Here is a 112,029-nt window from a genome sequence, read left to right as displayed (position 1 = left end):
CCCGCAACCCGCGCGCGGGGTTCTTCGGCCAGGGCCTCAGTCACGGCGGTCATCAACTGCGTTCCGGCATCGCCCGCTCCGTCCGGAACGGTGATGCGGCGTAGTTCGGTGTTGGGCCGGGCCGCAATCTGTGCGGCGAACCGGTCTGCCGCCTGCGTCGTCTGCGTGGGCCGGTCAGAAAGCTTCTGGCTGGCGCTGGTGTCTTCCAGCAACAGGACGATGTCGGTCAATGGTGCGCGGTCCTCGACCTGAACGGACGGACCGCCGAGTGCTGCCAGCACGACCGCACCGGCCAGCCCGCGCAACGCCCACCCCTTGAGGCCCCGCATCACCGCGAGAAGAACGCCAAGCGCGGCAATCACGGCAACCACGACGAGAAGCGGCCAGGGAATGAGAGGGTCGAAGACGATTGTAGATGTCATTGGCCGAGCCTGTCCAGAAGCGCAGGCACATGCACCTGATCCGATTTGTAGTTTCCGGTGAGCACATGCATGATCAGATTGACACCGAACCGGTACGCGATCTCGCGTTGGCGTTCACCGCTGTAGCCGCGGCCGATGGGAAGCATCGGCCCGCCGCCCGAGTTGACAGCCCAGGCCGCCGCCCAGTCGTTGCCGCCGATGACAACCGGCGTCACACCGTCGTTAAGGTTGCGGAACGGCATTCCCTCGATCTGTTCGGCAGCGGGGTCCGATGCCTCGACCCAGACATCGCGCGATGTATGTCGCCCGGGAAAATCCTGTAGCAGATAGAAAGTGCGCGTCAGGACATGATCAGCCGGTACCGGCTCAAGCGCCGGAATATCCAGAGGGGCGGCAAGCTGTTGCAGCTTTCGGCCATTCGGGCTCGATGCGCCAAATCCGGCGACATCCGCGTCGCGCGTATCGAACAGGATCAAGCCACCCGACCGCAGGTAGTCGTTCAGCTTGACATAGGCCTCGGCGGAGGGCGTGGGCTGGTCCGGTGTCACAGGCCAGTAGAGCATCGGAAAAAAGGCGAGTTCGTCGGTTTCGAGGTTGACGCTGACGGGGTTCGAAGGCTCCACCGACGTGCGGAAGAACAACGTGTCGCTCAGGCCGGTCAAACCCGCCTTGGCGATCTCATCGACTTGTGCGTTCCCCGTTATGACATGCGCCAGAACAAGCTCGGACGTCGCAAGAAGCGCAAACTCCTCTTCCGCCGTTTGGGCGTCTGCGCGGTGTCCAGAGAGCAACAGGGCCGTCAGGGCAATGCAGGCGGCGGCATTGCTGCGCCCGAGCAGGCGGCCGGAAAGCGAAAGCGATACGACGACATCCGCCAGCAGCAACAGGATCGAAAGGCTGAGTAGCCAGCCCGCGATGGGCTGTTCAGGTGCGACGGCAAGCCCGCGCACAGGCACATCCGCTGGCCAGTTGATCGAAGCAAGCGTAGCGTCCGCTTTCAGTACATTGCGCGCGAGGCGGCGGTCACCCGATGCGTACAGGCCAGGCGGCAACGCGGGGCCAGTCGGCTGGCTGACCAAAACAGCGCCGTCCACACCGGGCAGGGTCCCCGCGTCGGACAACGTTCCGAACCCGTCGAGCACCTTTAGCGGGTTCCATACCGTCCCCTCTAGCGCCACCGCTTCAGTAGTTGCCGCCGATGACGAGACGGCAAGGCGTTCCAGCATTTCGACGAACAGACCTGAAAGCGGCAGCGTCGACCATTCGGCGGTTGCGGTCACATGAAAAAGCACGATCTGGCCTTGGCCAACGTTCTTGCGGGTCACAAGCGGGGTGCCATCGCTCAGCGATGCTATGACACGCTCTGCCAGAGTTGGATCGGGTTGTGCGACCACTTGGGCACTGACCGTTACATCATCGGGAACGGAGAGCCCGTAAAAGGGCGATCCATTCGAAAAAGGTGACAGGGATTTCGGCTCGCCCCAGCTCATCGCGCCACCAACGCTGCGGCCACCGGCGCGCAGGCGGACGGGCATCAGCGGGTCCTCGTCGATGCGGCTGATATCGCTGGCGGCGATGCGCGGCCCGGCAAAGCGGACCAACATACCGCCGCCCTCGATCCATTCGGTCAACGGCGCCGCTTCGGCCTCTGCCAGGGTCGCGACATCGGCCAACACGATCACATCTGGGTTGGCGGGCAATACATCCGTCAGCGCGCCGTCGATCAGATCGGCAGTCGGGGCAAGCGCCTGTTCGATGTAATGAAGCGGTGACAGCAGCTCCAATCCCTCGCGGTTCTCGCGCGCGGAAATCAGAGCGACCTCGCGGCGGCGCAGACCATCATCGGTCAGCGTAGTGGTCCCGGCAGAGCGTTGGCCTGCGACGTCGAACCGGGTGATCCGCGCACGCAACTCGGACGGAAGCACAAGCGACACGTCGGCCTGCGTCGCGCCATCCTCGAATGTCGCTGGCACAGCGGCGAGGATGCGCGCGTTTCCGGCCGGATCGCGCCCCTGCGCCTGCACCACGATCTCTCGGGTGGGGCCGGGTGCGGCGCGCAGTATCCGCAGGTTGACCGCGCCGTCTTCGTAAGTGGCCGGCAGGATCGCGATCACGTTGATCGCAGTTTGATAGGCCTCGACGCTGCCGCGCGCCCGCAACGCGTCCAGCATGGTGTCACGGCCATCGTATTCAAGCGTATCGCTGAACCACAGCGTATCGAACGGACCGACGTCTGCCAGCGCAGCTGTGGCATCTGCGATCATTTCTGTATCGGGCTGCCAGGGCGCGGGGCGCAATCCGGCAAGGCGTGTCTGCCAGACGTTGGCGGATTGAAACACCGGTGTTTCGGGCTGCGTCAGGGTAAGAAAACCGACCGGGCGGCCCTGCCGCCCTGCGCGGATCAGCTGGGCTTCGATGGCCTCTTGTTGCTGCGCCCAGCGTGTTGCGCCCGCCCATGTGCCATCAAGGACAAACAACAAGGGTCCATCGCCTTCGGCTTGTTCGGCCTCGGGATTGAGCACCGGACCGGCAAGGCCCAGTATGATTGCCGCCACCGCCAGTATCCGCAGCAGCAAGAGCCACCAAGGCGTGCGGTCCGATACCGTCTCTTCGTCCTTGAGGCCGAGCAAGAGAGCAACACCGGGGAACCGTCGCTTGATCGGGGCAGGCGGCACCGCACGCAGCAAAAGCCACAGGATCGGCAAAGCGGCAAGCGCCAGCAGCAGCCAAGGCGCGGTGAAACCGATGCCACCAAGGACCATCATGCCGCCACTCCCGCGCGCGCGTCGAGCGCGCCATAGAGCCACAAAAGCCCCGCCTGCGCGCTGGCATCGGTGTGATGCACGCCGTAGCGCCAGCCGGTCAGCGCACAGAGCCGCGCCAGCTCGTCCTTGCGCTCCGCCAACCGCTCAAGATAGCGGTCGCGCAGATCGTTCGCCTTCAGCGTCTCATGGCTGAGCGTTCCACCCATGCTCTGAAAAACCGTGCGGCCGCTGAAGGGAAACGCTTCTTCTGACGGATCGAGAACATGGCACAGTACCCCGCGCACCCCGCGATCCGCCGCTTTGGTCAGCGCGAGACGCACACCGTCGATATTGCCCATGAAGTCGGACATAAACACGGCGCGGGCATGGGGGATCATCGCGCGGTGTTCCGGCGGCGCATAGTCTGCCGCATCGTCACGGCAGAACATTTCCGCTAGTGCCATGATCTGTGGTCGCCCGGCACGCGGCGGCAGCGCGGTCCCGGTGAGTCCCACACGCTCACCCCCCCGATTGAGCAGGATCGCCAATGCCAGAGCCAGGGTTCGTGCGCGGTCGATCTTGTTCGGCACCGCATCGGTCGAGGCAAACCGCATCGACGCGCCCTGATCCACCCATAGCATCACGGATTGTGCAATTTGCCACTCGCGTTCGCGCACGAATTCTGTATCGCCCATCGCGGAGCGCCGGTGGTCGATGGCGCGGCGGCTGTCGCCCATCTGTGCGGGACGGTATTGCCAGAAATCATCGCCCGTGCCGGACCGTCTGCGCCCGTGGGCACCCAACAGAACGGCGCCCGCTAGGTGTTCGGCGCGGGCCAGCAACGCAGGCAGACGTGCGGCTTCCTCTTCTGACGTGGCGCGAAGGGCAATCGGATCGGTCACGCGACGGCGGCCCGTGTACCCGCAAGGCCCGCGGCGGTTTCGTCGATCAGGTCCTGCAAGCTGTCGCCACGCGCGCGCGCCGCAAAGTTAAGTGCCATCCGGTGCGTCAGAACCGGGCGTGCCATGTCGATGACATCCTCGGCGGACGGCGCAAGACGTCCCTGCAACAAGGCGCGGGCGCGCACGGTCAACATCAGCGCCTGTGCCGCGCGGGGGCCGGGACCCCAGGCAACGGTTTCTTTCACCCTTGCGCTCACGCCGTCTTCTTCGGGGCGGAAGGCACGGACCAGATCGAGGATCATTTCAACGACCGACTCGCCCACGGGCATCCGACGCAGCAGGCGCTGCGCGTCCAACAGCTCTTTGGAGGTGAACACGCCGACCGCTTCGTCTTCGGTTTCACCGGTGGTCGCGATCAGGATATCGCGCTCGGTGTCGCGGTCGGGGTAGGCGACGTCGATCTGCACCAGAAAGCGGTCAAGCTGAGCCTCGGGCAGCGGATAGGTGCCCTCCTGTTCGATTGGGTTTTGCGTGGCGAGAACGTGAAACGGCACGCCCAGCGCGCGGTTCTGTCCGGCGACTGTCACGGTCTTTTCCTGCATCGCCTGCAACAATGCGGATTGCGTGCGCGGGGAGGCGCGGTTGATTTCATCTGCCATCAAAAGCTGACAAAAGATCGGTCCCTCGACAAAGCGGAAATTGCGGCTGCCATCCGCCGCGGTATCGAGCACTTCTGAGCCGAGAATATCGGCTGGCATCAAATCCGGTGTGAACTGGACACGCTTGCCATCCAGCCCCATCACGGTACTCAGAGTTTCCACCAGACGTGTCTTTCCCAGACCCGGCAGACCGATCAACAGGCCGTGTCCGCCGCATAGCAGTGCGGTCAGCGTCAGCTCCACCACGCGCTCTTGTCCGATGAACCGCGAGGTAATGGACTCGCGGGCCTGACCCAGCTTTTCACCCAAGGCTTCGATCTGTGCGACCATATCTTCTGTCGCTGCTGCATCGGCTTGGGTCATGACTTTTCCACTCTTTGAGTTATATCTACTATGAGTAAGTGTATCTCGATAACAGGGAATGGCAAAAGCGATGAGTGGACAAAAATCTGTGACCCCTTCGGCGGAAAGCCTGGTTGCGTCTGTAAAAGCGGCGAAAACGCGCGGATTGCCGCCGGTCGAGAAATGGAATCCGCCGTTCTGCGGCGACATAGACATGCAGATCAAGCGTGACGGAACCTGGTTCTACGAGGGAACACCAATCGGACGGATCGGATTGGTCAAACTGTTCTCGAGCATTCTGATCCGGGAAGATGACGATTATTTTCTCGTTACCCCGGTCGAGAAGGTAGGCATCACCGTAGAGGACGCACCTTTCATCGCCGTGGATTTCGAAATAAGCGGGAAAGGAGAGGACCAGAGGCTGACCTTCGTGACCAACCTCGACGATGTGTCCGAGGCGGGGCCGGACGCGCCCATCCGGGTTGTGCGCGACGCGCAGAGCGGAGAGCCTTCTCCGTATATCCTCATCCGCCGAAATCTCGAAGCGTTGATCGACCGCAAGAGCTTTTACCGTCTCGTCGAGATCGGTGTGCACCATGACGGTTGGTTTGGTGTCTGGTCGGCTGGGGAATTCTTCGGTATTATTCCGTCGGATGAATTGCCCGACTGAGGAAATACAATGCGCGCGAATGTGGCATCTGCCGTGCTGATTGCGCGGGTCAAGGCAACGCGGTCGATGTAGTGATGAAACCGGCAGCCAACCTGAGCCATTTATGGCCAGACCTCCCGTATCTGGATCGCTTCGATGCAGCATCTGCGGCCGGTTTCACCGGCGTAGAGGTCCTGTTTCCCTACGACGTGCCGGCCAAGCATACACAGAGGGCGCTGGTGCAAGGTGGATTGCAGATGGTCCTTATCAACGCACCGCCGCCCAACTACACCGGCGGGCCGCGCGGCTTTGCGGCGGTGCCCGGCGATGAGAGACGGTTCGCCTATGATGTGCGGCGCGCCCTGCGCCACGCCGATGCGTTACGGGTGCCGATGGTTCATATCATGTCCGGCAAGGCGTCGGGTTCGCACGCGCGGGAGGTCATGGTTTCCAACCTGCGCATGGCTTGCGCTGCCGCGCCGGGCGTGGTCCTCACAATCGAGCCATTGTGCCCGGAGATGCAGCCCGACTATTTCCTGAACGATTACGCGCTTGCCGCTGACATCATCGCGCAGGTGAACGCTCCGAATCTCAAGCTGCAATTTGACAGCTTTCACGCGCAGATGATCCACGGCGATGCCGTTGCCACCTATGAGACGTATCACGAGATCACGGCGCATGTACAACTCGGTGACACGCCAGCCCGTGGCGCACCGGGCAGCGGTGATGTGGATTTCGCCGCCCTTTTTGACGGGTTGCGTGCGCACGGCTACGACGGCTGGGTCAGCGGCGAGTACACACCCGGCGGCCCGACGGATGACACACTTGAATGGAAGAAATTGCTATGATCCCTGCCCGCTACGCACCAATTGTCTTTGGTTTTGTCTTGTCAGGGTTAATGTCGCTGATCGTCTCGTTCATCGCGACGTTCCGGGTGGTGGGATTGGTGGACGGTCTGGTGGTCGAATGGATCGGATCATGGCTCTTTAGTTGGTCGGTGGCGTTCCCCGCGGTGCTTGTTGTCGCGCCCGTCGCCCGCAGGGTCGTGGCACGCCTGGTCTCCCATTCCTAACTCTCCGAAAGCTTCTGCGCAGAAATCCCCCATGCACGCAGCGCCTCTGCGTCGGGGCGGCTCGCGTCGCGCGGCGTTTTGCTGATCTTCCCCGGTGTGGCCGAGAACCGCGGAGCAGGGGCGGCCTGAAGCACGCCATCGACCTGCACAAACGTCTGACGCGCCGCATTGTGCGGATCGTCGGCAGCCTCTTGCGGGGTCAGCACGGCGGTGACACAGCCGTCGGTATCGCGGAAAAGCTGGTCCCAGTGGTTGCTGGATTCGGTGGCGAATATCTTTTTGAGTTCGAGGGTGCAGGCGTCGTCATCTTCGGTCACCCCACTGGTGAACAAGGGGTTTTCCAGCAGGCCCAACCGGTCGAGCAGTACTTTTCGAAAGGCGGGTTCAATTGCTCCCACTGCAACAGCGCGTCCATCGGCACAGGTATAGGTCCGGTAATAGTGGCGGCCCCCGTCCAGTGCATTGGCCCCGGCGGGCGCGTTGTGCATTCCCATCGCTGAAAGCGCCGAAAGCAACGTGTAAAGGCTTGCAGACCCGTCGACGATATTCGCATCGACGACCTGTCCCTGGCCGGTAGCACGGGCGTGCAGAACGGCGGCCAGCAAACCCATTACCGCAAACATCGATCCGCTTGCCATATCCCCCACCAAAGGCGGGATGCCGACGGGCTGCTGCCCGCCACGCCCGAAAAGCGAAAGTGCACCGGATTTGGCGATATAGTTCAGATCATGACCAGCGCGCTGCGCAAGCGGGCCATCCCGCCCCCAGCCAGTGACGCGGACAAAGGCGAGCTTGGGATTCAGTGCGAGGCACGGCTCCGGCCCCAGACCAAGCTTTTCCATCGCGCCGGGGCGGTACCCTTCGATCAGTGCGTCCGCCTTGCCGATGAGATCGTGCATGACCTGCCGCCCATTGTCCGACTTGAGGTCGATCTGCACGAGCGGACGCGATCGGTAGAAAACCGAGGCCGCCTCCATCGACGCGAAATCGAGCGTCGGGTCGATTGCAGGATAGCCGCCGGGGCGGTCGATGCGGATGATATCGGCGCCCATGTCCGCCAACAGCATCGCGGCATAGGGTACCGGGCCGATGCCCGTCATTTCGACGATGCGGATCCCCGCCAGCGGACCAGAAGTCGGCGCCATCAGTGCGCCTCCGCCCAGTTCGCGCCGGTGCCCGCGTCGACACTCAGCTTTACGTCCAGCTTCACCACCGGATCGGACGCGTTTTCCATCACCTCGCGGGCGGCCTTTATCAAATCGTCCTCGGCGCCCTTTTCGACTTCGAACAGCAATTCGTCGTGCACCTGCAACAGCATCTTGGCGGGCAGACCTTCGATGGCGGCGGGCATCCGGATCATCGCGCGCCGGATAACATCGGCGGCGGTGCCCTGAATGGGGGCATTGATCGCGGCGCGGGCGGCGAACCCGGCGCGCGGTCCCTTGGAGGCGATCTCCGGTGTGTTGATCTTGCGCCCGAACAGCGTCTGGACAAAGCCGTGCTCCTTGGCGAAGGCCTTGGTGTCGTCCATGTAGGTGCGGATGCCGGGGAAACGCTCGAAATAGCGGTCGATGAACCCCTGCGCCTCGGCGCGCGGGATGCGCAGATTACGCGCAAGGCCAAAGCCCGAGATGCCGTAGATCACGCCGAAGTTGATCGCTTTCGCCTGCCGGCGGATGTCTGGCGTCATCTCGTCCATGGGCACGTCGAACATTTCTGAAGCGGTCATCGCGTGAATGTCCAAGCCGTCCTTGAACGCCTGCTTCAGCTCCGGAATATCCGCAATATGCGCCAGCAGCCGCAATTCGATCTGGCTGTAATCGAGCGCCACCAGCACTTTGCCGTCCTCGGCGACAAAGGCCTCGCGGATGCGGCGACCTTCCTCGCTGCGGATCGGGATATTTTGCAGGTTCGGGTCTGTCGATGCCAGCCGCCCGGTCGACGCGCCCGTAAGAGAATAAGACGTGTGTACCCGCCCGGTTTCCGTGTTGATGTGGTCCTGAAGCGCGTCCGTATAGGTCGATTTCAGCTTGCTCAATTGACGCCAGTCGAGAATGCGGCGCGGGAAGTGATGTTCCGTCGCGAGGTCTTCGAGGATGTCTGCGCCGGTGCTGTATTTCCCGTTCGCACCCTTCTTGCCGCCCTCAAGGCCCATGTCCTCGAAAAGCACTTCGCCCACCTGCGCGGGCGAGCCGACGTTGAACTTGCGGCCGGCGAGTTCATAGATTTCATCCTCAAGCCCGGCCATTTTCTGGGAAAAGGCGTTGGACATGCGGCTGAGCGTGTCACGGTCGACCTTGACCCCGTATCGCTCCATCTGTGCCAGAACCGGCACAAGCGGCCGCTCCAGCGTCTCGTAGACACGGGTGGTCTGTACGCGGTGCAACTGCGGTTTGAACTGCTGCCACAGGCGCAGGGTGATGTCCGCATCCTCCGCCGCGTATTTAACGGCATCCTCCAGCGGTACCTTGTCGAAGGTGATCGCCGACTTCCCCGATCCGAGCAGCGGTTTGATCGGGATCGGGGTGTGATTGAGGTAGCGCTCGCTGAGCGTGTCCATGCCGTGACCGTGCAGACCTGCGTGCATTGCGTAGGACATCAGCATCGTATCGTCGATCGGCGCGACGGTGATCCCAAGCCGTGCAAAGATCTTGTTATCGTATTTCATGTTCTGCCCGATCTTGAGGATGCTCGGATCCTCCAGCACGGGCGTCAGCATCTTCAACGCCTCTTCAAAGCCCATCTGCCCCGCGGCCAGATCATCGGAGCCGAACAGATCGTTGCCGCGATTGGCCTTGTGAATGAGCGGGATATAACACGCCTCTCCTGCCTCGACGCAAAGAGATATGCCGACCAGATCGGCGGTCATCTCGTCCAAACCGGTGGTCTCGGTATCTACGGCGACATAGCCGCGCGCATAGATCCGGTCGATCCACGTTTGCAGCGTGTCTGCATTACCGACCTGCGTGTAGGTCGCTTCGTCGAACGGCACCGTGTCGATCTGCGGCGCGTCTTCGGCGGGTGCCGGTTCGGGGATCGCGGGCGCTTCCACGTCCAGCGCGTCCGCGATGCGCTTGGTCAGCGTGCGGAATTCCATCTTCGTCAGAAATTCCATCAGCTTCCCGGGATCGGGGTCGCGCACCTCCAGATCGTCGAGCGTGAACTCCAGCGGCGTCTTGTCATCCAACAGCACCAACCGACGCGACAGGCGGATCTGTTCGGCGTGGTCGATCAGGGTCTGCCGACGCTTGGGCTGTTTGATCTCCTCTGCTCGTTCCAGAAGCGATTCAAGATCGCCGTATTCGTTGATCAAAAGCGCCGCCGTCTTGATGCCGATGCCCGGTGCGCCCGGCACGTTGTCCACCGAATCGCCTGCCAGCGCCTGCACGTCGACCACCCGGTCAGGGTAGACGCCGAATTTCTCGTGTACGCCGTCGCGGTCGACGCGGATGTTCTTCATCGCGTCGAGCATTTCGACACCGCCGCCCACGAGCTGCATCAGATCCTTGTCGGAGCTGATGATGGTGCAGCGCCCACCGGCTTCGCGTGCCTGTACCGCGAGCGTCGCGATGATATCGTCGGCCTCATAGCCTTCCTTTTCCTCGCAGGCGATGTTGAAGGCGATGGTGGCTTCGCGCGTCAGCGGGATCTGCGGGCGCAGATCTTCGGGCATGGCCTCGCGGTTGGCTTTGTACTGGTCGTACATGTCGTTGCGGAAGGTGTGGCTGCCCTTGTCAAAGATCACGGCCACATGCGTGGGTGCGTCCGATCCGTTGTTCCCTTCGACGTAGCGCTGCAACATGTTGCAAAAGCCCGACACCGCCCCGATGGGCAAGCCGTCGGACTTGCGGGTGAGCGGCGGCAGCGCGTGATAGGCGCGAAAGATGAAGGCGGAGCCGTCGATCAGATGTAGGTGATGCCCTTTGCCGAATGCCATGTACCTGCGTTCCCTCATACTGTGGTCCCTCTTTTGCCACTGCAAACGCAAACCCGCCAGAGGGCAGGCGGGGATCAGTCCGGATGCGGCGCTGTCTTCAGACCTTGCCTTCGAAATCGGCGTGGATGAACTTGCAGTCGCAATAGCCGCATTCGATCCACCCCCTGTCCTTCGGGATCTGAAGCCACACACGCGGATGACCCAAGGCTCCTTCACCGCCGTCGCATGCGACACGGTAAGTATTCACGACACGGGTCTCTGGAGCATTCGTTGTCATATCGGGGCCTTTGGAGAGGGTAAGGGGCATTTGGGTCGTTATGACCAATCAGGCGGCGACGGGCAAGGGTTTCGGGCCGCAACCGGGGCCTGCCGGCGCAGCCTTACAGATATGTCACGATAAAAGTGTTCACATCTCCCCCGGCGGATGGCTAAAAGGCGTCATTGCCTGCACCGCTTTCCGGAGACCCTAATTATGCCCGCGCCCAAACCTGTTGTTCTTTGTATCCTCGATGGCTGGGGCATTGGACCAACCGCTGCGGGCAACGCGCCGCTATTGGCCGCAACACCGAACATGGACCGCCTTATGGCCCGCTGTCCGAACGCGACCCTTACGACATTCGGACCTGACGTGGGCCTGCCCCGTGGACAGATGGGCAATTCCGAGGTTGGTCATACCAACATCGGCGCGGGCCGCGTGGTGGCGATGGATCTGGGCCAGATCGATCTGGAGATCGAAGAGGGCAGGTTTGCAAGCGCGCCGGCGCTGGTGAATTTCATCGCGGATCTCAAGGCGTCGGGAGGCACGGCGCATTTGATGGGTCTGGTGTCCGACGGCGGGGTGCATGGACATATTACGCATATGATCGCCGCCGCCACCGCGATTGATGCGGCAGGGGTGCCGGTGGTGATCCACGCGCTTACCGATGGCCGCGATGTCGCGCCGCAATCCGCCCTCGCCGATCTGGAACAGCTCGAAGTGGCGCTGCCCCCCAATGTGCAAATCGCCACTTTGACCGGGCGGTACTATGCAATGGACCGAGACAATCGGTGGGAACGGGTGGCGCTGGCCTACCGCGCGATCGCGCAGGGCGGCGGCGCGCGCCTGCAAAGCGCGAGAGCGGCGGTCGAATCTGCCTATGCGGGGGGGGTAACGGACGAATTCATCGCCCCTTGTGTGATCGACACCTACAAGGGCGCGCGGGATGGCGACGGCTTCTTCTGCCTCAATTTCCGCGCTGACCGTGCGCGTGAAATCATGGCGGCTCTCGCCGCGCCGGACTTCGACAGTTTTGACCGGGGTGAAAGGGTCGATTGGTCCGCCGTGATGGGCATGTCGGAATACTCCAACACGCACTCCAATTACATGTCGACGGTGTATCCGAAGGCACAGGTGAAAAATACGCTGGGATCGTGGGTGGCGGGCAAGGGGCTGCGCCAGTACCGTCTGGCCGAGACGGAAAAATACCCTCACGTCACCTTCTTTCTCAACGGCGGCGAAGAAGCGCCCGCAGCGGGCGAGGATCGCGATATGCCGCTCTCGCCCAAGGTGGCGACCTACGACCTGCAACCGGAGATGTCCTGCGTCGAGGTCACTGACAAGCTGGTTGCGGCAATCGAGGATGGATACGATCTGATCGTGGTGAACTATGCCAATCCCGATATGGTCGGACATACCGGTGATCTGGATGCCGCCATCGCGGCGTGCGAGGCCGTCGATACCGGGCTTGGGCGTGCCTTGGCGGCGCTTGAAGCCGCGGGTGGCGCGATGATCGTGACCGCGGATCATGGCAATTGCGAAATGATGATAGACCCCGAGACGGGCGGTCCTCACACCGCGCATACACTCAACCCCGTGCCGGTCATCGTCGTTGGCGGTCCTGCGGATGCCGTGCTGCGCGACGGGCGGTTGGCCGACCTTGCGCCGACGGTCCTGGCACTGATGCAAGTCGATCAGCCCCCGGAAATGACAGGAAAGAACCTGCTGGAATGATGCGGCGTGCGCTTGTTCTTCTTGCGCTGGTGATCGGCGCTCCTGTCGTGGCGCAGCAGGATGCGGCCGTGCAGGCGCGTACCGCCGTTGCCTTGCTGGAAGAAGCGACAGCACAGCTTGCCGCAGCCGATAGCGCGCGCGACCGCGTCCGTGCCCTGACCGAAACGATCCAATCCTTCGAGACGGGCCTTGCGGCGATGCGGACCGGCCTGCGCGAGGCGGCAATCCGCGAGACGCAGCTGAGCGCGAGGTTGGCCGCCCGTGACAATGAGGTGGGTCAGCTTCTTGCCGTGCTGCAAAGCATCGGCAGGACTGACAGCCCAACGACTTTTCTGCACCCCGACGGCCCCACGGGTACCGCGCGCGCTGGCATGTTGCTGGCCGAGCTGACGCCCGCCCTGAACCAACGCGCCGACCGTCTGCGCCGCGATCTTTCCGATGTACAAACCCTGCGCACCCTGCAAACCGAAGCCGAAGCCCGCCTGCGAGACAGCCTGACGCGGGTACAGGAGGCGCGCGCAGCGCTCAACCAGGCGATTGCCGACCGGACCGATCTGCCGCGCCGCTTTACAGAAGATCCCGTTTCCACGGCCATTCTGATCGATTCGACAGAAACGCTCGGGGGGTTCGCATCCGGACTGTCGGAGATCGTGGCGGATGAAGACGTCGGCGTCGAAGTGCCCGCCTCCATTGATGCGCAGATCGGTGAATTGCCGCTGCCGGTACAGGGGCTGGTGCTTCGCGGAATGAACGAAGCGGATGCCGCAGGTGTCGCGCGCCCCGGTCTGCTGATCGCGACACGCCCGCGCGCCATTGTCACATCGCCTACGGCGGCGACAATCCGCTATCAAGGGCCCTTGCTGGACCTCGGGAACGTAATGATTCTTGAGCCGCGCGCCGATACGTTGTTTGTGCTTGCGGGACTTGGGACCGTCTACGGCGAGACTGGACAGGTGATCGCGGCGGGAACCCCGATTGGCCTTATGGGCGGTGCCGATGGCGGCGGTGCCGGACAATTGTCAACTGATGGTGATGGATCTGGTGCAGAGCGTTCAGAAACGCTCTATATGGAAATAAGACAGGACAACATCCCGCAGGACCCGGTTACCTGGTTCAAAAGCAGATAGAGATGCCTCGGAAAGGTAGATGAGTAGATGAAAAAGTTTGTGATGGCCGCAGTCGGCGGCACCGTGGCCGGTATCATCGCCACGACACAGATCGCCGCCCCCCTGCTGGCGCAGGAAGCGGAGAAGAACAACAATGTCTACGAGCAGCTTGACCTGTTCGGGGACATCTTTGAACGGATCCGCGCGCAATATGTCGAAGAAGTCGACAGCGGTGAACTGATCGAGGCGGCAATCGACGGTATGCTGACCTCACTGGATCCGCACTCAAGCTATCTGTCGCCGAAGGATGCCGAAAAGATGCGCGAGCAGACGCGCGGCGAATTCGGCGGACTGGGCATCGAGGTCACGCAGGAAGACGGCTTTGTCAAAGTTGTCTCGCCTATTGACGGCACACCGGCCGACGAGGCGGGTATCGAGGCCGGCGATTTCATCACCCACGTCGATGGCGAGAGCCTGCTTGGTCTGGTGCTTGACGAAGCGGTGGATCTGATGCGGGGGCCGGTCGGTTCCGAGATCATCGTCACCATCGTGCGCGAAGGGGAGGCCGAGCCGTTCGACGTGTCTATCGTGCGCGACACCATTGAACTGACAGTTGTGCGCTCGCGCACCGAGGGCGACAGCGTGGTTCTGCGTCTGAGCACGTTCAACGAACAGACCTATCCGAAGATGGTCGAGCAGCTGGCCGAGAAGGTCGAAACGATGGGCGGCATGGAGAACATCAGCGGCTTCGTCATTGATCTGCGCAATAATCCCGGTGGTCTTCTGACGCAGGCGATCAAGATCTCGGACGCCTTTCTTGAAGAGGGCGAGATCGTCAGCACACGCGGTCGCGCGGCGACCGATGGCGAACGCTTCAACGCCAAGGAAGGCGATCTTGCCGAGGGCAAGCCAATCGTCGTGCTGATCAACGGCGGCTCCGCCTCGGCGTCGGAAATCGTCGCAGGTGCACTTCAGGATCACCGCCGCGCCATCGTGGTCGGGACAAAGAGCTTTGGCAAAGGGTCCGTGCAGACCGTAATGCCGCTGCGCAGTGAGGGCGCGATGCGCCTGACTACGGCGCGGTATTACACGCCGTCGGGCCGGTCCATTCAGGCGCTGGGCGTGTCGCCGGACATCGTTGTGGCGCAACCGCCGCGCCGCCCCGCAGATGAAGAGGACGACGCACCCGCCCGCCGCAACCGCTCCGAAGCGGACCTGCGCGGCAGCCTCAACAACGATAGCCTGAGTGAGGACCAGATCGACCAGATCGAAGCGGATCGCGCAAAGGCCGAGAAAGCGGCGGAACTGCGCGAAGAGGATTATCAGCTGGCCTACGCGATTGATATTCTCAAAGGGCTTTCGGCTCTCGGACCGCGCGACTGATCCAGACGATCAACGCGACGGCAAAAGGCCGCTCCGGTATGGGGCGGCCTTCATTTTTTGATCGCGTGGGAATGACGGACTGTCGTTCAGCCCGTCTCCAGACAGTGCCGCCTGAACGCGCGTTTTAGCATATCCAGTTCCGCGCGCAAAAGCTCCACCTCGACGCGCAGATCATCGGCAAGCACTTCACCGGCCATGAAGGTGATGCTGCCGATCCGTGCGCCGGTATCTGCGTCCGCGATCAGCATCGTTTGCACGCCATCCGAAATTGCATCCTGCGGGATCGGTACTCGCACAGCGTGCCCTGTATCCACTGCGGTAACGGTGACATCCTGAACCGCCTTGCCCTCGTGTGTGACGTCGAGCTTTGGCAGCGTGTCCTTGTCGGCACCGGTCAACAGCCCTTCCCAGACGCCTTGTTTCAGCTTGGTTTTCGTAAGGACGAGGGTGGACATGCAAGCTTCTCCGCTTAGATCTGAGCGCGCGGGCGGCGCGAAAAGGTCAGGTCCCGCAGAACGACCTGATTCATCTCGGGCCCCTCGAAGATCAGATCGATCCACGCACCCTCGACCCGACGCTCGTTCAGGTTCGAATAGGCCATATCGAATTCCGCCACCGTTTGGGGGTGGCTCAGGTCCAGTTCGCGCACCATCTGTTCGGTGTTCGGCCCGTTCTTGATATTGAGCCGGGCGAAAATCTCGATCGGTTTTTCCATCTCGACGATCATGTCGAGCCGGATCAGATGCGTCCGCTTGAGCCCATCGTATCCGTCCTTGGGAAGGTCGATTACCAGTGACAGAAACGAGCCGTCAAAGCGGAAAACATCCATGCGCAATCCGTAGGGCGCGAGATCTTCCTCGCGCAGGTTACGCATCTGGCGCAGGGTCAGCTCGGAAAACTGGCAATCGTGAAACAGTGTCGCTTCGTGCCCCAGCATCGAGCGGCTCTGGACCGACGACATTCCCGGCTTGGGCAGCGGTCCCCGCCAAAGCTCGGGTCGCCACGCCCAATCTGCGTTGTGCGGCTTGGGAAAGCTGGTGGACCCGGTGAGAGGCAGCGCGAGGCGTTCGTCGGCAACATGTATCAGATGATCCAATTTCGCCTTAAGTTGCCGTGCGTGCATGCGCTGGCGGCGCAGGCCAGCCAGATCAGCAGTCCGCGCAAGACGCGCGTTCCTGGCCCACTTGGCAATAGTACGCGTATAGAACGCCGTATCAAATAGGTTTCCGCCAAAACTGGCCATGTCGTCTGCCTTGCCGCTCGTACTCGTGTCATGCCGCTTGTTCGTTACGTTCGGCTGAACCGCTGCATTTTTTCGCAGGATGCCATTTTTGGGCGGTGCCGCGCAAGCGTGCAGATGGTCTAACCTTCTTCGGTCTTCGCCGCCGTGCGCTGGATCAGATCTTCGAGCACTTCCGCACCTTCCCCGGTCACGGCTCTTTGTCCTTCCGGCCCAAACAGTGCCGCACCCAGGAGATATGTGCCGACACGCGCCACGGCGCGCCAGTGGCGACTGTCCAGATCGGACGATGGTGGCACGCCTGTGGTTCGGAAGATCACCCGGTCGTCGCGCCTGCGCAGGCTTTCCGGCTCACCAAAGCTCCCGGCGGCCGTGATGTCGGTTGCGGAGGGCAACGCAGCCCCGCTCGCAGCTTTGGTAAAACTGACGGTCATGACGCCCAAGGGGGCGCCGGCGCTGCCGGTATCGGCCCCCATCACATCGCACCGCGCCATCAGCGCAAAGCTCTGGTTCAGTGTCTTGGGGTCGATGCAAAATCCCTGCGGCGGGACAAGCGTGACAGCGCCCTGCATCATCCGGGCTTGCGTCAGCGGTGCTTTAGAGAGGCCTGCGAACGGATCGCTCCCCTCCTCGCACGCTGAGAGCGCAAGGAGGGCGAGAACCGCGACGCCGGGTTTAAAGCTCCATGTAGTCATGGCGCTCTTTCTTGGCACCGGGATGCGTCACGGCGCCAAGATAGGTTGGCCCGACCAGCTGCGCGTATTTCCAAAGCGCGCCTGAAGCATAAAGGTTCTCGCGCGGGCCTTCCCACGCGGCCTTGCGGCTCGCTATCTCATCATCGCTGAGATCTACGGAGATCGACCCGGTGATCGCATTCAGCGTGATCATGTCGCCGTTCCTGAGCAGTCCGATGGGGCCGCCCAAAGCGGCTTCCGGCCCGACATGACCCACGCAGAAGCCGCGCGTCGCGCCCGAAAAGCGACCATCGGTAATCAATGCGACCTTCTTGCCCATGCCCTGACCCGACAGCGCGGCAGTGGTCGCCAGCATTTCGCGCATGCCAGGGCCGCCGCGTGGCCCCTCGTTGCGGATCACGAAGACATCGCCTTCGGAGTAGGTGCGGTTCTGGACCGCCTCAAAAGCGTCCTGTTCACATTCGAACACCAGTGCGGGGCCGGTAAAGACAATATCGTCCTCGCTCATGCCTGCGATCTTCACGATCGCCCCTTCGGGGGCAAGGTTGCCTTTGAGGCCCACGACACCGCCGGTCTTCGAGATCGGATTGGCGACCGAGTGGATCACCTTGCCATCCGCCTCGCGCGTGATCCGGTCCAGTTCTTCGCCCATCGAATAGCCTGTCGCGGTCATGCAATCCTCGTGAATAAGACCTGCCTTGCGCAGCTCGTTCATCACCACGGGCACGCCGCCCGCCTCGTACAGGTCTTTGGCGACATAGGCGCCGCCGGGCTTCATATCGACGAAATAGGGCGTGTCGCGGAAGATTTCACAAACGTCCTCAAGGAAGAATTCAATGCCGGCTTCATGCGCCATTGCGGGCAAATGCAGACCGGCGTTCGTGGATCCGCCCGTACAGGCCACGATCCGCGCAGCGTTCTCGAAGGCCTGACGCGTGCAGATGTCGCGCGCGCGAATGTTCTTTTCGATAAGGTTCATTACCGCCTTGCCCGAGGCCACGCCGTATTCGTCGCGGCTTTCGTAAGGGGCAGGCGCGCCCGAAGAGTTGGGCAGCGCAAGGCCAATGGCTTCTGCAACGCAGGCCATCGTGTTCGCCGTGAACTGGCCGCCACATGCGCCCGCAGAGGGGCAGGCGACGCGTTCAAGCACTTCGAGAGCCGCTTCCGACATGGAGCCGTTTTGGAAGTTGCCCACGGCCTCGAACATGTCTTGTACCGTCAGGTCGCGGTTGGCAAAAGCGTCCGGCACGTCCGCACCTTTTGGAGCTCTGCCCGGCAGGATTGATCCGCCGTACATGAACACCGATGGCACGTTGAGACGGATCATCGCCATCATCATGCCGGGCAGCGATTTGTCACAGCCCGCAAGGCCCACCAACGCGTCATAGCAATGCCCGCGCATGGTCAGCTCCACGGTGTCGGCAATCGCCTCGCGCGAGGCAAGCGAGGAGCGCATGCCCTCGTGGCCCATCGCGATGCCGTCCGTCACGGTGATCGTGGTGAATTCGCGCGGTGTACCCTGTTCGGCGGTCACGCCTACCTTGACCGACTGCGCCTGGCGGTTCAGCGCGATGTTGCACGGTGCCGCCTCGTTCCAACAGGTCGCCACGCCGACCAGCGGCTGGTGAATCTCTTCCTCCGTCATACCCATCGCATAATAGTAGGACCGGTGCGGTGCGCGCGACGGACCTTCGGTCACATGGCGGCTGGGCAGTTTGGATTTGTCGAAACGGGCATTGGTGGACATCGGCAGGCGCTCCCTGAGGTAAATCTTTGGTATGGCATACTGATGCGGCGACGCTGCTGCAAGGGTTCGGGGCGCGCCATGCGTTGTAAACCCGCCACCGTGGTCCTAGATTGCGCTGATCCGTCCAAAGCGTGAAAGCCCCTAATGGAACGCAGCCTGTTCGCCTTTATCTGGAAATATTCCAAGCGCGAGCAGATCGGCCTGCTGGCTCTTACGCTTGTGACGTTCCCGTTCCTCTACGCGACATTGGAGTTGCCAAAGCGGATCATCAACGATGCGATCGGGGCAGAAAGCGATACTGTGAACGTGCTCGGCTACGAGATGACGACGATCCAGCTTCTGGTCGGGCTGTGTCTGGCGTATCTTGCGGCTGTCATTGCGCACGGCCTGCTCAAGATGCGGCTCAATACAATGAAAGGCGTCCTGTCCGAACGGATGCTGCGCCGGTTCCGGTACCGTCTGATCTCGCGCATGATGCGGTTCCCGAACCGGTATTTCCGTGACACCTCGCAGGGCGAGCTTGTCAGTATGATTACCTCCGAGGCGGAGCCGATGGGTGGGCTGATGGGCGACTTTATTGCCCAGCCGACCTTTCAAGCCGGACAGATGCTGATCATCGTGGTTTTTCTGTTCCTGCAATCGGTCTGGTTCGGGCTTGCCGGTATCGCGCTGATCCCGCTTCAGGCGTACCTGATCCCGCTGCTGCAGCGGCAGATCAACCAGCTGAACAAAGAGCGTATCCGCGAGATACGCCACCTTTCAGCGGAGATCGGCGAAACCGCGGCGGGTATGACCGATCTGCGCACCAATGGTGGCTGGCGTTTCCGTCTGGCCGGATTCACGCACCGGCTTGGCCTTCTGTTCCAAATCCGTTTCAGGATATATCAGAAGAAATTTTTTATGAAGTTCCTTAATAACTTCATCACCCAACTGACTCCGTTCTTTTTCTATCTCGTTGGCGGTATTCTCGCCATTCAGGGCAGTATCACTGTCGGCGCCCTTGTGGCCGCGCTGGCGGCGTACAAGGATCTGAGCAGCCCGTGGAAAGAGCTTTTGACCTATTATAATCAGACGCAAGACATGGCCATTCGTTGGGATGTCGTGGTGGAGCGTTTCGATCCGCGCGGCATGATCGACGAAACGCTCTTTGAAGGTACGCCCGATGAAATCCCGCATCTTACGGGAAAAATCGAGATCAAGAACGTATTGGTGCGCAATGCCGACGGCACGCCGCTGCTCGACGATTTTTCGCTTGATATCCCGAAGGGCGCGCAGGTGGCGATCCGGGTGTCGACACAGGCCGAGCGGCGCGCGCTTGCCGATCTGTTGACGCGCGAACTGGTCCCGGCTCGCGGCAGCATCACGATGGGCGGGCATGACCTGTCCGAGTTACACCAGACGGTGATTGCCGCGCGGATCGGATACGTTCAGGCACAACCCTATCTCTTCAGCGGCACAGTCGGGGACAACCTGCTGATGTCGTTACGCACAAGTCCCAAAACAGTCCTTTGGGACCCTGAAAACCGGGACGGCGAAGGCATCGAAGCGCGCCGATCGGGCAACAGCACCGATAGCCTGAACGCCAGATGGCTCGACCCCGGACTGGCGGGGTTCGACAGTGTCGAGGAAATTCATCAATGGTGGTTCGAGTTGAGCCGCACGCTTAACACCGACGAGGCGATCGTTCGGTCCATGCTCAATTCGCGCATGGACCCCGACCGGCATCCAGAACTCGCAGCCGAAATCGTGAGCCTGCGCGACGAGGTGTTCAAAGTGCTGAAAGAGCGTGGTCTGGACAAGGCAGTGCACCGGTTCGATCCGGATGAATTCAACCCTTCCATCGCATTGGGGGGTAACCTGTTGTTTGCGACCCCACGCCGCAGCATCACCCAGCAGGGGCTGGCGGGCGAAAAGGCGTTCTTGGCAATCGTCGCCGAACAGGGACTGGCAGAGCAAGCAATTGCGATTTCCCAGATCCTGGTGGAAACGCTGCACCAGACGTTCGGCATGGATGGTACCAATCATCCGCTTTTCACCGCGCTTGGAATCGACGAAGATCTTTACGAGCAACTTGTCGATATTGCGGCGCGCCGGCGCACGGATGGCGACGGGGCGCTGAGCGAGGACGAGTTCGCATTGCTGTTGACCGTATCCTTTGCGTTCACGGCAGAGCAGATTGGCCCTGCTTTTCCCGACAGTTTCAAACAGGAAATTCTCGATATCCGGCAGACCAAGGGGGCGGATCTGCAAAAGCGGGCCGCCGACATGTTCGTCCCGATCACCCCGCAAAACTATCTGGCTCGGCTTACGCTGCTCGAAAACCTTCTCTACGGCCGGATGTCCGCTGTCGCGGGTGTGCAGGAGGATCTTGTGATCGATGCGGTGTCGGATGTCCTGCGCGCACATGGTCTGCAGCAAGAGGTCGCGACGAACGCCTTTGATGTGCCGACAGCTATCGGGGGGACCAATCTGCCTCAGACCATTCTCGAACGGGCCGCATTTACCCGCGCCGGGATCAAGAAACCGGATGTAATCATCTTCAACCAGGCGCTGGGCGGCAGCAATCTGCCGCGGACGCGCAGCCGCCTGCGAGAGTTGCTGCCCGACACGACGCAGATCTTCCTTGATGATCATTTTGTCGACCGTGAAAGCTATGACCTCTATGTCGAGGTCATCCACGGACAGGTCGACGGGGTGGAGCGCACCCGGCATCTTGGAAGCGGCAGTGATGTCTCCGATGATCTGCGCCACAAGCTTGGCCTGATCCAGCGCAACGATCTGTTCCGCGAACTCAGCCCGCGTAACCATCGGCTCCTGGCATTTGCTGCCAAGTGGTATACGGCCCCCGAAGGCACGCGTATTTTTAGCGCGGGCGATACTGCAGATGCTGTCTATCTCTGCCTTGAGGGCAAGGCCGAACTGACCTTTCGCGACGATACCGGCAGGAAGCAGCATGTGTCGACGGTCGATCCGGATCGGGTGATCGGCGATCTGGCCGTGATCGTAAACGAACCCCGTCAGGTGAGCCTGACCACGCTGGAGGATTCCAGGTTCCTGCGCATCGGCGCGGATCAGTTCCGCTCGGTCGTCGAAAATGACAAGACGGTCCTTTTGCACCTGTTGAAAACCGTTGGCGGACACCTTACTGGCGCGGCAGATGTGATCCGTTCCGTGCGGGCGGAGATTCCGCGCGAGCCGCCGCCCCCACGCACGGAGAGGATCGAAGAACCCGAAACCGACAAGGTCGATTCATGATGCTCCGGCCTGACTATTCGATGCACGCGTTCCATGTTGCCGCTGCAGGCCGCCGGACGGAAATCTGGCGGCTGATCCTCGGCGTGGTGCTGATGGTTCTGCTCTATGTCTCGCTCGGGATCATGTACCAACAGGCCATCGTTTTCGCGACGGACGGATCAGATGCGTTCATCAGTGAACTGGTTTCGGGCGTCACGCCACGCGCGATGTATGTGCTTTTGTTCAGTTTCGGTCTGATAACCATCGCGGTTTTCAGCGTCGTGCAGCTGTTGCACAGGCGCCCGGGGTTCAGCGTGATTGGCCCGCGCGCTCTTGCGTTTCCGCAGTTCATCCGCGTCACGTTCTTCTTGTCTGTGCTGGGTGCGGTGCTTGTCGTGCTGCCACCCTACGATATGGGCGGCGATCTGGTGCCCAATCTTGCGCCCGGATACTGGTCGCTGCTGTTGCCGGTTTCGCTGCTTGCCGTTTTCATACAGATCAGCGCCGAGGAGATCTTCTTCCGGGGCTATCTGCAGCAACAGCTCGCCGCACGGTTTCGCTCACCATTGGTGTGGATGGTGTTGCCATCGCTTTTGTTCGCCGTCGGCCACTATCAACCCTCCGAAGCGGGAGAGAATGCCCTGCTCATCACGCTTTGGGCGGGTATCTTCGGTATGCTGATGGCGGACCTGACGGCGCGTGCGGGCTCGCTCGGGCCGGCGCTGGCAGTGCATTTCGTCAACAATGTCACGGCGATCCTCATCACTTCCCTTCCGGATTCTCTCGGCGGGCTGGCGCTGTTTCATACACCGTTCGGAATGGACGATCCCGAGGCGTTGCGCGCTTGGCTTCCCGTCGATTTCGCGCTGATGATCACCAGTTGGCTGGTCGCCAGGCTGGCTTTGCGGCGCTGATTGCAATTCACCGCGAACGCTCTTATTTGAAGGCGTAAGGCAATGGATAAGGCGGCGACATGAACTGGATCAACAACTACGTCAGGCCCAGAATCAATTCGATCTTCTCGCGCCGCGAGACGCCGGAAAACCTGTGGACCAAATGCGACGCGTGCGGGACGATGCTGTTTCACCGCGAGGTGAGCGAGAATATCAACGTCTGCACCAACTGCGGTCATCACATGTACATCTCGCCCCGCGACCGCTTTGCGGCGTTGTTCGATGGCGGCGTATTCAGCAGTGTGAAGGTGCCCGCGCCGACGCCCGATCCGCTGCATTTCCGCGATCAGAAGAAATATCCCGATCGTCTGCGCGCGGCGCAAAAGACGACCGAAGAGAGCGAGGCGATGTTGGTCGCCACCGGTGAGATCGGGCGCACGCCCATCGTCGCCTGTGCGCAGGATTTCAGCTTTATGGCCGGATCCATGGGGATGTATGTCGGCAACGCGATCATTGCCGCCGCCGAAGAGGCGGTAAAGCTCAAACGGCCACTCATTCTGTTTTCCGCTGCCGGTGGCGCGCGGATGCAGGAGGGTATCCTGAGCCTCATGCAGATGCCGCGCACAACTGTTGCCGTGCAGATGCTCAAGGAAGCGGATCTGCCCTATATCGTGGTCCTGACACATCCAACCACGGGCGGCGTGACGGCGAGTTATGCGATGTTGGGCGACGTTCACATCGCCGAGCCAAACGCGCTGATCTGTTTCGCCGGTCCGCGGGTGATCGAGCAAACGATCCGCGAAAAGCTGCCCGAAGGGTTTCAGCGTGCGGAATATTTGCTGGATCACGGGATGCTGGACCGCGTCACCCCGCGCCCGCAGATGCGCGATGAGTTGATTACGATCACGCGGATGCTGCTCAAGCTGCCGCCTGCGGTGCGCGGAGATTTGCCGCCTCCCGCTGACCTGCCGCACGAATTGTCGGAGACCGAAGCAGAGCCGGAAGCGAAGACCCCGGCCAAGAAATAGGTGCTGTCTTCCGCGCAAGCGGCGCTTTTTCCGATGTTTCCCCAACGGTAACAACAGATTGCTATGAGCACCACTTCCTCTGATGTCATCCTCGAACGGATGTTGGCACTGCATCCCAAGATCATTGATCTGACGCTGGACAGGATGCTGCGCCTGCTTGATGCGTTGGGTAATCCTCAAGACGCCTTGCCGCCGGTCATCCACATCGCCGGGACCAATGGAAAGGGATCGACGCAGGCGATGATCCGCGCCGGGCTGGAGGCGACGGGCAAAAAGGTGCACGCGTACACCTCGCCGCATCTGGCGCGCTTTCATGAACGGATCCGCCTTGCCGGTACGCTGATTACTGAAGAGGCGCTAGGTACGGTACTGGACGAATGCTATGCCGCGAACGGTGGAGAGAACATCACCTACTTCGAGATTACCACCTGCGCCGCAATGCTGGCTTTCTCGCGCACCCCTGCGCATTATTGCCTGCTAGAGGTGGGTTTGGGCGGACGGCTCGACGCGACGAATGTGGTCGACGCACCGGTGGCGACGGTCATCACCTCCGTCTCGATCGACCACCAACAGTTTCTCGGCGACACGTTGCCGGAGATTGCAGCCGAAAAGGCCGGTATCATCAAACGCCGCGTGCCTTGCATCGTCGGACCGCAGGAGGATGCCGGACTGGACGTGATCGAAGCGGTCGCGGCGCGGCACATGGCCCCGCTGTCTGTCTATGGCCAACACTGGCATGTGTCGCGCGAGGCAGGCCGCATGGTGTATCAGGACGAGCGCGGCTTGCTTGATCTGCCAACGCCCAATTTGCCCGGCGCGCACCAGGTCCAGAACGCGGGTGCCGCACTCGCGACATTGCGTCTGTTGGGGTTCGGCGAACACGCCTGCGAAGCGGCGGTGAGCGCGGCGGAGTGGCCCGCACGGATGCAAAGGCTCAAAAGCGGTCCGCTGGTGGATGCTGCTGGTGCTGCCGAGCTTTGGCTGGATGGGGGGCACAACGCGGCGGCCGGTGTGGCGCTTGCGTCGGTGCTGCGCGATCTGCCGGAGGCGCCGACGCACCTGATCTGCGGTATGCTCAACACCAAGGACGTTACCGGCTATCTGCGCCCGCTGGCCCGGCACGCCGACAGCCTTCATGCCGTGTCCATTCCGGGCGAGAAGGCGACTTTGCCCGCTGCGACGACAGCCGAAGCCGCTCGCACGGTAGGCATGACGGCGTACGAGGCAGAGGATGTCTCAGCCGCGTTGCGCAGCATCGTGGCGCATACTCCTAAAGCTAGGGTGCTGATCTGCGGCTCATTGTATCTTGCGGGCAACATCCTGCGACACAATGGGTAGAGGTTTCTTGACGATTGCTACCGTATATTGACGCGAGGCGGCATCGAACCATAGGCTGTCCCCATATGAGACTGGACTGGGCAGCGTAGATCCGGCGGACGACCGAGGACCGAGCATGAGCGACAAACTACCCGATCTGCGCGCGCCCCGGCGCGACGCAAACGTGGTTCGCCAGATCATATTCTGTGCGGCCGCCCTGACAATCATGGGTGCCGGCCTGTGGTCCTTGATGAACTCTCAAGCGCCGTATCACCCCGATGATTATCTCGGTGCGGGCGGTGATCCGAATGCGGTCAGCCGAGATGGCACAAATCCCTGGCTTGAAATGTCGCCCGCCGACTAAGCTTTGCCCCAGTCTTCGCTTTGCATTTCGCGCAGACGCGATGCCGTGCGTTCAAATTCAAACGTGCCTTCCCCTTCGAGATACAGCATTTCCGGTGCCGCCGCTGCCGAGCAGACGAGCCGCACACGCGCCTCGTACAGTGCGTCGATGAGTGTCACGAACCGTTTGGCTTCGTTGAAATTCGACCGCCCCAGCGTGGGAATATCGTCAAGCAGCAAGACACGCACCGCATCCGCAACGGCAAGATAATCGGCAGCTCCCAAGGGCTGTCCGCAAAGCCCGTGAAACCGGGCGCGCCCGATGCCGTTGTGAAACCGTGGAAGCACCACGTCGCGGCCTTTGACGCGCAGGGTCAGGGGCGCGCCATCGGCGCCGGACGTCAAATCGTTCCAGACCGCGTTCATCTCCGCGCGGCTCTCCGCATTGACGGGCGTGAAATAGACCTGCGATCCGGCAAGGCGGTCCTGCCGGTAATCCGTGGGGCTCGCCATTTCATGCACCACCATCCGCTCTTTGATGAGGTCGATGAAGGGCACGAACAGATCCCGGTTCAGCCCATGTTTGTACAAATCATCCGGCACGCGGTTCGAGGTGGTGATCACGACGACCCCATCGGCAAAAAGCGCCTCGAACAGGCGGCCTACAATCATCGCATCGGTGATGTCGGTAATCTGCATCTCATCGAAGGCCAAAAGGCGCACGGAGGCTGCAACATCGCGTGCCACCGGAGCGATGGCGTCATCGACGCCGGTCTTGCGCGCTTCGTGCAACGCTTCGTGGATTTCCTGCATGAAGGCGTGGAAATGTACGCGCCGCGCGTCGACCCCTTCCAAATTCTCGACGAAAATATCCATCAACATGGATTTGCCACGTCCGACGCCACCCCAAAGATACAATCCCTTGGGCGGTTCGGGCGCTTTGCGGAAAAGCCCTTTTTTCACAGGCCGCAGCAAAGCCTCCCTGATCCGGTCGAATTCGGGGATCACCGCCTGCTGAGCGGGATCGGGGCGCAAGTCGCCATCGGCGACCATCTGGTCATAGCGTTCCTGAAAGCTGGTCATGGCTGATCCCTAAACCGAAGCGGGCTGGTTGAAAAGCGTGTGCATACAATCGCGCGATTGACGCGTCCGGTACCGAAGCGCATTCTGCGCCGATCCTGACGAAAGTGCCAATTGTGCAAAAAATGCCGTTGTTCTCGCCCGTGTTGATAGTCGGGTGCGTGATCATCATGATCAGCTTCGCCATACGCGCGTCATTTGGTGTCTTCCAGATCCCGATCGCAGAAGAATTCGGCTGGTTGCGTGCTGAATTTTCCTTGGCTATCGCGATCCAGAATCTTGCGTGGGGTATTGGACAGCCGTTGTTCGGCGCGATGGCCGAAAAGATCGGCGATCGCAAGGCGATCATCTTCGGTGCTGTGATTTATGCGCTGGGGCTGGTCCTGTCCGCAGGGGCCGATACCCCTGTCGCCCTCCAAGGCTACGCTTGGTTGGTGGGGTTCGGCATCGCAGGCACGGGCTTTGGCGTGATCCTCGCGGTCGTGGGCCGCGCCGCTTCCGATGACAACAGGTCCATGTCGCTTGCGGTGGTGACGGCGGCGGGCAGCGCGGGTCAGATCTTTGGTGCGCCGGTCGCCGAATGGATGCTGGGCGCGATGAGTTGGCAGATGGTGTTCACCGTTTTTGCCGGGGTGATCTTGTGCGTTATTCTGGTGCTGCCCTTCATGCGCGCGCCTGTACAAATCGACCGTAACGAGCTTGAAGAGTCCCTTGGCCGTATTCTGATCCGCGCGTTCAGGGACCCCAGCTATACGCTTATATTCCTAGGGTTCTTTTCGTGTGGATATCAGCTTGGATTCATCACGGCGCATTTTCCGGCCTTCGTGACAGAGCTTTGTGGGCCCATCTTTGCCGGTGGTGTGTTGCATAGCATCGGCATCACCACCACCAGCGCATTGGGAGCGGTCGCGATCTCCTTGATCGGGGCCGCGAATGTGGCCGGGACGCTGCTTGCAGGGTGGGCGGGCAAACGGTATTCGAAAAAATACCTGCTTGCGGGAATTTACGCCGGTCGGACGGTCATCGCGGCAATTTTCATCCTGCTTCCGATCACGCCGGTCAGCGTCATCCTGTTTTCGGTCGGCATGGGGTCGCTCTGGCTTGCAACTGTTCCGCTCACCTCCGGGCTGATCGCGCATATCTACGGTCTGCGCTATATGGGAACGCTCTACGGCATAATCTTCTTCAGCCACCAGTTGGGCAGCTTTCTCGGCGTCTGGTTGGGTGGCCGGATGTACGATGTCTATGGCAGTTATACCACCGTCTGGTGGATTGGTGTGGCGGTCGGGGCGTTCAGCGCGATTGTCCACCTTCCGGTGCGCGAGACTGCGCGCGGACAGATGCGCGCCGCCTGATCCACTGCCAGAGGTTCAGGCTGGCGACGGCGCGGCCAAGGTTGGGGCCTGTGGCGGCGGGAGAAAGCGTTCGAGGTGCGCCAGAACCGCCTTGGTGTGCGTATGTGGAAGGCCGTGAGCGGCTCCTTCGACAACCTCGTGCCGTACGTCGCGATTCCAGGCGGCAAGCTGTCCCATCGCGCTGGCGGGGACAACGTCGTCGTCTTCTCCCCAAATCGCCAGCGTCGGAATACCCGCGCGGCGAATGCTCAGATGCGCGCTTTCCATCGGATGGGCAAGCACGCCGCGCAGGCTGGACAATACAGCCGGTACATAGCCTTGAAATGTAAGCTCACGCGCCATGAGTTCTGCGATATTCGGTACAGAGGTGTGATCTTCGTGCGCCGCGCGGATGCTCGTGCGTAACCGACGGGGGAATGTGACAAGCATGGCCCATGTTCCCAGCAAACCCCGCTCGCGCGCAAAACGCAGCGCGCGGGTGTTCCTGAGGACCATGCCAGCGGGCGCCAGCAGGACAAGGCGTTCGACCCGGTCGGGATTGCCCGCAGCAAATGCGGCGGCAATCGCGCCCCCCATGGAGTATCCGATCAGATGGAATGTCTCGTCAACCTCGATATGATCGAGCAGGTCATCGAGCTGAGTGAGAAAGAATTCCTTGTCCTGAAGTCCACCGGGTCGGTCGGAAAATCCACGCCCCAAAAGATCATAGGTCAACACGCGAAACCCCTTCGCAGCCAACCCCTTTGCCAGTCCGGTCCAGACGAAACTGGGCGTGGTCAGGCCGTGGACGCAAATGATCAACGGACCGTCGGGCGGGCCGCCTAACTGAAAATGCGTGACCCCCTGGCTCAACTCGACGAATTGTCCGGGTGCCGCGCCGCGCCTTCCGTCGCTCATCACCGTGCGTCTGCGTTCAACCACGAACGGCACCGCGAATACGACAACAAGCACGAGCAGCGCCCATATCATGCGCGACAGGTCCATCGGTCGAGGATGTAGCGGCTTGTCATGAGATCCAGATGCGCGCCGCCGCCATTCTTGCAGATCGTGATCTCATCGTCCGAATGACGCTGAAACGCGTCCAGATCGTAGAAATCCGCAATGATGTCTGATCGTGAAATGACTCCGGATTTCAATGGGATATCAATCTCGCCGATATGCCCGACTGTCGTGTCGAAACTGTCAACGAACAGGCGCGCGCGTTTCAGGGCGTCGTCATCCACTTCGCGCATGTCGGGTCGGTAGGCTCCGACAAGGTCGATGTGCTGTCCCGGTCGCAGCCACGCGCCCCTGATCAGCGGTTCGGTCGACATCGTGGCGCTGCCAATGATATCAGCAGCCGCCACCGCAGCTTCAAGATCGTCGGCTATGGTCACACCGTTCAACTCCTCGGCCATCGCCTCCGCAGTGGCGCGCGTCCGGTTCCAAAGTGTAAAGGTCGCAGCCGGGAACGCTGCCGTATACGCCGCATAAAGCGACCGCGCGACAGCTCCCGCGCCGACGAGCAGTATGTTCCGGCTGTCCGCTCTCGCCAGGCGTCGCGCGGCAAGCAGACTGTCTCCGGCGGTTTTCCATTTGGTCACGAGATGAAAGTCGACGATCGCTTCGAGCATTCCGTCATCGTCGGCATAAAGGTTTACTCCGCCGTTAACATTCGGCTTTGCGACCGCCGCGTTACCCGGAAAGATGGTCGCGGATTTCACCGCAATACCCATGCCGTCGATCCACGCCGCGCGGCTGAGCAGCGTATCATCGCGCCGGTAGAGAAACGTATCGCCGATCTCCGCCTTGGGTAACATGTGACCGGCGGCAATTGCATCGGTCAGATCAAGCCAGTCGAGCGCCGCTTCGCCTTCGGCGAACGGAATGAAGGGAATGTCGGTCATATGGCCTCCTCGGCGGTTAGCAGTCCGGCGGCGACCAAACGGTCGGCCCAGCCGCGGGCGCCCTGAAACAGATGCGTTTGCCAGCCGCGCGCGGCAGCGGCGGATATGTTTTCGGCGCGGTCATCGGTGAACAGGAGCGCATTTCCCTGCAGGCCGCTCTCATTCTCCAGCATCTCGTAGATGCGCGCATCAGGTTTGGTGACGCCCATGTGCCCCGAGATAAAGTCTAGATCGAAACCGCGCAGGAAAAAGTACTTCGTCGCCGCCAGGGCGTAGGTTTCGATCCCGAAGTTCGTAAGGGAAAATACCGGGATGTCGCGCTCTTGCAGGGCCTCCATCAGGCGGACGGAATGATCGATGGCGGGCGTGGCGATGTCGAGCCAGTTGTCGTGCCACAGATCCAGCTCTGCGCGCCATTCGGGGTGGGCCTCAGCGGTCTGCGCAAGAACCTCGGTGAAATTCTCGCCCCTGTCGACACGGTCGTTCATCGCGTACAGGTCCATTGCGGCAAACAACGCGCGGGTACGGTCCGCGCCGATCGATGTCTCGTAAAATCGTTCTGGTTGCCACTCGATCAGCACGTTACCGATGTCAAAGACGACTGCTTTTGGTGTCATGTTTGTCCTCTCTGTCTCTGGGCCGGCCCGGGCAGGGACGTCAGCCCTGCCTGTGTGCCGCACGGATCTCCCGTTCGAGTGCCTCCAGAAAGCGGGAGCGGTCCGCTTTTGTAAAGCCTTTGCCGCCGCCGTGCCGGAACGGATCGGCGGCGCGCAGGTCTGTCATAAGGTCGCGGGTGGCCAGCACGTTGCCGATATTGGTCTTGGTCAACGCCTCGCCGTTGTGCTTGATCACCCGCGCGCCCGCCTCGACGCATTTGGCGGCCAGTGGGATGTCCCCCGTCACCACCACGTCTCCTGTGCCCGCGCGCTCCGCGATCCACATATCCGCGACGTCCGGCCCATCCGGCACGATGACCGTTTCCACCAGAGGGTTGCGCGAGGGGCGCAAGCCCCCGTTCGACACGACATACATGCGGATCCGGTGCCGGGTTGCCACGCGCTCTGCCTCTTCCTTCACCGGACAGGCATCCGCATCGATATACAGCGCGGTCACGCGGACCAGAGCGCGTCGGCGTGGAAGTTCACATGCTCCTCCATGAAGGTCGCGATGAAGAAATAACTGTGGTCATAGCCCGGTTGCATACGAAATACACCGTTCTGGCGGCGCTTGGCCATTGCGGCGCTCAACGACTCCGGCATCAGCAGATCCAGGAATTGATCATCGGTCCCCTGATCCACCAGCACCGGACCGTCAAATCCGCGCTCCTGCATCAGCAGCGTCGCGTCATGGGGCGCCCAATCGCTTTCGTTCTTGCCGAGATAGGCTGTGAATTGTTTATGGCCCCATTCGCTGGCCGTCGAATGCGCAATCGGCGCGAAGGCCGAGACGGAACGGAACCGTTTGGGCAGCGACATCGCCAATGTCAGTGCTCCGTGCCCGCCCATCGAATGGCCGCTGATCGCCTGCCGCTCCATATCGAGCGGGAAATTCCGGCCCAACAGTTCGGGCAGCTCTTCCGCGATGTAGCGCCACATCTGATAATGCGGCTTCCAGGGATCCTGCGTTGCATTGACGTAGAACCCCGCACCTTGCCCCAGATCGAAAGCGTCGTCATTGGCCACGCCTTCGCCGCGCGGCGAGGTGTCGGGGAACACCAGCGCGATGCTCTGCTCCGCCGCCCATGCCTGTGCGCCTGCCTTGACCATCGCGTTTTCGTGCGTGCAGGTCAGGCCTGACAGGAACCACAACAGCGGCACCGGACCGTCCTTTGCCTCTTCGGGCAGAAACAGACCAAATGTCATGTCGCAGCTACAGGCGGAGGAGGCGTGCCGGATCACATGCTGGGTGCCGCCAAAGCTGGCATTGCTGGATAGGGTTTCCATCTGACGTCTCCTTTTGTGCGGTGCCCCTTGGCTACCGTGAAGCGGGGCTGCGGGGCAAGCAGCGAGTTCAGGCTCCGGTGAGCCAGCCGATCCAAAGGCTCACCGTCACGATGCTGAGCGTGGTGGATACCAGGATCGCGGCGGACACACGGGCAGGTGCGACGTTGTAGTGCTGCGCGAGGATATAGACATTGCCTGCCACCGGCAACGCCGCGGCTGAGATGATCACGGTTGCCTCGAACGGCTCGACCTTGAACAGGACGAACGCTGCGAAAGCCACGAAAAGCGGATGCAGAACGAGTTTGCAAAAACTCAGCCACCCTGCGACCGAAATTCGTTCGGCGGATTTGGATGCGAGCGATGCGCCGATGGCAAACAGAGCTCCCGGCGTGGCAGCCGCACCCAGCAGTGCGAGGAACTCGTTCATCGGTGCGGGGATCGGGATGCGCAGGGCGGACCAGATCAACCCCGCCGAGATCGCGACGATCATCGGGTTTTTCAACAGCCCTAATCCCACGGTGCGCAATATACCGATGCTCATCCGGCCATCGCGCGATCCGGTGATCAGGATCACGATCAGCGAGGAAAAAACGATCAGATCGACAGCGAGCGCCAGCATCACCGGGCCGATCGCTTCGGCCCCCAGCAGCAGCGTCAGCATCGGCACGCCGAGAAATCCGGTGTTTCCAATCACGGCGCATTGTGCCTCCATTGCCGTGGTCTCTATGTTCAGTCGACGGGCGTAGCAAACCAACGTCGCGATCCCGTACACGAATGCCGTGCCCCATAGATAGGCGGCGACCAGCCTGCCGTTCCAGACATCGGCAATCGACAGGTTTGCGGAAAACCGGAAAAGCATGGCGGACAGCGCGAAATAGAACACGAACTTCGTCAGATAGGCCGTGGCTTCTTGCGTGAAAAACCGTGTGCGTCCTGCCCAGTAGCCAAGCCCGATGAGGGCAAAAAAGGGAAGCGTTTTGAGGAAGATCGCCAGCATGCGGTCAGGAATAGCTTGCCCTTATATGCGGCGCTAGGCTTAATCGGCGACCGGGACGTGGGAATTCACCGTCGTGACGGCGGACTGTCACGGAAACGATCCGACGGGCCGGCGAATTTTGCCTTGGAAGTGAACTGATCTGTTTATAGGGTGGCAGTCGGTCGCACCCGGAGCAAACATGAACACATCCGCAGCATCCGGCCAAAGCGCCGTTCACAGGGCCCGGATAGACAAGCATGGTCAGGCGCGTGATAGTCGGCGTGATCGACAAGGTTGAAACCACGGACATAGACCGCATTTTCGGCAACGTGGTCGATACATTCCCAGCGAGGTACGGGTCATGAGATTTACGATTTTAACGGCTTTGGTTTTGGCGGGGTGCGGCGGTATGTCGGAAGGCCCGCAGACGGGCGCGCCTGTCGCCGGAGCGCCGGACACATGCGGCGCATCCGCATATCAGGACTTGCTTGGCAAGGGAGCGGCGTCCGCGCTGGCAGTACCGGAACCCAAGCGTGTCTACGGTGTGGCGGACGCCGTGACCCTCGATTATCAGGCGGACCGTATCAATGTGCAGTTGGACGATACGGATACCATCGTCGCAGTGACTTGCGGCTGATCAGGCTTTTGGTCGCTGGTCGTTGACCGGGTGGTCCCGTCACCCGTCCGCAGCACGCCTCCGAAGCGCGGGTCGGCGTTATTCGCGCGCACTGCCGCTACGGCTTGGACTACGCCCCAGATCCCGTTTCCGTTAACGGACGACCTCTGAGCAAGAACGGCGTCTCTTCCGCGCGTTCTTGCGGGGTCAAGGTGCTCAACAAGATGTTTCACAGGGCCTAATGTTCAGACACCTCCTAATTACGTTCAAGAGATTTCCCGCCGGGGACTTGATTTGACAGCGCAAGAGGGCAAATCTTGTCAGATGAACATTCCCACGATCCCGATCAAAGCCGGCTCCGGGCCCGATCCTGAACGGCCTACCGAGCAGGTCGCATTTCACCGCACCGAACTGTCCATCATCCTTTCGCTTTATGGTCGTATGGTCGCAGCGGGAGAGTGGCGCGATTACGGCATCTCCTGTTTGCGCGAGGTTGCCGTATTTTCGGTTTTTCGCAGAACCGCGGAAATGCCGCTTTACCGCATCGAAAAGCGACCCAAGCTGCGCGCTAAACAGGGCATGTATGCTGTCGTCGGGACCGGCGGTCAGGTCCTCAAGCGCGGTGCCGATCTGAAATCCGTGCTGCGGGTGCTGGAAAAGAAGCTGATCCGCATCGTGGAATAATCCACCGGACGGTCACGCCACCGTAAGCCGTCGATGCCCGGTGACGGGACCATCTGCCTCTGCGATCCGCTTGATTGCAGCGTCCAGCGGCTCAAAGACGCAGGCCATCGCGTGGGCGTTCGCATGAAGCAGTGTCCGGGCCTCCCAGACAATCCCGACATGCCCCTTCCAGAACAACAGATCGTTGCGCGCGGGCGCCGTTCCATCCGGTACAGCCGTTCCCAGCGTGCGCTGCTGCATGTCGCTGTCGCCGGGACATGCGACCCCGCAGGCGATGCAGGCGGCTTGTACCAATCCCGAACAGTCTATCCCCGCGCGGCTGTTGCCCCCCCAAAGATAAGGCGTGCCGATGAACAGCGCGGCGATATGCGCGGGATCGTCCGCCAAGACATTGACCGGGGCGACATGTTGTTTCGGAATGAAACCCATCGCGGTCTCGATGAACTGTTCGGTTTCGCCCATCGCGGCGACGCGGCAACCATGGCTCAGCTCAACCAGGTCCGGCGATTTGATATCCGCCTTCAGATACGCGTGGCTGCCGGGTGACGTGATCTTGTGGGTGAGGCGCAGCGGCGGGGCGGTCTGGTGCGTCTCGACAAAGCCGCAGTAGCCATCCAGCACGGCCTGCACATAGGCCCAGCCGTTGCGCCGATCCAGAACGGTGACATCCGCGCCAAGCAAAAGCTGCCGGTCCCGTGGCCCGCCCGGACGGCGCATCAAATTTACCAACGGGCGCGTGATCTGAGCTGCTTCACGCAGGGTGATCAGATCGGTATCGGGCGACAGGCGGGGGTCGTTCATCGTGCCAAAATATCATCCAGCGCAGCGTAGACCGCGCGTGTCGCCTGTCCGGTACCCCCCTTAGGGCGCGCCGGTGCGGCGGTGGGTTGCCACCCGTAGATGTCGAAATGTGCATAGGGGCTGTCGGTCACGAAACGGCGCAGGAACAGCGCCGCCGTGATGCAACCCGCAAAGCCGCCCTTGGGTGCGTTGTCCAGATCCGCGATGTCCGGTTCGATCAAAGGCTCGTATGGGGTGTGAAACGGCATCCGCCAGACGGGATCGGCGACTTCGGCAGCAGCTTTTTCAAGCGCATTGACGAAATGTGAATCACCGCTGAAATAAGGCGCAAGGTCGGGACCGACGGCAACCCGTGCAGCGCCTGTCAGCGTCGCCATAGAAATGATCTGATCCGGTTTGTCCTCGTCCGCCAACGCCAGCGCATCCGCCAGAACAAGACGCCCCTCGGCGTCGGTATTGTTGATCTCGACCGTGAGCCCCTTGCGCGACGTCAGAATGTCCTGCGGGCGGAAGGCATTGGCGGAGACCGAGTTTTCAACGGCTGGAATGAGTACACGCAGACGGATCTTCGTGCCGGTTGCCATGATCATATGCGCAAGGCCAAGCACTGCGGCGGCGCCGCCCATGTCCTTTTTCATCAGGCCCATGGATCCGCCCGGTTTGAGGTTCAGGCCACCGGTGTCAAAGCACACGCCTTTGCCCACCAGTGTCAGCGCAGGCCCCCCATCACCCCAACGCAGGTCGATTAGGCGCGGTGCGCGGTCGGCGGCACGGCCAACCGCATGGATCATCGGCAGGTTCGCCTCCAACAGGGCGTCGCCCGTCGTGACCGTAACAGTAGCACCATGTTCACCCGCCAGCGCGCGTGCGGCCGTTTCAAGATCGGGTGGCCCCATGTCGGACGCCGGTGTATCGATCAACCTGCGTGTCAGCGCCTCACCGGCCGCAATCGCTTCGATGCGCGCGGCGTTCACGCCTTCTGGCGCAATCAGCGATGCCGCCATCGGGGATTTGGTCTTGTACCTGTCGAAGCGGTAGCCCGCGAGCAACCAGCCCAACGCCTCCGTTTCCGCATGTTTCTGCGGCAGGCCGCTTTCGATCCGATAGGTCCCTTTGGGCAATTTGGCAGCTGCGGCGGCCAGCGCAAAGCGGCCCCGCGCCCGGCGCGCCTTTGTGCCATATCCGGCAAGTGCCATCGCAGCTTCGCCGTTGCCCGACGGCACAATCAGGGCTTGCCCAATCGCCCCGGTGAAACCGTTCGCGGCGATCCAGTTTCGGGTCGCATCGCCCTGTGCGTCAAGCCAAGCGTCCAATGTGTCTTCGTCCAGAATGTGCAGCGCAAGCGCGTCCTGGGATGGTTCGGCAAATTTGAGGAGCATCGCAAGCGGATCCTTTTCAGCGGACAGGTGTTGCCCGCCAACCTACCCAATCGTGTGGCCACCGCAAGCGTGCGTTGTCAGGGGCCTATGTCCTGAAAGGACCAGATCGCTGTCAGTGACCTTTCTCCGATGCGCAACATGCGCGACAGGGTCGCCGCCACGGCGATTTCATCATCGAGATCGATGCAGGCGGTAACGTCCCGCGCCACCAGTGCAAGGTGGCTCATGCCAATCTGGTCCGCGATGGCGATCAGCGATCGGGCGTTCTTGCGCAGATGCTCGGCATGCCCACGCTGCCAAAGCATGCTGCACTGTGAAAGCCGCACCGCCAACTCTTCCATCGCCCTGCTGACGACGCTTTCGGCGCCTGCCTCGCCAAGCTGCTGATAAAGCCCATCCAGACGCTCTTCATCCAGCGTGATCTTCTCGGATGGTCGTATTTGTACCACGACGTTCATTGCACACCCCTTGTTTTGCCCCCACGGCTGGGGTCGTTATGGGGCCGCTTCGTTGCAAAATGGTTGCTGCCTTCGGGCGTTTTCACTCGAATTCGCGTTGAATCTGGTATACTGCACGCCGAACGTCATTGCAGGAGAACCGCCCGCCATGGATCAGGCAAAACCCCTTCCGAATTATCTCGTCCAGCGTTACCACGGCTGGAAGGCAACCAGCTATGCCGAGAACCGCGCGTGGTATCGCAAGCTGGCGACGGATGGCCAGCATCCACGCGCGATGGTGATTTCGTGCTGTGACAGCCGGGTACACGTTACCTCGATTTTCGGGGCGGATCAGGGCGAGTTTTTCATTCACCGCAACATCGCCAATCTGGTGCCGTCCTTTACCCCCGATGGTGCGCATCACGGTACGTCGGCGGCGGTCGAATACGCGGTCCAGGTACTTAAGGTCGCGCACCTTATCGTGTTGGGCCATTCGCAATGTGGCGGTGTTCAGGGGTGTCTGAGCATGTGCAGGGGCGACGCGCCCGAGCTTGAAGCAAAAGACAGCTTTGTCGGGCGCTGGATGGATATTCTGAGGCCCAAATATGATCTGGTCAAGGATCTTGCAGACGAGTCCGAGCAGGTGCGGCAACTTGAAAAACAATCGGTGATGATGTCGCTCGAGAACCTGATGACATTCCCATGGCTGGCGGAGAAAGTGAATTCGGGGGAACTGACGCTGCACGGCATGTGGACAGATATCGGTGAGGGCGGGCTGGAATATTACAATCCGGCGGATGCTGCATTCAAGCCTGTGTAGGCCCGTATCGTGCGGAGCTCCAAGAGGCTTTAACCACACGTTAACCATGCCGGGCACAAGCTTGTGTCATGGATATGGAATCGGTCACACTCAGATTACCACGGCAGCTTTTGTCCGGTGCGCAACGTGTTGCTACCGCGCGGGACGTCACGATCGGTCATATGGTCCGTCAATTGCTCAAGCGGGAAGTCGAACGGCAATTGCAGGCAGGTGGCGCTGCCGCACCGACGGATGACCGCCTTTTGATAGCGTTGCGGGCGCTGCTCTCGCGCGACTTTGCCAAGGCCTCCGACTGGACGGACCTCGCCGCACGACTGCGGATGCACGGCTATGAACTGCGCCGGTCGAACGATGGGCTGGTGATATACAAAAGTAGCTGCGGAACACGGGTTTGCAGGATTTCCGACATCGGTGTGAACGACATGGCGCTGACGGCGCGGTTTCAAAGCACCCCGCCCGGATCCGTCAGCGAGACAACCGCGACCGGTACCATGCCTGCCGGACGGCTCGATCCAGTCCGGACCGGACGGATCGCTGAGCATATGGCGCAGGCGCAAAACTGGTCCGATCTTCAAGCCAGGCTGGCGCAAGAGGGTATGGAGCTTCGGGCATTGGGTGCCGGTCTTGGCATCTATAACAGCGCCACAGGGCGACACATGTGCAACAGCGCCTCTGTCGGGGCCCGGTATCAGACACTGACCAAGCGATTCGGCGCTGCGATGCCGGGACATCCGCAGGATATGTCACACCACCTGGCTACGAGATCAGATGGACAGGATGCGCAAACGCAACAGGGCACCGCGCCCGATCTCTAGCGCAGGATCTTTCCTTCTGGCCAGCGGATGTCCTGTTCAATGAGGATATTGCGCGTCGTCTGTGGCGCCAGATCAAAACTCCACTGCACAAGACCGCGTGTGTCATCGACATTCACCTCATCCGGGGCCGGTTGTGCGCTCCACTGGATCGTCAGATCATCCTGTTCGGTATACGGGACCGCCTCCAGCAGCTCGACCGACCACGACTTTTGCCCGAGGTTCTCGATGTCGAGCCGCACCTCCTGAGTCTGCGCATTGCTTCGGCTGATGATGCCGCGGTCGCCTTCGCTGCGGTCCAGCACGGCGCGTGTAAGGCGAATGTCCTCGATCGGCCCGAATGCTTGCCGAATCTCGCCTCCGGCCGGCACCGCTGCAAAGCGGCTGCGACCGACGAGCGTGCCGTCGACGAAGATCTGGGCGGTATCCGACTCCAGCAGCGGTTCCTGTGTCGTGTTGATCGCTTCGGCCATCAAAAACGCTGTTGTGTCTTGCGCGGGAACCGCGTGGGCGAAGGTGCGCGCGTCGAACGTCAGAGCGTCAAGCGCGACATGTACGCCTTCGGCTCCGGCTGCGATGCTGACCGGCGTTCCGATGTCATAGCTCACTCCTGGCCCGTCAAAGCGCGGTCGGGCAAACCTTGAATCCGCCATCATCGGTTCGGGCGCGGCGGTCATTTCGGCCTCGGTGCGCACCCCGCGCGACTTCACGGGTACGGGATCCGTGTACCGGAGCAGCGGGGGATACAGTTCGGACGGGGCGATCTGCCCCACGGGTTGCAATGTCGAGAGCGTTATTTCGACGGCCTCCCACGATTCGCTTGAGGATTGGCTGACCGTTGCGGCACGTCTGACATCGAGTGTCGGTGCATCGCCCTGCGCCAGCACAAGATCGTAAGTTGGTTCCCAGCTTGCCTGAACCGGATACCGGACCCGCGCAACCACCGTTCCGGTCTGATCCGCTTGCAACGACAGCGCAAGCAGCGACCCCGGCGTGCTGCGTGGCATCAGCGCGGACAATGCCGCTTTGGCATCTGCCAATGCCTCTTCCAGATCGGGGCGGCGTTCGCCGATTTCGCGCGCGTCGCGCTGTGCTGCCACCTGCGTGCGCCGGGCCGCGAGCGTCTGCGTTTCGATCATCCCGGCCACGCTGGCCAAGGCGGATGGGTCGGACGGCAGCGTCTCGCTGGACCAGACCCCCGACAGAAAGACCGCGCGTGCATCTGCGGCGTCGGCGGCAAGCCGTGCGTCCTCAATGCGATCATCGAGATCGCGCAGGTTCCGTTCGGCATCCTCGACACGCGACTTGGCGGCACTGACCGCCGCGCTGTCGCTGTTGGGTTGCGGAGGAACCGCGTCGGTGCGCAGGCGCGTGGCCTCCAAGAGCGCGCCGTCGACCTGAATGCGCAGATCACCGATGCCCAGATGGCGCGGTAGATCGGGCAGCATCACTTCATGCGTGCCTGCGGAAACGTCGAAACTGACTTCGCGCGTCACCATGGCAACGGACGGATAGACAACGACAGACGTCGGCGCGGATTGGAGTGTGTAGGTCTCAGCCAAAGCCGACAGAGGGAAGGCGCAAAGAAAAACGGGGAGAAAACGCATGGGACAGTATCCTTATTCCGGATACCAACATGCCTTGGCCGGAGATAAAGAAAAAGGGGTGCCGCCTGTGCACCCCTTCTTGCCGTCCGCCCTGCGCGGAAATCAGCCTTTTTTCAGAACTTCGCGGCCAAGAAGCTCGGCGATCTGAACCGCGTTCAGCGCCGCCCCCTTGCGCAGGTTGTCCGAAACGCACCACAGGTTCAGACCGTTGTCGATGGTGCTGTCCTGCCGGATGCGGCTGATGAAGGTCGCGAAATCGCCGACACATTCGATCGGCGTGACGTAGCCGCCCTCCTCGCGCTTGTCGATCACCATCACGCCGGGCGCCTCGCGCAGGATGTCGCGGGCCTCGTTCTCATCGAGATGATCCTCGAATTCGATATTGATCGATTCGGAGTGTCCGACAAAGACCGGCACGCGCACGCAGGTCGCTGTAACCTTGATCTTGGGATCGACGATTTTCTTCGTCTCTACCATCATCTTCCACTCTTCCTTGGTGTCACCCGAATCCATGAACACGTCGATCTGCGGAATCACGTTGAACGCGATCTGCTTCTGGAACTTGTTCGGCGGCACGTCGGTGACAGGATTGTAGATCGATTTGGTCTGATCCCACAGCTCGTCCGCACCTTCCTTGCCCGCGCCGGACACGGATTGATAGGTGCTTACCACGACGCGTTTGATCGTGGCGCGGTCGTGCAGCGGCTTGAGCGCGACAACCATCTGTGCGGTGGAACAGTTGGGGTTGGCGATGATATTGCGCTTGGCGTAATCGTGGATGGCCTGCGGATTGACCTCAGGCACGATCAGCGGAATATCGGAATCATAGCGGTAAAGCGACGAGTTATCGATTACGACACAACCTGCTTTTGCGGCTTTCGGCGCGTATTTCTTCGTCGCTTCGGACCCGACGGCAAACAAAGCCATGTCCCATCCGGTGAAATCGAACGTATCCAGATCCTTCGTCTTCAGCGTCTTGTCGCCAAAGCTGACTTCCGTGCCGAGGGACTTGCGCGAGGCAAGGACCACGATTTCATCCACGGGAAACTGGCGTTCGGCCAGAATGTTCAGCATTTCACGGCCCACATTACCTGTGGCACCCGCGATCACGACGCGATAACCCATCTGTTTTCTCCAATATATGCGTTTGATGGTGCGCGGGTCTTATACGCCCGCGCCCGACAAGGAAAGAGGTTACGCCCTGTCGGGTCTGGTATCGGTCGAGAACAGGTAGATCATCAGTCCGACAGTCAGCAAAACGGCGAAAAACAGCAGGATCATGGTGTAGGGGAGGGATATCACCGAGGCAGGTGTCAACTCTGCGTGGATGCGACCGGTGGCAAACTGGGCGATGCCAACGCCGCCGATGCTGCACAGGTTCAACATGGTAACGCCCCGCCCGACAAGATGCGCAGGCAAAAAGCTGCGCCCGTGCGACATGATCGCGGGATAGGTCGAGCCGAAGAAACCGATTGAACACATCAGCAGCACCACGTTCAGCACACTGCTTTCGACCAGCACGATCAGTGCGACGGTAGATACAAGCATCAGCGCGCTGCCGATGAATATGATCCATTTACGGGTACCGAACACCCGATCGAGCGGGCCATAGGCCAGAGGGCCGAGCACCATTGCGATGCCCATTGCCAATGTGGCCTGCCCGATGACCCGTGGATCGGCGCGGAAGACTTCCGTCAGATAGGGGCCAATCCACAGACCGCGCAGCGCGCCCACCTGCGCATAGCTCACCAGCATCAGCGGAAAGATGAACCACAGCGCGCGGATCCGCAGCACCTCGCCAAAGCTGCCCCTTTGTGCGGTCGGCTCCTTGAGCGGATCGCGGACCCATATCCAGATGCCGATGGCCGTCAGCGTCGACATGGCACTGAGCGCACCGAGCGAGGCCCGCCAACCGATTGTCTCGGCGGCAAGCGTCATCGGGTAGGACGCAACGAGATTGCCCAGTGTGCCAACCACCACCATCAGCGCGGCAAGTGCGGCAAAACGTGCGGGCGCGTATTCCAGCGCGAAGATATAGTACGAAGCCATCAGGACCGGTGCACATCCCACCCCGATCAGGGCCATCGCAAGGCCGACATGCGCGGGCGTCGTCGCCAGCGCGAATAGAGCAGCGCCGCCGCCGCCACCGATCAGCAGCAGGATCGCAGCCGTTCTGCGCGGGCCATGCGTGTCCAGCCCCCAGCCTATGGCCGGCTGCATCGCAGCGAAGGTGATGAACCAAAGACCCGACGCAAACGCGAGGTTTTCCGGGCCGGCGCCAATGTCTGCCTTCAGAAACGGGCTGAGAACGGCAAGGAACGCACGAAAGAACTGGCTGAGCACATAGGCGAAGGCCAGCAGGGCGATACCTCTGTTCATGCTTTGGTGGCCTGCCATTTGGCTGCCAGCGCGCGCGCGGCCTGGCCCAACAGCACGACATCGGCACCCACGGCCACGAAAAGCGCGCCCGCGTTGATCGCATCAATCGTCATCTCGTCACGGGTCGACAGGATGCCGGGTGCCTTGCCTGCGGTCCTGATCCGCGCGAGCACGTCCATGATCGCGGTCTGCACGTCCGGGTGTGCGATATCGCCCATATGACCCATGTCGGCGGCCAGATCGGCGGGTCCGATGAACACTCCGTCAATCCCTTCGATGGTCAGGATTTCGTCAAGCGCGGCCAGCCCTTTTCGGTTTTCCACCTGTACCAGCAGACAGATCTGGGCGTCCGCCGTCGTGCCGTAATCCTCAATGCCCGAAAACCGCGCAGCGCGGGTCATCGAGTAGCCGACGCCGCGATTGCCGTGCGGCGGATAGGTCACGTCGCGCACCAGTTGGCGCGCTTGGGCGGCGCTCTCGACCATCGGCACAAGGACGGTCTGCGCGCCGATGTCGAGCATCTGCTTGAGCATGTAGGTTTCGCCCACCGGCAACCGCACGACCGGATGCGCGCCTGTCGACGCAAGCGCCTGCAACTGCGCGAGGATGGAGCGCAGATCGTTCGGCCCGTGCTCGCCATCGACGACCACCCAGTCAAAACCGGCTTGACCCATCATCTCGGCCGAGAAAGCGTTCGCAAGACCAAGCCAGCACCCGAACTGGATCTCGCCGGCGGCGAGTGCCGTTTTGAGCTCGTTTTCGGGAGCGGGCATGGGCATCTTCCTTTGCATCGGGTTTGCCGCACCCTAGCGCCGGATCGCGGGCGTTGACCAGAGGTTGCCTACAGCACCTTGATCACGTCCTTGTCGATAGCCAGCATATAGCCCCGCCGCGCGATATTCTTGACCAGAAGCTCGCTGACCATCTGGTTGCCCAGCGTATCGCGCAGTCGTTTGATCCGCGTCGCCCCCGCGGCTTCGTCACAGTCGGCGGCGTTACGTCCCGATATAACGCCCTCAATCTCGGAACCGGTCAGGATGTCATTGTCCATCCGCGCCTCTGCCAGAACGGCCAGCGTCTCCATCGCGGCATCGGTCAGTTTGAAACCCAGGTTGTTGAGATAGACCTTGTTCTCTTCGCGGCTGATCAGCAGCGAGGACACCTGAATGCCCGTCCGCTCGATCTGGGCCATGCGACGGTTGAACATGATGAGCATGATCAGAAACACGACTGCGGCCACCAGCATCGCGGCGGCAAAGACCAGCAGCACGCCAATAAGGACACGGTAGTTTGCAAGCGTGTCGGAAAACGCAGTACCCGACTGGGCGAGAATTTCCAGCAGCTTGATTTCCGAGGCCGAGGTCAGGTCGTCGTTCTCTATAAAGATGCGTTCGACCTGTGCGTTGAACGCGTTGGCGTCGGGCAGGGCCCAGAACATCACGGCCGCACCTGCCAGAAACAGGGCGATCACAGCACCGATGCCGATGGTGACAAACCGGCCACCGCTGCGGCGCATATCAGAAGCGGAGGAAGTTTGATCCGGCACTGTCTCTCCTTTGCGCAAGTCCCTCCGGCCCGAAGACCGATACAATCGTCAAGAGCGTCCATCCTTTGGCGCCCAACCGCTGCGTCAGTTCGGCGCGCGCGGCCTGGGGCGAACAGGGACCGCGCACCTCGGCCACACCGTAATGCAGCCGAAGCGGATTGTCCTGTTTCGCCTTGTAGTCGGCAAAGCAGTCGGCGGCATGGGCCGGACCGGAAAGACCGGTAAACGCGACAAGGCCGAGCGTGAGGATCATCTGTTTCATGTCACCTTGATGCGGCTTTGCGCGGGGATATTCAATATCTCCGACACGATACGCCATCCGCTATCGGATAACAGACGTGTGTTATTGCCTGTCCTGTGGCGACCGTGCCTCTTGGTGAAGTTGGCGCGGTGTCTTCCTTCCGTGCATCTTATGATCTTGAAAGGAACACCCCATGCGCTCTTTGGTTTTTTCCCGCCTCGCCGGCACACTTGCTGCCACGGCCATTGCGTTTCTGTCATTCTCTGCGGTGCCTGTCGCGGCCGACATCGACGAACGCCGCGCGGCTCGTGCAATCGCGACGATCCTGGGCATCGCCGTGGTTGGCAAGATCATCCACGACAAGCGGGAGGATCGCAAGAAAGAGCGGGTGAAACGCAAGCCCAAGCCAAAAAAGCAGAAGGTGTATTCCGACCCGCCGCGCGTCATCGAGCGGACCCACCGTCCTGTGCCACGCGCCTATGAGTACACGCAGCCGCAGACCCAACCGCGCGTCTACGATGACGTTCAGCGGCAACCGCGTCTCGCGCCACGGCCGCTGCCGCGCCGGGTGGACCGCAAGCTTTTGCCGCAGAGCTGCTTTCGCAACTTCACCACCCGCGATGGATCCGCACAGGTATTCGAGCAGAGCTGCCTGCAGGACAGCTATGTGTTGACCGATCGGCTGCCACAAGATTGCGCGCAGAGGATCCGCACGCGCGAGGGCACCCACATCGGGTATGACGCGCGCTGCCTGCGCCGCAACGGCTACAGCCTCGACCGGGGGTGATCTGACACAGGGCTTGGCGCGCGGAGTATCACCACCCCGTTGCGCCGGGATCGGGCGGCACGTCCCTGCCGCCTGACACGGGGGAAGGAGAGGATGTTCGGGCATCTTCTCCTTTTCTTTTTTGCTTGCGTGCTGCCGCACCATCGGGTTTTGCAAGGCAATGAAGCCTGATTATTCATTTGAGGAAGCCGCGCACGCGCGCGGATTTAACCGCATTGCGGGGGTGGACGAGGTGGGGCGGGGGCCCCTTGCCGGACCTGTGACTGCTGCCGCCGTAGTACTTGATCCCGCGCGGATCCCCGACGGCCTGAATGACAGCAAGAAACTGAGCCGGAAGCGACGAGAGTTCTTGCACGCGATGATTCTCGCGGTGGCGGATGTAAGCGTGGCGCACGCAAGTGTCGAGGAGATCGAAGAGCACAACATTCTGCGCGCCAGCCACATCGCGATGGTGCGCGCGCTGGAGGGGCTGAAGACGCCGCCGGACTATTGCCTGATCGACGGGACTATGAAACCGCGCGGTTTGGCGCTGCCTGTGGAAACAATCATCGGCGGGGATGCCCGTTCTGTTTCCATTTCAGCGGCCTCAATTATGGCCAAAATATGTCGGGATTATGTCATGTTGTCCTTGGCGCAACAGCACCCTGGCTATGGCTGGGAAACGAACATGGGATATGGATCGAAAAGCCACATGTTGGCGCTTCAAAGTTTGGGGGTGACCCCACACCATAGACGTACGTTCAAACCGGTACACAAGATGTTGTGGCAAGAATAAATCTTAAGAGTTTGATTCAAAAAAGAAATTGACCGGGAATCATCGGTCGGCCATCTTTGTCCTCAACCAACGAGTGCAAAAAGCACCGGGTGCAGAGGCAGGCATATGACGATAAAGACGAAGGGTGCGCAGGCGCTCCCCCTGAACACGATCCTGAGCGGTGATTGTATCGACGCTATGAACGCGCTGCCCGAGGCAAGCGTTGATCTGATCTTTGCGGATCCGCCCTATAATCTCCAGTTGCGCGGTGATCTGCACCGGCCCGACAATTCAAAGGTCGACGCCGTAGACGACGAATGGGATCAGTTCGCCAGTTTTGCCGCCTACGACAAGTTTACCCGCGGCTGGCTGAAAGCCGCCCGCCGGGTGCTCAAGCCGGACGGGGCGATCTGGGTTATCGGCAGTTATCACAACATCTTCCGCGTGGGTGCCGCACTTCAGGATCAAGGGTTCTGGATCCTCAACGATGTGGTCTGGCGCAAATCGAACCCGATGCCGAATTTCCGTGGCAAGCGGTTCACCAATGCGCATGAGACGATGATTTGGGCCGGCAAGTCCGAGACCTCGAAATACACCTTCAATTACGAGGCGCTCAAGGCGCTGAATGAAGGTATCCAGATGCGATCGGATTGGGTTTTGCCGATCTGCAACGGCCACGAACGGCTGAAGGATGAAAACGGCGATAAGGCGCACCCGACCCAGAAGCCCGAAAGCTTGCTGCACCGCGTGCTGGTCGGGTCGACCAATCCGGGAGACGTGATTCTCGATCCCTTCTTCGGCACCGGGACGACCGGCGCCGTCGCCAAGATGCTCGGCCGTGATTTCATCGGGATCGAGCGGGAGGAATCGTACCGCAAGGTCGCGACCAAGCGGATCGCGATGGTACGCAAGTTCGACAATGAGGCGTTGCAGACCACCACATCGAAACGCGCCGAACCGCGCGTTCCTTTCGGGCAGCTGGTCGAGCGCGGCATGCTGCGTCCCGGCGAGAACCTTTATTCCATGAACAACCGCCACAAAGCCAAGGTACGTGCAGACGGCACGCTGATTGGTACGGATGTCAAGGGATCGATCCACCAGGTCGGCGCCGCACTTGAAGGCGCGCCAAGCTGCAATGGGTGGACATACTGGTGCTATAAAAAAGAAGGCAAACGCGTGCCCATCGACGTTTTGCGCCAGCAGATCAGAGCCGAAATGCAGGCCTGATCCTCCACGGAAATTCGAACACCGCCAGTGTCACTGCGCCCTCCACCTGAGGGACCGCATTGATGACACTCACCTTGGCCCCGCCTTTATGGCGGGGCTTTTTTCGTTCGATTCCGGACCTGAACCTCAGCTCAGCCGGGCGCGCTTGCGCACGGGTTTGCGCAAGGCCTGCTCGACATATCGGGTGCCAAATTCCGCCTTGTTGACCACATACAGGACACCGGCAGAGGCGGCTTTCTCCCACATGAACGGTGTTGGCCAATCCCTGACCATGATGACAGGGATCAAGGCAAGCGCCGGATCGGAGGCCAATTCAAGCGCAAAGTTTGCACCGATGCCATCCGGCAGGTTGTTGTCCAGCAGGATCAGGGACACCCCGCCCCGCGATAGTGCACGGCGGGCGCATTGCAGAGTTGCCGCGACCTCTATTTTCATCTGATCGTGTGTTTTCGCGATCACCCGGGTCATCATTTGCTGGTCAAACTGGCTGTCTTCGATGATCAGGCAGGTATCGGGTGATTGATATGGTGCTGAAATGGCGTGCTGCGGCATGAGAATCCCTCGGGTGTACGTCACCGGCAAATTTGCGCCAGATACCTTAGGAAGTGCTTAATGCGGCTCGGGATTGCTGGCTGTTCTGTATGGCTGCCAATCCGTTATCTCGGGGTAATACGTCGCCCGCCATTGGCGCACACGGGGGTTCATCACGCGGCGCCACAGCGGCGGCATCATCGCCACCATCGTCATCAATGGATAGCCATACGGCAATTGCGGCGCGTCTTGCGGGCCGTAGTTTTGCAGCACGGGAAATCGTCGGTCGGGTTTGTAGTGGTGGTCTGAGTGCCGTTGCAGGTTGATCAGCAGCCAGTTCGATGCCTTGTGGGCCGCATTCCAGCTGTGCCGGGGTTGAACGTGTTCGTATTTTCCACCGCCCAGATGTTTACGGGTCAGGCCGTAATGTTCGATGTAATTCACCAGCTCCAACTGCCAGATTGCGACCCCGGCCTGCACCAGAAAGAGCCCGACACCGGACCAGCCGCCCAATACAAAGGCGAGAACAAGAAAGCCCAGTTGCAGCGCCCAGTAGCGCCAGAAGGGATTCCCGCGCGCGTACCAGGGCATTTCGCGCCGCGCTAGCATCGCCTTTTCCGCACGAAACGCGGACAGCCAGCATTCGCGCAGAACACGCGGATAGAAGCGGTGAAACCCTTCGTTGTAGCGCGCGGTCACCGGATCGCGGGGGGTGGCGACATAGCGGTGGTGGACCAGCAAATGCTCGCTTCGAAAATGGGAATACAGAACCATCGCCAGCAGAATATCCGCCAGCCACCGCTCTGTCTTGTTCTTCTGGTGCATCAATTCGTGGCTGTAGTTGATGCCAACCGTGCCGGTGATCACGCCGACACCGAAAAAGACCCCAACGCGTTCAAGCGTGTTCAAATGCTCAGCCTGCGGTACATACCACAGCAGGCTGGCCAGCAGGACGAACTGCACCGGCACCCAAATTGTCGTGATGAGCCGGTACCAGAACAAGTCAGGTTCGCCAGCAGACAGATCGGCATTTTCGGTATTCAGCCCGAGTGCGGCATCGAGCAGGGTAAAGAGATACCACGTGGCGATCGGCACCAGAACGAGTGCCCACCCGCCATACGCTGCCCCGATCCATGCCAGAGGCACCAGCGCCAGCGACAGCCAGAACGGCAGCGCGCGGCTGAACTTTGCAAGCTCCGACGGGGCGAGTGGAGCCGGTGCATCTGTCATGTCTTGTCTCGATTATTGGCTACGTAATTCAACATAGCAGATGGGTTTGCGTCTGTCATATGTGGCATCGCGTCCTACCGGACAAGGTTGAATGCCTTGCGCATGACGGTGGGCAGATCCGTCGGTTTGAAATCCGACTGCCGTCTGAACGCGCCGCGATGCGCCGCAGTCGGGTCCGGCAGGTCGGCCGTCATCACCCGCAGGATCAGGTGAAAATGCGTGAAGGTATGGCGCACCTCGCCTTCGATCTCTTCCCAGTCGCCGGTTGCGGGGGGCGCGCTTTCGGGATGGGGCAGGGACGTGTCGACCCAATCCGATCCCGGCCATCCGAGCATACCGCCCAAGAGCCCTTTTTCGGGCCGCGTTTCCAAAAGCCAAGCCCCATCGGTGCGGCGGCCCAGGTATACGGTGCCGTGGCGCACCGGCTTTGCTTTCTTCGGGATTTTGCGAGGCAGTTCGGCCATCGTGCCGGCTGCACGCGCGGCGCAGGGCGTGCGCCACGGACAAATCCCGCAGGCGGGCGATTTTGGGGTGCAGATCGTGGCGCCCAGATCCATGACCGCCTGCGCATAATCACCGGGCCGGGCGTTGGGCGTCAGGGCTCGCGCCTTCTCCATCAGTTCTGGCTTGGCCGTGGGAAGCGGTGTGTGGATGTCGTAGACGCGCGCCATCACCCGCTCGACGTTACCGTCGAGCACGGCATGCGGCAGGTCGAACGCAATCGAGGAAACGGCCGCCGCCGTATAGGGACCAATGCCCGGCAGCTTGAGCAGGGCCGTGTGATCGGCGGGGAACAGGCCATCGTGCTCGGCCACGACCGTGCGGGCGCATTTCAACAGGTTGCGCGCACGCGCGTAGTAGCCAAGTCCAGCCCATTCTGCCATCACATCCGCATCGTCAGCAGCGGCGAGATCGCGCACCGTCGGCCAACGGGCGATAAACCGGTTGAAATAATCCTTCACCGTAACGACGGTGGTCTGTTGCAGCATGATTTCGCTCATCCACACGGCATATGGATCGGGCGTCTGGCCTGCCTTGCGCGCGTCCGGGCCGGTGCGCCAGGGCATCGGACGGGCGTGGCGGTCGTACCATTCCAGCAAGAGAGTCTGCATTTCGTCGAGGTCACGCAATGTTTATTGTTCCGTTCCGATTTCCAGTGGTGTCCCGCGCAGCGGCTTGCGTTAATGTGGGTCGTGAACCAAATAGGATGGGACCGTGATAAATCCTGTCTCAACGAGATGAAAGCCATGCCGCCGCGCCGTACCACCACAAAAGGGTTCGCCCGCACGTCCAGTTTGCTGACCGCAAAGATCCGCAGCGCATCGGAAAGCCGCGGGTTTGCGCAATCGCGTCTGCTGACAAATTGGGTCGAAGTCGCCGGGCCGGATGCCGCCGCGATATCGCGGCCTGTCGAAGTGTCCTATGGCCGTGGCGGGATGGGGGCGACGCTGACCTTGCTGACCACGGGTGCGAATGCGCCGGTGCTGGAGATGCAGAAAGAGCAGCTTCGGGCGCGGGTCAACGCCGTCTACGGCTACAATGCGATAGCCCGGATCCGCGTCACCCAAACCGCCGCGACAGGATTTGCCGAAGGCAAGGTCGCGTTTGACCACGCCCCCAAGAAGACACCGGCACCGCTTGACCCCGCAGTGCGCGCCAAGGCCACCGAAACGGCAGCGCCGATCGGAGATGAGGGGCTGCGGACCGCCCTTGCGCGGCTCGGTGAAAACGTACTTTCGAAAAACCAACGCTGAGCACAGTGGCCGCTCGGCTTTCAACGACATGACTGAAGGACCAGACTTATGAACCGCAGAAACTTTCTCCTCGGCACCGCCGCCGTCATAGGCCTTGGTGGCTGGTACATGACCGGTAATCGTACCGGCACCGTTGCCTTCCCCGATGCGCCTCTGCCGGGGGCCGCGAACGCGCAGACGACGGAGGGCGCCGTAGATACCTCCACGATCCCCGAAATGGTTCTGGGCAACCCCGACAGCCCGGTCGAGATCATCGAATATGCGTCGTTCACCTGCCCACATTGCGCGACGTTCCATACCGGCGCATTCAAGGAGTTGAAGGCGGACTATATCGACACCGACAAGATCAAATTCGTCTACCGCGAGGTGTATTTTGACCGTTTTGGCCTTTGGGCATCCATGATCGCGCGCTGTGCAGGGCCGGAGAAGTTCTTTGGCATGGCCGATCTGATCTACGCGGGTCAGGCGGAATGGAGCCGTGCGGGCGAGCCCGCGGCGATCATCGAAGAACTGCGCAAGATCGGGCGTCTGGCCGGTATGGACAACGACACCATCGAAGCCTGCCTGCAGGATGGCGATAAAGCCAAAACGCTGGTCGCGTGGTACCAGGAAAACGCCGAAGCAGATGACATCTCCGGCACGCCGAGCTTTATCATCAACGGCGAAAAATACGCCAACATGTCCTATGCCGACATGAAGAAAATCATCGACGCGGCGCTGGCGGGCTGATGGCGGCTCCTCTGGAGGGCCTGAAGGTCATTGAACTCGCCCGTGTTCTGGCCGGTCCCTGGGCCGGTCAGACGCTCGCGGATCTGGGCGCGGAAGTGATCAAGGTCGAAAGTCCCGCAGGCGACGATACGCGGCAATGGGGCCCTCCGTTCATCGAACGCGAGGGGGATCGTTCCTCCTCGTATTATCATTCGACCAATCGCGGGAAATCATCGATCATTGTCGACCTGAAAGCCCCCGATGGTCAGGCGCGCATGAAAGAGCTGCTCGCCGATGCCGATATTCTCATCGAGAATTTCAAGACCGGCGGTCTGGCCAAATACGGGTTGGACTACGCCAGCCTGAAGGGCGAGTTTCCCAAGCTGATCTATTGTTCCATCACCGGGTTCGGGCAGACCGGACCTTACGCGCACCGGGCTGGGTATGATTTCATCATTCAGGGCATGGCCGGGTTGATGTCGATCACCGGCGATCCCGCGACGCAGCCGCAAAAGCATGGAATGGCGATCACCGACATCTTTACCGGCATCTACGCGACGACCGCGATACTTGCCGCTGTGCATCAGCGTCAAAGCACTGGAAAAGGACAGCACATCGACATGTCGCTGCTGGATTGCGCGGTGGCCATCACCGGCAATCAGAGCATGAACTATTTCACAACCGGTACACCGCCAACGCGGCTCGGCAATGCGCACCCCAACCTGACCCCCTACGAAGTCTTCGAGACATCGGACGGACATCTGATCATCGCCACCGGTAACGATGGCCAATACCAGCGTCTGTGCAAATTGCTGGGCCTCGACGATATGGCGCAGCATCCCGACTATGTAACAAATGCACAGCGTGTCGCGAACCGGCCGGCCATGATCGCGCGGCTGGGTGCGGCGACGCGACTGCGGACGCGTGACGATCTATTGCAGGCATGCGAGGTGAACAACGTACCCGCAGGTCCGATCAACCAGATGGACGATGTGTTCCGCGACCCGCAGGTTGTCGCGCGCGGCATGCAGATCGAGCTGGACGGTATTCCCGGCATCCGGTCGCCGTTTCGATTCTCCGGGGCGGAACTGGCCCTGACACGCCCCTCGCCAAAGCTGGGTGAGGACACCTGAGCTTCCGTCCGGGGCTGTGTGGAACGCGATCTAGGATGTCGCGTGCGCCAGTTGTTTAAGCGCATCCCAAAGAGCGTTTTCGTCTTCCAGTTGCAGCCGCACCGGCAGGGTGATGACTTTCGAGCGGAAAGAGGAAGGCAAACGCACCGCGTCTTTTTCCGTGGTGACCAATTGTGCGCCTGCCGCGCGCGCGTCCGCCTCTAGCCGGTTCAGCAGTGCAGTGGTCAGCGGCTGGTGATCGTCGAGCGGCTCCGCATGGATGAGCGTCGCGCCAAGGCCGCGCAACGTCGCAAAGAACTTCTCCGGATTACCGATGCCTGCGAACGCCAGCAACGGGGTGTCGGTCCAGTCCATGCCGGTTTGAAGCGGCTCCAGTCGGGCCCGGACATGCTTGACCGCGCGGGGCAGCACGGATGTGTCGAACGAGGCCTGCGCGGCATCATCCCCGATCGAGAGAATGAAATCCGCCCGCGCAAGCCCCGTCGCCACAGGTTCGCGCAGCGGGCCGGCCGGAAGGCAAAGTCCGTTGCCGAACCCTTTCTCGGCATCGACCACAACAATGCTCAGATCATAGTAGAGGGCCGGATTCTGGAAGCCGTCGTCGAGTACGATCATCTTTGCCCCCGCTTCCCGTGCGGCGCGTGCGCCTGCCGCGCGGTCCTTTGCGACCCAGACATCCGCAAAGGCGGACAGAAGCAGTGGTTCGTCCCCAACCTGAGCTGCCGTGTGGCGCGCCGGGTCCACCTGCACAGGGCCCTCCAGCGTGCCGCCGTAGCCGCGCGAGATGATATGCGTTTCAAGATAAAGGTCGCGCAAACGCTCGACCACCGCGATCACGGTCGGGGTTTTGCCGGTCCCGCCCGCATTGATGTTGCCTACGCATATAACCGGAATACCGATTCTTTCCGGCGTGCCATTTGCCAGCCGCCGCGCGGTGGCCTTGGCATATAACGCGCCCAACGGCTGCAGCATTCGCGCGCGCAGACCGGGGCGCGGCGCATCCCAGAAACGCGGCGCGCGCATTATGACAACCCTGCCTGCGCATCCAGCGCGTCCTGTACCAGATCCGAAATCTGGTCCGTCAGGGCCGCCCCTTCACTCACCACATCCCAACCGGCATGCGCCATCACAGCGGCCTGATCCGGTGCGACCAGCCTTGTGATTGCGGTGCCCAGGGCGGAGCTGTCGTTGATGATCCGCGCCGCACCCGCCGCCGCGAGCCGCGAATAGCTTTGCATGAAACGGCTGACACGCGGGCCGTAGAGAACCGCAGATCCGAGGGCCGCCGCCTCCAGAGGATCATGACCGCCGTGCCCGGCAGCAAGGGACCCCCCCAAAAAGGAGACGGGTGCCAGACGGTAAAACAGACCGAGATCGCGGATGTCCTCGCTGATCAGGATCTGCGTCGTTTCGTCGGGATAGTTTCCGTCGTCCCAGTTCAGGACACGGAAATCTTGCGCTCGCGCCTCGCTCATCACATCGTCGGGCCGTAAATCGCCGGCGGGTCGGATCACCAGCAGCAATCGGTGCGACAGGCGCAAGGCATGCCGGTGGGCCGACAGAACGGTTTGCAGTTCTTCGGGTTGGACACCGTTCGCGAACCAGATGGCCCGCCCGACACAAGCCGACGCAAGCTCGCTGACGTCATCTTCGTTGCACGGCAGCGCCTGCCCTCCCGGCAGCAACGCCGTAGTCACCTCGATGTCGTCGCGTGTGAGGCCGAGTTGCATCAGCCGCCGCGCCGCCGCTGGCGACCGCACCATCACGGCGGCAAACCGCGCCAGAACGGTCCGCGCCACATCCGGCAGCCAGCGGTCGCGTCGCCCGTCAAATCCGGCGGTGTCGGCATCGATCAGGAAAAGCGGGCAGCCTCTGTCGGATGCGGCAAGGATAAGGTTCGGACGCAAGCCGCCCCATGTCCAGATACACAGATCGGGCGACCAATGGTCGAGAAACGCCGCTACGCTTTTCGGGTGGTCTTCGGGCAACGCGGTCAACGTGACGCCGGGCAGTGTCGCCGCCGAATGCAGTGTATCGCGCCGCCGCGCATCGTGCACCGTGACCAGCACGTTCAATCCCGGCCGGGTGCCGATTTGGCGCGCCGCCAGATCAAGCACGGCGATCAGGCCGTCAACGGCACCGCAATGGATCCACAACAGCTCTCCGTCCGGTCGGGCGGTCCCGCGATCGGGCAGCCCCGCGTCTCCGCGCCGCATCAGCGCGCGGTATGCCGATAGACCCAGCGACCCTGCCACGGCTGTTTCAGTCCAGCTTTTCGGTCGGAGAGGCGGCGCTTTCTTCGTCGTGCAAACGGTGCAGGTGTGCGATGAAATATCGCATATGGGCATTATCCACCGTTCGCTGGGCTTCGTTTTTCCAGGCATCATAGGCGCTGGCGTAGTCCGGGAACATACCGACGATATGGATGTCATCGACGTTCTTGAAAACGGTTTTGCTGGGGTCGACCAGCTCGCCGCCGAATACGAGGTGCAGGCGTTGTGTCATGTGACGTGTCCTTTGAAATGGTGGTTCAGTGTGTGCACGGTGCTGCGCCCCAAGGTCAAGCGGTCAGCGCGGGTTCAGTTCAATGCGTCGATCAGCGCGGCGTGAATGGCGGACCCGCCCGCGACCACTCCGTTGAGCCGTGGATCCGCATTGTTGAACCGCAAAGGCGCGCCGGTCCGGTCGGTGCACAGACCGCCCGCTTCGGCCACAATCAGCGCGCCGGCTGCGATGTCCCATTCCCAGCTTGGCCGCAACGTCAGCATGGCATCGAAGCGCGATTGTGCAACCAACCCGAGGCGATACGCGAGAGAGGGCCGGTACGCGGGTTTGAATGCAGGGCAGACGCCGCTGCGCCAGAGTGCCCCGGCAAGGGCAGGTTTGGCGGCCAGCACGGTTGCCTGCTCGAACAACCCGATTTCCGAAGCCCGGATCGGCGTGCCGTTGAGCCACGCTCCGGCGCCGCGCGCCGCCGAATAAAGCCTATCGCGCATGGGCAGGTAGATCACGGCGGCGGTAATCTCGCCTTCCTCCGCGACGGCAAGGGCGTGCGCCCAAGTGTCTGCCCCTTCGGCAAAGCTGCGCGTGCCGTCGATGGGATCGACGATAAAAACCCGCGACTGGGTCAGCCGGTTCGCGTTGTCTTCGGTTTCTTCCGACAGCCAGCCGTAATCGGGACGCGCACCCAGAAGCGTGCGGTACAGCATTGCGTCCACGGCAAGATCCGCTTCGGTCACGGGACCGGCGCCGCCGGGTTTATCCCAGCGTTGGGCCTGCGGACCGCTGAACCCGGTGGCAACCCGTCCTGCTGCGTGGGCGGCGTCGATCAACAATGGCAGATCAGCTGCCGGCAAGGGTCATTCCCGCCACCAAAAGCGACGGGACGACGCGGCTCAGGTGAGTCCGCGCGTCGTTCGCGGGGACAAGCCCCAGAAGCATGTCGCGCAGATTACCCGCGATAGTGCATTCGTTCACGGCATAAGCAATTTCGCCGTTCTCGACCCAAAACCCCGCCGCTCCGCGCGAATAGTCACCTGTGTTCGGATTGATGGTCGACCCGATCATAGACGTTACCAGAAGGCCTGTTCCCATGTCGCGGATCAAGTCTTTGCGGTTGGCGTCGCCTTGGGTGAGCGCGACATTCCACGGCGTCGGCGAGGGCCCTGAACCGGTACTGCGTGCGGCATTTCCGGTGGAAGCCCGGTCAAGCTGTCGCGCTGTCGCCAGATCGAGCGTCCAACCTTGCAGGATGCCATCCTCCACGAGTGCGCGACGGGAGGTAGGCAACCCTTCGGCATCGAAAGGGCGGCTGCCGGAGGTGCGCGGCCGGTGCGGATCTTCGATCAATGAGAGGCCTGCGGGAAGCACTCGTTCGCCCATTGCGTTGCGCAGAAACGATGCGCCGCGCGTGATCGCGCTGCCGTTGATCGCGCCAAGCAGATGACCGATCAGAGAACTTGAGATACGTTCATCGAAGAGCACAGGATGGGTTCCTGTCCTGGGCTTGCGCGCTCCGACCCGCTCTACCGCGCGTTCGGCGGCGCGCCGTCCGATCTCCGTCGCGTCCCGCAGGTCCGTCTGGAAAATTCGGCTGTCGCCGTCATAGTCGCGCTCCATCGCGGCGCCCGTTCCGGCGATTGCGACGCAGCTGATGCCGCGGTCGGACCGACGGTATCCGCCGGCAAATCCATTCGATGCGGCCAGATGGATTTCACGCGCGCTGTACCCGGCGCTGGCGGCCTGCACTTGGCTGACGCCGTCAACGGAGAGGGCCGCGGCTTCGGCTTCGGTGGCTTGATGTTGCAACGTGGCCGGATCCGGCTCATCGCTATGATCGAAGAGTTCGAGCGCGTCCATATCCCAAACTTGGGCCAGTTCTTCAGGGTCGGCCAAACCTGCGTGGGGGTTCTCAGGGGCTTCGCGGGCCATCGCAACCGCACGCGCCGCCATTTCCGAAATCGTCCGGTCCGAGGTGTCCGATGTGGATACGACGGCGCTTTTCCTGCCGACGAAGACGCGCAGGCCAATGTCGGTGCCTTCTTCGCGCTGGGCTTCTTCCAGTGCGCCTTGGCGCACGTCGACGGAAATCGACGTTCCGCGCACGGCCATGGCATCGGCGCTGTCCGCGCCTGCGGTTCGGGCGGCATCCAGCAAATGCGCCGTCAGCGCCTCAAGGGGCTGCGTCATAATTCTCTCCAACGTCGGGTTGTCAAAGAGGTAGCGGCCCCATCCTCTTCCTGCAAGGGCGGGGGCGCAGAATAGGGCTAGCGCCGCGCCGGATCGATGTTGCGGAGTTTGTCGGTCAGACAATCAACCTCTGCCCGGCTCCATTGCGAATGTACCCTGTCGAGGCGGGCAGGGTGGTTGGCCAGACCAAGCGCGAGAGTGTCACGGTGCGCATGTTGCGGTCGGATGGGCCGCGGTGCGAACCCGCCGCCACAGGTCGGGCACACGTTGTGCAGCACGTCGTCGGCGCATCCCGCGCAGTAGGTGCATTCATAGCTGCAAATTCTTGCATTGTCGCTGTCTGGCGGCAGATCGCGATTACACCATTCGCAATTCGGTCGGATCTCAAGCATGGCACGCCGCCGCTACGTCGACGCGCTGGCATGGCAAACGTACGTTCACCTGATCCGCTGCCCGTTGGCGAGAATCTGGCCGTCTTCGTTGAATTCGATTGTGGAACTCAACGTGTCAGGGCTGTTACCCGGCACACCGAAGAGCCCAAGCATCATGCGGGCACCCATTGCCTGTTCGTCAGGCACAAACCCCATTGCGACGAGTCTGTCGATCAGTCCATTCGCACCCTCCAGCATGATGTCAACGCTGCCGACCGGCTTGGGGAAGCCGGGCACGGTGGTCTTGTCGGTATTGTCGAACGTCGCACTGCCTGTCGCTTCGAGGCGTGCCCCGACCGCATCGAGGGTAAGCGCGTCAATTGTCAGGGCGCTGATCTCCCCCGGTGCCGCCCCGGCCGCCGCCATCCGTCCCGCTGCTTCGGGGTCCAGCATGTTCTCCGTCAGCGTCGCCTTGCCGCTGAGGTCCAGTGCGAGTGTCGCGGGATCGCGCGGCAGTTGGCCGTTTGGGTCGAATATCGCCCAAAGTGTTTCGGACATGGTGAACCCGGTCATGTTCAGGCCCAGCGCAAAGTCCTGCGGTGTCTCCGACTGAACCACCGGCGCGCGCAGGTCAAACCCGGTGCGCGCCATCTCGAAGAACAGGGGCAGCGGTAGTCCGGCCAACTGCGCACCGATCTGAACGTCGGTGCTTGACACGTCGTAGACGATGCCTGTGGTGCCCATTGCGACCGTCACCGTCGTGCTGCCGCTGCCGGTTTTGACTTTGGATGGTCCCTCGGGGGCTTCGATGTCGATAAAGCTCTCCGTTTCGGTGGCGGCGAATGTCCCGTCAAAGGCAAAGCCAGCGGCCAGAAGCGCATTCATGTCGCTCGTATCCTGCACGGTGGCGACGGGCAAATCGCTCGTGCCCGTGAACGTGACCGCTTGCGCCGTCGTCTTGAAGCCAAAGCTCTCCGGGCCGTCGGGCGCGCTGAAGAGCGTGTCATAGGTCGTCGGGCCCATTGTGAGGGACTGCTCATAGCTGCGGGTATCGCCTGTCGTGACGGCAGTTTTCGAGACGAAATCGCGGGTGTCGAGCTGGAAGCGGGCGGCGTCACTGTCATATGCCACTCCATCGACGGTCATGTCGTCAAGCGTCATCGCGATCGTATCGGCGCTATAGTCGTAGATCATCTCTTCCGGCGTGCCGCTGGCGATCATGGATTGGCCCGCCTGGGTGTAGGTTATGGTGAAAGCAGAGGATCTTGCCGTGTCTGTCGGTTGGATCGTGATGGCCAACGGCATCACATCAGGCATCACCACCTCTACCGTCCCATCGGCGTTTTCAACGAACTGCAGGCTGTCGACGCGCAGCGACGCGGACTCCACATCAGGACCGCCCGTCATCCCGACAATGATATTGCTGAGCCCCAGCGTATTCCCGTCGACCTGCTCTACCGCGCTGACGGTATAGCCGAGGCCTTGCATGTAGTCACGCCAGTCCCCCCATACATCCGTGGCGGTCAGATCGGCCCAGACGGCATTGCCGAGGCAAAAACTCAGCGCGGTGGCTGTGGGCAAGGCGCGGGCGAAGGACATTGGGGTATTCCTTTGTAATAAACTGTCAGCAGGATTGGCCAAACTCATTGGCGGGTCAAGAGCAGGTCGATAAACTGTGCCTCTGCGCGCAGATTTCAGGCCGGGGTGGCACCGTTCGCGGCAAAGCGTTACCAATTGCGCAAAGTGGCCTGAACGGCCTGTGTTTATGGGAGACAACAGATGGACATGACGTCGAAAACGGTAATGATCACCGGGGCAAGCCGCGGCATCGGCGCCCAAGCCGCGCGAATCTTTGCCGAAGCTGGTGCAAATGTAGTGCTGCTGGCGCGATCACAGGACGCAATCGCCGATCTTGCCGGTGAAATCGGCAGCAAGGCGATCGCCATTCCGTGCAACGTCGCGCGCTACAGCGAGGTGTCTTCGGCGGTAGAAACAGCGGTTCAGGCGTTTGGCGGGCTGGACGTGCTGATCAACAACGCGGGCGTCGTCGATCCCATCAGCCATCTCGCCGACGCAGAACCCGATGCATGGAGCCAGCTGATCGACATCAATGTCAAAGGAGTCTTCTACGGGATGCGCGCGGCGCTGCCTGCGCTCAAGGCAGGCGGTGGCGGGTCAGTGCTGACGATCAGTTCCGGTGCCGCCCACAACGCCATCGAAGCATGGAGCGCCTACTGTGCCTCCAAAGCGGCGGTGAATATGATGAACCGGTCACTGCATCTCGAAGAGGGCGGGAACGGCATCCGCGCGATCGGTCTGTCGCCCGGCACTGTGGCAACTGAAATGCAGCGCAAGATCAAGGATTCGGGCATCAACCCTGTCAGCCAGCTGGAGTGGGACGAGCACGCCCCGGCGGACTGGCCCGCCAAGTGCCTGCTGTGGATGTGCAGCGCAGAGGCCGACAGATACTGCGGCGAGGAAATCTCGCTGCGTGCCGAGGACATCCGCCGCGCTGTCGGTCTGAAATGATCCGTCTGGCGCAGGAAGATCACATCTGGACAGTCACGCTCGACCGTCCGGACAAAGCCAATGCGTTGACCGAGGACATGCTGCGCGAATTATGCGAGATCATGGAGCGCGCAGAAGGCGCGCGTGCCGTGATCCTGACGGGTGAAGGCCGCATCTTCAGTGCCGGTGCCGATCTGGAGGCCGCGCGGGCGGGCCTGGCCGTCTCCGATCTGTGGGAGCGGCTGTCGGGCGCGATTGCGTGTTTGCCGGGGCTGACCATCGCGGCCCTGAACGGAACGCTGGCGGGCGGTGCGACGGGCATGGCGCTGGCCTGCGACATCCGGATCGCCGTGCCGGAAGCAAAATTCTTTTATCCGGTGATGAAGCTGGGATTTCTGCCGCAGCCAAGCGATCCCGTGCGCATGGCCGCGTTGATCGGCCCCGCCCGGACCAAGCTTATCCTGATGGGGGGCCAGAAGATCCTGACAGAAGAGGCGCTGGCCTTTGGTTTGATCGACCGCGTGGTCGCACCGGATGCGCTGATGCAGACCGCGCGCGCGATCTGTGCAGATACCGTTGCTGCCGATCCGAAGATAGCCAAGGGTATCAAGGCGCTTTGCGCACCGTGACACCCGTGCAACCTCAGATCAGTGGAACAAAGGGTACGTCACAGGCAGCCAACAGCAATAGGCATGTGATTACGGCTAGAATACGCATGAGGACTGCTCCGGGTACCGGCCCGTTGATGGGCCCTTGGCTGCGCATAGCACGATTCTAACGCTTGCGCATGCCCCCCGGTATCTTTGAGCGGAACGACGGCGGACGCTTGCGCACCCATGCGGCGAATTTCGCAAGCCTCGGATGCGCGCGCAAAGCCTCGGGTGTGTGATAGTCGCGGGCAAGTTCCGCTTCGGTCAATGCCGCATGGATTTCGCGGTGGCAGATATGATGCATCAGAACCGTCGGCCCTCCCTTGCCACCTTTCAGCTTGGGGATCAGATGATGAAGGCTTTGTGGGACGCCCGGCGGGATCGGTCGCCCGCACAGTGGGCAGATCGGGTCATCGGTATCGTAGGGCAGGGTGCGGGGCATCGCTGTGGCACTTGATCCTTTAAAGGGGCTGCGCCATGAGGGTGGCTTGGCTAGACTGCAAGACAAGGGGTCTTGGATGCGTTTTCGACTTTTCAGCTCAGTTTGGCGCGCCGTATGAAGCGCGCGGTGGTCATCGGAAGTGGTCCTGCGGGACTGATGGCCGCGCAGGTACTGGCGGATGCAGGTGTGCAAGTCACTGTGTGCGAGGCAAAGCCTTCGGTCGGACGCAAGTTTCTGATGGCAGGCAAATCCGGTCTCAACCTGACCAAGGAAGAATCGCCGCAGGCGTTCTCGGGTGCGTTTACGCAGGCGGCTGACACCCTTGCCCCGATGCTGGCCGAGATGGATACGCAGGGCGTCCAGGATTGGGCGCGGGATCTGGGGCAGGAGATCTTTACGGGATCGACGGGACGGGTGTTTCCGACGGCGATGAAGGCGTCGCCGCTGTTGCGCGCGTGGCTCGCGCGGCTGACCGCAAGTGGTGTGCGGCTTAACACCCGTTGGCGCTGGACGGGTTGGGAGGGGGACGCCCTGTGTTTCGACACGCCCGAAGGTACGCAGCGCCTCGCCGCGGATGCGTGCGTGCTTGCGCTGGGCGGGGCGAGTTGGTCAAGACTTGGTTCCGACGGGGTATGGACCGGCCTGTTGGCGGCGCGCGGTGTGCAACTGACGCCATTCGCGCCGGCAAACGCTGCGGTGTCATGTGAGTGGTCCGACCACATGAACAAGCATATGGGAACCGCGCTGAAAGGAATTACGCTGTCGGCCGGGTCGTTCAAGTCGCGCGGCGAGGCAATGATCTCACGTCGGGGACTTGAGGGCGGTGGCATCTATTCCGTCTCGCGCGGTGTGCGCGAGGGGGCCAAATTGTCGTGTGATCTGGCCCCGGATCTGAGGACAGAAGACGTTGCGCTGAAACTTGCAAAGCCACGCGGAAAGACGTCGCTTTCCAATCATCTGCGCAAGGTGCTCAAACTTGATCCGGCCAAGATCGCATTGCTTCGGGAAATGTGCCATCCGCTGCCCGCGGAGCCCGCGGCGCTGGCCAACCTGATTAAGGCGATGCCGATCCGTCACGCAGGTCTGCGGCCGATGGACGAGGCGATCTCGACCGCCGGCGGTATCGCCTGGAAGGCGCTGGATGCGACATTGATGCTGCGCGCGCTGCCGGGGGTTTATGCGGCGGGTGAAATGCTGGATTGGGAAGCGCCGACAGGGGGGTATCTCATTACCGCTTGCCTCGCCACCGGCGCTTGGGCGGGCCGCCATGCAGCGGCCCGTTTGTCGGATTGATCAGGCGTCGCGCGCCTGCACGGCCTTGAACGCGGGGCGCTCGCGCATCTTCGACGCCCATTTGCCCAAAGTATCATCTACCCGCTCGAACCCTGCGCCGATCGACCAGTTGATGCAGTGCACCGCCAGCAGATCCGGCACGGTGATCTCGTCACCCATCAGATATGGCCCTTCAAGCCGCTCGGACAGGCTCATCGCGGAGCGCGCGAATTCGGCGCGCAGACTCGGCTTGATCTCGGGCACACGGTTCTCTTCGGGAAAGACAAAGCTGTGCTTGGCCGCCGCCCAGAGAATCGCATCGAATTCGTCGATCAGCCAGAACAGCATCGCATCCTGCCTGGCGCGGGCAACGGTGCCTGCGGGCGCGGTCAGCGCGCCGTGCTTGTCCGCCAGATACTGCATGATCGCGACGGAATCTGTCAGCACATCATCGCCATCGATCAGTGCGGGCACCTTGCCCAGTGGGTTGTACTTCTTGGCCTCATCGGAACGCGGTGCGGCCGGAATGATGTCATAATCCTGACCCAACTCTTCAAGCATCCACATCACGCGGAAAGCGCGGGATTTCACCGCTCCTACAACTGTATACATTTTGTCGCCTCCTTATTTTATCGGTCAACTCGCGCCGTACATCGCCAGCCGTATGAATGTGCGCTCCATGATCGCCATAGCGGGAGCGGTTTGTCCGGCGGAACGCAGTTTAAGGTCGGTATCGGTCAGCATGCCGAGTGCGGCTTCAAGTTTGATCATTCCCCAATCGCGCGCCTGTCGCATTACGCGGTCGCGGTCACGCACACCGTAGACCGGCGCGCCGGGGTTGCATGCGATGCGGTGCAGGGTGCGGAAATGGCGGGTCGCCATGATGCTCAGCGTGACGGCATTGGTACCTTGACTTTGCAACCGACGCATCAATGGCCCAATCTGCGTCGATTTCTTTTCCGCGACGATGTTCAGGATGTCATCCACTGCCGCTTCCACCGATGCCGGCGCACAGGCGGATATGTCGCCGAGCGTGACCGAAACGCCCGGCGTGCTGAGCATATAGAGTGACAGTTTCTCGAGGGTCTGGCGAAAGTCGCCGGGATCAAGGCTTCGGGCAAGCTCTTCGAGGCCACCCATGGCCGCTCCGTCGACGTGCAAATCGGCATCTTTGAGCAATCGCTCGATTTCCGCACGGTCTGGCGGATCATCAAAGATGCCCCAGGCATAGGCGGCGCGGTGGCCTTCGAACGCTTTCAAAAGCTTTGATGTTTTCTTGAGATCACCGGCGGTGATCACGATCTGCGCGTCGCCCGGTTGCCAGTCCTTCATCGTCTCCAGAATGGTCGCCGCGTGTTGTTCCGTCGCGCCCTCGATAAAGGCGGCGCGCGGACCGGGGAAAAAACCCACCGCCTTGATCGCGTCCATCAACAGGGCCGGTTCACGGCGCAAGTCGGCTGCCGGAATACGTGCAAGCCGCATCTCCTCTTCGGCGGTTGGGCCGAGCAGCGCCTTGAGGTATTCCTGCCGCTTCAGTGCGACGCGCATGGCATCGCCGCCGTATAGCAACATGCCAAGCGCGTCCGCCGCCGGTTTGGCGATCAGGGCAGCAGCGTCGCGGCGGTTCAGTTTCATTCCGGCAGGTCCGCCGTATACAGCCGTACAACAATCTGGTCGCCCAGAATCACCATCAGCCTTTCGATTGCGTCGCGCTGCGCAGCCAGTGTTGCGACGGTGCTGCCGGTGGCGGAGTAGGCGGTAAAGTTCTGTACCATGCCGGAGGTGACGATACTGCCGGTCTGCGTGTCGCGCAGCGCGTATCCGGCACGCCCGACAAGATTGTAGCGCGTCGTGTCGCCCTCGGAATTGATGGCAAGGCCTTCCTCGGAGGTTTCAAGCGTCATATCCAACGCAAAGCGGGCATTTGTTGCACGGCCAAGACGGGTTTCGAGATGCCGCGTCAGCAGGTAGCCCTGCTGCGTTGTCGGTTCCTGAACGAGAACCTGATTGCGCAGTGCCGTACCTGCACCGCCGGGGCCGTAGACCGGCGTAAAGCCACAGGCGGCAAGCGCCAGCGGCAACGCCAACAGGAAGCGGCGGCTAAACAACGACATTCACGATTCGACCCGGCACGACAATCACCTTTTTCGGAGCGTTCCCGTCGAGGATACGGATCACGGCCTCATGGGCAAGGGCAAGCTTTTCGATCTCGTCCTTGTTCATCTCTGCGGGTACTTCAATCTCGGCACGTCGCTTGCCGTTGACCTGAATCGGCAGGGTCACGGTATCGTCGACGAGCATTGCGTCGTCCGCCTGCGGCCACGGGGCCGTCGCGATAAGACCCTCTCCGCCCTGTGTCGCCCAGATATCCTCGGCCAGGTGTGGCGTCATCGGTGACATCAGCTGTGCCAGCGTCTTGATCGCCTCCCGCTGGATCGTCTTGCCCGCCGTGGATTTCTGCAAAGTGGCCGTGAAACCGTATAGCTTGGCGATGGCGGCGTTAAAGCCGAACGATTCGATACCCATCGTCACATCATGGATCGTCTTGTGCATCGCACGCAGCAAGTCGTCGTCGCCGGTGCCGGCCGCATCGTCCATCGCCGTGATCCGGTCCGAGATGTTCCAAACCCGCGACAGGTGCTTGTGGGCGGCTTCCGCGCCGGAGGCGGTCCATTCGACGTCCCGTTCGGGCGGCGAATCGCTCAGCACGAACCAGCGGGCGGTATCCGCACCGAACGACGAGATAATGTTGAGCGGGTCGACGACGTTGTTCTTGGATTTCGACATCTTGGCGGAGGGGATGATTTCAACCTCCGCACCGCTGTCTTCCAGAAATGCCTTGTCGCCCTTGGTCTCCACTTCCTCGGGATAATGGAAAACCGGACGTCCTCCGGTGTCCGTACTGCGGTAGATCGCGTGTGTCACCATGCCTTGGGTGAACAGCGCGTCGAACGGCTCGATCGCGGATTTCGGCAGGTGGCCCGTGATCTGCATCGCGCGAGCAAAGAAGCGAGCATAAAGCAGGTGCAGGATCGCGTGTTCGACACCGCCGATGTACTGATCGACGTTCATCCAGTATTCCGCATCCTCCATCACCGTCGGCGTATCGGCGCGCGGCGCGGTGAAGCGAGCATAGTACCATGACGAGTCGACGAAGGTATCCATCGTGTCAGTCTCGCGCAGCGCCTGCTTGCCGCAGGCCGGGCACGGCGTGGTGCGCCACTCCATATGACGGTCCAGCGGATTGCCGGGGATGTCAAAGCTGACGTCCTCAGGCAGTTTGACCGGCAGGTTCTCTTTCTTTTCCGGCACGACGCCGCACTCGTCGCAATGCACCACCGGGATCGGACAGCCCCAGTAGCGCTGGCGGCTCAGACCCCAGTCGCGCAGGCGGTATTTGGTCACACCCTGTCCAACGCCGTTCGATTCGCAGAACGCGATGGCGGCGTCGATGGCCTCGTTCCCCGTCTGCCAGCTTTCGCCGGCGAATCCGCGGATGTAGAACACCTTTTCGGTCTTGGCGGGAACGAAGGCTTCGGAAAGATTCTCGTCGCTGTCTTCCGAAGGGAGGAATGTCGCAATGATCGGCAGATCGTATTTCGTCGCGAATTCGAAATCGCGCACGTCATGGGCCGGACAGCCGAAAACGGCACCCGTGCCATAGTCCATCAGGATGAAGTTCGCGATATAGACCGGCAGTTCCTGAGCCGTATCGAAGGGGTGGCGCACGCGTATGCCGGTGTCGAACCCAAGCTTTTCACCCGTTTCGATCGCCTCTTCGGTGGTACCGCCCTTGCGGCACTCCGTAACAAACGCCGCAACCGCTTCGTCATCACGCTCAAGCACCTTCGCCAGCGGGTGATCAGGCGAGATGCCGACAAAGCTGGCACCCAGAAGCGTGTCGGGGCGCGTCGTGTAGACTTCGATCCGGTCGTGGCCTTCGGGTGCATCGACCGTCGAGAACGCAAATTGCAGGCCCCGCGATTTGCCGATCCAGTTCTCCTGCATCAGGCGCACCTTGGCGGGCCAGTTTTCCAATCCGTCCAACGCGGAAAGCAACTCTTCGGAATAATCGGAGATCTTGAAGAACCACTGCGTCAGCTCGCGCCGTTCCACCAAAGCGCCCGAGCGCCAGCCGCGCCCCTGTTCGACCTGCTCGTTGGCAAGAACGGTCATGTCTACCGGATCCCAGTTCACCACCGCGTTCTTTCGGTAGATCAATCCGGCGTCGATCATGTCGATGAACATGGCTTGCTGGTGCCGGTAGTACTCCGGATGACAGGTGGCGATCTCGCGCGACCAATCGAGCGAAAAGCCCAGAGGCTTCATCTGGGTCTTCATGTCCTCGATATTCTGGTACGTCCATACACCGGGGTGGATGCCTTTCTGCATCGCCGCGTTCTCGGCGGCGAGGCCGAACGCGTCCCAACCCATGGGGTGCAGCACGTTGAACCCTTGCGCTAGTTTATAGCGCGAAATCACGTCGCCCATCGTGTAATTGCGCACGTGGCCCATATGGATGCGCCCCGACGGATAGGGAAACATCTCAAGCACGTAGTATTTCGGTTTATCGGCGGAGCGCACGGCCCGGAAGATACCGTCGCGTTCCCAGACGGCTTGCCAGCGGGCTTCGATTTCGGAGGGGGTATAGCGTGTCATGTGCGGGCCTTTTTACGCAGCAACGCCGAGCGTGTGGTGATCACAAGGCCCGGCGCTGGTTACGTTGTCTATAGAATGGATGGGCTGTCAGAATTTGTTGTCGGCGACGCGCAACTCGCGGGCGCGCGACAGGATTGCGTCCTCGACGGCACGGATGGTCGCGCGGCTGACCGGTCCGCCACGCGATTGTAGCGCGAGGTTGAGAGAGCGCGCATCAAGCGCCGGATCGTCGATCAGAACGGTCGCACGGTAAGCGCGGCCACCGCCGGGCGGTGTACCGTATCCCGTCGCGATAACACCGGTGAACGGATCGACCGACTGTACGGGTAGAAAGTTGAGCACTTCGAGCGATGCGCTCCACAGGTACCGGTTCACCAACACATTTGTCTCGGCGTCGCTTTTGTTGAGAATCGACCAGATTGTATTGTTCGGATTCGTTTCGACGTTCGAGCGGACGTTGGGATCGCTGTAGGTTTCCGGCCGTTCCGTCGCGGGGGAGCCGAAACTGCCGCTGCATGCGCCGAGTGCGGTCAAGACCAGTGCCGATACCGCTATTTTAAGTGCCTTCAAGCGCCCCATTTCCACACCCCTTGTTCTGGTTGGCTATGGAATAACCAAGCTCGCCCATCGGGGCAAGGTCTATATACCAAGGTGATTCACAGCGTCTGGCGTGGCCTGCGGAGACAAATCCGTGCGTGGTGTTCAGAGTGGGCAACATCCGCATGGCAAAACTGTGGCAAAGCTGCACCATCGGGCGCGACATTGGATTTGCACGGATGCGTTTGCTTGCCAAAAGGCGGGTCGAAGCGCAAAAGACCATCATACCTAGATCGGAATTCCCCGGTCGGGTCCTATGAATTCAAACCGAGGGAAAACTCATGAAAAAAGTTCTCTTCGCTACAACAGCTCTGGTGGCAACAGCCGGCGTTGCAGCAGCAGACGTAACATTCTCCGGCTACGGTCGTTTTGGTGTGATCTACGCCGACAACGAAGGTGGCGATGACGAAACAAGCATCACCAGCCGTCTGCGTCTGCAGATCGACGCGACAGCAGAATCCGATGCAGGCGTAGTTTTCGGTGCCCGTGCCCGTATTCAGCAGTCCGAGCGCGGCGAGCTTCTCGGCGTCCGTGAAGCGCTGAGCGACAATGGCGGCACAGGCGGCGGTACAGGCATCAACGGTGTGCGCTTCTTCGCACGTTCCGGCGGTCTGGAAGTCGGCGTCGGCAACATCTTCGGCGCTCTGGAATACATGCCAGGTCAGTATCCGATCGACCTTGGTCTGACCGGTCTGGGCTATGACTACACCACATATAACTTCCGTGGCGACCTCTACAGCTCCTCCGGTGCTGGTTCGGCAGGCGACAACGGTGTGGAAGTTCTCTACTCCTTCGGCGATTGGTCCTTCCACGTCTCCGGTTCCGACAGCAACGACCGCATCGCCGGTTGGGCAGCATATAACTGGAATGGTTTCACCTTCGCACTTGCGGGTCAGGATTCGGATCTGGAAAGCGACACCGACTGGGCAGCCTCGGTTTCCGGCAGCTTCGGCGTAGCGGATGTTGCCCTTGCGTATGCAAGCAACGGTGACGACGAAGACAATGGTAACGGCGATCACGTTGCTCTGACAGCAACCTTCGATGTTGGCGCAGCGACAAGCCTCGATCTGTACGTTGCTGACGCGGACTACTTCGAAGAAACGTCCTACGGTATCGGCGTTCACCACGATCTGGGTGGCGGCACTTCGATCCGCGGCGGTGTTGCATCGCGCGGCAACGAGCAGGTCCGGGCCGACTTGGGTGTTCGCTTCAACTTCTAAGTTGATCGCAAGCATCTGACGAAATCGGGGCGAACCTTTCAAGGTTCGCCCCTTTTCTTTTGGTCGCACCTGATATCTTTTGTAAAAAAGAGGGAGCAGCCCATGAGTTTGAAAAGCATCGAAGAACGTATTGTTACCGCCGCGAAAAGCGCAGGACGCGAGGCGTCGGATGTCACGCTGATCGCGGTCAGCAAGGTGCAACCGGACGAACGCGTACGCGCCGTTCTGAATGAGGGCCATCGGACGTTCGGCGAAAACCGGGTACAGGAGGCTTCGGCCAAGTGGCCGGGTTTCCGGCAGGATTTCGATGGTATCGAAATTCATCTGATCGGCCCCTTGCAGACCAACAAGGCCCGTCAGGCGATGGAACTGTTCGACTCAATCCATACGGTGGACCGTCCGAAGCTCGCGAAGACAATTGCGCGGCTGGCGCAAGAGCTCGGACGCTGCCCCGATCTGTTCATTCAGGTGAACACCGGCGAAGAGGATCAGAAGGCAGGCGTGCTGCCGGCAGACGCAGACGGATTTATCTCAGAATGCAAGGCCCTCGATCTGCCGGTTCAGGGGCTTATGTGCATCCCGCCGGTAGACGAAGAGGCATCGCTGCACTTTGCGCTGCTGGCCAAAATCGCTGCGCGCAACGGTCTGACCGGCCTTTCCATGGGCATGAGCAGCGATTTCGAGAAAGCGATCGCGTTGGGGGCGACCCATGTGCGTGTTGGCTCCGCCATTTTTGGCGAGCGCGTCGCGCACTAGGCCGTTAGCGGACGATCAGCCGCGTACGGTACCGGATTCCAGATGCGATGCTGTGTAGATGCGCGCGTGACAGCGCGATGCAGCCTTCGGTCGGGTATCCCGCGCGCCTGTATTGATGGACAAAGATCGCCGACCCGCGCCCCTTCACGGCGTAGGGCCAGTTCCAATCGGTGAGAAAGACCAGATCGTACAGCGGATCCGCCCGGCGAAGGCGTTCGTGACTGTGCGGGTAGGGTGCGCGCACCATCATGTTGTAATCGTCGTCAGAACTGTCGTCGGACCACAGATCGCGTGGCCCGATCGGTCTGGCCCAGGGCACGGGCCGTGCGATCCGGTCGGGCCTGTAAAGCATCCCGACAATGCGATGTACCCCGCGGGGGGTCGCGCCGTCGCCTTCTTGCTTGCGGCACGTGATGCCACCCTTTCCGATGGTGCAGGGATACAGGTCACCCTGGAATCGCAGACCTGTCGGCGTCAGCACCATGTCGTCGGGTGTCACAAAATATGTCCCGACTTCGCAGCTTTCGTCGCCAGATACTGTGCGTTGTGCCGGTTCTCGCCCACGGCGAGAGGCACGCGTTGGGCCACGCGCACGCCGCTCTGCTCCATCATCGCGACCTTGCGGGGATTGTTCGTCAGCAGGCGAACGGCGGAAAAGCCCATGGATTTCAGAATGTCCGCGCCAAGACGGAAATCACGCTCGTCGTCTTCGAAGCCAAGACGATGGTTCGCCTCGACGGTATCGAAACCCTGATCCTGAAGCGAGTAGGCCCGCATTTTGTTGGCCAGCCCGATGCCGCGGCCTTCCTGATTGAGGTACAATAGCACGCCGTGTCCTTCGGTGCCCATCTGCGCCAGTGCGGCACGCAGCTGTGGGCCGCAATCGCATTTGAGGCTGCCCATCAGATCGCCGGTGAAACAGGCAGAGTGCAGACGGCACAGAACAGGTGTGCTGCGTTCCGGACGCCCGATTTCGATGGCATAATGCTCTTCGCCGCCGTCCTCGGGGCGAAAGATGTGCAATCGGCCTGCCTCAGACACTTCCATCGGCAGGCGGGCGTGAATCACCTTGTGCAGCGGGCTGCGTTCTTTCAGGTGCAGGGCGGCGGCGTTTCCGTCAATCCGCGTCAGCACATGATCGGCGGCAAAGCGTTCCGCATCAGCGAGCGTTACCACAACCGCAGCGGGCAGAAGGCGTGCTGATTTGACCAGCGTGATAGCAAGCCGGTGCATGTCCGCAGAGCCGTCGCGTGCAGCGTTCAGTGGCCCTTTGAGCGGCGCGCGCAGGTCATCTGCCGGATCGGCGACGCTTTGCACCCAATCGAGGCTGGCATCGGCCGGCAAGGTGACGCGCGCCAGATCGCCGTCGTATGCCCGCGCCTTTAATGTCTCGGCGCGCCGCGCCGTGATGGCGATCACAGGTGCCCCGTCCAATGCCATGACATCGGCGAGCCGCGCCGCGTTCAGCGTTTCCGCCGCCAGAACCACTGCATCGCCCAGTACAACAGGAACACCCATGCGCAAATCGGCGCGCGCGCGGGAGAGCGTTTCGACTATGTCGGGAGTAAAACTCATCGGTATGTTACAACTCATCAGGACCTCAGCCTTCAATGTAGGTCACTGCGCAGGAAAATGAAATATATAGCGACCATTCCGCACGTCGCTGTGAGAACGCAGTCGCCGCCTCTTGTTGATTTGCACATCACGCATATCTTTATGGCCAAAGCAGGAGCGACCCGATGGCACAACTCAAGAAAATTCTTCTGGTGGATGATGACGACGATCTGCGCGATGCGCTGAGCGAACAGCTGATCATGACCGAAGATTTCGATGTCTTCGAAGCCGCCAACGGTGCGGACGCGATGAGCCGCGTCAAGGAAGCTCCTTATGATCTGGTGATTCTCGATGTCGGCCTGCCGGATACGGACGGGCGCGAGCTTTGCCGTCTTATGCGCAAGCAGGGCGTGAAAAGCCCGATCATGATGCTTACCGGGCACGACGGCGACGCGGATACGATCCTGGGACTGGATGCGGGGGCAAACGATTATGTCGCCAAACCATTCAAGTTTCCCGTCCTGCTTGCCCGGATCAGGGCGCAGATGCGGACTCATGAGCAGTCAGAAGACGCCATTTTTCAGCTTGGCCCCTATACTTTCCGTCCTTCGATGAAGCTCCTGATCACGGAAGACGACAAAAAGCTGCGGCTGACGGAGAAGGAAACCAACATTCTCAAGTACCTCTACCGCTCTCCCGAAGGCGTCGTGCCGCGGGATGTCTTGCTGCATGAGGTATGGGGCTACAACGCGGGGGTAACGACCCATACGCTTGAGACCCACATCTATCGCCTGCGGCAAAAGATCGAACCAGACCCCTCGAACGCCCGTTTGCTGGTCACTGAATCGGGCGGGTATCGTTTGATGATCTGAAGCGGGAACCATTCCTGCGCGCTGCGTGTTAGCCATATAACAGACAGTATTTTTCATGAGTTTTCTGTCGGTTTGAGCCTGAAGAAGAGCGGCGGGCACGATTGCCGCTCTACCCCTCCCCGATAAATCTGGCCGGGCCTTCGCGGGTCCGGCCATTTTTGTACGCAAATCCGGTGGCCGCTGAGCCATGGGCGCAGTAGGGTGCGCGAAACCACTCTGGCAGGAGCCTGCGCCCTATGTCTTTTACACTGGCCACCTGGAACATCAATTCCGTCCGTCTGCGCGAACCGCTCGTGTGCAAGCTGCTCGCAGAGGAGGGGCCGGATGTCCTGTGCCTGCAGGAATGTAAAAGCCCGGTGGACAAGATCCCGGTGGAAAGGTTCCATGCGCTTGGGTATGAGCACATGGTCGCACAGGGCCAAAAGGGCTACAACGGGGTCGCCATCCTGTCGAGGCTGCCGCTGAAAGACGCGGGAAGCCGCGACTTTGCGAGCCTCGGCCACGCGCGTCATGTCGCGGCAAAGCTGGAAAACGGGGTCGTCATCCACAACTTTTACGTGCCTGCGGGCGGGGATGTGCCGGACCGCGAGGTAAACGATAAATTCGGGCAAAAGCTGGATTATCTCGCGGAGATGCGCGACGCGTTCCATGCGGACCGGCCCGGCAAATCCATCCTTGTGGGCGATCTCAACATCGCGCCGCGCGAAGACGATGTGTGGGACCACAAGAAGCTGCTCAAGGTCGTGAGCCATACACCCGTCGAGGTCAATGCAATGGCCGAGACCCAGGACGCGGGCGGCTGGGTGGATGTCACGCGACAGGATATCCCGTCCGGGCAACTCTACAGCTGGTGGAGCTACCGCGCCCGCGAATGGGATTTGGCGGACAAGGGGCGCAGGCTTGACCATATCTGGGCGACGCCCGACATATCGAGCGCCGCACACGGAAGTCGAGTATTGCGCACCGCGCGCGGATGGGAGAAGCCAAGCGATCATGCACCGGTTTTTGCAACTTTCGATCTTTGAAGTTATGGCTTGAGACCACATATGAACACAGAACCCGACCGCTTTGCATTCAAGGACCGATGATATGATGGATTTGAACCTTACCGCTGCCGCCCCCGACGCCAACCTGATCAAGGACACGACCGAGGCGACCTTTATGGCAGATGTCGTCGAAGCGTCTCAGACGACGCCCGTTATCGTGGATTTCTGGGCACCGTGGTGCGGACCGTGCAAGACGTTGGGGCCACAGCTGGAAGCCGCTGTTGTAGCCGCCAAGGGCGCGGTCAAGATGGTGAAGATCAACGTGGACGAGGCGCAGAATATCGCCGGTCAACTGCAGATCCAGTCGATCCCGACGGTCTATGCGTTCTACGAAGGCAAGCCGATCGACGGGTTCCAAGGCGCGGTACCGCAATCCGAGATTGCCGCCTTCGTCGACCGTGTCGTCAAGGCCGCCGGTGGCGAGGCACCGACCGATACCCTGAACGATGCCGTCGAGGCTGCCGAGGAAATGCTGACCGCCGGCGAAGCGGCGGATGCGGCAGAAACCTTTGCCGCCATCCTTGGCGAGGATCCGATGCACGCGGGGGCCTACGGCGGCATGGTGCGGTCCCACATCGCGCTCGGTGATCTGGACCAAGCCGAGGGGCTGCTTAACGGTGCGCCGATCGAGATTTCCAAAGCGCCCGAGCTTGAAGCGGCACATGCCCAGCTGCAATTGGCGCGGCAGGCCGCGGATGCCGGACCCGTAGCTGAGCTTTTGGCGGCTGTGGAAGCGTCCGAGGAGGATCATCAGGCGCGTTTCGATCTGGCGCAGGCGCTTTATGCGACGGGCGATACCGAGGGCGCTGTCGCGCATCTGCTGGAACTGTTCCGCCGCGATCGTGAATGGAACGACGGTGCGGCAAAAACACAGCTTTTCATGATCTTCGACGCGCTGAAAGCGAATGATCCCGTGGTGTTGAATGGGCGCCGCAAATTGAGCTCGATGATATTTGCCTGAATGATCGGACGCGCTACCTGACCCCTATGATAAAACAAGCTGACCTGCCCGACACGATCCCGATTTTTCCGCTGGGCGGGGCGCTGTTGCTGCCGCGTTCTAGATTGCCGTTGCACATCTTCGAGCCGCGGTATCTTCAGATGATCGAGGACACCCTGAAAACCTCTACGCGCCTGATCGGCATGGTTCAGCCGAATGTCATTCCGGGCCGTGAGGGGCCGGGGTTGCACACCATCGGTTGCGCCGGGCGGATCACGCAGTTCTCCGAAACCGAGGACGGTCGCTATATGGTCACGCTTGCCGGGATTTCGCGGTTCCGGGTGTCGGCGGAAATCGAAGGATTTACCCCCTACCGCCGCTGCGAAGTTGCGTGGGACGGATTCGGGCGCGATCTGGGTACGGACGAAACGGACGGAAATTTCAACCGCGCCGCGTTTCTTGACACGCTAGGGCGGTACTTCGATGTGCGCGGTTTGTCGGCGGATTGGGAAACGCTCAAGGAAGCGGACGACGAGCTGCTGATCAACTCGCTGTCGATGATGCTGGACCTCGATTCCGAGGATAAACAGGCGCTCCTCGAAGCACCGTCGCTCAGCACCCGGCGCGAAACGCTGGTGACGTTGATCGAATACGCACTGCGTGGCGGCGCTGACGGAGATATGATGCAGTGACGGATACCAAGGTTGAATTTGACCGCAGAATGCTGGAAGCGTTGATCTGCCCGCGTACGCACACCACGCTTACCTACGACGCACAGCGGCAGGAACTTGTCTCCAAGGCAGCGGCACTTGCCTATCCGATCCGCAACGGCATTCCCGTCATGCTGATCGACGAAGCCCGCGTCATAGAGTGATCACAGCGGTGCACCGCGCATCAGGCGGGGCAGTTCCCCGGTCAGCCCTGCCGCTTCGCGAATAAAGCCACGGCGCAATCCCGGAAGCGCGTTGATCACGCCCATGCCAATGTCTCGCGCGATCCTGGTGAGCGGGTTGTCGTTTGAAAACAGCCTGTTAAAGCTGTCTGTGGCCAAGGCGAGCGCGGTATTGTCGAACCTGCGCCACTCCTGATAGCGCGCCAGCGACACAGCGCCACCAAAGTCTTCGCCCCGTCGCTGCGCGTCCACGATGACTTCGCACAGTGCCGCGATATCGCGGAACCCTGCGTTCAGGCCCTGACCGGCGATCGGATGAACGCCATGCGCGCTGTCGCCGACCAAAGCCACCCGATCCGCGACCATGTTGTGTGCCAATGACAGGCTGAGCGGGTAGGTATAGCGCGCACCGGCAAGCGAAATTTCCCCCAGGAAATCACCAAAGCGCGGGCGCAGGATGTCGAGATAGGCGTCGTCGGGCAACGCATGAATGCGCGCGGCGTTCGCGTCCGTCTCGGACCACACGATCGAGCTGCGATTGCCGGTGAGCGGCAGAATGGCCAATGGCCCGGGTGGCATAAAAAACTGATGCGCGACGCCGTCGTGCGGGTGTTCATGGTGCAAAGCACAGACGAGGGCTGTCTGGCCATACGTCCATCCGGTTCGCTTGATTCCGGCGCGCCTGGCAACGCCGGATCCGCGACCGTCCGCGCCAACGCAGAGACGTGCACGCAGCAGCTTCCCGGATGCGAGCGTCAATGTAACTCCACACGAATCGGTGGCTTGTCCCGTCACTTCGTGATCATCCAGCAGCTGTATGCCTTCGGTTCCCACGGCCTTATCCATGATGGCGCGGCGCAGATAGCGGTCTTCGATCATGTGACCCATCGGACCCTCTTCGATTTCCGCATGATCGAAGTGCATGAAGAAAGGGGATGGGCCTTCTCCGACGCGCCCGTCGGTCACTTTGATCTCAAGCATCGGTTGTGCCTGCGCCGCGACGCTTTCCCAAACGCCAATGCCGTCCAGCATCCGGACGGAGGTCAGCGCCAGCGCGTACGACCGGCCATCGAAATCGGGGACCTCGCGCGCATCGCGCCGTTGCGCATCGATTACGGTGACGTGCAGGCCAGCCCCTGCAAGAGCGATGGCAAGGGCGGGACCGTTCAGGCCGCCGCCGACGATGGCGATATCTGTGTCATAATCCATGCGCCTAATATGGGGGTGCGGCGGGGATTGTCCATGCGCCCGGACGCCGCTACCGTCGGTCCGTCAGATGAAAAGGGATACGCACGATGCAAGACTGGTTGACCATGACAGCGGCGGACCTTGGCCGGGGAATCGCGGCGGGCGAGATCGATCCGCTGGCCCTGTGCAACGCGTATCTCGATGCGATTGAGGCACATCCCTTACGGGATCGCATCTATGCCCGCGTGACCGCCGACCGCGCGCGCGCCGAAGCCGCTGCTGCGTCAGCACGGGCACAGGCGAGGCAGAGGTTGTCGCTGCTTGACGGTGTGCCGGTCAGTTGGAAGGATCTGTTCGATACCGCGGGCGTCGGGACCGAGGCAGGGTCGAAGCTGTTGGAGGGGCGTGTGCCGGACCGCGATGCGCTGGTGCTGCAAAACGCGACGGCGATGGGGTTGGTGTGCCTCGGCAAGGTTCACATGAGCGAGCTTGCTTTTTCGGGTCTGGGGTACAATCCGTCCACCGCCACACCCCCGTGCGTCAACGATCCCGACGCAGTGTCGGGGGGGTCATCGTCGGGGTCTGCCGTTTCCGTCGCGAGGGGCCTAGCGGCGGCAAGTATCGGCTCCGACACCGGGGGGTCTGTTCGGATTCCTGCCGCCTGGAACGATATCGTTGGGTTCAAGCCGACCCACGGAAGGCTCAGCCTCGAAGGGGTCGTCCCACTTGCGCTGAAATTCGACGCAGTCGGACCATTGTGCCGCTCCGTCGAAGATGCTGCGTTGGTGACAGCGATCCTGGGGGGGGGCAAGGCGCCGGATCTGTCCGGTGCCACGTTGAAGGACCGTCGCTTTGCCATCGTGACGACGGCCTTTCTGGACGATCTGCGAGACGCCCCGAAAGCCGCGTTCGAACACTCCGTCGCGGCGTTGACGGACGCTGGCGCCCAAATCGACCGGATCGAGGTGCCCGCCGTCACTGATGCGCTCGACGTGTCGGGTTGTCTTTTGACATCAGAAGCTTACGGGCTATGGCGCGATGTGATCGAAGCGCATCCCAGTAAGATGTATTCCGAGATTCTGGCCCGCTTCCGCCTCGGTCAGGAACATTCCGGCCCGGATTACGTCGCCGCTTGGGCCAAGCTGGAAGCCGCCCGCGTCGCCTATGATCGGGCGACGGCAGGCTATGATGCCGTGCTCGCACCGACAGCCCCAATCCTGCCTCCCAAGCTGGAGCGTCTCAAAAGCGATCACGACTACTACATCAACGAGAACCTTCTGACGCTGCGCAATACGCGCATAGCAAATCTGTTGGGTCTTTGCGCCCTGACGCTGCCGACAGGCACCCCCAGCTGTGGCTTGATGATGATCGGCGCCCCCGATCAGGACAGCGCGCTATTGCGGCTTGGGGCCGCGGCAGAAAAACTGTTGCGGTGACTATCCCCACGCGGGACCTAAAAGCCACAAACGCAGGTTTCCAGCAGGGTTTTTCTGGACGACGGGCAGGGGTTTACGTTACCTTCGCACAAACGGGGCGATAACGATCCCGATCCGAGGCAGTTTTAATGAAGTATCCTGAGCGGTTTTCGAACCTTCCGGCTCATGTGTGGCCCCGTCTGCGCGCCCTTCTGGACGCGCACGAAGGGGGTGGTCCCTTGATCCAGATGACCATCGGCGAGCCGAAACATGTGTTTCCGGCGTGGGTCACCGATGTGATCGCGCAGAACGCCGTTGGCTTTAACAGCTATCCACCCAACGACGGGACACCCGAACTGCGCGGTGCCATCGCCGACTGGATCGCGCGGCGTTACGGTGTGCCGGTGGATGCCGACACCCAGGTCATGGCGTTGAATGGCACGCGCGAAGGGTTGTACAACGCAGTGATCGCGCTGTGCCCCGAGACGAAGAACGGTCAGAAACCCGCAATCGCGCTGCCGAATCCGTTTTATCCCGTGTACATGATCGCGGCAATTTCCGGGGCCTGCGATCCGGTGATGGTGAATGCCACCGCCGAAACCGGCTATCTGCCTGATTTCGGGTCTGTCGATGCGAACACGCTGTCGCGAACAGTCGCGGTTTATGTTTGCTCCCCCGCCAACCCACAGGGGGCAGTCGCCACGCGCACATACTGGGAGAACCTGATCCGTCTGGCTGAAAAACACGACTTCTTTATCTTCGCGGATGAATGCTACTCCGAGATCTACCGCGACACCCCGCCGGTGGGCGCGCTTCAGGCCGCGCACGAGATGGGCGCGGATCTCAACCGGGTCGTGATCTTTCACAGCCTGAGCAAACGCTCGAACCTGCCGGGGTTGCGGTCAGGCTTTGTCGCAAGCGGCGCCGAAACCATGCGCGAGATCAAACAGCTTCGCAATTTCTCCGGCGCGCCTCTCGCCTTGCCGTTGCAGGCCGCGTCGGCCGCCGTCTGGGCGGATGAGGCGCATGTGGTCGAGAACCGCGCGCTTTACGCCGAAAAGTTTGAGATCGCGGACCGGATCTTTGGCAATGTGCCGGGGTATTTCAGCCCCGAAGGCGGATTTTTTCTGTGGCTGCCTGTCGAGGATGACGAAGCGGCCGCTGTAAAGCTGTGGACGGAAGCCGGCGTCAAGGTGCTGCCGGGCAGCTATCTGGCGCAGGACGTGCCGGGACAGGAAAATCCCGGCAAAAAATACATACGGGCGGCCCTCGTGGCCTCCAAGGAAGAGACAGAGCGGGGCTTGCGTGCCATCCGTGACTGTCTGTACGCGGTTTAGGACGAGGGACGAGGTATGGCATATCAGACACGCGGGCGCGATCCCCTGCTGGACAGCACAATGACCGAGGCGATTGAAAAGCGCGGCAAGGAGCTGCTTGGCGTGGTACTGGTGGTGCTGGGTGTAATGGCGACGATGATGATCGGAAGCTATACGCCGGACGACCCGAACTGGATGCTGGCCACGGACGCACCCGCGCAAAACTTGCTTGGCCGGATGGGCGCATCTCTCGCCGCGCCGTTGTTCATGATCGTGGGCTGGGGTGCCTGGGGTATTGCAATCGTGCTGCTGGTCTGGGGCGTGCGTTTCGCACTGCACCGGGGACAGGAGCGCGCGATGGGGCGGCTGATCTTTGCGCCGATCGCTGTGGCTCTCGGCTCGATCTACGCCGCGACGCTGACGCCTGACGCGCAATGGCTGCAAACGCATAGCTTCGGGCTGGGCGGTCTCTTTGGCGATACCGTGATGGGGGTAATCCTGACGGTGTTGCCGATCGGATCGACGTTTACGGTCAAACTGATGTCGTTTCTGATGGGCATCGGAATACTGGCGCTCGGGGCTTTCGTTCTGGGGTCCACGAAATCTGAACTGACCACCTTTGCCCGCTTCCTGATGGTGGGAACCATTGTGGCCTACGCCGGTTTGATGAACCTTTTGGGGCGCGGTGCGAGTGGTGCCGTTGTCGCCGCCCAAGGGATGCAGGCCAAGCAGGCACAGCGCCGTGAGGAGCGCCGCGTTGCTGCACAGGCACAAACAGCCCACGCGCACCCCGAGGATCCTGCCGTCGCAGCACCCGCGCGCAAAGCGCCTCTGATTGCGTCCCGGAACATCCCCGCGGCACCGGCGTATGCCGAACCGGTGGAGGATGCATATGATGTGCCCGAGGCCGAGCCGAAAGTTGGATTGCTTGCCCGGATGCCCGGTTTGATCAAACGCTCCGATGTCCTGCCGGAGCCGGAGCTGGTCGAGCATGCGCAGGACGGTGTCTATGACGAGCAACCGGACCAAGACCGCATCAAGTCCAAAATCTCGGATGTGATAAAGAACCGCGTGCGCACCACCCGCGCAGTGCATGTCGCCGCGACCGCGCCATTGACCAAAGGTCGGGGCCGGGGCCCTGATCCGCTGCTTCTGAATACCGCACGCGCCGAGCCGCCGCTGACGTCAAAAGCGCCGGAACCTGCCGGCTTGCCCGCTGAGCCGCCGCTGACCCGGAAAACAACAGCGCCTGTCCATGCGGACGCGGCACCGACGGATCAATACGACGGTGCGCAGTATGACAACACAGAGTACGACGACGCAGAAGACGGCAGTGCCGACGACGTCAACCTGTTTGCCGAGCCGGTCGAGGACACCGATGTGCTCGAAGAGCCGCTGGCCCTGCGCGCGTCTCCCGCGCCGGTCACTACCCCGCCGATTCCCGTGGCAGAACCAAAACGCGTCGTGCAGCCGTTGGCGCGCAAGCCCGTACCGCAGAGCAAGCAGGCAAAGGCCGAAGCGCAACCGGCGCTGTCGTTCGACGACTCTCATCCTGGGTTTGAATTGCCGCCGCTGAGCCTGCTGGAATCCGCCGATAATGTGGCGCGCCTGCATTTGAGCGACGAGGCGTTGGAAGAGAATGCGAGGATGCTGGAGACGGTTCTGGACGACTATGGCGTGAAGGGCGAAATTGTCGCCGTCCGGCCCGGTCCTGTCGTCACCATGTACGAGCTCGAACCCGCTCCCGGCCTCAAGGCATCTCGCGTGATCGGCCTTGCCGACGATATCGCGCGCTCGATGGCGGCGCTGTCCGCGCGCGTCTCGACCGTGCCGGGCCGGTCGGTCATCGGCATCGAACTGCCGAACGAGAACCGTGAAAAGGTGGTTTTGCGCGAAATCCTGTCAAGCCGCGACTTCGGCGATGGCAACCAGAACCTGCCGCTTGCCCTAGGCAAGGACATCGGTGGTGAACCTGTTGTGGCGAACCTCGCCAAGATGCCTCACCTGCTGATCGCGGGGACGACCGGTTCGGGTAAATCCGTGGCGATCAACACCATGATCCTCAGCCTGCTGTACAAGCTGAGCCCGCAGGAGTGCCGGATGATCATGATCGACCCGAAGATGCTGGAACTCAGCGTCTATGACGGTATTCCGCATCTGCTGTCTCCCGTCGTGACGGACCCCAAGAAGGCGCTTGTTGCGTTGAAATGGACAGTAGGCGAGATGGAAGATCGCTATCGCAAGATGTCGAAGATGGGCGTGCGCAACATCGAAGGCTACAACGGCCGCGTCCGCGAGGCGTTGGCCAAAGGCGAAATGTTCAGCCGCACGGTGCAGACCGGTTTCGACGAAGACACCGGCGAGCCGATTTTCGAGACGGAAGAGAACACACCCGTGGCGCTGCCCTATATTGTGGTCATCGTCGATGAGATGGCGGACCTGATGATGGTCGCCGGCAAGGAGATCGAAGCCTGCATCCAGCGTCTGGCGCAGATGGCGCGCGCGTCCGGTATCCACCTGATCATGGCAACACAGCGCCCGTCCGTGGACGTGATCACCGGCACGATCAAGGCGAACTTTCCGACCCGCATTTCGTTTCAGGTCACATCGAAGATCGACAGCCGAACCATTCTGGGTGAGATGGGAGCGGAGCAGCTTCTGGGCATGGGTGACATGCTGTACATGGCGGGCGGCTCGAAAATCGTACGCTGCCACGGCCCGTTCGTAAGCGACGAGGAAGTTGAGGAAATCGTCAACCACCTCAAGCAATTCGGAGAACCGGATTATGTGAGCGGCGTGGTCGAAGGGCCACCCGACGACAAGGAGGGTGACATCGACGCGGTGCTGGGCCTGAACACAGGTGGCAACACCGATGGCGAGGATGCACTGTACGATACAGCCGTTCAGGTTGTCATCAAGGACCGAAAATGTTCCACCTCCTATATCCAGCGCAAGCTGGCTATCGGATACAACAAAGCCGCGCGACTGGTTGAACAGATGGAGGACGAGGGTCTCGTTTCTCCGGCGAACCATGTCGGTAAACGCGAAATTCTGGTGCCGGAACAAGGATAGGCTTACCTCCGTTCCTCCGCTTGTCGGCACCCAGACCTGACCGCCGGAAGAGATTCCGGCGGTTTTTTCTTGTGTAATGACAACCTGCCTTGCGCTCTGCGGGAACAACTGCACCACGCCGTCCGTTGTGCGCGAAAGGAGGGACGGTAATGAGTGATGACATTACGTCTGCGGGCGAAATTCTTGATAAACTAGACGCATTGGCGACGGATGAAGACGACGTCAGCGTCGGCGATGTTGTTGACGCCCTTGGAGGGCGCGGTTTTGGACCGTTGATCTTTGTTCTCGCGCTGCTGGTTGTCTCTCCGCTCGGGGGGATCCCCCTTGTTCCGACGTTCATGGCACTGTTGGTTGCATTGATCGCCACCCAACTCGTGCTGCAACGCGATACGCTTTGGCTTCCGTCGTTTCTGCGCGACCGCAAGGTCGACGATGACCGCGTACAGAACGCTGTCGACAAGATGCGGGGCCCGGTCGATTGGCTTGATGCGCACACCGGCGCGCGGCTGTCGGCGCTGGTGTCCGGACCGGCGCATACCGTGGCCGCCGCTGTGGTTGTTGGTCTGTGCCTGCTCGTACCCCCATCGGAGCTTATCCCCTTTGCCGCAATCGTGCCGATGGCGGCAATCGCGCTGCTCGGTCTGGCGCTGACGGTGCGCGATGGCGTTGTCATGCTGCTCGGACTTCTGTGCGCGGCGGCTGCACTCTACGCCTTGTGGGGGTGGGTGATCTGACCTGCGCAAAATCCCGCGGGCTGATATCGCATATCATTGCCCTTGCCCCTATGTGTAAATTCAGAGCAGACAATCAAGGAACACCGCCGATGAGATTTTTGAAAACGTTAACCCTCAGCGTGGCCATCGCCTGTGCCTCGGCGGGAGCATCTTTTGCGGACAAGTTGCCATTGAGCAGCATCAGCAGCTATCTCAACGGGCTGACCACCGCCACAGGTGCTTTCACGCAGATCAACGGTGACGGTACGATCTCGACCGGGACGATCTATATCAAGCGGCCTGGACGGGTGAGGTTCGAATACAACGCGCCCGATGGCGGTCTGGTTATAGCGGGAAGCAATACCGTTGTTATCTACGACACCAAGTCGAACGAGCCACCTGAGACCTACCCGCTGTCGCGCACGCCGCTGTCGATCATTCTGGCGCGGAACGTAAACCTGGGTCAGGCGAAAATGGTTACAGGTCACACCTATGACGGGACGGCGACAACTGTAACTGCCCAAGATCCTGACAATCCACAGTATGGAAACATCCAGATGAAGTTCACCGGCCCGCAACCGCAATTGCGCCAGTGGATCATCAATGACGGAAACGGCGGTCAAACGACCGTTGTACTGGGCGACCTGAAGGTGGGGGGCAATCTTGCTAACAAACTGTTCGATGTGGGCAGTCCCGGTTCCGTGAACCGCTGACAGCGAAATGACGAAGGGGCCGAACAGCCCCTTCGTTGCTTATCTCAGGCGGCAGGCCGCAATCTGGTCGCGGTACATGAATGACCGCGCCTCAACCTTGCCTGCGACGCCAACAAGCCATGGCTTGGCGTTGTAGCTGGCCCGTGAAAAACCGGTGTGCCCTTCATGATAGGCAAGATACTGGTTCCGCGCGTCCCGAAGGGAAATGCCGTTCCGCTCGCGGCTGATGTTCATGTACCATCCCATGAAGTCTGTGGCGTCCGTGATCCTGTCCCGCTTGGCACTGCGCCGACCTGCGGATTTGACGTATTCGTCCCACGTCGCGTCCAAGGCCTGACTGTAGCCAAAGGCACTGGACTGCCTGCCCATGGGAATCACCCCAAGGACATAACGAAACGGGGTACGCGCGTCGGGGACGAACTTGCTCTCCTGATGGATTGTCGCCATCTGGACATGGATGGGGATACCCCATTTGCGTTCGGTCGCCTTGAAGGCGCGGTGGTATGCGGGGCGCTCTCTGAGAATTGTACATGCATTGTCCAGATCGCGTGGCGCGTTGCCGTACGATCCGCCGCAGGATGCGAGCAGAAGTACAAGTATCAGTGCGCGAAGGGGTGTTTTCATCTGCCTCTCGCCTCAATCGTCGTTTTTTGTGTTTTCACACATGATAACCTAGAACGCTCCGTTCTCACAGAGGAAATCCTACAAAATTGCAGCCAAAAGCAGCGGTATTGCGCCCACGGAGATCACAGTGGACACCACGACAAGCCCGGCAACCGCTTGCGCATCCGCACCGTATTTCTCTGCGAGCAGGTACGACGTCACCGCAACAGGCGTCGCGACCTGAAGAACGAGGACACCAAACGCGATGCGATCGAGATCGAAAACGAGCGCAACACACCACGCGACAGCTATGCAAAGCGACAGCTTGACCATCGACAGGATCACCGCCCGCCCGATGCCGCCGGGTTTGAGCCGCGCGACCGCGACGCCAAGTGTGATCAGCATCAAGGGTATCGCCATCTGCCCAATCAGCGACAGTGCATTCGTCAGAAATTGCGGCGTCTGCCATTCCTGCCACAAGAATATGCCGCCCAGAACACTGGCCCAGACCAGCGGTTCGCGCACGACCTTTCCCAGCGACCCGGTGCCCGCGACAAGCCAGATGCCGAATGTAAACGACCAGATGGCCATGATCGCAAATACGATCACTGCATAGCTCAATCCCGATTCACCGAAAGCGAACAGCGCGAGCGGCAGGCCCACATTTCCCGTATTACCGAAAATGAGCGGCGCGAGATAGGTCCGACGATCCAACCCCGCCCCCCAAACGAGAAGCGCCACAGCAACCGACAGGATGCCATAGGCCGCGATGCTGGCCAGGGAAAGGGCGGCAAGTGCTGTCGCGTCGATCTGTGTTTGCATAAGGGAGACGAAGATCAGGCACGGCACGGCAAACGTCATGGAAAGCTGTGTGACAAAGGCTATTCTGTATTCGAAACCAAGTTTGACCCAAACAAATCCGATACCGGCCAGAAGAAACACCGGTGCCACGATTTCGAGAACTGTAAGTGTCAAGTTCACAGACTGTTTCCTTTAAGTAAGGCGCAAAAATTGGACAAAATGCCCTTGTTCCGGGTACAAACGAAGCGTAGGGAGCGCAGTGGTATGATCAGAACGCGCGCAAAATATCATCTGGGCCAGGTTGTCCGTCATAAAAAGCACCCTTTTCGGGGCGTGATTTTCGATGTCGATCCCGAATTTTCCAATACCGAAGAGTGGTATGAAGCGATTCCCGAGGACAGCCGCCCGATCAAGGATCAGCCGTTCTATCATCTGCTCGCCGAAAATGACCAAAGCTATTACGTAGCTTATGTGTCGGAGCAGAATCTCGTGGCCGATTACTCTGGGGAACCGGTGGATCATCCCGACATTCCCGACCTTTTTGGTCCGTTTGAAAACGGCGCTTACCCTCTTCATTTTCAACTGAACTGAGAGATGCGAGGGCGGCAATGGATTGCCGCCTCGCTGCTGGCGATTTCAATAGCCCAGGGCACACCCGTCCTTGCGCGGATCGCTTGCACCTTCAAGCAGGCCGCTCTCATGGATCTTGATCGCCTGTGCGCCGCCAATGGCAGTCTGGGGAATGGCCACATTGTGGCCCATGTCCGAGAGGGCCGCACGCACATCATCGCTGTAACCCCGTTCGACGTTCAATGTGCCGCCGTCTGAAAACGCGCGTGGTGCGTCGATGGCGGTTTGCGGGTCCATGCCGAAATCCGAGAGATTGCTGGCGAATCTTGCGTGCCCGCAGGGCTGGTAGGCACCGCCCATTACGCCGAACGGCATCAGTACCCGTCCGTTTTGGCGAATCATGCCGGGAATGATTGTGTGCATCGGGCGCTTGCCACCCCCAAGCTCGTTCGGGTGCCCCTCTTCGAGGGTGAAACCAGCCCCCCGGTTCTGCAGCAGAACGCCGAACTTCTCCGACGCTATACCGGAGCCGAACCCGTGGAAGATCGAATAAATCAACGATACTGCCATTCCATCGCTGTCTACCACGGTGATGTAGATGGTGTCCTTGTGCACCGCTTCTGACAGGTCTGCGGGGCTTTGCATGGCTTTCTTGGGGTCAATCAGGGCGGCCAGCCTGCGAGCCGTTTCCATATCAAGCATGTGCGCGGTACGGGTCATGTAGTCTTCATCCGAGATGAAGCGATTGCGCGTGTCATAGGCAAGCTTGGCCGCTTCGGCCTCGATGTGGACACGTTCCGCACTGTGTGGGCCCATCCCGGCGATGTCGAACTGTGCAAGGATGTTGAGCATCAGCAGCGCAGTGGCGCCCTGACCGTTCGGCGGATGCTCGACGACTTCGAGGTCTTTGTACATCGCGGCAATCGGGTCTGCCGCGGTGCAGGCGGCAGCGGCAAGATCATCGGCAGTGTGTTTTCCGCCCGCCGCCGTGAGCGCTGCTAGGATGTCTTCGGCGACTTCGCCTTTATAAAAGGCGTCGCGCCCGTCCTTGGCCACGCGGCGCAGCACCTCGGCTTGACCGGGGGCGCGGAAAATCTCTCCTGCCTTCGGGACGTTACCGTTCACAAGGTAGTGGTCGCGCGCAGCGCCTTTGAGCACTTTTGCGTCCTTGCCCCAGTCGAATGCGACTCGCGGGGCGACGGGGACGCCTTCGTCGGCGTATTTGATCGCGGGGGCAAGCACCGCATCCAGACCGAGTTTGCCGACTTTCTCGGACAGGTGGCAGAACGCATCGATTGCGCCGGGGACGGTCACGGCGTGCGCGCCGTACAGCGGCACGTTGCTTTCGCCCGCTTCGCGCAATGTCGCGGCGTCCAACGCAGCTGGCGCGCGGCCTGACCCGTTGAGCGCATGCACCTTGTCACTGCCCCCATCGGACCACAAAACGAAACAATCCCCGCCGATCCCGGTCATCTGCGGTTCGCAGATCCCCAAGAGCACCGCGCCCGCAATGGCCGCGTCCATCGCGTTTCCGCCACGTTCCAGCACGTCGATCGCTGCCTTGGCGCCAAGCGGATGCGATGTGGCGCACATACCGTTGCTGGACAGTACGGGAGAACGGCCGGGAAGTTGGAAGTCACGCATTGGGAAAAGCCTCGCTGTCGATGATATTTGCGGCCAACCTACTGCGAAGCTGCTTCGGTGCCAATCTATCTTGAACGGGGAGGAGTGTGCCCCGGCGCCGCGTACTGGGTGGGGGCAATTAAACGCGACGCCGAGGGAAGCTATATGCAGCTACAGGAACTTGTATGCTGCTGCCGCATGGCGAAACTGTGGTGGACCTGCGGTTCTTTCAGGGAATTGCGGCGCCGATAAATGTGCAGCGGATCAACGATGAGAGGAGGAGACGCGCAGATTCAGGTGGTTCGTTTCTCCGACACGAGCATAACGCACGTCTTTCGCAAGCGTATGGATCATGAACCAGCCAAATCCGCCCTCCGGTAGGGCTGTGACCTCAACGTCCACGCAGGGCGCACAACTGGCGGGGGCCTTGTTTTCCGGCATCGCCAGCCCGTCGTCGATGATCGCAAAGTGAAGACCGTCCCGGCGCCGCCAGCACCGGATCCGGATTTCTCCGGGTTTTTCGTCGGCATCGAAAGCATGCTCGACAATATTATTGAGCGCCTCGGCCAGCACCAGTTCGACAGTTCCCGCTTCGTCCGCGCTCAGCGCGAGCGGTTGCAGATTGCTCAGGACTTCACGCAAGGCATCCCGGACAGCAAGTGTCGCGCCTCCAATGCGCACGTCGAACGAGCCGGACTCCACCTGTTCAGTCATCACCGCGCCCTCCCGCCTGCGCGTTCACCCGCGCAGGGCTTTGAGCGCGTCGTCGACGGAGCCATAGAGACCGAAAACTGTATCCATGCGTGTCAGACGAAACACCTTGTCAACCGTTCCGGTAAGCCCCGCCAGAACCAGCGTTCTATCGGGCGCGAGGTTTTTCATCGCCGCGACAATCGCGCCAAGGCCACTCGAATCGATGAACGAAACGTGATCGAGATCGAGGACAACAGTGCGCGCAGGACCTTCTGTAAGTTCGCGCATCCGGTCCTTGAAAGCCAACGCGACGGCGGCGTCGATCCGCTGTTCCTGAACCGTGATCACCAGAATGTTCTCGTTGTTCGAACTGGTAAGGTCCATCCTTCTCTCCTGCAAAGATTGCGTGCGCCTCCTTGCTAGGGGTAAAAGCCTAAGATGGTGTAAGGATCACAAGGAGAATACCGAGATGCGCAAAGTGGTGATAGCAGGTGCGGCCCGGACGCCGATGGGCGGCTTTCAGGGCGCTTTCGACTCCGTCACGGCGGCGACATTGGGCGGCGCGGCGATTCGCGCCGCACTCGACGGTGCCGGTCCGGCGCAGGTGCAGGAAGTCTTGATGGGCTGTGTTCTGCCCGCGGGGCAGGGGCAGGCGCCAGCGAGACAAGCAGGCTTTGCCGCCGGTCTTGGAGAGGACGTCCCGGCGACCACCCTGAACAAGATGTGCGGATCGGGGATGAAGGCTGCTATGGTGGCGTTCGATCAGATCGCCTTGGGACACACGGACGTCATGGTCGCGGGCGGCATGGAATCAATGACGAACGCGCCGTACGTCCTGCCGAAAATGCGCGGTGGCGCGCGTTTGGGCCATGCGCAAGTGGTTGACCACATGTTCCTTGACGGTCTGGAAGACGCCTATGACAAGGGGCGCCTGATGGGGACTTTTGCCGAGGATTGCGCCGAAACCTATCAATTCACCCGCGAGCGTCAGGACGACTACGCGATCGCCTCGCTCACCCGTGCGCTGAACGCACAATCCAGCGGTGCATTCGAAGACGAAATCGCGCCGGTGGACGTCAAATCGCGCAAAGGGTCCGTGACCGTGAACGCCGACGAACAGCCCCAGACAGCCCGGCCGGACAAGATCCCACAACTCAAGCCCGCCTTTCGCGAAGGGGGTACCGTCACGGCGGCGAATTCATCGTCGATCTCGGACGGAGCCGCAGCGCTGGTGCTGGCATCGGAGGAGGCGGCAAAGACGCAGGGGCTGACCGTGCGCGCGCGTATCGTGGGGCATGCCACCCATGCGCAGGCCCCGGGGTTGTTCACGACGGCACCCGTGCCGGCGGCGCAAAAACTGCTCGACCGGATCGGCTGGGCGAAGGAAGACGTGGATTTGTGGGAAGTGAACGAAGCATTTGCGGTCGTTCCGCTGGCCTTCATGCACGAGATGGGTCTGAGCCATGACATCGTCAATGTGAACGGCGGCGCCTGCGCGCTGGGCCATCCCATCGGCGCATCTGGTGCGCGGATCATGGTCACGCTCTTGAACGCCTTGGAAAAACGGGGACTCAAGCGTGGTATTGCCGCGATTTGTATCGGCGGCGGCGAAGGCACGGCCATCGCGATCGAGCGGGTCTGAATCTCCGACATCCTGAACCGAAGCTGGACACTTCGGTTCAGTTATTTCCTGCCCCGACCGCCAAGCGGCCGGTGAATGACCTGGATAACAGAACAATCATGCCAGTCGAATATCCTACACTTGCCCGGACGCTGCGTTCTCTCACGGAAGGCGAACGCGATGCTGTCGCTCTGATGGCCACCGTTGTCTGCGAAGTGCATCACAGTGACGATCGCTTTGACTGGACCGGATTCTATCGGGTTACAGGACCCGAGATGCTCAAGATCGGTCCGTATCAAGGGGGACACGGCTGTTTGGTCATCCCGTTTTCGCGCGGGGTCTGCGGCAAGGCCGCGCGAACGAGACAGGTTCAGCTGGTGCCGGATGTTGAGACATTTGATGGTCATATCGCCTGCGCCAGCACGACACGGTCTGAACTGGTGCTGCCGGTGTTCGGTGCAGGCGGGCAGCTATTGGGCGTGTTCGACATCGACAGCAATAAGGCGGACGCGTTTACACAAGAGGACGCGCATGAGCTGGCAAAGATCCTGGAAGAAGTTTTCCTGACCGTGAAATAACTCTGGATTTTTTCACCACGCTCGACCAGCATTACTGCGAAGCTCAGCCCCGGTGGGGCCTTCGAATCAGCAGATCGGTCAATGACAATGCAGCATGCCACCCCCGATACGCCGCACACGCTGGGCGCTGATTTGCGCGCAATACGCAAGGCGCGGGGCGTGACGCTTGCGACCATGGCTCAAAGGTTGAGCCGCTCTGTCGGTTGGTTGAGCCAGGTCGAGCGCGACAAATCGGAACCGTCCATCACCGACCTGCGCCAAATTGCGTCATGTCTGGATGTGCCGGTTTCGATCCTGTTCCGGCACGCGGCTGCACCGGCAGCAGAGGCGGGATTTGTCGTGCGGGCCGACGCACGCAGGCCGATCGGATCATCGGCTGCGGGTCTGGTCGAAGAGTTGTTGTCCCCTGATCTGACGGACGACTTCGAAATGGTGCATTCGACCTTCTTGCCGCACAGCCGCATCAAGGATCTGGTCATACGTCCAACGCAAGAGGTCGGCTATCTTGTGTCTGGAAGACTTGAAATCGAAATTGCAGGGATCAGCCACAGCCTTGCACCCGGCGACAGCTTTCGAATCCGTGGCGAACCCTTCCGCTGGGCCAATCCGGCACCGGATCCGGCCGTGGCGATCTGGGTCATCGCCCCACCGGTGTATTAGGAGCGTGTGTGCATGAATTTCGAAGCATGGACCGTTTTCGCGCTTTTCTGGTTGGTGTTCGTCACCACTCCCGGACCGAACGCGGTAAACTGCATCAACAACGGGATGCGACTTGGTTTTCGGAGCGCGTTGGTGGGCGTATTGGCGATCCTCACGCAGGCGACGCTTTTCCTGATGCTGTCGGCACTGGGCATCACCGCGCTGATCGCCACCTCTCCGCTTGCTTTCACGGTCGCCAGGATTTTGGGCGCGGGGTTTCTGATCTACCTCGGCGTACGAGGCTGGATCATGGCCGCAAGGCCCGTAAGTCTGAACCAGCGACCGGCGTCTTCGGTGTACATTCGCGCATTCGCCATCGCGACCATCAACCCCAAAAGCGTCGCTGGCTACCTCGCCGCATTTTCGCAATTCGTGCAACCCGGTATCCCGATCTGGGGCCAGATGACGGTCATCGTACCGACGGCCCTGACACTCACTGCCCTCAGCTATACCGGTTTCACGGCCCTCGGCGCGGGGCTTGGCCGTGCGGCCTTGGGCGCGGTGTTCAACGTCTGGATGCGCCGCCTCATGGGGCTGTGCTTTGTCATTTACGGCGTTCTGCTGGGCGCCGCGTCTGTGCCGCAAAGGGGATAGAAATGTTGAACGGTTCTTGTTTGTGCGGAGCGATTACCTTCACAGTTGACGGAATGTCGCGCGATCCGGCGGCGTGCCATTGCACCCAATGCCGCAAGCAATCGGGCCATCATTGGGCCTCGGTGCAAGTCATGGACGACGCCCTTACGATCACCGGCACCCCGACCTGGTACGCCGCCAGCAACACGGCGAAGCGCGGGTTTTGTCCGACATGCGGCGCGTTCCTGTTCTGGAAGGGGTTGGACGACCCCGACACCGGTGTCGCGTTGGGCGCGGTAGACGGTCCCACGGGCCTGCGGCTAAAGCGGCATATCTTCACAGCCGAGAAGGGCGATTACTACGACATCACGGATAACGTGCCGCAAGAGGAGCTAGAAACATGAGCGATTTTCCATCTACCGCCCGTGTGGTCATCATCGGCGGCGGCGTCGTCGGGACTTCCGCGCTTTACCATCTGGCTAGGGCGGGCTGGACCGATTGCGTCTTGCTGGAAAAGAACGAGCTGACGGCAGGCTCCACTTGGCATGCAGCAGGCAATTGTCCTAACTTTTCAAGCTCATGGGCCGTTATGAACATGCAGCGTTACGGACTGGAGATGTACCGCACGCTTGCCGACGATGTCGATTATCCCATGAACTACCATGTCACCGGCTCCCTGCGGCTGGCCCATTCGCGCGAGCGGATGATGGAGTTCGAGCGGGTTGCGTCGATGGGTGCGTATCAAGGGCTCGACATGAAACTGATGACACATGCGGAGCTGCAGGAGGCACATCCCTTTCTGAAAACTCACGACCTTGAGGGGGGCCTGTGGGATCCGCTGGACGGTGACATCGACCCGGCACAACTGACGCAGGCACTGGCCAAGGGCGCGCGGGATGCCGGCGCGCGGATTGAGCGCTTCTGCCCCGCGACAGGTGTTGCCCGTGAGGGGGACGAATGGATCATCACAACGCCCAAGGGGACGATCCGCTGCGAATACGTTGTCAACTGCGCGGGATACTATGCGCAGCGCGTGGGCGAGATGTTCAAACCCTTCGGCGGGCGGACGGTTCCGATGGTGGTCATGTCGCATCAGTATTTCCTGACCGAGCCGATTGCGGAGTTGGAGACGTGGACCAGGCAGGTCGGGCACAAGCTCCCGATCGTGCGCGATGTCGACATCAGCTATTATTTGCGGCAAGACAAGCATGGCCTCAACCTCGGCCCGTACGAGCGCAACTGTCGCGCGCATTGGATCACCCCCGATGATCCGATGCCCGAGGATTTCTCCTTTCAACTGTATCCCGACGATCTGGAACGGCTGGAATTCTACATTGAGGATGCGATGGCGCGGGTGCCGATTTTGGGAACCGCAGGTGTGGGGCGGAATATCAACGGCCCGATCCCGTACGCGCCGGACGGATTGCCGATGATCGGCCCCATGCCCGGTGTGAAGAACGCGTTCGAGGGGCATAGTTTCACTTTCGGGATCGCGCAGGGCGGCGGCGCGGGAAAGGTGCTGTCTGAATGGATCATGCATGGCCGGACCGAGTTGGATATGTGGGCCGTCGACCCGCGCCGCTTTACCGGTTACGCCGATCAAGACTACTGCCTGAGCAAGGCGGTGGAGACGTATGGTCACGAATACGCGATGCATTTCCCGCATCACGCATGGCCCGCCGGGCGAAACAAAAAGCTGTCTCCGGTGCACGACAAGCTGTGCGAGTTGGGTGCCCAGATGGGGGCCTACAACGGCTGGGAGCGGGCAAACTGGTTCGCGCAAAGCGGCGACGACACCTCCGAAGCCGCGACGCAGACATGGGACCGAAACGGCCCGTGGTCCGCGCGCGTTCGGGAGGAGGTGCAAGCCGTGCGCGATGGTGTCGGCGTTCTCGACTTGCCCGGCTTCTCGCGCTTCAACCTATCCGGTGTCGGTGCGGCTGAATTCCTGCGCGGCAAGGTCGCCGGGGGTTTGCCGAAAGTCGGGCGCATGACGCTCGGCTATTTCCCCGATGATCGTGGCCGTGTATTGACCGAAATGTCGATTATGCGCCATGACGAGAATTTTTTTACGCTGATCACCGCCGCCGTTGCGCAATGGCATGACTTTGACGTGCTGAACGCAGACTTGCCGGACGGTATCAGCCTCGAAGACCACACCGATGGGTATTCGACGTTTATCGTGACCGGCCCGCACGCCCGTACGCTGTTCGAAAGCATCGGGACAGAGGCGGATCTGGCTGCCCCATGGCTGACCATCCAACCTGCCAGCGTAGCAGGTATCGACTGCGCCTTGGCACGGGTGTCCTTCGCCGGCGAGCTTGGGTGGGAAATCCACGCCGCGATTGCCGACATTCCTAGGCTATTCGACGCCGTATTAAGCGCGGGTGCGACGCCTTTTGGCATGTACGCGCTTAACTCCATGCGGATCGAAAAGGGATACCGGGCGTGGAAGGGCGATCTGTCGACCGATTACACCATGTTCGAGGCGGGTCTTGATCGTTGGGTCAAGCTCGACAAGGCACAGGATTTTCCGGGCAAGGCAGCCCTCGCCGATCAGAAAGCCAAAGGCGCGGAGAAACGTTTTGTCACCATGATCGTCGATGCGGGCGCTCAGGACGCCCCTTATATGTCCACAGTCTATCATGACGGCGTGGTCGTGGGTGAGACAACAAGCGGCGATTGGGGGTACCGTATCGACGCGTCCATCGCGCTGGGTTGTGTGCGTGAAGATCTGGCCGCGCCGGGAACCGAGTTGGAAATCAATATCTTCGGCCGTATGTGCAAGGCCACGGTCCAGGCGGATCAACCTCTTTGGGATCCGCGCAACGAAAGATTGAAAGCATGACAGAAATTACACTCCTCGACGGTTCCATCGGGCAGGAACTTGTGCACCGCGGCGGTGGCCCGGCGACCAGTCTATGGTCGACGCAAGTGATGATGGAGCGCCCTGAACTGGTGGAACAGCTTCATGCGGATTATTTCAACGCCGGAGCGACGGTTGCGACTGCGAATACCTATGCGGTTCACAAGAGCCGACTGGTGCGCGCCGGGCTGGAAGCCAAACAGGCTGAGTTGATCCGCACGGCGATAAAACTGGCTGCCAATGCGCGCGATCGCCACGGAACGGGTCGCGTCGCCGGTGCGCTGGGACCTTTCTTCGCCAGCTACCGGCCTGACCTGATGCCCGACGTGGAAGAAGCTGCGGAAGGGTTTGCGGAAAAGATCTCCCTGATGGGCCCGAAGGTCGACCTTTTGATCGCAGAGACGGTCTGTTCAATTCAGGAGGCCGAAGGCGTCTTTCAGGGCGTTCTCAAATCGGGGGCGGACAAACCGCTCTGGATCGCGTTTTCGGTTGACGACGCGGACGGTACGAAACTGCGCTCGGGCGAACCGCTTGACGTTGTTTTGCCGATGATTGCGCATTACAGGCCGGAGGCGGTCCTGCTCAACTGCTCTTCCCCCGAAGCGATTGGCCAAGGCCTGCCCGTGCTGGCCGAGTGCGGTGTGCCGTTCGGTGCCTATGCCAATGGGTTCACCATGATCACTGAAGCGTTCAAACAGGATGCGCCGACCGTCGATGCGCTTACCGCGCGAGATGATCTCACGCCCGGGGCCTATGCGGATCATGTAATGGCGTGGATTGGCGCCGGTGCCACGATTGTCGGCGGCTGCTGCGAAGTAGGACCCGCCCACATCGCTGAAATTGACCGCCGCCTGCGGGCTGGGGGCCACACCGTTGTCTAGGAAATCTACCCATGGCTGATGTCCCCTCCCACGCCCGCGTTGTCATCATCGGGGGCGGCGTCATCGGCAGCTCGGTCGCCTACCACCTGACACATCTGGGATGGAAAGACGTCGTGCTGCTTGAGCGGAAACAGCTGACGTCAGGCACCACATGGCATGCGGCAGGCCTGATCGCACAGCTGCGCGCCACTGCGAACATGACGAAGCTCGCTAAGTATTCACAAGAGCTATATGGCCGGCTCGAGGGGGAAACCGGCGTCGCGACCGGGTTCAAACGCTGCGGGTCGATCACCGTCGCGCTGACGGATGAGCGGCGCGAGGAGATATTCCGGCAGGCCGCCATGGCGCGCGCATTCGGCGTGGACATCGAAGAGATATCTCCGGCCGAGGTCAAAGACCGCTACGCGAATCTCAACATCGAAGGGGTGACTGGTGGTGTCTATCTTGAGAAGGACGGGCAGGGCGACCCGGCGAACATCGCGCTTGCGTTGGCCAAGGGCGCGCGCCAGGGCGGCGCGCAGATCATTGAGCGGACCTGTGTGACCGGCATTTCCCGAACGGGACGCAAAGTGACCGGCCTCGACTGGGCGCAAGGGGAAGAAAGCGGCCATATCGCCGCCGACATGATCGTGAACTGCGCGGGCATGTGGGGGCACGAGGTGGGCCGTATGGCGGGCGTCAACGTGCCACTCCACGCGTGTGAGCATTTCTACATCGTCTCGGAGGCCATTCCCGGCCTGACACAGATGCCGGTGCTGCGGGTGCCCGATGAATGCGCTTATTACAAGGAGGATGCGGGCAAGATGTTGCTCGGCGCGTTCGAGCCACTGGCAAAACCCTGGGCAATGAACGGAATCCCGAAAGACTTTGAGTTTGACCAGTTGCCGGAGGATTTCGATCATTTCGAACCGATCCTCGAAGCCGCCGTCGCGCGGATGCCGATGCTGGAGAAGGCGGGCATCCACACATTTTTCAACGGCCCGGAATCCTTCACGCCCGATGACGCCTACCACCTTGGCCTCGCGCCCGAGATGGACAACGTCTGGGTCGCGGCAGGGTTCAACTCCATCGGCATCCAGTCGGCTGGTGGCGCGGGCATGGCCCTGGCGCAGTGGATGGACGAGGGGCAGAAGCCCTTTGATCTGGGGGATGTGGACATCAGCCGAATGCAGCCGTTTCAGGGCAACAAAACCTTTCTCTTCGAACGATCGAAAGAGACGCTTGGACTGCTCTATGCCGATCACTTCCCGTTCCGGCAGAAAGCCACGGCGCGCGGTATCAGGCGCACCCCGTTTCACCGGCATTTGTTGGAACGGGGCGCCGTGATGGGGGAAATCGCGGGGTGGGAGCGCGCTAACTGGTTTGCCCGTGACGGCCAAAAACCGGACTACGTCTATTCCTGGCAGCGGCAAAACTTCTTTGACAACGTCGCAGATGAACACAGGGCCGTACGGCAGAACGTGGGCATGTACGATATGTCGTCTTTTGGCAAGATCCGGGTCGAAGGACGCGATTCAGAGCGGTTTCTCAACTATGTGGGCGGCGGTGATTTTTCGGTCCCGGTGGGCAAGATTGTCTATACCCAGTTTCTCAACATGCGCGGCGGGATCGAGGCGGACGTGACCGTGACCCGCCTGTCAGAACAGGCCTATCTGGTGGTGACGCCGGCCGCGACGCGGTGGGCGGATGAGACATGGATGCGCCGCCATGCGGGCGATTTCAACGTCGTTATTACGGATGTGACGGCGGGCGAAGGGGTGCTTGCCGTGATGGGGCCGCGTGCGCGGGACCTGATGCAGGCGGTGTCGCCCGCCAATTTCTCGAACGCGGTCAATCCCTTTGGTACGGCGCAGGAAATAGACATCGGCATGGGACACGCGCGTGTGCACCGCGTGTCTTATGTCGGCGAGCTGGGATGGGAGATCTATATCAGCGCCGACCAGTGCGCCCATGTGTTCGAGGTGCTTGCGAAGGCCGGAGAAGACTTTGATCTGAAGCTGTGCGGGATGCACATGATGGACAGTTGCCGGATCGAAAAGGGTTTTCGCCATTTCGGGCATGACATTACATCCGAGGATCACGTCCTTGAGGCGGGTCTTGGGTTCGCCGTGAAGACGGCGAAACCCGGCTTTATCGGACGCGATGCGGTGCTCCGCAAGAAAGAGGCGGGACTGAACGCACGGATGGTTCAGTTCCGGCTGACCGACCCCGCGCCGTTGCTTTATCACAACGAGCCAATCGTCCGCGACGGGGAGATCGTCGGATACCTGTCATCGGGTGCCTACGGGCACCATCTGGGCGCTGCGATCGGGCTGGGCTATGTCCCCTGCCGAGGCGAGGTTGCAAGGGACGTGTTGGGCTCGTCCTACGAGATCGATGTGATGGGAACGCGCGTCAGGGCCGAGGCGTCATTGAAGCCGATGTACGATCCGACCTCCGAGCGGGTGAAGGTGTAACGGGTACAATCTAGTGCTTTCGGAACGCCCAAACTTGGCCTAGGCCTGAGCGCGACAGGAGCTTTCGACATGCGCAATCCCAACACGACTCTGCCGACACAGGATCAGGACACGCCGCGTGGGCTTTTCTTTGCGACAGGCGCCTATTTCATGTGGGGGTTCCTGCCGCTTTACATGAAAATGTTGAGCCACATACCCGCTGCCGAAGTAGTGGCACACCGGATCATCTGGTCGGTGCCGGTGGCGGCGCTGGTGCTTATATCGCTCAAGCGGACACAGGATCTGCGCGACGCACTGCGCAACCCGCGCATGATGATCATGGGCTGCGTCACGGCCGCGCTGATATCGGTCAATTGGGGTATCTACGTGTATGCCATCGCATCGGGGCACGCGCTGGATGCCGCCATAGGATACTACATCAACCCGCTGTTCAGCGTATTTCTGGCTGCTGTGCTGTTGGGCGAGCGTTTGAGCCGCGCGCAAATGATCGCTGTGGGCATCGCGGGCGTGGCTGTTCTTGTGCTTGTGTTCGATACCGATAGAACGCCGTGGGCGGCCTTTGGCCTGATGCTCAGCTGGGGCTTTTATGCGCTTGCCAAGAAAAGCCTGCCCATCGGCCCTAACCAGGGCTTCCTGCTGGAAGTGTTGATCCTTCTTCTGCCTGCGCTGGGCTATACCGCTTACCTTGCGACGGTTGGTGGTGCGCATTTCGCAGTCGGAAGCGCGCGCGATACATGGCTTTTGGTCGGGTGCGGGATCGTTACTGCGGTGCCGCTGTTGTTCTACGCCAACGGGGCCAAGCTGTTGCGGCTCTCGACGATCGGCGTGTTGCAGTACATTGCGCCGACGATGATTTTTCTCACCGCCGTGTTCATATTCGGCGAGCCGTTCGGCCGCGCCCGCATGATCGCGTTCCCGCTGATCTGGTTGGCGCTGGTGATCTATACCACGTCGATGGTCCGGCAGATGCGCACGGCCCGCCTAGCTTAGCGCGCTCTTATGCTTGAGGAATGACGGGTCCTTGGCGACGCGTTCATTCATCGCGGCGCGCAGCGCGCCGATGGTTTTGTATGGGCGCATCACCACTTCCATCGCAGCGATCAGCCCGTCATCGTCCAGCGTCATCAGATCGACGCCGACACAGTCCAGCCCGTCCACCTTGCACTGAAACTCAAGCGCCCAATCGCGACCCTCGCCCATCACGCGCCGATACTCGAAGTCGGTAAAAACCTCGTTCACATGACCAAGAACCGCCGCGACGGCATCGCGCCCGTTCCAAGTGGCCCAATAGGTCGGCGGCTGAAAGCGTATATTCTCTGCCATCAGCGCGCCAACGCTGTCGTGCTCATTGGCCAGAACGGAATCGTGAAATTTCTGTATTGTCGGATGCATGCGCGCTCTCCTCCTGCTGTTTGCCAAGCGTGTCACAGGATGGGTTGAAAACCTACCGTACAAATGGGACTGAGACGCGCATGGACGCAACGTATACGCCGCCGCAGGACCCTCTGGTGATCCTGCACGAAGACACGCAGGTTCTGCTGGTGGACAAGCCCGCCGGTTTGCTGTCGGTCCCCGGCAAGGGGCCCCATCTGGCCGATTGTCTGCTGGCGCGGGTGCAGGCCGCGTTCCCCGACGCGCTGTTGGTGCACCGGCTGGACCGGGACACATCCGGCGTGATGATCTTCGCGCTCACGCCCTACGCGCAACGGCACCTGGGCCTACAGTTCGAAAAACGCATGACCAAGAAGACATATGTGGCGCGTGTCTGGGGTGTGCCGGCGGCGAAGACCGGCATCGTCGATCTGCCCCTTATCGTGGATTGGCCGAACCGCCCGTTGCAGATGGTATGTCAAAAGACGGGCAAACCGGCGCAAACCGATTGGCGGGTGATCAAGAACGAAGGCGATACTGCGCGCGTTCGCCTGACCCCTCACACCGGGCGCAGCCACCAATTGCGGGTCCATATGCTGAGTCTCGGCCACCCGATCTTGGGTGATCCTTTCTACGCCACCGGTCCGGCGCGCGAATTTCCGCGCCTCATGCTGCATTCCGAAGAGTTGCGTTTCAATCACCCCGAAGGCGGCCGTTCGACCAAGGTGCGCAGTGCCGCACCGTTCTGAGACCGCCTGCGCATGAAAAAGGGGGCCGCCCCAAAGCAGCCCCCCGTTAGCACCGTTAGCAAAGTTATTCGGCAGCCCAACCGGACACGGCTTTGACTTCGAGGAACTCTTCCAGCCCATAGACACCGCCCTCGCGGCCATTACCCGACTGCTTGTAGCCTCCGAATGGCGAGCCTTGTGCAAACCCTTTGCCGTTGGTTTCTACCATGCCCGAGCGCAACCGCCGTGCCACGCGGCGGCGTTTTTCATCGTCTTGGGTCTGGACGTAATTGGTCAGGCCGTAAGGCGTGTCGTTCGCAATCGCGATGGCTTCTTCTTCGGTGTCGAAGGGGATGATCGACAGGACCGGACCAAACACCTCGGTCTGTGCGATCGCCATGTCGTTTGTCACGTCTGCGAAAACCGTCGGTTTGACGAAATAGCCGCGGTTCAACCCGTCCGGGCGGCCAAGGCCACCTGCGGTCATCCGCGCCTCTTCCATGCCTTTTTCGATCAGGCCCTGGATTTTGTCGAACTGCGCTTCGGACACGACGGGGCCGATGTGGCGACCGTCATCGGAGGCGGGTCCGACACGGGTGTTTTCGGCCACTTCGGTTGCTGTCGCCACAGCATCGTCATAGCGCGACTTGTGTACCAGCATCCGGGTGGGTGCGTTGCACGATTGTCCGGAGTTGTTGAAGCAATGCATCGCGCCGCGCTTGGCTGCTTTCTCGTCGGCGTCTTCAAAGATGATGTTCGCACCCTTGCCGCCCAATTCGAGGCTGACCCGCTTGAGCGTATCCGCCGCCGCCTTGGAGATCGCAATACCCGCACGGGTCGAGCCGGTAAAGCTGACCATATCCACATCGGGATGCGCGCTCAACTGACTGCCGACGCCCGATCCGTCGCCGTTCACAAGGTTGAAAACGCCTTTTGGAAAACCTGCCTCATGCACGAATTCCGCGAAAAGCAAACCGGACAGGGGCGCGATTTCGGAGGGTTTCAGAACCATCGTACAGCCCGTGGCCATTGCAGGGATCGCCTTGAGCATGATCTGGTTCATAGGCCAGTTCCACGGCGTGATCAGGGCACAGACACCAATGGGCTCAAGAAGTGTTTTCTCTGTCGCGGTGAAATCACGTTCGAACGAGAAATCCTCGAATGTTTTAAGAAAGCCCTGGATATGCCAGCTGCCCGCACCGACCTGCGAAGAGCGGCTCAGGTTGATCGGCGCACCCATTTCCATGGACATCGCCTGCGCCATTTCCTCTTTGCGGGCCTCGTAGATCTCGGCAAGTTTGCGGATCAGCGCGGCGCGCTCTTCTTTCGGAGTCTGCGACCAATCGTCGAACGCGGCGCGCGCTGCGGCGACGGCGGCATCTGTATCCGCTTGCCCCCCCAGCGAGATCACCGCACACTGCTCTTCGGTGGACGGGTCGATCACGGCAAAATCATTTGCGGTGGCGGGCGCGACCCATTCACCGTTGATATAGAACTCTCGTTTCTCCAGCATGGTGATGCTCCTTGTTTGAGATTTGCGTCACTTTGTCATTGTGCCGTGGCTGCCGCAAGGTGGGGGATGTATTCGGGGGTATGCATGTATATGTAACTGACGTTGCATCAACGAAGGAGACCAAAATGGCTTTGCGAATTAACGATACGATCCCTGATCTGACCGTCAACACCGATCAGGGCGAGTTGAGCCTGCATGACTGGATCGGTGATAGCTGGGCTATCCTGTTCTCGCATCCGAAAGACTTTACCCCCGTCTGCACGACCGAATTCGGCGCCGTCGCACAGCTTTCGGATGAGTGGGAAAAGCGCGGAACCAAGGTTATGGGTATTTCCGTCGACAGTGCCGAAGAGCACAAGAAGTGGAAGAACGACATCGAAAGCGTCGCCAATGCAAAGGCGGGGTTTCCAATCATCGCCGATGAGGATCTCAAGGTGTCCAAAGCCTTCGATATGCTGCCGGCCGAGGCGTACCTGCCCGACGGCCGCACCCCGAACGATTCCGCTACGGTGCGTGCCGTTTTCATCATAGGACCGGACAAGCAGCTCAAGCTTTCGATGGTCTACCCGATGAACGTAGGGCGCAACTTTGCCGAGGTGCTGCGCGCGCTTGACGGATTGCAGACAGCGAACGGAAAGGGTGTGGCGACGCCTGCGAACTGGAACGTCGGTGATGACGTCATTATTCCGACCTCCGTTTCCGATGCGGATGCCAAGTCGAAATTCGGCGATTATAAAACTGTATTGCCGTACTTGCGCACGGCGCAGCTCCCAGACTGACCGCGCAATTCCGTGGTCTATGCAAAACGAAAGCCGGCCCTGCCTACAGCAGCGCCGGCTTTTAACCTTCGCCGCTTTGAACCATTGGATCCCGGTAGCGGCCTTGTAGAGTGTTATTAATGCAGGACGACCCGTGTGCCGTTCGGTACGCGGTTGTAAAGGTCGACGACATGTTCGTTTACCATGCGCACACATCCATTTGATACCCGAGTACCGACGCTTTGCGGATTGGGCGTTCCGTGAATCCGCAGCAGGCTGTCGCGGTTGCCGGAATACAGATAAAGCGCGCGCGCTCCGAGAGGATTGCGTCCTCCACCCGCCATCCCATTCGCATGTTGCGCATACAGGTTTGGTTCGCGGCGGATCATCGCCTTGGTCGGTGTCCAGCTGGGCCATTCTGCCTTGCGCCGGACCCGGAAAGTTCCCGACTGATACCGACCCTCAGAACCGATCCCAACGGCATATCGAATGGCCTTGTTGTCCGGAAGTGTCCAGTAAAGTGCGAACTGGCCCGGATCGACATGAATTTCGTTGGGTTGAAAAGAGGCCCTGATGTCGACAATACGCGGGCGGAACCTTTCTGGGACCTGATATGGCTGACTTGCCGCGAAAGCGGGGCCAGCGAAAAATGCTGCGGCGCCTGAAATCATCAGGCTTCGGCGGTCGAGTAACGACATGGCAGTGTCTCCGGATGTAGCGATTCTTGGATCAACGTCTAAACTACCGAAAAAGTTGCATAACTGTGAGTCCGTTTTCCGGATGCGGCGCGAACGGCAATGCATAGAACACGAAAAAGGCCCCCGCGTTTCCGCGGGGGCCCAACCGTTTCAAGATGTCGAAGGGTTACTCTTCGGCTTCTTCCTTCTTGATTTCTTCGCCGGTCTCCTGATCGACGACTTTCATCGACAGGCGCACCTTACCGCGATCATCAAAGCCCAGCAGCTTCACTTTCACTTCCTGACCCTCCTTCAGAACGTCCGAAGGATGGTTCAGGCGCCGGTTCTCGATCTGGGAAACGTGTACCAGGCCGTCGCGCTTGCCAAAGAAGTTCACGAACGCACCGAAATCGACGATTTTCACCACGGTCCCGGTGTAGACAGCGCCTTCTTCAGGTTCCGCTACGATGGAGTGGATCATGTCGTACGCCTTCTTGATCGCGTCGCCGTTCGGGCTTGCGATCTTGATGATGCCTTCGTCGTTGATGTCGACTTTCGCTCCTGACACTTCCACAATCTCGCGGATGACCTTGCCGCCCGAACCGATGACCTCACGGATTTTGTCCGTCGGGATCTGCATCGTTTCGATGCGCGGGGCGTGTACGGAAAATTCAGCTGCACCTGAGATGGCTTTGCCCATCTCGCCAAGAATATGCAGACGACCCGCCTTGGCCTGCGCCAACGCTTTTTCCATGATCTCGGGCGTAATGCCTGCGATCTTGATATCCATCTGCAAGCTCGTGATACCCGCTTCAGTGCCCGCGACCTTGAAGTCCATGTCGCCGAGGTGGTCTTCGTCACCCAGGATGTCCGACAGGATCGCGTAGGATCCATCGTCTTCGAGGATCAGACCCATCGCCACACCGGCCACGGCCGATTTCAGCGGAACGCCCGCGTCCATCATCGACAGGGAGCCACCGCAGACCGATGCCATCGAGGACGAGCCGTTCGATTCCGTAATCTCGGACACGACGCGGATGGTATAGGGGAAATCCGTCGAGGCAGGCAGAACCGCTTGCAACGCACGCCATGCCAGCTTGCCGTGACCGATCTCGCGACGGCCCGGAGGGCCCACGCGACCAACTTCGCCGACCGAGTAGGGCGGGAAGTTGTAGTGCAGCAGGAAGTTGGATTTGAAGTTGCCGTGCAGCGCGTCGATGAACTGTTCGTCATCGCCGGTGCCCAGCGTGGTCACGACCAGGCCTTGCGTCTCGCCGCGCGTGAACAGGGCGGAGCCGTGTGTGCGTGGAAGGATGCCCGTCTGGCTGACGATATCGCGAATCTCGTCAGTCTTGCGACCGTCAATACGCTTGCCTGTCTTGACGACATCACCGCGCAGGATCGACGCCTCGAGCTTTTTCATGGCCGAACCAAGGTTGCCGTCGCCCAGCTGCTCTTCGCTCAGCTTGCCTTTGATCGTCTCGCGCGCGGCAGAAACGGCTGCCGTGCGTTCTTGCTTGTCGGCAATCGCGAATGCCTTGCGCATTTCGTCCTCACCGGCGGCTTTCACGGCCTCGTAGAGATCGGAATAATCGACGGGCTGGAAGTCGAACGGCTCTTTCGCGGCGTCTTCGGCCAGATCAATGATCAGGTCGATGACCGGCTGGATCTGCTCGTGGGCATATTTCACCGCGCCCAGCATTTCCTCTTCCGACAGCTCGTAGGCTTCGGATTCGACCATCATCACGGCGTCCTTGGTGCCAGCGACAACCAGATCGAGGCGCTGTTCGGGGTTCAGGCGCAGGTCCTGCATGTCGTCCACTGTCGGGTTCAGGATATAATCGCCATCCTCGAAACCGACGCGGCACGCGGCGATGGGGCCCATGAACGGTGCCCCGGAAATTGTCAGCGCAGCCGAGGCGGCAATCATCGCGACCATATCGGGATCGTTGACCAGATCGTGGGACAGAACCGTACACATCACCAGCACTTCGTTCTTGAAGCCGGGGACGAACAGCGGGCGGATCGGGCGGTCGATCAAGCGGCTTGTCAGCGTCTCTTTCTCAGTGGGACGCGCTTCGCGCTTGAAAAAGCCACCGGGGATTTTGCCGGCGGCATAATATTTCTCGTTGTAGTGCACGGTCAGTGGAAAGAAGTCCTGACCGGGCTTCTGCTGGCGTGCGAATGTGACGTTGGCCATGACGGAGGTTTCGCCGTAGGTGGCAATCACCGAGCCGTCGGCCTGACGGGCCACTTTACCAGTTTCCAGCGTAAGGGTCTCTTCGCCCCACTGGATAGATTTCTTCACTTCGTTAAACATCATCGTTTCCTGTGTTGGCCCATTGGCCTTTGCATAGAGGGCGTATTCCCTCTGACCCCGGTATCTTCTTTTTGTCGGCGCTGAGGTCCGGGCGCCGGCTTTCAGATCCTTGGCCCATACATCAGATCCAGTGTGATGGGAAGGGCGGCAAATCGCCGATCCGAACGCTTCATTTACAACCATGTCGCGAAGAATCGAAACTGTGTTATCCTTCGGAACAGGTACTAACGGGGGGTATACTTTTGGAACATCGAGAACTCGCGCAACAGATGAACAAACTTCACAGGCTCGCAGCATCTGCCGGACCGCATGAGCGTCAGGCGCTGTGCGAGAGGATCGGCCGGATCACGCGTTCGTTGTCGGAGCGGGACGCACCCGCCAGCCGCAGCGCGCCGCACCAGTGGGACGCCGTGGAGAATGACGACGACGACCTGTTCGACAACGTGCCGGTCTGAGGCGAAATAGTCGGATTAACGGCTGCGCCTGCCAGCGCGGTATTACACCACCCGGCAAATCATGGCAGTTGGCGTAATAGTCAACACGTCCGCCGGCGCGGTAAAGATCTGCCGTGAAGAAGTGCAACCCACCGCCGAAGGCGTCGCGTAGTTTCACTTCGACGACGTCCATGCCCAGCTTGTCCATCTGCTTGACTTGATACACCTCTGATTTTTCGACGCAGACCGTTTCCGGGCCCAGCACCGGCACGTTCATCGACGGCCATGTCGAGGAATAGCACAGGGTGGGGGCGGTGTATCGTGGGTCGGGTGCGCCACATCGACGATCTGCCAGTCATTCTGTTCGAACATCTTACGCTGGTCTTTCGGCAGGCGCCGTTGCAGATTGTTGAGGATCAGACCCGGACGCAGCGGCATGAACGTCGCGTCGATGTAAATAGGATGAGGATCACCGGGAAAGTTGACGATGTGTACCCGGTGATCCAGGAAACGGCGGTGCAACCACTCGAAGCTCTTCAGGTTGGTCGTAAAGCCGTGCTGCACAACCAGATCGCAAGCGCATGAGGCACGACCCACAATTACATGTCTCAGGGGATCGCATTCGTTCCAGCTGTTCACAATCGTCTTCGTCATCTGCGGTCTCGCTTTGCCAGAGTATGGTAATGTGAACGGTTAGGGGTATTCTACACATCGCACAGGAGATTACCGGATCGGGCAATTGCTGTGCTGCGGGTGCTGTGCAACGCTGGCAGGAAAGCGAAGGGAGAATTGAAGATGGAGCTTTGGGCACGCACAGCGACACAAACGGTCGAATTGATCCGCAACGGAGAGGTAAGTGCGCGCGACGTGACGCAGGCCGCGCTTGACCGAATGGATGCGGTTAATCCCGCAATCAACGCGGTCGTGGCGCGCGACGACGCGGCCGCGCTGCGGGCCGCCGATGCAGTAGATGACGCCATCGCGAAAGGAGAAGACCCCGGACCGCTGGCGGGTGTTCCGGTCACGACGAAGGAAAACGTCGATCAGCAAGGATTTGCAACGACGAATGGCCTGCGCATCCAGAAGGATCTTGTCGCGACCGAGGACAATCCAGTTGTGGCCAACCTGCGCCGCGCCGGTGCGATCATCATCGGACGGACAAACACGCCTGCGTTTTCGCTGCGTTGGTTTACGCGCAATTCGCTCCACGGGCACACGCGAAACCCCCATAATCCGAACATCACGCCCGGTGGCTCGTCGGGAGGTGCCGCAGCGGCGACTGCGGCTGGCATCGGGGCTGTAGGGCATGGCACCGACATCGGCGGGTCCATTCGCTATCCGGCCTATGCCTGCGGATTACAGGGGATCAGGCCGACGTTGGGCCGTGTCGCGGCGTGGAACCCGTCGGCGCCGGACCGCCATATCGGTGCGCAGCTTATGGCCGTGTCCGGTCCACACGCCCGGTCGGTCGCTGATCTGCGGCTTTCGCTTGCAGCAATGGCGCAGCCGGACCAGCGTGATCCGTGGCACGCACCTGTTGCGTTTTCAGGCCCCGATTATCCGCGCCGCGCGTCGCTGTGTGTGGCACCCGAAGGCCTGAACACGCACCCGCTGGTGGAACGGGCACTGCGTCACGCGGCGGATGCACTGACGGACGGGGGCTGGACAGTGGATGAAATACCATGCCCGCCGTTCCGCGAACCTGCACGCCGTCAAGCGCAGCTGTGGCTGGCAGAAATGACGCACGGTGCTGCCGAGGCTTTCGCCCGTGAGGCTGACCCGGACGCCGCGCATGTACTTTCTGAGATGCGCAAATTGACGCCGCTGCCCGATCTCGGAGAAGTGTTGGACGCGCTGCAGGCGCGGCTGGGATTCCAGCGCGAATGGCAGCGTTTCCTCGCGGACCGGCCCGTGCTGATTTGCCCCGTGTCGGCGGAACCGCCCTTTCCCGACTTGCTGGATCTCGATGATTTCCCGCGGGTGATGGAAGCGCAGCTGACCCAGGTGGGCCTGCCGCTGATGGGGCTGCCGGGGATGTCGGTCTTCACCGGTTTCGAAGAAGGCGAGGCGGGACATACCCCGATGGGTGCGCAGCTGATCGGTGCCCGTTTTCGTGAGGATATCCTGTTGGACGCGGCAGCGGCCATCGAAGCGCGCAGCCCGCAAATCGAAGTGGTAACGCCAGCCATATAGTGAAAAAGCCGCGCTTCGGTTCTGAAGCGCGGCTTTTTAATTTGCAGTAGGCACTGGCGCTTAGCGGCGCAGGCCCAGACGCTTGATCAGGTCCTGATAGCGCGATTCGTCCTTGGATTTTACGTAATCCAGCAATTTGCGGCGGGTCGCGACCATCTTCAAGAGACCACGGCGACCGTGGTTGTCTTTCTTATGTGTCTTGAAATGCTCGGTCAAAGTGGCGATGCGGGAGCTGAGAACGGCAACCTGCACTTCTGGCGAACCGGTGTCGCCGTCTTTTGCGCCGAATTCCTTGATCAGGCGGGATTTTTCTTCTGTTGTGATCGACATCGGGGTCTCCTTCTAAAAAGTTGGTGTAATGGCACAGGCCGGGATGTCGTCCAGCACAGGCCCGTGGAGTAACTCCCGCGCGAGTCGCGGCAGATGGGGGCGTATAGGAAAGATCGGCGGCGTTGGCAAAGGCTTATTGACGTCGCAACGTGATTTGGATCAGCGTAAATACAGATAACGCTATGCAAAGCCCAGCGTCACCGCGGAACTGAGCGGGACAAGTGCGATGTCGCCCGGCTGCAGATCCGTTCCGTTCACCGATGCAACCACCGCGCCGTTCATCATGATGATCGTGCGCCCCTCGACCTCGGGGTCGTCCGCGATCTGCACATCGGGTACATCACTGTCACCGTCGTCCCAGATCAGGACAAGACTGTCGTAGCCGGGCGTGTAATCAAGGATCTGCGCGTCGTCGCCCTCGACCAGCCATTCCCCGAGGACGATCTGGTCGGCTCCGCTGCCGGCGGTCACGATATCACCCGATCCTGCAAGAATACTGTCATCCCCGCCACCGCCATTCAGATAATCCGCCGTGTCGGTGTCGACCATCCGACCGTCGATCTGCGCGGGCATCAGGCCGGTCAGCACGTCATCGCCCCAGCCGCCAAACAGGGTATCCGCCCCGGACCCGCCATCGAGCGTGTCGTCATCAAGGCCGCCGTGCAGGGCATCGTCGCCATCCCCGTCCTGCAACATATCATTGCCAGCGGATCCCTGAAGGGTATCGTTGCCGGCGTCCCCCCACAGTCTGTCGTTGTCGTTGTGCCCGAAAATCTCATCGGCCTGATCGCCGCCGTGCAGCGTGTCCTGCCCGTCTTCGCCGTCAAGCCGGTCATTGCCGGTACCGCCTTCAAGCGCGTCGCCGCCATCGCCGCCGCGCAAGGCATCGTCGCCATCGCCGCCACGCAGCGTATCCGCCCCCTCGGCGCCACCGATCCAGTCGCTGCCGGCTGCACCTTGCAGCAGGTCGTCACCGGCACTGCCCTGCTGTTCGACCACGCGGTTTGCTTCGTCCGGCACGAAAGGAGGAAGATCGGCGGCATCATCGCCGCCGCGCGGGTCCGGTGCCTCTTCTTCGGTGAAGGGTGGTGCCTCTACCGCATGAGCATGGTCGTGGAGCATGCCGTCGGGGCCCAGTTCGGGTGGATCCTGAGGCACGTCTTCCAGCTCTTCCTCGCCTTCCGGCTCGACAAACGCGACCGTGCCGACCGCCATCAAACCCATCAATCCCGCTAGCCACAACATAGTTTCATTTTCCACTGAAGCGAGACGAAACGCCTCGGAACCATAGGCACAGATTTGCCCCGAATCGTCAAAAGACTAACGTAGGTAAGGTTAATGTCAGGTGATCTGCAGCGGATCGGTCCAACGGACCGGTTGCGCGGAATAGGGCAGGTACAGGGGGTGGCGTGGATGGCCATGTTTGGTCAGGCCAAGATGGTGGAGCAGATGACCATGTCCGTGCAGCCACGCGGCCATGCGCGGACCGTGATCGCGGTGGGCACCGTGGACGCCCCATGCTGCAATCACCGTGTCCGCCCGTGTCGCGGCCTGCACCAGATACCGCCGGTTGTCGCGGCCTTCCGGGTCGGTCGCCGCGCGCATATCGCGCGGATTGGTAGCGCGCAGGGCAAAGATGTTTACGGCCTCGAAGCCCCCGTACCCCAATCTACGGGCGCGTTGTTCACATCGCTCGATCGTGGGATCGTTCTGTATCTCGGTCGCGGTGGACGGATTCAGCATGATGAACGCGACGCGGCGGCTCTCGGGGTGCCAGACGCGCGTGAGGCTATAGCGAAACCTCTCGCACGGTGAATAAACCGCCGTCGAGGGTGCATCGCCCTTTGTGTGGCTTCGGATGATCATGGCGGTGTTGCTCGCACAGCGAGGTAGGCAGCGCAATCGTCACCCCGCTGTCAGTCTGCGGTGTTGAACACCCGGGACGGATGCAGTTCGCCCGATTTATACCGACCAACGGCGACGGCGCGGCCTTCGTAAGAAGCCCAGCATTCGTCACCGTATTCCACGTCTTTAACGAAGACCATACCGGGATTGCCGTTGCGCATACGCACCGCCCCGTCTGCGCTCGCGGTGACTTCGGGAAGATCCTGAAGCCCCAATTCAAGCGGTCCCAAATGCGCGTCGAGATCCGGGCTTTTGGCCATGTCCTCGATCTGCTGAAGCGTTAGCGCGTTCTCGATCTCGAAGGGCCCGGACCAGGTGCGGCGAAGGTCGCGTACATGTCCCTTGCAGCCCAGCGCGTCGCCCAGATCGCGCGCGATGGACCGGACATAACCACCCTTGCCGCACACCATCTCAAGCGTGACGTGATCTGCATCCGGCCGGTCCAGCAGCAAAAGGCTCTCGACAAAAAGAGGGCGCGCGGCGATCTCCATCTCCTCGCCGTCGCGCGCCCGCTTGTAGGCACGCTCGCCGTCGATTTTCACGGCAGAGAATTGCGGCGGCACCTGTTTGATGTCGCCGATGAAACGCTGCAGTGCCTCTTTGATCTCTTCATCCGTCGGGCGGCTGTCCGATGTCGCGATGATCTCGCCCTCGGCATCGTCGGTATTGGTGGCTGCACCCAAACGAACGGTGAATTCATAGGCCTTCAGCGCATCGGTGATGTAGGGCACCGTTTTTGTGGCCTCGCCCAGCGCGATGGCCAGAACACCGGTCGCGTCCGGGTCGAGCGTTCCGGCGTGGCCCGCCTTTTTGGCGTCAAAGGCCCAGCGCACCTTGTTCACAACGGTGGTTGAAGTGGGGCCCGCGGGTTTATCGATCACGATCCAACCAGAAATGTCGCGCCCTTTGCGTTTGCGTGCCATGTGCCGTCCTTGATCAGAGAGTGAATGCCTGCGCGCGCTCTCTACAGAGTGTGGGGCACGGTGCAAAGCTGTTTCCGGGGGCCGCTCGCTAGTCTGCGGGTTCGACAACGCCGATGATCGGTCCCAGCGGCGCGAAACCGGTATCGTCGCGGCCCAGATCCGGCGCCCGCAATCGCGAGACGTTTCCGTCAAAGTAGAGCGCATTGCGCAGGCCAAGGTGGTCGCGAAACACCCGTCCGAAGGTGTGGAAATTGACCGGCGCATCGGAGATCACGAACGTCGCGATTTTCCCGTCGTCGCTGGTGCCGACACCATTGCGAATATACCGCGAGTTGGAATTTTCGAGAAACCGTGGATGCAGCGCCCCGTCGATCACCAGCATTGGACCGGATTGCGTCGCGCTGTTACATGCAGGCGCCTCTTGCACGAACCGCAGCGTCTCGATCACGTCGGCGCGACCGTCCCGCAGGCACAGGACACCGTTCGGGAGCAGGCCGAAATTGCCCGGCCCCGGGGCGGTGATCACCGACTGTCGCTCGATGCCGTTTTCGAGGAAAAGCCCAACCGGGGTGCGGTCTTCGTGGTACATGCCTGCGTTCATCGCAAAGCCGAGGCGCGCGCCCCCGGCCTGCAGCGCGGCATCCAGCCCGCTGAAATACCCATAGGGCGTATCGGAGCGATCATTAAGGAACAGATGCAGTGTTTCCTGCGACAGGTCCACTTCGCAGATGGTGTAGGGCGCGCCTTCTACGGTTTCCGTCCGGCAGCTTGTCGCCGCCGCAGGCAGGGGCGCGAATGCCAGTAACCCGCCGAGAAGCGCGCGGGCGATCATGTGTCGTCATCATCGGGCGCTTGGGCATCACGCCGCACCACGTCCTGGGCCAACATGCGGCGGGTTTCGTCCATCTGATCAAAAGTCCTGTCCAGCTGAAAACGCAGATCGGGAGAGAATTTGAGCGTCAGCTTCTTTGCGGTCAGACGGCGCAGTTCCGCCTTGTTGCGGCTGAGAAGGTTTATGACGTCTTCCTGCCCCTTGCCGCCAAGCGGAAGTACGTAAGCCGTCGCGATCTTGAGGTCGGGTGATGTGCGCACCTCGCCTACGGTGATCGACATGCGGTTCAGTTCCGGGTCGTGCACATCCCCGCGCGCGAGCACTTCGCTTAACGCGCGCCGGATTGTTTCGCCTACGCGAAGCTGTCTTTGCGACGGGCCGGAGCCATCATGAAATTTGTTCTTTGCCATAGGGCTCATCTAAGGGCTCTCATCCCCTTTGCCAAGCGGTCCGGCGCGCGCTACACCGCAGGCACGCGAAACCCGGAGGTATCACGCATGGCAGAGACAATCGGCATCACCGTCACGGGAGCTTCGGGTCGGATGGGCCGCATGCTTGTCGATGCGGTACAGAATTCACCCCAGACCCACCTGGCAGGCGCGGTAGAGCGGCAAGGCCACACATGGATCGGGCAGGACGTGGGCGCTGCGATGGGGGGGCAGGATGCGGGTGTGCAGGTGACGGATGACGCGGCTGCTGCGTTTGCCGTGGCGGATGCGGTGATCGACTTTACCGCGCCTGCAGCCACGATCGCGTTTGCGCGTCAGGCGGCGGAGGCCGAGGTGGTACACATTATCGGTACCACCGG

113 protein-coding genes and 1 pseudogene (2 of these 114 running past the window's edge) are annotated in these 112,029 nt (G+C 61.0%); 52 read left to right on the top strand and 62 right to left on the bottom strand.

The window, feature by feature from the left end:
- The 4 genes in view from Q1A06_RS10175 to Q1A06_RS10160 are tightly spaced (each overlapping or abutting the next) and all read right to left on the bottom strand, a layout consistent with a single transcriptional unit that may run on beyond the window.
- Positions 1–422, bottom strand: partial view of a hypothetical protein gene (locus Q1A06_RS10175; protein WP_299562554.1) — the 5' end (the start) only. 1,621 nt of this gene lie to the left of the window's left edge; only the first 422 of its 2,043 coding nucleotides appear in the window; the start codon lies at positions 420–422; its stop codon lies beyond the left edge, outside the window.
- A complete protein-coding gene (locus tag Q1A06_RS10170; protein WP_299562551.1) occupies positions 419–3,187 on the bottom strand; it encodes a DUF4159 domain-containing protein in 2,769 nt (922 codons plus the stop codon). Before Q1A06_RS10170 ends, Q1A06_RS10175 begins: the two co-directional genes overlap by 4 nt.
- The gene (locus Q1A06_RS10165; RefSeq protein WP_299562548.1) at positions 3,184–4,068 is read right to left on the bottom strand and encodes a DUF58 domain-containing protein; all 885 of its coding nucleotides are present in this window, start codon (positions 4,066–4,068) and stop codon (positions 3,184–3,186) included. Before Q1A06_RS10165 ends, Q1A06_RS10170 begins: the two co-directional genes overlap by 4 nt.
- A complete protein-coding gene (locus Q1A06_RS10160; RefSeq protein WP_299562545.1) occupies positions 4,065–5,090 on the bottom strand; it encodes a MoxR family ATPase in 1,026 nt (341 codons plus the stop codon). Before Q1A06_RS10160 ends, Q1A06_RS10165 begins: the two co-directional genes overlap by 4 nt.
- A gap of 70 nt (positions 5,091–5,160) precedes the next feature.
- Between Q1A06_RS10160 and Q1A06_RS10155 the strand changes: the two genes are divergently transcribed.
- The 3 genes from Q1A06_RS10155 to Q1A06_RS10145 all read left to right on the top strand — a co-directional run bounded on the left by Q1A06_RS10155 (position 5,161) and on the right by Q1A06_RS10145 (position 6,790).
- A complete protein-coding gene (locus tag Q1A06_RS10155) occupies positions 5,161–5,739 on the top strand; it encodes a DUF1285 domain-containing protein (protein ID WP_299562542.1) in 579 nt (192 codons plus the stop codon).
- A 74-nt stretch (positions 5,740–5,813) separates the two neighbouring features.
- On the top strand, positions 5,814–6,566 hold the full coding sequence (locus Q1A06_RS10150) for a TIM barrel protein (protein WP_299562540.1): 753 nt from the start codon (positions 5,814–5,816) through the stop codon (positions 6,564–6,566).
- Positions 6,563–6,790: a DUF2798 domain-containing protein gene (locus Q1A06_RS10145; RefSeq protein ID WP_299563287.1), complete on the top strand. Its 228-nt coding sequence runs from the start codon at positions 6,563–6,565 to the stop codon at positions 6,788–6,790. The genes Q1A06_RS10150 and Q1A06_RS10145 overlap by 4 nt, the downstream gene beginning before the upstream one ends.
- On the opposite strand, the gene Q1A06_RS10140 is transcribed toward Q1A06_RS10145, so the two are convergent.
- From Q1A06_RS10140 to Q1A06_RS10130, 3 genes are all read right to left on the bottom strand, one after another.
- The gene (locus Q1A06_RS10140) at positions 6,787–7,935 is read right to left on the bottom strand and encodes a CaiB/BaiF CoA-transferase family protein (protein WP_299562537.1); all 1,149 of its coding nucleotides are present in this window, start codon (positions 7,933–7,935) and stop codon (positions 6,787–6,789) included. The two genes, Q1A06_RS10145 and Q1A06_RS10140, sit on opposite strands and share 4 nt — an antisense overlap.
- Entirely contained in the window at positions 7,935–10,727 is a 2,793-nt protein-coding gene (gene polA / locus Q1A06_RS10135; RefSeq protein ID WP_299562534.1) for a DNA polymerase I, read from the bottom strand. Before polA ends, Q1A06_RS10140 begins: the two co-directional genes overlap by 1 nt.
- A gap of 97 nt (positions 10,728–10,824) precedes the next feature.
- A complete protein-coding gene (locus Q1A06_RS10130) occupies positions 10,825–11,004 on the bottom strand; it encodes a zinc-finger domain-containing protein (protein WP_299563285.1) in 180 nt (59 codons plus the stop codon).
- Positions 11,005–11,199: 195 nt separating this feature from the next.
- On the opposite strand from Q1A06_RS10130, the gene gpmI reads away from it, so the two are divergent.
- From gpmI to Q1A06_RS10115, 3 genes are read left to right on the top strand one after another with little or no spacing between them, the layout of a single operon-like run.
- The gene (gene gpmI, locus Q1A06_RS10125) at positions 11,200–12,717 is read left to right on the top strand and encodes a 2,3-bisphosphoglycerate-independent phosphoglycerate mutase (protein WP_299562531.1); all 1,518 of its coding nucleotides are present in this window, start codon (positions 11,200–11,202) and stop codon (positions 12,715–12,717) included.
- Positions 12,714–13,844, top strand: coding sequence for a peptidoglycan DD-metalloendopeptidase family protein (locus Q1A06_RS10120; RefSeq protein WP_299562528.1), 1,131 nt, complete (start codon positions 12,714–12,716; stop codon positions 13,842–13,844). Before gpmI ends, Q1A06_RS10120 begins: the two co-directional genes overlap by 4 nt.
- A 27-nt stretch (positions 13,845–13,871) precedes the next feature.
- Entirely contained in the window at positions 13,872–15,206 is a 1,335-nt protein-coding gene (locus tag Q1A06_RS10115; RefSeq protein WP_299562525.1) for a S41 family peptidase, read from the top strand.
- A gap of 86 nt (positions 15,207–15,292) precedes the next feature.
- On the opposite strand, the gene Q1A06_RS10110 is transcribed toward Q1A06_RS10115, so the two are convergent.
- The 4 genes from Q1A06_RS10110 to ilvD all read right to left on the bottom strand — a co-directional run bounded on the left by Q1A06_RS10110 (position 15,293) and on the right by ilvD (position 18,888).
- Positions 15,293–15,661 (bottom strand): hypothetical protein, encoded by a 369-nt coding sequence (locus Q1A06_RS10110; RefSeq protein ID WP_299562522.1) that lies wholly within the window; start codon positions 15,659–15,661, stop codon positions 15,293–15,295.
- 14 nt (positions 15,662–15,675) lie between these two features.
- Positions 15,676–16,449, bottom strand: a complete 774-nt coding sequence (locus Q1A06_RS10105; RefSeq protein WP_299562519.1) for a DUF6478 family protein — start codon at positions 16,447–16,449, stop codon at positions 15,676–15,678.
- A 119-nt stretch (positions 16,450–16,568) separates the two neighbouring features.
- Positions 16,569–17,141, bottom strand: a complete 573-nt coding sequence (locus Q1A06_RS10100; RefSeq protein ID WP_299562517.1) for a hypothetical protein — start codon at positions 17,139–17,141, stop codon at positions 16,569–16,571.
- The gene (gene ilvD, locus Q1A06_RS10095) at positions 17,122–18,888 is read right to left on the bottom strand and encodes a dihydroxy-acid dehydratase (protein ID WP_299562514.1); all 1,767 of its coding nucleotides are present in this window, start codon (positions 18,886–18,888) and stop codon (positions 17,122–17,124) included. Before ilvD ends, Q1A06_RS10100 begins: the two co-directional genes overlap by 20 nt.
- Before the next feature lie 144 nt (positions 18,889–19,032).
- Here ilvD and Q1A06_RS10090 point away from each other — a divergent pair, with 144 nt between their 5' ends.
- The 5 genes from Q1A06_RS10090 to Q1A06_RS10070 all read left to right on the top strand — a co-directional run bounded on the left by Q1A06_RS10090 (position 19,033) and on the right by Q1A06_RS10070 (position 25,724).
- Entirely contained in the window at positions 19,033–22,143 is a 3,111-nt protein-coding gene (locus Q1A06_RS10090; RefSeq protein WP_299562511.1) for an ABC transporter transmembrane domain-containing protein, read from the top strand.
- Positions 22,140–23,036, top strand: a complete 897-nt coding sequence (locus Q1A06_RS10085; protein WP_299562508.1) for a CPBP family intramembrane glutamic endopeptidase — start codon at positions 22,140–22,142, stop codon at positions 23,034–23,036. Before Q1A06_RS10090 ends, Q1A06_RS10085 begins: the two co-directional genes overlap by 4 nt.
- 59 nt (positions 23,037–23,095) lie before the next feature.
- Positions 23,096–24,043 carry an acetyl-CoA carboxylase, carboxyltransferase subunit beta gene (accD, locus tag Q1A06_RS10080; RefSeq protein ID WP_299562505.1) on the top strand — a complete coding sequence of 316 codons (948 nt, stop codon included), beginning with the start codon at positions 23,096–23,098 and terminating at the stop codon, positions 24,041–24,043.
- A 63-nt stretch (positions 24,044–24,106) separates the two neighbouring features.
- The gene (locus Q1A06_RS10075) at positions 24,107–25,381 is read left to right on the top strand and encodes a folylpolyglutamate synthase/dihydrofolate synthase family protein (protein ID WP_299562502.1); all 1,275 of its coding nucleotides are present in this window, start codon (positions 24,107–24,109) and stop codon (positions 25,379–25,381) included.
- 115 nt (positions 25,382–25,496) lie between these two features.
- On the top strand, positions 25,497–25,724 hold the full coding sequence (locus tag Q1A06_RS10070) for a hypothetical protein (RefSeq protein WP_299562499.1): 228 nt from the start codon (positions 25,497–25,499) through the stop codon (positions 25,722–25,724).
- Here Q1A06_RS10070 and zapE read toward each other — a convergent pair.
- Positions 25,721–26,785, bottom strand: coding sequence for a cell division protein ZapE (gene zapE, locus Q1A06_RS10065; protein ID WP_299562496.1), 1,065 nt, complete (start codon positions 26,783–26,785; stop codon positions 25,721–25,723). The genes Q1A06_RS10070 and zapE overlap by 4 nt on opposite strands.
- Before the next feature lie 110 nt (positions 26,786–26,895).
- Between zapE and Q1A06_RS10060 the strand changes: the two genes are divergently transcribed.
- Complete coding sequence (locus Q1A06_RS10060; protein WP_299563282.1) at positions 26,896–28,137, top strand: MFS transporter; 1,242 nt, start codon at positions 26,896–26,898, stop codon at positions 28,135–28,137.
- A gap of 15 nt (positions 28,138–28,152) precedes the next feature.
- On the opposite strand, the gene Q1A06_RS10055 is transcribed toward Q1A06_RS10060, so the two are convergent.
- The 6 genes from Q1A06_RS10055 to Q1A06_RS10030 form a co-directional block, all read right to left on the bottom strand.
- Positions 28,153–29,121 (bottom strand): alpha/beta hydrolase, encoded by a 969-nt coding sequence (locus Q1A06_RS10055; RefSeq protein WP_299562493.1) that lies wholly within the window; start codon positions 29,119–29,121, stop codon positions 28,153–28,155.
- Entirely contained in the window at positions 29,103–30,023 is a 921-nt protein-coding gene (locus Q1A06_RS10050) for an ornithine cyclodeaminase (protein ID WP_299562491.1), read from the bottom strand. The genes Q1A06_RS10055 and Q1A06_RS10050 overlap by 19 nt, the downstream gene beginning before the upstream one ends.
- Positions 30,020–30,640, bottom strand: coding sequence for an HAD family phosphatase (locus Q1A06_RS10045; RefSeq protein WP_299562488.1), 621 nt, complete (start codon positions 30,638–30,640; stop codon positions 30,020–30,022). Before Q1A06_RS10045 ends, Q1A06_RS10050 begins: the two co-directional genes overlap by 4 nt.
- A gap of 40 nt (positions 30,641–30,680) precedes the next feature.
- The gene (locus tag Q1A06_RS10040) at positions 30,681–31,136 is read right to left on the bottom strand and encodes a YaiI/YqxD family protein (RefSeq protein ID WP_299562485.1); all 456 of its coding nucleotides are present in this window, start codon (positions 31,134–31,136) and stop codon (positions 30,681–30,683) included.
- A complete protein-coding gene (gene fghA / locus Q1A06_RS10035) occupies positions 31,133–31,966 on the bottom strand; it encodes an S-formylglutathione hydrolase (RefSeq protein WP_299562482.1) in 834 nt (277 codons plus the stop codon). Before fghA ends, Q1A06_RS10040 begins: the two co-directional genes overlap by 4 nt.
- A gap of 67 nt (positions 31,967–32,033) precedes the next feature.
- Positions 32,034–32,963 carry an AEC family transporter gene (locus Q1A06_RS10030; protein WP_299562479.1) on the bottom strand — a complete coding sequence of 310 codons (930 nt, stop codon included), beginning with the start codon at positions 32,961–32,963 and terminating at the stop codon, positions 32,034–32,036.
- A 340-nt stretch (positions 32,964–33,303) separates the two neighbouring features.
- Between Q1A06_RS10030 and Q1A06_RS10025 the strand changes: the two genes are divergently transcribed.
- Together Q1A06_RS10025 and Q1A06_RS10020 are read left to right on the top strand one after the other, a co-directional pair.
- A complete protein-coding gene (locus tag Q1A06_RS10025) occupies positions 33,304–33,579 on the top strand; it encodes an I78 family peptidase inhibitor (protein WP_299562476.1) in 276 nt (91 codons plus the stop codon).
- A gap of 303 nt (positions 33,580–33,882) precedes the next feature.
- Positions 33,883–34,242 (top strand): DUF2794 domain-containing protein, encoded by a 360-nt coding sequence (locus Q1A06_RS10020; protein WP_299562473.1) that lies wholly within the window; start codon positions 33,883–33,885, stop codon positions 34,240–34,242.
- A 12-nt stretch (positions 34,243–34,254) separates the two neighbouring features.
- Here Q1A06_RS10020 and Q1A06_RS10015 read toward each other — a convergent pair whose 3' ends face one another.
- From Q1A06_RS10015 to Q1A06_RS10005, 3 genes are all read right to left on the bottom strand, one after another.
- A complete protein-coding gene (locus tag Q1A06_RS10015; protein ID WP_299562470.1) occupies positions 34,255–35,043 on the bottom strand; it encodes an NlpC/P60 family protein in 789 nt (262 codons plus the stop codon).
- Positions 35,040–36,422 carry a M17 family metallopeptidase gene (locus Q1A06_RS10010; protein ID WP_299562467.1) on the bottom strand — a complete coding sequence of 461 codons (1,383 nt, stop codon included), beginning with the start codon at positions 36,420–36,422 and terminating at the stop codon, positions 35,040–35,042. The genes Q1A06_RS10015 and Q1A06_RS10010 overlap by 4 nt, the downstream gene beginning before the upstream one ends.
- A 77-nt stretch (positions 36,423–36,499) precedes the next feature.
- On the bottom strand, positions 36,500–36,880 hold the full coding sequence (locus tag Q1A06_RS10005) for a hypothetical protein (RefSeq protein ID WP_299562464.1): 381 nt from the start codon (positions 36,878–36,880) through the stop codon (positions 36,500–36,502).
- Positions 36,881–37,028: 148 nt separating this feature from the next.
- Between Q1A06_RS10005 and Q1A06_RS10000 the strand changes: the two genes are divergently transcribed.
- Both Q1A06_RS10000 and Q1A06_RS09995 read left to right on the top strand, forming a co-directional pair.
- Positions 37,029–37,679 (top strand): carbonic anhydrase, encoded by a 651-nt coding sequence (locus Q1A06_RS10000; RefSeq protein ID WP_299562461.1) that lies wholly within the window; start codon positions 37,029–37,031, stop codon positions 37,677–37,679.
- 68 nt (positions 37,680–37,747) lie between these two features.
- The gene (locus tag Q1A06_RS09995; protein WP_299562459.1) at positions 37,748–38,494 is read left to right on the top strand and encodes a hypothetical protein; all 747 of its coding nucleotides are present in this window, start codon (positions 37,748–37,750) and stop codon (positions 38,492–38,494) included.
- On the opposite strand, the gene Q1A06_RS09990 is transcribed toward Q1A06_RS09995, so the two are convergent.
- From Q1A06_RS09990 to Q1A06_RS09965, 6 genes are all read right to left on the bottom strand, one after another.
- Positions 38,491–40,098, bottom strand: a complete 1,608-nt coding sequence (locus Q1A06_RS09990) for a DUF4139 domain-containing protein (protein ID WP_299562456.1) — start codon at positions 40,096–40,098, stop codon at positions 38,491–38,493. The genes Q1A06_RS09995 and Q1A06_RS09990 overlap by 4 nt on opposite strands.
- Before the next feature lie 102 nt (positions 40,099–40,200).
- Positions 40,201–41,223, bottom strand: a complete 1,023-nt coding sequence (locus tag Q1A06_RS09985) for an aspartate-semialdehyde dehydrogenase (protein ID WP_299562453.1) — start codon at positions 41,221–41,223, stop codon at positions 40,201–40,203.
- Positions 41,224–41,292: 69 nt separating this feature from the next.
- Positions 41,293–42,477 (bottom strand): MFS transporter, encoded by a 1,185-nt coding sequence (locus tag Q1A06_RS09980; RefSeq protein ID WP_299562450.1) that lies wholly within the window; start codon positions 42,475–42,477, stop codon positions 41,293–41,295.
- On the bottom strand, positions 42,474–43,250 hold the full coding sequence (locus tag Q1A06_RS09975) for an HpcH/HpaI aldolase/citrate lyase family protein (protein WP_299562447.1): 777 nt from the start codon (positions 43,248–43,250) through the stop codon (positions 42,474–42,476). The genes Q1A06_RS09980 and Q1A06_RS09975 overlap by 4 nt, the downstream gene beginning before the upstream one ends.
- A 68-nt stretch (positions 43,251–43,318) precedes the next feature.
- The gene (locus Q1A06_RS09970; protein ID WP_299563279.1) at positions 43,319–43,993 is read right to left on the bottom strand and encodes a hypothetical protein; all 675 of its coding nucleotides are present in this window, start codon (positions 43,991–43,993) and stop codon (positions 43,319–43,321) included.
- Between the two features lies 1 nt (position 43,994).
- A complete protein-coding gene (locus tag Q1A06_RS09965; RefSeq protein ID WP_299562444.1) occupies positions 43,995–44,285 on the bottom strand; it encodes a hypothetical protein in 291 nt (96 codons plus the stop codon).
- A 172-nt stretch (positions 44,286–44,457) separates the two neighbouring features.
- On the opposite strand from Q1A06_RS09965, the gene Q1A06_RS09960 reads away from it, so the two are divergent.
- The 3 genes from Q1A06_RS09960 to Q1A06_RS09950 all read left to right on the top strand — a co-directional run bounded on the left by Q1A06_RS09960 (position 44,458) and on the right by Q1A06_RS09950 (position 47,032).
- Positions 44,458–45,051, top strand: coding sequence for a hypothetical protein (locus tag Q1A06_RS09960; protein ID WP_299562441.1), 594 nt, complete (start codon positions 44,458–44,460; stop codon positions 45,049–45,051).
- A 160-nt stretch (positions 45,052–45,211) separates the two neighbouring features.
- Entirely contained in the window at positions 45,212–45,826 is a 615-nt protein-coding gene (locus Q1A06_RS09955) for a ribonuclease HII (RefSeq protein WP_299562438.1), read from the top strand.
- A gap of 105 nt (positions 45,827–45,931) precedes the next feature.
- Entirely contained in the window at positions 45,932–47,032 is a 1,101-nt protein-coding gene (locus Q1A06_RS09950) for a site-specific DNA-methyltransferase (protein ID WP_299562434.1), read from the top strand.
- Between the two features lie 126 nt (positions 47,033–47,158).
- On the opposite strand, the gene Q1A06_RS09945 is transcribed toward Q1A06_RS09950, so the two are convergent.
- From Q1A06_RS09945 to mutY, 3 genes are all read right to left on the bottom strand, one after another.
- Positions 47,159–47,584, bottom strand: a complete 426-nt coding sequence (locus Q1A06_RS09945) for a response regulator (RefSeq protein ID WP_299562430.1) — start codon at positions 47,582–47,584, stop codon at positions 47,159–47,161.
- A gap of 57 nt (positions 47,585–47,641) precedes the next feature.
- Positions 47,642–48,793, bottom strand: a complete 1,152-nt coding sequence (locus tag Q1A06_RS09940) for an alkane 1-monooxygenase (protein WP_299562427.1) — start codon at positions 48,791–48,793, stop codon at positions 47,642–47,644.
- A 74-nt stretch (positions 48,794–48,867) separates the two neighbouring features.
- Entirely contained in the window at positions 48,868–49,923 is a 1,056-nt protein-coding gene (mutY, locus tag Q1A06_RS09935) for an A/G-specific adenine glycosylase (protein WP_299562425.1), read from the bottom strand.
- 117 nt (positions 49,924–50,040) lie between these two features.
- Here mutY and Q1A06_RS09930 point away from each other — a divergent pair, with 117 nt between their 5' ends.
- From Q1A06_RS09930 to Q1A06_RS09920, 3 genes are all read left to right on the top strand, one after another.
- Entirely contained in the window at positions 50,041–50,547 is a 507-nt protein-coding gene (locus tag Q1A06_RS09930; RefSeq protein WP_299563276.1) for a DciA family protein, read from the top strand.
- A gap of 108 nt (positions 50,548–50,655) precedes the next feature.
- Positions 50,656–51,276 carry a DsbA family protein gene (locus tag Q1A06_RS09925; protein WP_299563273.1) on the top strand — a complete coding sequence of 207 codons (621 nt, stop codon included), beginning with the start codon at positions 50,656–50,658 and terminating at the stop codon, positions 51,274–51,276.
- Entirely contained in the window at positions 51,276–52,388 is a 1,113-nt protein-coding gene (locus tag Q1A06_RS09920) for a CaiB/BaiF CoA-transferase family protein (protein WP_299562422.1), read from the top strand. The genes Q1A06_RS09925 and Q1A06_RS09920 overlap by 1 nt, the downstream gene beginning before the upstream one ends.
- Positions 52,389–52,418: 30 nt before the next feature.
- On the opposite strand, the gene lpxK is transcribed toward Q1A06_RS09920, so the two are convergent.
- From lpxK to Q1A06_RS09885, 7 genes are all read right to left on the bottom strand, one after another.
- A complete protein-coding gene (gene lpxK, locus Q1A06_RS09915; protein WP_299562419.1) occupies positions 52,419–53,411 on the bottom strand; it encodes a tetraacyldisaccharide 4'-kinase in 993 nt (330 codons plus the stop codon).
- Entirely contained in the window at positions 53,411–54,643 is a 1,233-nt protein-coding gene (locus Q1A06_RS09910) for a glycosyltransferase N-terminal domain-containing protein (RefSeq protein ID WP_299562416.1), read from the bottom strand. The genes lpxK and Q1A06_RS09910 overlap by 1 nt, the downstream gene beginning before the upstream one ends.
- Positions 54,644–54,650: 7 nt before the next feature.
- Positions 54,651–54,893 carry a DUF4170 domain-containing protein gene (locus Q1A06_RS09905; RefSeq protein ID WP_299562413.1) on the bottom strand — a complete coding sequence of 81 codons (243 nt, stop codon included), beginning with the start codon at positions 54,891–54,893 and terminating at the stop codon, positions 54,651–54,653.
- A 74-nt stretch (positions 54,894–54,967) separates the two neighbouring features.
- The gene (locus tag Q1A06_RS09900) at positions 54,968–55,744 is read right to left on the bottom strand and encodes a 3'(2'),5'-bisphosphate nucleotidase CysQ (protein ID WP_299562410.1); all 777 of its coding nucleotides are present in this window, start codon (positions 55,742–55,744) and stop codon (positions 54,968–54,970) included.
- Complete coding sequence (locus Q1A06_RS09895) at positions 55,731–57,077, bottom strand: TldD/PmbA family protein (RefSeq protein WP_299562407.1); 1,347 nt, start codon at positions 57,075–57,077, stop codon at positions 55,731–55,733. Before Q1A06_RS09895 ends, Q1A06_RS09900 begins: the two co-directional genes overlap by 14 nt.
- A gap of 77 nt (positions 57,078–57,154) precedes the next feature.
- Positions 57,155–57,469, bottom strand: a complete 315-nt coding sequence (locus Q1A06_RS09890) for a DUF1272 domain-containing protein (RefSeq protein ID WP_299562404.1) — start codon at positions 57,467–57,469, stop codon at positions 57,155–57,157.
- 45 nt (positions 57,470–57,514) lie between these two features.
- Positions 57,515–59,047, bottom strand: coding sequence for a DUF2125 domain-containing protein (locus Q1A06_RS09885; RefSeq protein ID WP_299562401.1), 1,533 nt, complete (start codon positions 59,045–59,047; stop codon positions 57,515–57,517).
- 180 nt (positions 59,048–59,227) lie between these two features.
- On the opposite strand from Q1A06_RS09885, the gene Q1A06_RS09880 reads away from it, so the two are divergent.
- Positions 59,228–59,977 carry an SDR family oxidoreductase gene (locus Q1A06_RS09880; RefSeq protein ID WP_299562398.1) on the top strand — a complete coding sequence of 250 codons (750 nt, stop codon included), beginning with the start codon at positions 59,228–59,230 and terminating at the stop codon, positions 59,975–59,977.
- Positions 59,974–60,585 carry an enoyl-CoA hydratase/isomerase family protein gene (locus Q1A06_RS09875; RefSeq protein WP_299562395.1) on the top strand — a complete coding sequence of 204 codons (612 nt, stop codon included), beginning with the start codon at positions 59,974–59,976 and terminating at the stop codon, positions 60,583–60,585. Before Q1A06_RS09880 ends, Q1A06_RS09875 begins: the two co-directional genes overlap by 4 nt.
- A gap of 145 nt (positions 60,586–60,730) precedes the next feature.
- Here the strand turns inward: Q1A06_RS09875 and Q1A06_RS09870 are convergent, their stop codons facing one another.
- Positions 60,731–61,048, bottom strand: coding sequence for an HNH endonuclease (locus Q1A06_RS09870; protein WP_299562392.1), 318 nt, complete (start codon positions 61,046–61,048; stop codon positions 60,731–60,733).
- 114 nt (positions 61,049–61,162) lie between these two features.
- On the opposite strand from Q1A06_RS09870, the gene Q1A06_RS09865 reads away from it, so the two are divergent.
- Entirely contained in the window at positions 61,163–62,341 is a 1,179-nt protein-coding gene (locus Q1A06_RS09865) for a TIGR03862 family flavoprotein (protein ID WP_299562389.1), read from the top strand.
- Here the strand turns inward: Q1A06_RS09865 and Q1A06_RS09860 are convergent, their stop codons facing one another.
- The 5 genes from Q1A06_RS09860 to Q1A06_RS09840 form a co-directional block, all read right to left on the bottom strand.
- Positions 62,342–62,932 carry a glutathione S-transferase family protein gene (locus tag Q1A06_RS09860; protein ID WP_299562386.1) on the bottom strand — a complete coding sequence of 197 codons (591 nt, stop codon included), beginning with the start codon at positions 62,930–62,932 and terminating at the stop codon, positions 62,342–62,344.
- 24 nt (positions 62,933–62,956) lie between these two features.
- Positions 62,957–63,955 (bottom strand): DNA polymerase III subunit delta, encoded by a 999-nt coding sequence (gene holA, locus Q1A06_RS09855; RefSeq protein WP_299562383.1) that lies wholly within the window; start codon positions 63,953–63,955, stop codon positions 62,957–62,959.
- The gene (gene lptE / locus Q1A06_RS09850; RefSeq protein WP_299562380.1) at positions 63,952–64,434 is read right to left on the bottom strand and encodes an LPS assembly lipoprotein LptE; all 483 of its coding nucleotides are present in this window, start codon (positions 64,432–64,434) and stop codon (positions 63,952–63,954) included. Before lptE ends, holA begins: the two co-directional genes overlap by 4 nt.
- Entirely contained in the window at positions 64,421–66,979 is a 2,559-nt protein-coding gene (leuS, locus tag Q1A06_RS09845; RefSeq protein ID WP_299562378.1) for a leucine--tRNA ligase, read from the bottom strand. Before leuS ends, lptE begins: the two co-directional genes overlap by 14 nt.
- A gap of 87 nt (positions 66,980–67,066) precedes the next feature.
- Positions 67,067–67,558 carry a DUF3576 domain-containing protein gene (locus Q1A06_RS09840; RefSeq protein ID WP_299562375.1) on the bottom strand — a complete coding sequence of 164 codons (492 nt, stop codon included), beginning with the start codon at positions 67,556–67,558 and terminating at the stop codon, positions 67,067–67,069.
- Positions 67,559–67,857: 299 nt separating this feature from the next.
- Here Q1A06_RS09840 and Q1A06_RS09835 point away from each other — a divergent pair, with 299 nt between their 5' ends.
- Together Q1A06_RS09835 and Q1A06_RS09830 are read left to right on the top strand one after the other, a co-directional pair.
- On the top strand, positions 67,858–68,796 hold the full coding sequence (locus tag Q1A06_RS09835) for a porin (RefSeq protein WP_299562372.1): 939 nt from the start codon (positions 67,858–67,860) through the stop codon (positions 68,794–68,796).
- 102 nt (positions 68,797–68,898) lie between these two features.
- Complete coding sequence (locus Q1A06_RS09830) at positions 68,899–69,552, top strand: YggS family pyridoxal phosphate-dependent enzyme (RefSeq protein ID WP_299562370.1); 654 nt, start codon at positions 68,899–68,901, stop codon at positions 69,550–69,552.
- A gap of 4 nt (positions 69,553–69,556) precedes the next feature.
- On the opposite strand, the gene Q1A06_RS09825 is transcribed toward Q1A06_RS09830, so the two are convergent.
- Both Q1A06_RS09825 and ribA read right to left on the bottom strand, forming a co-directional pair.
- Positions 69,557–70,051, bottom strand: coding sequence for a L,D-transpeptidase family protein (locus Q1A06_RS09825; protein WP_299562367.1), 495 nt, complete (start codon positions 70,049–70,051; stop codon positions 69,557–69,559).
- Positions 70,048–71,127 (bottom strand): GTP cyclohydrolase II, encoded by a 1,080-nt coding sequence (gene ribA, locus Q1A06_RS09820; protein ID WP_299562364.1) that lies wholly within the window; start codon positions 71,125–71,127, stop codon positions 70,048–70,050. Before ribA ends, Q1A06_RS09825 begins: the two co-directional genes overlap by 4 nt.
- 164 nt (positions 71,128–71,291) lie before the next feature.
- Here ribA and Q1A06_RS09815 point away from each other — a divergent pair, with 164 nt between their 5' ends.
- From Q1A06_RS09815 to Q1A06_RS09795, 5 genes are all read left to right on the top strand, one after another.
- Positions 71,292–71,978: a response regulator transcription factor gene (locus Q1A06_RS09815; protein WP_299562361.1), complete on the top strand. Its 687-nt coding sequence runs from the start codon at positions 71,292–71,294 to the stop codon at positions 71,976–71,978.
- A gap of 236 nt (positions 71,979–72,214) precedes the next feature.
- A complete protein-coding gene (locus tag Q1A06_RS09810) occupies positions 72,215–73,003 on the top strand; it encodes an exodeoxyribonuclease III (RefSeq protein ID WP_299562359.1) in 789 nt (262 codons plus the stop codon).
- Positions 73,004–73,067: 64 nt separating this feature from the next.
- Complete coding sequence (locus Q1A06_RS09805; protein ID WP_299562356.1) at positions 73,068–73,985, top strand: tetratricopeptide repeat protein; 918 nt, start codon at positions 73,068–73,070, stop codon at positions 73,983–73,985.
- A 26-nt stretch (positions 73,986–74,011) separates the two neighbouring features.
- The gene (locus Q1A06_RS09800) at positions 74,012–74,656 is read left to right on the top strand and encodes an LON peptidase substrate-binding domain-containing protein (protein ID WP_299562353.1); all 645 of its coding nucleotides are present in this window, start codon (positions 74,012–74,014) and stop codon (positions 74,654–74,656) included.
- On the top strand, positions 74,653–74,838 hold the full coding sequence (locus Q1A06_RS09795) for a Trm112 family protein (protein ID WP_299562350.1): 186 nt from the start codon (positions 74,653–74,655) through the stop codon (positions 74,836–74,838). The genes Q1A06_RS09800 and Q1A06_RS09795 overlap by 4 nt, the downstream gene beginning before the upstream one ends.
- Here the strand turns inward: Q1A06_RS09795 and Q1A06_RS09790 are convergent, their stop codons facing one another.
- A complete protein-coding gene (locus Q1A06_RS09790; RefSeq protein WP_299562347.1) occupies positions 74,839–76,065 on the bottom strand; it encodes an FAD-dependent monooxygenase in 1,227 nt (408 codons plus the stop codon).
- 86 nt (positions 76,066–76,151) lie between these two features.
- Here Q1A06_RS09790 and Q1A06_RS09785 point away from each other — a divergent pair, with 86 nt between their 5' ends.
- The 5 genes from Q1A06_RS09785 to Q1A06_RS09765 all read left to right on the top strand — a co-directional run bounded on the left by Q1A06_RS09785 (position 76,152) and on the right by Q1A06_RS09765 (position 83,273).
- A complete protein-coding gene (locus tag Q1A06_RS09785) occupies positions 76,152–77,480 on the top strand; it encodes an amidase family protein (RefSeq protein WP_299562345.1) in 1,329 nt (442 codons plus the stop codon).
- Between the two features lie 128 nt (positions 77,481–77,608).
- Complete coding sequence (locus Q1A06_RS09780) at positions 77,609–78,796, top strand: aminotransferase class I/II-fold pyridoxal phosphate-dependent enzyme (protein WP_299562342.1); 1,188 nt, start codon at positions 77,609–77,611, stop codon at positions 78,794–78,796.
- Positions 78,797–78,811: 15 nt separating this feature from the next.
- Entirely contained in the window at positions 78,812–81,847 is a 3,036-nt protein-coding gene (locus Q1A06_RS09775; RefSeq protein ID WP_299562339.1) for a DNA translocase FtsK 4TM domain-containing protein, read from the top strand.
- Between the two features lie 149 nt (positions 81,848–81,996).
- Entirely contained in the window at positions 81,997–82,581 is a 585-nt protein-coding gene (locus Q1A06_RS09770) for an exopolysaccharide biosynthesis protein (protein WP_299562336.1), read from the top strand.
- Between the two features lie 89 nt (positions 82,582–82,670).
- Positions 82,671–83,273: an outer membrane lipoprotein carrier protein LolA gene (locus tag Q1A06_RS09765; protein WP_299562333.1), complete on the top strand. Its 603-nt coding sequence runs from the start codon at positions 82,671–82,673 to the stop codon at positions 83,271–83,273.
- A gap of 39 nt (positions 83,274–83,312) precedes the next feature.
- Here the strand turns inward: Q1A06_RS09765 and Q1A06_RS09760 are convergent, their stop codons facing one another.
- Together Q1A06_RS09760 and Q1A06_RS09755 are read right to left on the bottom strand one after the other, a co-directional pair.
- Positions 83,313–83,897: a lytic transglycosylase gene (locus Q1A06_RS09760; protein WP_299562330.1), complete on the bottom strand. Its 585-nt coding sequence runs from the start codon at positions 83,895–83,897 to the stop codon at positions 83,313–83,315.
- Between the two features lie 78 nt (positions 83,898–83,975).
- Positions 83,976–84,857, bottom strand: coding sequence for an AEC family transporter (locus Q1A06_RS09755; protein ID WP_299562327.1), 882 nt, complete (start codon positions 84,855–84,857; stop codon positions 83,976–83,978).
- 84 nt (positions 84,858–84,941) lie between these two features.
- On the opposite strand from Q1A06_RS09755, the gene hspQ reads away from it, so the two are divergent.
- Positions 84,942–85,268: a heat shock protein HspQ gene (hspQ, locus tag Q1A06_RS09750; RefSeq protein ID WP_299562324.1), complete on the top strand. Its 327-nt coding sequence runs from the start codon at positions 84,942–84,944 to the stop codon at positions 85,266–85,268.
- Positions 85,269–85,313: 45 nt separating this feature from the next.
- Here hspQ and Q1A06_RS09745 read toward each other — a convergent pair whose 3' ends face one another.
- From Q1A06_RS09745 to Q1A06_RS09735, 3 genes are all read right to left on the bottom strand, one after another.
- Positions 85,314–86,891: a gamma-glutamyltransferase family protein gene (locus tag Q1A06_RS09745; protein WP_299562321.1), complete on the bottom strand. Its 1,578-nt coding sequence runs from the start codon at positions 86,889–86,891 to the stop codon at positions 85,314–85,316.
- Positions 86,892–87,134: 243 nt separating this feature from the next.
- Positions 87,135–87,584 (bottom strand): ATP-binding protein, encoded by a 450-nt coding sequence (locus Q1A06_RS09740; protein ID WP_299562318.1) that lies wholly within the window; start codon positions 87,582–87,584, stop codon positions 87,135–87,137.
- 24 nt (positions 87,585–87,608) lie between these two features.
- Positions 87,609–87,947, bottom strand: coding sequence for an STAS domain-containing protein (locus tag Q1A06_RS09735; protein ID WP_299562315.1), 339 nt, complete (start codon positions 87,945–87,947; stop codon positions 87,609–87,611).
- Between the two features lie 85 nt (positions 87,948–88,032).
- Here Q1A06_RS09735 and Q1A06_RS09730 point away from each other — a divergent pair, with 85 nt between their 5' ends.
- The 9 genes from Q1A06_RS09730 to rarD all read left to right on the top strand — a co-directional run bounded on the left by Q1A06_RS09730 (position 88,033) and on the right by rarD (position 98,227).
- Entirely contained in the window at positions 88,033–89,205 is a 1,173-nt protein-coding gene (locus Q1A06_RS09730; protein ID WP_299562312.1) for an acetyl-CoA C-acyltransferase, read from the top strand.
- 98 nt (positions 89,206–89,303) lie between these two features.
- The gene (locus Q1A06_RS09725) at positions 89,304–89,762 is read left to right on the top strand and encodes a GAF domain-containing protein (protein WP_299562309.1); all 459 of its coding nucleotides are present in this window, start codon (positions 89,304–89,306) and stop codon (positions 89,760–89,762) included.
- 87 nt (positions 89,763–89,849) lie between these two features.
- Positions 89,850–90,422, top strand: a complete 573-nt coding sequence (locus Q1A06_RS09720; RefSeq protein ID WP_299563270.1) for an XRE family transcriptional regulator — start codon at positions 89,850–89,852, stop codon at positions 90,420–90,422.
- Between the two features lie 12 nt (positions 90,423–90,434).
- On the top strand, positions 90,435–91,055 hold the full coding sequence (locus tag Q1A06_RS09715) for a LysE family transporter (RefSeq protein WP_299562306.1): 621 nt from the start codon (positions 90,435–90,437) through the stop codon (positions 91,053–91,055).
- Positions 91,056–91,057: 2 nt separating this feature from the next.
- Positions 91,058–91,438, top strand: coding sequence for a GFA family protein (locus Q1A06_RS09710; RefSeq protein ID WP_299562303.1), 381 nt, complete (start codon positions 91,058–91,060; stop codon positions 91,436–91,438).
- Positions 91,435–93,882, top strand: a complete 2,448-nt coding sequence (locus Q1A06_RS09705) for an FAD-dependent oxidoreductase (RefSeq protein WP_299562300.1) — start codon at positions 91,435–91,437, stop codon at positions 93,880–93,882. The genes Q1A06_RS09710 and Q1A06_RS09705 overlap by 4 nt, the downstream gene beginning before the upstream one ends.
- Positions 93,879–94,781 carry a homocysteine S-methyltransferase family protein gene (locus Q1A06_RS09700; RefSeq protein ID WP_299562297.1) on the top strand — a complete coding sequence of 301 codons (903 nt, stop codon included), beginning with the start codon at positions 93,879–93,881 and terminating at the stop codon, positions 94,779–94,781. Before Q1A06_RS09705 ends, Q1A06_RS09700 begins: the two co-directional genes overlap by 4 nt.
- An 11-nt stretch (positions 94,782–94,792) precedes the next feature.
- The gene (locus tag Q1A06_RS09695; RefSeq protein WP_299562293.1) at positions 94,793–97,237 is read left to right on the top strand and encodes an FAD-dependent oxidoreductase; all 2,445 of its coding nucleotides are present in this window, start codon (positions 94,793–94,795) and stop codon (positions 97,235–97,237) included.
- Positions 97,238–97,306: 69 nt separating this feature from the next.
- Positions 97,307–98,227 carry an EamA family transporter RarD gene (rarD, locus tag Q1A06_RS09690; protein WP_299562290.1) on the top strand — a complete coding sequence of 307 codons (921 nt, stop codon included), beginning with the start codon at positions 97,307–97,309 and terminating at the stop codon, positions 98,225–98,227.
- On the opposite strand, the gene Q1A06_RS09685 is transcribed toward rarD, so the two are convergent.
- Positions 98,219–98,629, bottom strand: coding sequence for a nuclear transport factor 2 family protein (locus tag Q1A06_RS09685; RefSeq protein WP_299562287.1), 411 nt, complete (start codon positions 98,627–98,629; stop codon positions 98,219–98,221). The genes rarD and Q1A06_RS09685 overlap by 9 nt on opposite strands.
- An 80-nt stretch (positions 98,630–98,709) precedes the next feature.
- Here Q1A06_RS09685 and Q1A06_RS09680 point away from each other — a divergent pair, with 80 nt between their 5' ends.
- Positions 98,710–99,357 carry an RluA family pseudouridine synthase gene (locus tag Q1A06_RS09680; protein ID WP_299562284.1) on the top strand — a complete coding sequence of 216 codons (648 nt, stop codon included), beginning with the start codon at positions 98,710–98,712 and terminating at the stop codon, positions 99,355–99,357.
- A gap of 64 nt (positions 99,358–99,421) precedes the next feature.
- On the opposite strand, the gene Q1A06_RS09675 is transcribed toward Q1A06_RS09680, so the two are convergent.
- Positions 99,422–100,849, bottom strand: coding sequence for an aldehyde dehydrogenase family protein (locus tag Q1A06_RS09675; protein ID WP_299562281.1), 1,428 nt, complete (start codon positions 100,847–100,849; stop codon positions 99,422–99,424).
- Between the two features lie 125 nt (positions 100,850–100,974).
- Here Q1A06_RS09675 and Q1A06_RS09670 point away from each other — a divergent pair, with 125 nt between their 5' ends.
- A complete protein-coding gene (locus Q1A06_RS09670) occupies positions 100,975–101,628 on the top strand; it encodes a peroxiredoxin (protein ID WP_299562278.1) in 654 nt (217 codons plus the stop codon).
- Positions 101,629–101,744: 116 nt separating this feature from the next.
- Here Q1A06_RS09670 and Q1A06_RS09665 read toward each other — a convergent pair whose 3' ends face one another.
- Together Q1A06_RS09665 and pnp are read right to left on the bottom strand one after the other, a co-directional pair.
- Positions 101,745–102,305 (bottom strand): L,D-transpeptidase, encoded by a 561-nt coding sequence (locus tag Q1A06_RS09665; protein ID WP_299562276.1) that lies wholly within the window; start codon positions 102,303–102,305, stop codon positions 101,745–101,747.
- Between the two features lie 166 nt (positions 102,306–102,471).
- Entirely contained in the window at positions 102,472–104,604 is a 2,133-nt protein-coding gene (gene pnp, locus Q1A06_RS09660; RefSeq protein ID WP_299563268.1) for a polyribonucleotide nucleotidyltransferase, read from the bottom strand.
- 269 nt (positions 104,605–104,873) lie between these two features.
- On the opposite strand from pnp, the gene Q1A06_RS09655 reads away from it, so the two are divergent.
- Complete coding sequence (locus tag Q1A06_RS09655) at positions 104,874–105,059, top strand: hypothetical protein (RefSeq protein ID WP_299563321.1); 186 nt, start codon at positions 104,874–104,876, stop codon at positions 105,057–105,059.
- 73 nt (positions 105,060–105,132) lie between these two features.
- On the opposite strand, the pseudogene Q1A06_RS09650 reads toward Q1A06_RS09655, so the two are convergent.
- A pseudogene (locus tag Q1A06_RS09650) lies at positions 105,133–105,611 on the bottom strand (serine/threonine protein kinase); the annotation flags it as partial.
- 222 nt (positions 105,612–105,833) lie between these two features.
- Here Q1A06_RS09650 and Q1A06_RS09645 point away from each other — a divergent pair.
- Entirely contained in the window at positions 105,834–107,231 is a 1,398-nt protein-coding gene (locus Q1A06_RS09645; protein WP_299562273.1) for an amidase family protein, read from the top strand.
- A 60-nt stretch (positions 107,232–107,291) separates the two neighbouring features.
- Here Q1A06_RS09645 and rpsO read toward each other — a convergent pair whose 3' ends face one another.
- From rpsO to rbfA, 6 genes are all read right to left on the bottom strand, one after another.
- Positions 107,292–107,561, bottom strand: coding sequence for a 30S ribosomal protein S15 (rpsO, locus tag Q1A06_RS09640; protein ID WP_299562270.1), 270 nt, complete (start codon positions 107,559–107,561; stop codon positions 107,292–107,294).
- A 180-nt stretch (positions 107,562–107,741) separates the two neighbouring features.
- The gene (locus tag Q1A06_RS09635) at positions 107,742–108,806 is read right to left on the bottom strand and encodes a calcium-binding protein (RefSeq protein WP_299562267.1); all 1,065 of its coding nucleotides are present in this window, start codon (positions 108,804–108,806) and stop codon (positions 107,742–107,744) included.
- A 96-nt stretch (positions 108,807–108,902) separates the two neighbouring features.
- Positions 108,903–109,427 (bottom strand): DUF1643 domain-containing protein, encoded by a 525-nt coding sequence (locus Q1A06_RS09630; protein ID WP_299562264.1) that lies wholly within the window; start codon positions 109,425–109,427, stop codon positions 108,903–108,905.
- 50 nt (positions 109,428–109,477) lie between these two features.
- Positions 109,478–110,389 carry a tRNA pseudouridine(55) synthase TruB gene (truB, locus tag Q1A06_RS09625; RefSeq protein WP_299562261.1) on the bottom strand — a complete coding sequence of 304 codons (912 nt, stop codon included), beginning with the start codon at positions 110,387–110,389 and terminating at the stop codon, positions 109,478–109,480.
- A gap of 88 nt (positions 110,390–110,477) precedes the next feature.
- A complete protein-coding gene (locus Q1A06_RS09620) occupies positions 110,478–111,221 on the bottom strand; it encodes a phosphodiester glycosidase family protein (protein WP_299562258.1) in 744 nt (247 codons plus the stop codon).
- A complete protein-coding gene (gene rbfA / locus Q1A06_RS09615; protein WP_299562255.1) occupies positions 111,218–111,631 on the bottom strand; it encodes a 30S ribosome-binding factor RbfA in 414 nt (137 codons plus the stop codon). The genes Q1A06_RS09620 and rbfA overlap by 4 nt, the downstream gene beginning before the upstream one ends.
- An 87-nt stretch (positions 111,632–111,718) precedes the next feature.
- Between rbfA and dapB the strand changes: the two genes are divergently transcribed.
- On the top strand, positions 111,719–112,029 hold the 5' portion of the coding sequence (gene dapB, locus Q1A06_RS09610) for a 4-hydroxy-tetrahydrodipicolinate reductase (protein ID WP_299562252.1). It continues 502 nt past the right edge of the window; only the first 311 of its 813 coding nucleotides appear in the window; the start codon lies at positions 111,719–111,721; its stop codon lies off the right edge, out of view.

This window comes from uncultured Sulfitobacter sp., from assembly GCF_947497275.1.
Lineage (GTDB): Bacteria > Pseudomonadota > Alphaproteobacteria > Rhodobacterales > Rhodobacteraceae > Sulfitobacter.
The sequence above is the reverse complement of the archived record's forward strand: the minus strand, read 5'-3'. Positions and strand labels throughout refer to the sequence as shown.

Bases quoted from the DNA above. Each gene is read 5' to 3' on its own strand.
- Q1A06_RS10170 (WP_299562551.1), bottom strand. From the start codon at position 3,187: ATGATGGTCCTTGGTGGCATCGGTTTCACCGCGCCTTGGCTGCTGCTG.
- Q1A06_RS10160 (WP_299562545.1), bottom strand. From the start codon at position 5,090: ATGACCCAAGCCGATGCAGCAGCGACAGAAGATATGGTCGCACAGATC.
- Q1A06_RS10155 (WP_299562542.1), top strand. From the start codon at position 5,161: ATGAGTGGACAAAAATCTGTGACCCCTTCGGCGGAAAGCCTGGTTGCG.
- Q1A06_RS10150 (WP_299562540.1), top strand. From the start codon at position 5,814: ATGAAACCGGCAGCCAACCTGAGCCATTTATGGCCAGACCTCCCGTAT.
- Q1A06_RS10145 (WP_299563287.1), top strand. From the start codon at position 6,563: ATGATCCCTGCCCGCTACGCACCAATTGTCTTTGGTTTTGTCTTGTCA.
- Q1A06_RS10140 (WP_299562537.1), bottom strand. From the start codon at position 7,935: ATGGCGCCGACTTCTGGTCCGCTGGCGGGGATCCGCATCGTCGAAATG.
- polA (WP_299562534.1), bottom strand. From the start codon at position 10,727: ATGGCATTCGGCAAAGGGCATCACCTACATCTGATCGACGGCTCCGCC.
- Q1A06_RS10130 (WP_299563285.1), bottom strand. From the start codon at position 11,004: ATGACAACGAATGCTCCAGAGACCCGTGTCGTGAATACTTACCGTGTC.
- gpmI (WP_299562531.1), top strand. From the start codon at position 11,200: ATGCCCGCGCCCAAACCTGTTGTTCTTTGTATCCTCGATGGCTGGGGC.
- Q1A06_RS10120 (WP_299562528.1), top strand. From the start codon at position 12,714: ATGATGCGGCGTGCGCTTGTTCTTCTTGCGCTGGTGATCGGCGCTCCT.
- Q1A06_RS10115 (WP_299562525.1), top strand. From the start codon at position 13,872: ATGAAAAAGTTTGTGATGGCCGCAGTCGGCGGCACCGTGGCCGGTATC.
- Q1A06_RS10110 (WP_299562522.1), bottom strand. From the start codon at position 15,661: ATGTCCACCCTCGTCCTTACGAAAACCAAGCTGAAACAAGGCGTCTGG.
- Q1A06_RS10105 (WP_299562519.1), bottom strand. From the start codon at position 16,449: ATGGCCAGTTTTGGCGGAAACCTATTTGATACGGCGTTCTATACGCGT.
- Q1A06_RS10100 (WP_299562517.1), bottom strand. From the start codon at position 17,141: ATGACTACATGGAGCTTTAAACCCGGCGTCGCGGTTCTCGCCCTCCTT.
- ilvD (WP_299562514.1), bottom strand. From the start codon at position 18,888: ATGTCCACCAATGCCCGTTTCGACAAATCCAAACTGCCCAGCCGCCAT.
- Q1A06_RS10090 (WP_299562511.1), top strand. From the start codon at position 19,033: ATGGAACGCAGCCTGTTCGCCTTTATCTGGAAATATTCCAAGCGCGAG.
- Q1A06_RS10085 (WP_299562508.1), top strand. From the start codon at position 22,140: ATGATGCTCCGGCCTGACTATTCGATGCACGCGTTCCATGTTGCCGCT.
- accD (WP_299562505.1), top strand. From the start codon at position 23,096: ATGAACTGGATCAACAACTACGTCAGGCCCAGAATCAATTCGATCTTC.
- Q1A06_RS10075 (WP_299562502.1), top strand. From the start codon at position 24,107: ATGAGCACCACTTCCTCTGATGTCATCCTCGAACGGATGTTGGCACTG.
- Q1A06_RS10070 (WP_299562499.1), top strand. From the start codon at position 25,497: ATGAGCGACAAACTACCCGATCTGCGCGCGCCCCGGCGCGACGCAAAC.
- zapE (WP_299562496.1), bottom strand. From the start codon at position 26,785: ATGACCAGCTTTCAGGAACGCTATGACCAGATGGTCGCCGATGGCGAC.
- Q1A06_RS10055 (WP_299562493.1), bottom strand. From the start codon at position 29,121: ATGGACCTGTCGCGCATGATATGGGCGCTGCTCGTGCTTGTTGTCGTA.
- Q1A06_RS10050 (WP_299562491.1), bottom strand. From the start codon at position 30,023: ATGACCGACATTCCCTTCATTCCGTTCGCCGAAGGCGAAGCGGCGCTC.
- Q1A06_RS10045 (WP_299562488.1), bottom strand. From the start codon at position 30,640: ATGACACCAAAAGCAGTCGTCTTTGACATCGGTAACGTGCTGATCGAG.
- fghA (WP_299562482.1), bottom strand. From the start codon at position 31,966: ATGGAAACCCTATCCAGCAATGCCAGCTTTGGCGGCACCCAGCATGTG.
- Q1A06_RS10030 (WP_299562479.1), bottom strand. From the start codon at position 32,963: ATGCTGGCGATCTTCCTCAAAACGCTTCCCTTTTTTGCCCTCATCGGG.
- Q1A06_RS10025 (WP_299562476.1), top strand. From the start codon at position 33,304: ATGAGATTTACGATTTTAACGGCTTTGGTTTTGGCGGGGTGCGGCGGT.
- Q1A06_RS10020 (WP_299562473.1), top strand. From the start codon at position 33,883: ATGAACATTCCCACGATCCCGATCAAAGCCGGCTCCGGGCCCGATCCT.
- Q1A06_RS10015 (WP_299562470.1), bottom strand. From the start codon at position 35,043: ATGAACGACCCCCGCCTGTCGCCCGATACCGATCTGATCACCCTGCGT.
- Q1A06_RS10010 (WP_299562467.1), bottom strand. From the start codon at position 36,422: ATGCTCCTCAAATTTGCCGAACCATCCCAGGACGCGCTTGCGCTGCAC.
- Q1A06_RS10005 (WP_299562464.1), bottom strand. From the start codon at position 36,880: ATGAACGTCGTGGTACAAATACGACCATCCGAGAAGATCACGCTGGAT.
- Q1A06_RS10000 (WP_299562461.1), top strand. From the start codon at position 37,029: ATGGATCAGGCAAAACCCCTTCCGAATTATCTCGTCCAGCGTTACCAC.
- Q1A06_RS09995 (WP_299562459.1), top strand. From the start codon at position 37,748: ATGGATATGGAATCGGTCACACTCAGATTACCACGGCAGCTTTTGTCC.
- Q1A06_RS09990 (WP_299562456.1), bottom strand. From the start codon at position 40,098: ATGCGTTTTCTCCCCGTTTTTCTTTGCGCCTTCCCTCTGTCGGCTTTG.
- Q1A06_RS09985 (WP_299562453.1), bottom strand. From the start codon at position 41,223: ATGGGTTATCGCGTCGTGATCGCGGGTGCCACAGGTAATGTGGGCCGT.
- Q1A06_RS09980 (WP_299562450.1), bottom strand. From the start codon at position 42,477: ATGAACAGAGGTATCGCCCTGCTGGCCTTCGCCTATGTGCTCAGCCAG.
- Q1A06_RS09975 (WP_299562447.1), bottom strand. From the start codon at position 43,250: ATGCCCGCTCCCGAAAACGAGCTCAAAACGGCACTCGCCGCCGGCGAG.
- Q1A06_RS09970 (WP_299563279.1), bottom strand. From the start codon at position 43,993: ATGCGCCGCAGCGGTGGCCGGTTTGTCACCATCGGCATCGGTGCTGTG.
- Q1A06_RS09965 (WP_299562444.1), bottom strand. From the start codon at position 44,285: ATGAAACAGATGATCCTCACGCTCGGCCTTGTCGCGTTTACCGGTCTT.
- Q1A06_RS09960 (WP_299562441.1), top strand. From the start codon at position 44,458: ATGCGCTCTTTGGTTTTTTCCCGCCTCGCCGGCACACTTGCTGCCACG.
- Q1A06_RS09955 (WP_299562438.1), top strand. From the start codon at position 45,212: ATGAAGCCTGATTATTCATTTGAGGAAGCCGCGCACGCGCGCGGATTT.
- Q1A06_RS09950 (WP_299562434.1), top strand. From the start codon at position 45,932: ATGACGATAAAGACGAAGGGTGCGCAGGCGCTCCCCCTGAACACGATC.
- Q1A06_RS09945 (WP_299562430.1), bottom strand. From the start codon at position 47,584: ATGCCGCAGCACGCCATTTCAGCACCATATCAATCACCCGATACCTGC.
- Q1A06_RS09940 (WP_299562427.1), bottom strand. From the start codon at position 48,793: ATGACAGATGCACCGGCTCCACTCGCCCCGTCGGAGCTTGCAAAGTTC.
- Q1A06_RS09930 (WP_299563276.1), top strand. From the start codon at position 50,041: ATGCCGCCGCGCCGTACCACCACAAAAGGGTTCGCCCGCACGTCCAGT.
- Q1A06_RS09925 (WP_299563273.1), top strand. From the start codon at position 50,656: ATGACCGGTAATCGTACCGGCACCGTTGCCTTCCCCGATGCGCCTCTG.
- Q1A06_RS09920 (WP_299562422.1), top strand. From the start codon at position 51,276: ATGGCGGCTCCTCTGGAGGGCCTGAAGGTCATTGAACTCGCCCGTGTT.
- lpxK (WP_299562419.1), bottom strand. From the start codon at position 53,411: ATGCGCGCGCCGCGTTTCTGGGATGCGCCGCGCCCCGGTCTGCGCGCG.
- Q1A06_RS09905 (WP_299562413.1), bottom strand. From the start codon at position 54,893: ATGACACAACGCCTGCACCTCGTATTCGGCGGCGAGCTGGTCGACCCC.
- Q1A06_RS09895 (WP_299562407.1), bottom strand. From the start codon at position 57,077: ATGACGCAGCCCCTTGAGGCGCTGACGGCGCATTTGCTGGATGCCGCC.
- Q1A06_RS09890 (WP_299562404.1), bottom strand. From the start codon at position 57,469: ATGCTTGAGATCCGACCGAATTGCGAATGGTGTAATCGCGATCTGCCG.
- Q1A06_RS09885 (WP_299562401.1), bottom strand. From the start codon at position 59,047: ATGTCCTTCGCCCGCGCCTTGCCCACAGCCACCGCGCTGAGTTTTTGC.
- Q1A06_RS09880 (WP_299562398.1), top strand. From the start codon at position 59,228: ATGGACATGACGTCGAAAACGGTAATGATCACCGGGGCAAGCCGCGGC.
- Q1A06_RS09875 (WP_299562395.1), top strand. From the start codon at position 59,974: ATGATCCGTCTGGCGCAGGAAGATCACATCTGGACAGTCACGCTCGAC.
- Q1A06_RS09870 (WP_299562392.1), bottom strand. From the start codon at position 61,048: ATGCCCCGCACCCTGCCCTACGATACCGATGACCCGATCTGCCCACTG.
- Q1A06_RS09865 (WP_299562389.1), top strand. From the start codon at position 61,163: ATGAAGCGCGCGGTGGTCATCGGAAGTGGTCCTGCGGGACTGATGGCC.
- Q1A06_RS09860 (WP_299562386.1), bottom strand. From the start codon at position 62,932: ATGTATACAGTTGTAGGAGCGGTGAAATCCCGCGCTTTCCGCGTGATG.
- holA (WP_299562383.1), bottom strand. From the start codon at position 63,955: ATGAAACTGAACCGCCGCGACGCTGCTGCCCTGATCGCCAAACCGGCG.
- lptE (WP_299562380.1), bottom strand. From the start codon at position 64,434: ATGTCGTTGTTTAGCCGCCGCTTCCTGTTGGCGTTGCCGCTGGCGCTT.
- leuS (WP_299562378.1), bottom strand. From the start codon at position 66,979: ATGACACGCTATACCCCCTCCGAAATCGAAGCCCGCTGGCAAGCCGTC.
- Q1A06_RS09840 (WP_299562375.1), bottom strand. From the start codon at position 67,558: ATGGGGCGCTTGAAGGCACTTAAAATAGCGGTATCGGCACTGGTCTTG.
- Q1A06_RS09835 (WP_299562372.1), top strand. From the start codon at position 67,858: ATGAAAAAAGTTCTCTTCGCTACAACAGCTCTGGTGGCAACAGCCGGC.
- Q1A06_RS09830 (WP_299562370.1), top strand. From the start codon at position 68,899: ATGAGTTTGAAAAGCATCGAAGAACGTATTGTTACCGCCGCGAAAAGC.
- ribA (WP_299562364.1), bottom strand. From the start codon at position 71,127: ATGAGTTTTACTCCCGACATAGTCGAAACGCTCTCCCGCGCGCGCGCC.
- Q1A06_RS09815 (WP_299562361.1), top strand. From the start codon at position 71,292: ATGGCACAACTCAAGAAAATTCTTCTGGTGGATGATGACGACGATCTG.
- Q1A06_RS09810 (WP_299562359.1), top strand. From the start codon at position 72,215: ATGTCTTTTACACTGGCCACCTGGAACATCAATTCCGTCCGTCTGCGC.
- Q1A06_RS09805 (WP_299562356.1), top strand. From the start codon at position 73,068: ATGATGGATTTGAACCTTACCGCTGCCGCCCCCGACGCCAACCTGATC.
- Q1A06_RS09800 (WP_299562353.1), top strand. From the start codon at position 74,012: ATGATAAAACAAGCTGACCTGCCCGACACGATCCCGATTTTTCCGCTG.
- Q1A06_RS09790 (WP_299562347.1), bottom strand. From the start codon at position 76,065: ATGGATTATGACACAGATATCGCCATCGTCGGCGGCGGCCTGAACGGT.
- Q1A06_RS09785 (WP_299562345.1), top strand. From the start codon at position 76,152: ATGCAAGACTGGTTGACCATGACAGCGGCGGACCTTGGCCGGGGAATC.
- Q1A06_RS09780 (WP_299562342.1), top strand. From the start codon at position 77,609: ATGAAGTATCCTGAGCGGTTTTCGAACCTTCCGGCTCATGTGTGGCCC.
- Q1A06_RS09775 (WP_299562339.1), top strand. From the start codon at position 78,812: ATGGCATATCAGACACGCGGGCGCGATCCCCTGCTGGACAGCACAATG.
- Q1A06_RS09770 (WP_299562336.1), top strand. From the start codon at position 81,997: ATGAGTGATGACATTACGTCTGCGGGCGAAATTCTTGATAAACTAGAC.
- Q1A06_RS09765 (WP_299562333.1), top strand. From the start codon at position 82,671: ATGAGATTTTTGAAAACGTTAACCCTCAGCGTGGCCATCGCCTGTGCC.
- Q1A06_RS09760 (WP_299562330.1), bottom strand. From the start codon at position 83,897: ATGAAAACACCCCTTCGCGCACTGATACTTGTACTTCTGCTCGCATCC.
- hspQ (WP_299562324.1), top strand. From the start codon at position 84,942: ATGATCAGAACGCGCGCAAAATATCATCTGGGCCAGGTTGTCCGTCAT.
- Q1A06_RS09745 (WP_299562321.1), bottom strand. From the start codon at position 86,891: ATGCGTGACTTCCAACTTCCCGGCCGTTCTCCCGTACTGTCCAGCAAC.
- Q1A06_RS09740 (WP_299562318.1), bottom strand. From the start codon at position 87,584: ATGACTGAACAGGTGGAGTCCGGCTCGTTCGACGTGCGCATTGGAGGC.
- Q1A06_RS09735 (WP_299562315.1), bottom strand. From the start codon at position 87,947: ATGGACCTTACCAGTTCGAACAACGAGAACATTCTGGTGATCACGGTT.
- Q1A06_RS09730 (WP_299562312.1), top strand. From the start codon at position 88,033: ATGCGCAAAGTGGTGATAGCAGGTGCGGCCCGGACGCCGATGGGCGGC.
- Q1A06_RS09725 (WP_299562309.1), top strand. From the start codon at position 89,304: ATGCCAGTCGAATATCCTACACTTGCCCGGACGCTGCGTTCTCTCACG.
- Q1A06_RS09720 (WP_299563270.1), top strand. From the start codon at position 89,850: ATGCAGCATGCCACCCCCGATACGCCGCACACGCTGGGCGCTGATTTG.
- Q1A06_RS09715 (WP_299562306.1), top strand. From the start codon at position 90,435: ATGAATTTCGAAGCATGGACCGTTTTCGCGCTTTTCTGGTTGGTGTTC.
- Q1A06_RS09710 (WP_299562303.1), top strand. From the start codon at position 91,058: ATGTTGAACGGTTCTTGTTTGTGCGGAGCGATTACCTTCACAGTTGAC.
- Q1A06_RS09705 (WP_299562300.1), top strand. From the start codon at position 91,435: ATGAGCGATTTTCCATCTACCGCCCGTGTGGTCATCATCGGCGGCGGC.
- Q1A06_RS09700 (WP_299562297.1), top strand. From the start codon at position 93,879: ATGACAGAAATTACACTCCTCGACGGTTCCATCGGGCAGGAACTTGTG.
- Q1A06_RS09695 (WP_299562293.1), top strand. From the start codon at position 94,793: ATGGCTGATGTCCCCTCCCACGCCCGCGTTGTCATCATCGGGGGCGGC.
- rarD (WP_299562290.1), top strand. From the start codon at position 97,307: ATGCGCAATCCCAACACGACTCTGCCGACACAGGATCAGGACACGCCG.
- Q1A06_RS09685 (WP_299562287.1), bottom strand. From the start codon at position 98,629: ATGCATCCGACAATACAGAAATTTCACGATTCCGTTCTGGCCAATGAG.
- Q1A06_RS09680 (WP_299562284.1), top strand. From the start codon at position 98,710: ATGGACGCAACGTATACGCCGCCGCAGGACCCTCTGGTGATCCTGCAC.
- Q1A06_RS09675 (WP_299562281.1), bottom strand. From the start codon at position 100,849: ATGCTGGAGAAACGAGAGTTCTATATCAACGGTGAATGGGTCGCGCCC.
- Q1A06_RS09670 (WP_299562278.1), top strand. From the start codon at position 100,975: ATGGCTTTGCGAATTAACGATACGATCCCTGATCTGACCGTCAACACC.
- Q1A06_RS09665 (WP_299562276.1), bottom strand. From the start codon at position 102,305: ATGTCGTTACTCGACCGCCGAAGCCTGATGATTTCAGGCGCCGCAGCA.
- pnp (WP_299563268.1), bottom strand. From the start codon at position 104,604: ATGTTTAACGAAGTGAAGAAATCTATCCAGTGGGGCGAAGAGACCCTT.
- Q1A06_RS09655 (WP_299563321.1), top strand. From the start codon at position 104,874: ATGAACAAACTTCACAGGCTCGCAGCATCTGCCGGACCGCATGAGCGT.
- Q1A06_RS09645 (WP_299562273.1), top strand. From the start codon at position 105,834: ATGGAGCTTTGGGCACGCACAGCGACACAAACGGTCGAATTGATCCGC.
- rpsO (WP_299562270.1), bottom strand. From the start codon at position 107,561: ATGTCGATCACAACAGAAGAAAAATCCCGCCTGATCAAGGAATTCGGC.
- Q1A06_RS09635 (WP_299562267.1), bottom strand. From the start codon at position 108,806: ATGTTGTGGCTAGCGGGATTGATGGGTTTGATGGCGGTCGGCACGGTC.
- Q1A06_RS09630 (WP_299562264.1), bottom strand. From the start codon at position 109,427: ATGATCATCCGAAGCCACACAAAGGGCGATGCACCCTCGACGGCGGTT.
- truB (WP_299562261.1), bottom strand. From the start codon at position 110,389: ATGGCACGCAAACGCAAAGGGCGCGACATTTCTGGTTGGATCGTGATC.
- Q1A06_RS09620 (WP_299562258.1), bottom strand. From the start codon at position 111,221: ATGATCGCCCGCGCGCTTCTCGGCGGGTTACTGGCATTCGCGCCCCTG.
- rbfA (WP_299562255.1), bottom strand. From the start codon at position 111,631: ATGGCAAAGAACAAATTTCATGATGGCTCCGGCCCGTCGCAAAGACAG.